At 60.3% G+C, this 115343-nt stretch carries 101 protein-coding genes, 1 tRNA gene, 1 rRNA gene and 1 other RNA gene (1 of these 104 running past the window's edge); 49 read left to right on the forward strand and 55 right to left on the reverse strand.

The genetic code is table 11. The features are described from left to right. Positions 1-1448: ribosomal RNA gene (locus tag JNJ45_07295) — 16S ribosomal RNA — on the reverse strand; the annotation flags it as partial. Between the two features lie 438 nt (positions 1449-1886). Here JNJ45_07295 and JNJ45_07300 point away from each other — a divergent pair. Then, positions 1887-4787, forward strand: a complete 2901-nt coding sequence (locus JNJ45_07300; GenBank protein ID MBL8048470.1) for a hypothetical protein — start codon at positions 1887-1889, stop codon at positions 4785-4787. Positions 4788-4856: 69 nt separating this feature from the next. Here JNJ45_07300 and JNJ45_07305 read toward each other — a convergent pair whose 3' ends face one another. After that, complete coding sequence (locus JNJ45_07305; protein ID MBL8048471.1) at positions 4857-6068, reverse strand: hypothetical protein; 1212 nt, start codon at positions 6066-6068, stop codon at positions 4857-4859. 27 nt (positions 6069-6095) lie between these two features. Here JNJ45_07305 and JNJ45_07310 point away from each other — a divergent pair, with 27 nt between their 5' ends. The 5 genes from JNJ45_07310 to JNJ45_07330 all read left to right on the forward strand — a co-directional run bounded on the left by JNJ45_07310 (position 6096) and on the right by JNJ45_07330 (position 10692). Further along, complete coding sequence (locus tag JNJ45_07310) at positions 6096-7028, forward strand: NTP transferase domain-containing protein (protein ID MBL8048472.1); 933 nt, start codon at positions 6096-6098, stop codon at positions 7026-7028. Further along, positions 7007-8218, forward strand: coding sequence for a tyrosine--tRNA ligase (locus JNJ45_07315; protein MBL8048473.1), 1212 nt, complete (start codon positions 7007-7009; stop codon positions 8216-8218). Before JNJ45_07310 ends, JNJ45_07315 begins: the two co-directional genes overlap by 22 nt. Further along, a complete protein-coding gene (locus JNJ45_07320) occupies positions 8218-8658 on the forward strand; it encodes an SRPBCC domain-containing protein (protein ID MBL8048474.1) in 441 nt (146 codons plus the stop codon). The genes JNJ45_07315 and JNJ45_07320 overlap by 1 nt, the downstream gene beginning before the upstream one ends. Positions 8659-8702: 44 nt before the next feature. Then, positions 8703-9686, forward strand: coding sequence for a PEP-CTERM sorting domain-containing protein (locus JNJ45_07325; GenBank protein ID MBL8048475.1), 984 nt, complete (start codon positions 8703-8705; stop codon positions 9684-9686). Positions 9687-9783: 97 nt separating this feature from the next. Continuing rightward, entirely contained in the window at positions 9784-10692 is a 909-nt protein-coding gene (locus JNJ45_07330) for a PEP-CTERM sorting domain-containing protein (GenBank protein MBL8048476.1), read from the forward strand. Here the strand turns inward: JNJ45_07330 and JNJ45_07335 are convergent. Both JNJ45_07335 and rimO read right to left on the reverse strand, forming a co-directional pair. Beyond that, the gene (locus tag JNJ45_07335; GenBank protein MBL8048477.1) at positions 10689-11633 is read right to left on the reverse strand and encodes a PEP-CTERM sorting domain-containing protein; all 945 of its coding nucleotides are present in this window, start codon (positions 11631-11633) and stop codon (positions 10689-10691) included. The two genes, JNJ45_07330 and JNJ45_07335, sit on opposite strands and share 4 nt — an antisense overlap. A 90-nt stretch (positions 11634-11723) precedes the next feature. After that, positions 11724-13094 (reverse strand): 30S ribosomal protein S12 methylthiotransferase RimO, encoded by a 1371-nt coding sequence (rimO, locus tag JNJ45_07340; protein ID MBL8048478.1) that lies wholly within the window; start codon positions 13092-13094, stop codon positions 11724-11726. 73 nt (positions 13095-13167) lie between these two features. Between rimO and JNJ45_07345 the strand changes: the two genes are divergently transcribed. Beyond that, on the forward strand, positions 13168-13479 hold the full coding sequence (locus JNJ45_07345; protein MBL8048479.1) for a nucleotidyltransferase domain-containing protein: 312 nt from the start codon (positions 13168-13170) through the stop codon (positions 13477-13479). A 93-nt stretch (positions 13480-13572) separates the two neighbouring features. Continuing rightward, entirely contained in the window at positions 13573-15513 is a 1941-nt protein-coding gene (gene uvrA / locus JNJ45_07350) for an excinuclease ABC subunit UvrA (protein MBL8048480.1), read from the forward strand. Here the strand turns inward: uvrA and JNJ45_07355 are convergent. Next, positions 15510-16532, reverse strand: a complete 1023-nt coding sequence (locus JNJ45_07355; protein MBL8048481.1) for an ATP-binding cassette domain-containing protein — start codon at positions 16530-16532, stop codon at positions 15510-15512. The genes uvrA and JNJ45_07355 overlap by 4 nt on opposite strands. Before the next feature lie 85 nt (positions 16533-16617). On the opposite strand from JNJ45_07355, the gene JNJ45_07360 reads away from it, so the two are divergent. Beyond that, on the forward strand, positions 16618-17682 hold the full coding sequence (locus tag JNJ45_07360) for an AI-2E family transporter (protein ID MBL8048482.1): 1065 nt from the start codon (positions 16618-16620) through the stop codon (positions 17680-17682). On the opposite strand, the gene JNJ45_07365 is transcribed toward JNJ45_07360, so the two are convergent. Then, positions 17679-19856, reverse strand: coding sequence for a hypothetical protein (locus JNJ45_07365; GenBank protein ID MBL8048483.1), 2178 nt, complete (start codon positions 19854-19856; stop codon positions 17679-17681). The two genes, JNJ45_07360 and JNJ45_07365, sit on opposite strands and share 4 nt — an antisense overlap. Positions 19857-19929: 73 nt before the next feature. Between JNJ45_07365 and JNJ45_07370 the strand changes: the two genes are divergently transcribed. After that, positions 19930-20418 carry a hypothetical protein gene (locus tag JNJ45_07370; protein ID MBL8048484.1) on the forward strand — a complete coding sequence of 163 codons (489 nt, stop codon included), beginning with the start codon at positions 19930-19932 and terminating at the stop codon, positions 20416-20418. A gap of 24 nt (positions 20419-20442) precedes the next feature. Further along, entirely contained in the window at positions 20443-20919 is a 477-nt protein-coding gene (locus JNJ45_07375) for a hypothetical protein (GenBank protein ID MBL8048485.1), read from the forward strand. Here the strand turns inward: JNJ45_07375 and JNJ45_07380 are convergent. The 3 genes from JNJ45_07380 to JNJ45_07390 form a co-directional block, all read right to left on the reverse strand. Then, positions 20916-21878: a PEP-CTERM sorting domain-containing protein gene (locus tag JNJ45_07380; protein MBL8048486.1), complete on the reverse strand. Its 963-nt coding sequence runs from the start codon at positions 21876-21878 to the stop codon at positions 20916-20918. The genes JNJ45_07375 and JNJ45_07380 overlap by 4 nt on opposite strands. A 78-nt stretch (positions 21879-21956) precedes the next feature. Then, a complete protein-coding gene (locus tag JNJ45_07385; GenBank protein ID MBL8048487.1) occupies positions 21957-23300 on the reverse strand; it encodes a phosphomannomutase CpsG in 1344 nt (447 codons plus the stop codon). A gap of 27 nt (positions 23301-23327) precedes the next feature. Then, positions 23328-24287, reverse strand: a complete 960-nt coding sequence (locus tag JNJ45_07390) for a hypothetical protein (protein MBL8048488.1) — start codon at positions 24285-24287, stop codon at positions 23328-23330. A gap of 121 nt (positions 24288-24408) precedes the next feature. On the opposite strand from JNJ45_07390, the gene JNJ45_07395 reads away from it, so the two are divergent. Genes JNJ45_07395 through JNJ45_07405 form a run of 3 tightly spaced genes read left to right on the forward strand, consistent with a single transcriptional unit; the run spans position 24409 to position 28017 of the window. Then, the gene (locus JNJ45_07395) at positions 24409-26085 is read left to right on the forward strand and encodes a DUF1957 domain-containing protein (GenBank protein MBL8048489.1); all 1677 of its coding nucleotides are present in this window, start codon (positions 24409-24411) and stop codon (positions 26083-26085) included. Between the two features lie 34 nt (positions 26086-26119). After that, a complete protein-coding gene (locus JNJ45_07400; protein MBL8048490.1) occupies positions 26120-27025 on the forward strand; it encodes a hypothetical protein in 906 nt (301 codons plus the stop codon). Positions 27026-27033: 8 nt separating this feature from the next. Continuing rightward, positions 27034-28017 carry a hypothetical protein gene (locus JNJ45_07405; protein MBL8048491.1) on the forward strand — a complete coding sequence of 328 codons (984 nt, stop codon included), beginning with the start codon at positions 27034-27036 and terminating at the stop codon, positions 28015-28017. Between the two features lie 166 nt (positions 28018-28183). Here JNJ45_07405 and rnpB read toward each other — a convergent pair. Next, an RNA gene (gene rnpB, locus JNJ45_07410) (RNase P RNA component class A) lies at positions 28184-28505 on the reverse strand. A 25-nt stretch (positions 28506-28530) separates the two neighbouring features. On the opposite strand from rnpB, the gene JNJ45_07415 reads away from it, so the two are divergent. Further along, positions 28531-30216, forward strand: a complete 1686-nt coding sequence (locus JNJ45_07415; protein ID MBL8048492.1) for a hypothetical protein — start codon at positions 28531-28533, stop codon at positions 30214-30216. Further along, on the forward strand, positions 30213-30857 hold the full coding sequence (lipB, locus tag JNJ45_07420; protein ID MBL8048493.1) for a lipoyl(octanoyl) transferase LipB: 645 nt from the start codon (positions 30213-30215) through the stop codon (positions 30855-30857). Before JNJ45_07415 ends, lipB begins: the two co-directional genes overlap by 4 nt. Here lipB and JNJ45_07425 read toward each other — a convergent pair. The 7 genes from JNJ45_07425 to JNJ45_07455 all read right to left on the reverse strand — a co-directional run bounded on the left by JNJ45_07425 (position 30807) and on the right by JNJ45_07455 (position 37235). Next, positions 30807-31553, reverse strand: a complete 747-nt coding sequence (locus JNJ45_07425) for an HAD-IIA family hydrolase (GenBank protein ID MBL8048494.1) — start codon at positions 31551-31553, stop codon at positions 30807-30809. The two genes, lipB and JNJ45_07425, sit on opposite strands and share 51 nt — an antisense overlap. Next, the gene (locus tag JNJ45_07430) at positions 31550-32533 is read right to left on the reverse strand and encodes a polyprenyl synthetase family protein (GenBank protein MBL8048495.1); all 984 of its coding nucleotides are present in this window, start codon (positions 32531-32533) and stop codon (positions 31550-31552) included. Before JNJ45_07430 ends, JNJ45_07425 begins: the two co-directional genes overlap by 4 nt. Beyond that, positions 32530-33249, reverse strand: coding sequence for a ubiquinone/menaquinone biosynthesis methyltransferase (locus JNJ45_07435; GenBank protein MBL8048496.1), 720 nt, complete (start codon positions 33247-33249; stop codon positions 32530-32532). Before JNJ45_07435 ends, JNJ45_07430 begins: the two co-directional genes overlap by 4 nt. 101 nt (positions 33250-33350) lie before the next feature. Further along, positions 33351-34511, reverse strand: coding sequence for a DnaJ domain-containing protein (locus tag JNJ45_07440; GenBank protein MBL8048497.1), 1161 nt, complete (start codon positions 34509-34511; stop codon positions 33351-33353). A 90-nt stretch (positions 34512-34601) separates the two neighbouring features. Further along, the gene (locus JNJ45_07445; protein ID MBL8048498.1) at positions 34602-35402 is read right to left on the reverse strand and encodes a nitroreductase family protein; all 801 of its coding nucleotides are present in this window, start codon (positions 35400-35402) and stop codon (positions 34602-34604) included. Between the two features lie 2 nt (positions 35403-35404). After that, positions 35405-35908 carry a peptidylprolyl isomerase gene (locus JNJ45_07450; protein ID MBL8048499.1) on the reverse strand — a complete coding sequence of 168 codons (504 nt, stop codon included), beginning with the start codon at positions 35906-35908 and terminating at the stop codon, positions 35405-35407. Positions 35909-35927: 19 nt separating this feature from the next. Next, on the reverse strand, positions 35928-37235 hold the full coding sequence (locus JNJ45_07455; GenBank protein ID MBL8048500.1) for a hypothetical protein: 1308 nt from the start codon (positions 37233-37235) through the stop codon (positions 35928-35930). A 68-nt stretch (positions 37236-37303) separates the two neighbouring features. Between JNJ45_07455 and JNJ45_07460 the strand changes: the two genes are divergently transcribed. Next, a complete protein-coding gene (locus JNJ45_07460; GenBank protein MBL8048501.1) occupies positions 37304-38284 on the forward strand; it encodes an NAD(P)/FAD-dependent oxidoreductase in 981 nt (326 codons plus the stop codon). Here JNJ45_07460 and JNJ45_07465 read toward each other — a convergent pair. The 8 genes from JNJ45_07465 to JNJ45_07500 all read right to left on the reverse strand — a co-directional run bounded on the left by JNJ45_07465 (position 38281) and on the right by JNJ45_07500 (position 48536). Further along, a complete protein-coding gene (locus tag JNJ45_07465) occupies positions 38281-41691 on the reverse strand; it encodes an efflux RND transporter permease subunit (protein MBL8048502.1) in 3411 nt (1136 codons plus the stop codon). The genes JNJ45_07460 and JNJ45_07465 overlap by 4 nt on opposite strands. A 3-nt stretch (positions 41692-41694) precedes the next feature. Continuing rightward, positions 41695-43137, reverse strand: a complete 1443-nt coding sequence (locus JNJ45_07470) for an efflux RND transporter periplasmic adaptor subunit (protein ID MBL8048503.1) — start codon at positions 43135-43137, stop codon at positions 41695-41697. Next, entirely contained in the window at positions 43134-44426 is a 1293-nt protein-coding gene (locus JNJ45_07475) for a TolC family protein (protein ID MBL8048504.1), read from the reverse strand. The genes JNJ45_07470 and JNJ45_07475 overlap by 4 nt, the downstream gene beginning before the upstream one ends. Beyond that, positions 44423-44683 carry an AbrB/MazE/SpoVT family DNA-binding domain-containing protein gene (locus JNJ45_07480; GenBank protein MBL8048505.1) on the reverse strand — a complete coding sequence of 87 codons (261 nt, stop codon included), beginning with the start codon at positions 44681-44683 and terminating at the stop codon, positions 44423-44425. Before JNJ45_07480 ends, JNJ45_07475 begins: the two co-directional genes overlap by 4 nt. Before the next feature lie 106 nt (positions 44684-44789). Beyond that, positions 44790-45122 carry a hypothetical protein gene (locus JNJ45_07485; protein ID MBL8048506.1) on the reverse strand — a complete coding sequence of 111 codons (333 nt, stop codon included), beginning with the start codon at positions 45120-45122 and terminating at the stop codon, positions 44790-44792. Between the two features lie 20 nt (positions 45123-45142). After that, complete coding sequence (locus JNJ45_07490; protein ID MBL8048507.1) at positions 45143-46306, reverse strand: methionine adenosyltransferase; 1164 nt, start codon at positions 46304-46306, stop codon at positions 45143-45145. A gap of 26 nt (positions 46307-46332) precedes the next feature. Further along, positions 46333-47451 carry a DegT/DnrJ/EryC1/StrS family aminotransferase gene (locus JNJ45_07495; GenBank protein MBL8048508.1) on the reverse strand — a complete coding sequence of 373 codons (1119 nt, stop codon included), beginning with the start codon at positions 47449-47451 and terminating at the stop codon, positions 46333-46335. Positions 47452-47477: 26 nt separating this feature from the next. Next, complete coding sequence (locus JNJ45_07500) at positions 47478-48536, reverse strand: alcohol dehydrogenase catalytic domain-containing protein (GenBank protein ID MBL8048509.1); 1059 nt, start codon at positions 48534-48536, stop codon at positions 47478-47480. Positions 48537-48855: 319 nt separating this feature from the next. Here JNJ45_07500 and JNJ45_07505 point away from each other — a divergent pair, with 319 nt between their 5' ends. The 10 genes from JNJ45_07505 (at position 48856) to JNJ45_07550 (ending at position 57956) form a co-directional block, all read left to right on the forward strand. Next, positions 48856-49359, forward strand: coding sequence for a hypothetical protein (locus JNJ45_07505; protein ID MBL8048510.1), 504 nt, complete (start codon positions 48856-48858; stop codon positions 49357-49359). Next, positions 49337-50818, forward strand: coding sequence for a hypothetical protein (locus JNJ45_07510; GenBank protein MBL8048511.1), 1482 nt, complete (start codon positions 49337-49339; stop codon positions 50816-50818). The genes JNJ45_07505 and JNJ45_07510 overlap by 23 nt, the downstream gene beginning before the upstream one ends. 325 nt (positions 50819-51143) lie before the next feature. Further along, positions 51144-51824, forward strand: a complete 681-nt coding sequence (locus JNJ45_07515; GenBank protein MBL8048512.1) for a hypothetical protein — start codon at positions 51144-51146, stop codon at positions 51822-51824. Next, entirely contained in the window at positions 51800-52315 is a 516-nt protein-coding gene (locus tag JNJ45_07520; protein ID MBL8048513.1) for a hypothetical protein, read from the forward strand. The genes JNJ45_07515 and JNJ45_07520 overlap by 25 nt, the downstream gene beginning before the upstream one ends. A 200-nt stretch (positions 52316-52515) precedes the next feature. Continuing rightward, on the forward strand, positions 52516-53736 hold the full coding sequence (locus tag JNJ45_07525; GenBank protein MBL8048514.1) for an MFS transporter: 1221 nt from the start codon (positions 52516-52518) through the stop codon (positions 53734-53736). Positions 53737-53766: 30 nt separating this feature from the next. Next, positions 53767-54777, forward strand: coding sequence for a type I glyceraldehyde-3-phosphate dehydrogenase (gene gap / locus JNJ45_07530; GenBank protein ID MBL8048515.1), 1011 nt, complete (start codon positions 53767-53769; stop codon positions 54775-54777). A 112-nt stretch (positions 54778-54889) separates the two neighbouring features. Then, entirely contained in the window at positions 54890-56218 is a 1329-nt protein-coding gene (locus JNJ45_07535) for a hypothetical protein (GenBank protein ID MBL8048516.1), read from the forward strand. A gap of 3 nt (positions 56219-56221) precedes the next feature. Further along, complete coding sequence (queC, locus tag JNJ45_07540) at positions 56222-56902, forward strand: 7-cyano-7-deazaguanine synthase QueC (GenBank protein MBL8048517.1); 681 nt, start codon at positions 56222-56224, stop codon at positions 56900-56902. Further along, positions 56899-57618 (forward strand): 7-carboxy-7-deazaguanine synthase QueE, encoded by a 720-nt coding sequence (locus tag JNJ45_07545; protein MBL8048518.1) that lies wholly within the window; start codon positions 56899-56901, stop codon positions 57616-57618. The genes queC and JNJ45_07545 overlap by 4 nt, the downstream gene beginning before the upstream one ends. A 185-nt stretch (positions 57619-57803) precedes the next feature. Then, positions 57804-57956 carry a hypothetical protein gene (locus JNJ45_07550; protein ID MBL8048519.1) on the forward strand — a complete coding sequence of 51 codons (153 nt, stop codon included), beginning with the start codon at positions 57804-57806 and terminating at the stop codon, positions 57954-57956. A 169-nt stretch (positions 57957-58125) separates the two neighbouring features. On the opposite strand, the gene JNJ45_07555 is transcribed toward JNJ45_07550, so the two are convergent. Beyond that, positions 58126-59823 (reverse strand): PAS domain S-box protein, encoded by a 1698-nt coding sequence (locus JNJ45_07555; protein ID MBL8048520.1) that lies wholly within the window; start codon positions 59821-59823, stop codon positions 58126-58128. Positions 59824-59936: 113 nt separating this feature from the next. On the opposite strand from JNJ45_07555, the gene JNJ45_07560 reads away from it, so the two are divergent. Beyond that, positions 59937-60602, forward strand: coding sequence for an LON peptidase substrate-binding domain-containing protein (locus JNJ45_07560; protein ID MBL8048521.1), 666 nt, complete (start codon positions 59937-59939; stop codon positions 60600-60602). Here the strand turns inward: JNJ45_07560 and JNJ45_07565 are convergent. The 7 genes from JNJ45_07565 to JNJ45_07595 form a co-directional block, all read right to left on the reverse strand. Next, positions 60599-60955, reverse strand: coding sequence for a hypothetical protein (locus JNJ45_07565; protein ID MBL8048522.1), 357 nt, complete (start codon positions 60953-60955; stop codon positions 60599-60601). The two genes, JNJ45_07560 and JNJ45_07565, sit on opposite strands and share 4 nt — an antisense overlap. A 16-nt stretch (positions 60956-60971) precedes the next feature. Next, positions 60972-61637 (reverse strand): MerR family transcriptional regulator, encoded by a 666-nt coding sequence (locus JNJ45_07570; GenBank protein MBL8048523.1) that lies wholly within the window; start codon positions 61635-61637, stop codon positions 60972-60974. Positions 61638-61672: 35 nt separating this feature from the next. Beyond that, entirely contained in the window at positions 61673-62776 is a 1104-nt protein-coding gene (hemW, locus tag JNJ45_07575; GenBank protein MBL8048524.1) for a radical SAM family heme chaperone HemW, read from the reverse strand. Next, positions 62769-63422, reverse strand: coding sequence for a lysophospholipid acyltransferase family protein (locus JNJ45_07580; GenBank protein ID MBL8048525.1), 654 nt, complete (start codon positions 63420-63422; stop codon positions 62769-62771). The genes hemW and JNJ45_07580 overlap by 8 nt, the downstream gene beginning before the upstream one ends. Further along, positions 63419-64486: a rhomboid family intramembrane serine protease gene (locus tag JNJ45_07585; GenBank protein MBL8048526.1), complete on the reverse strand. Its 1068-nt coding sequence runs from the start codon at positions 64484-64486 to the stop codon at positions 63419-63421. Before JNJ45_07585 ends, JNJ45_07580 begins: the two co-directional genes overlap by 4 nt. After that, positions 64483-65223, reverse strand: a complete 741-nt coding sequence (locus JNJ45_07590; protein ID MBL8048527.1) for a YebC/PmpR family DNA-binding transcriptional regulator — start codon at positions 65221-65223, stop codon at positions 64483-64485. The genes JNJ45_07585 and JNJ45_07590 overlap by 4 nt, the downstream gene beginning before the upstream one ends. Positions 65224-65390: 167 nt before the next feature. Further along, on the reverse strand, positions 65391-66827 hold the full coding sequence (locus JNJ45_07595; GenBank protein MBL8048528.1) for a hypothetical protein: 1437 nt from the start codon (positions 66825-66827) through the stop codon (positions 65391-65393). Positions 66828-67670: 843 nt separating this feature from the next. On the opposite strand from JNJ45_07595, the gene JNJ45_07600 reads away from it, so the two are divergent. From JNJ45_07600 to JNJ45_07640, 9 genes are all read left to right on the forward strand, one after another. Next, positions 67671-68405, forward strand: coding sequence for a hypothetical protein (locus JNJ45_07600; GenBank protein MBL8048529.1), 735 nt, complete (start codon positions 67671-67673; stop codon positions 68403-68405). After that, a complete protein-coding gene (locus JNJ45_07605; protein MBL8048530.1) occupies positions 68396-69955 on the forward strand; it encodes an ABC transporter permease subunit in 1560 nt (519 codons plus the stop codon). Before JNJ45_07600 ends, JNJ45_07605 begins: the two co-directional genes overlap by 10 nt. Continuing rightward, the gene (locus tag JNJ45_07610) at positions 69955-70926 is read left to right on the forward strand and encodes a stage II sporulation protein M (protein ID MBL8048531.1); all 972 of its coding nucleotides are present in this window, start codon (positions 69955-69957) and stop codon (positions 70924-70926) included. Before JNJ45_07605 ends, JNJ45_07610 begins: the two co-directional genes overlap by 1 nt. Positions 70927-70940: 14 nt before the next feature. Next, the gene (ribF, locus tag JNJ45_07615; protein ID MBL8048532.1) at positions 70941-71858 is read left to right on the forward strand and encodes a riboflavin biosynthesis protein RibF; all 918 of its coding nucleotides are present in this window, start codon (positions 70941-70943) and stop codon (positions 71856-71858) included. Positions 71859-71919: 61 nt separating this feature from the next. After that, on the forward strand, positions 71920-73710 hold the full coding sequence (locus JNJ45_07620; protein MBL8048533.1) for a BamA/TamA family outer membrane protein: 1791 nt from the start codon (positions 71920-71922) through the stop codon (positions 73708-73710). A 31-nt stretch (positions 73711-73741) separates the two neighbouring features. Beyond that, the gene (locus JNJ45_07625) at positions 73742-74386 is read left to right on the forward strand and encodes an OmpH family outer membrane protein (protein ID MBL8048534.1); all 645 of its coding nucleotides are present in this window, start codon (positions 73742-73744) and stop codon (positions 74384-74386) included. 6 nt (positions 74387-74392) lie between these two features. Beyond that, the gene (locus JNJ45_07630) at positions 74393-75403 is read left to right on the forward strand and encodes a hypothetical protein (protein MBL8048535.1); all 1011 of its coding nucleotides are present in this window, start codon (positions 74393-74395) and stop codon (positions 75401-75403) included. After that, positions 75373-76335 (forward strand): UDP-3-O-(3-hydroxymyristoyl)glucosamine N-acyltransferase, encoded by a 963-nt coding sequence (gene lpxD, locus JNJ45_07635; GenBank protein MBL8048536.1) that lies wholly within the window; start codon positions 75373-75375, stop codon positions 76333-76335. Before JNJ45_07630 ends, lpxD begins: the two co-directional genes overlap by 31 nt. Further along, the gene (locus tag JNJ45_07640) at positions 76332-77135 is read left to right on the forward strand and encodes a UDP-3-O-acyl-N-acetylglucosamine deacetylase (protein ID MBL8048537.1); all 804 of its coding nucleotides are present in this window, start codon (positions 76332-76334) and stop codon (positions 77133-77135) included. The genes lpxD and JNJ45_07640 overlap by 4 nt, the downstream gene beginning before the upstream one ends. On the opposite strand, the gene mutS is transcribed toward JNJ45_07640, so the two are convergent. After that, positions 77132-79675 carry a DNA mismatch repair protein MutS gene (gene mutS, locus JNJ45_07645; GenBank protein ID MBL8048538.1) on the reverse strand — a complete coding sequence of 848 codons (2544 nt, stop codon included), beginning with the start codon at positions 79673-79675 and terminating at the stop codon, positions 77132-77134. The genes JNJ45_07640 and mutS overlap by 4 nt on opposite strands. Before the next feature lie 36 nt (positions 79676-79711). Between mutS and JNJ45_07650 the strand changes: the two genes are divergently transcribed. Next, positions 79712-80641, forward strand: coding sequence for a glycosyltransferase (locus JNJ45_07650; GenBank protein MBL8048539.1), 930 nt, complete (start codon positions 79712-79714; stop codon positions 80639-80641). 58 nt (positions 80642-80699) lie between these two features. Then, complete coding sequence (locus tag JNJ45_07655) at positions 80700-83153, forward strand: zinc-dependent metalloprotease (GenBank protein ID MBL8048540.1); 2454 nt, start codon at positions 80700-80702, stop codon at positions 83151-83153. On the opposite strand, the gene JNJ45_07660 is transcribed toward JNJ45_07655, so the two are convergent. Next, positions 83133-84050 (reverse strand): glycosyltransferase, encoded by a 918-nt coding sequence (locus tag JNJ45_07660; protein ID MBL8048541.1) that lies wholly within the window; start codon positions 84048-84050, stop codon positions 83133-83135. The two genes, JNJ45_07655 and JNJ45_07660, sit on opposite strands and share 21 nt — an antisense overlap. Before the next feature lie 46 nt (positions 84051-84096). Between JNJ45_07660 and JNJ45_07665 the strand changes: the two genes are divergently transcribed. Further along, positions 84097-85059 carry an MBL fold metallo-hydrolase gene (locus tag JNJ45_07665; GenBank protein MBL8048542.1) on the forward strand — a complete coding sequence of 321 codons (963 nt, stop codon included), beginning with the start codon at positions 84097-84099 and terminating at the stop codon, positions 85057-85059. Positions 85060-85120: 61 nt separating this feature from the next. Here JNJ45_07665 and JNJ45_07670 read toward each other — a convergent pair whose 3' ends face one another. The 6 genes from JNJ45_07670 to JNJ45_07695 all read right to left on the reverse strand — a co-directional run bounded on the left by JNJ45_07670 (position 85121) and on the right by JNJ45_07695 (position 93043). Further along, positions 85121-86347 (reverse strand): type II secretion system F family protein, encoded by a 1227-nt coding sequence (locus JNJ45_07670; protein ID MBL8048543.1) that lies wholly within the window; start codon positions 86345-86347, stop codon positions 85121-85123. 17 nt (positions 86348-86364) lie between these two features. After that, positions 86365-87582 carry a type IV pilus twitching motility protein PilT gene (locus tag JNJ45_07675; GenBank protein ID MBL8048544.1) on the reverse strand — a complete coding sequence of 406 codons (1218 nt, stop codon included), beginning with the start codon at positions 87580-87582 and terminating at the stop codon, positions 86365-86367. A gap of 75 nt (positions 87583-87657) precedes the next feature. Beyond that, positions 87658-89439: a Flp pilus assembly complex ATPase component TadA gene (tadA, locus tag JNJ45_07680; protein MBL8048545.1), complete on the reverse strand. Its 1782-nt coding sequence runs from the start codon at positions 89437-89439 to the stop codon at positions 87658-87660. Between the two features lie 184 nt (positions 89440-89623). Next, positions 89624-90865, reverse strand: coding sequence for a hypothetical protein (locus JNJ45_07685; protein MBL8048546.1), 1242 nt, complete (start codon positions 90863-90865; stop codon positions 89624-89626). A 3-nt stretch (positions 90866-90868) separates the two neighbouring features. Then, entirely contained in the window at positions 90869-91927 is a 1059-nt protein-coding gene (locus tag JNJ45_07690; GenBank protein MBL8048547.1) for an SPFH domain-containing protein, read from the reverse strand. Positions 91928-91966: 39 nt separating this feature from the next. Beyond that, complete coding sequence (locus JNJ45_07695; protein MBL8048548.1) at positions 91967-93043, reverse strand: M20/M25/M40 family metallo-hydrolase; 1077 nt, start codon at positions 93041-93043, stop codon at positions 91967-91969. A 73-nt stretch (positions 93044-93116) separates the two neighbouring features. Here JNJ45_07695 and JNJ45_07700 point away from each other — a divergent pair, with 73 nt between their 5' ends. Further along, the gene (locus JNJ45_07700) at positions 93117-94037 is read left to right on the forward strand and encodes a fused MFS/spermidine synthase (protein ID MBL8048549.1); all 921 of its coding nucleotides are present in this window, start codon (positions 93117-93119) and stop codon (positions 94035-94037) included. A gap of 128 nt (positions 94038-94165) precedes the next feature. Here the strand turns inward: JNJ45_07700 and JNJ45_07705 are convergent, their stop codons facing one another. Genes JNJ45_07705 through JNJ45_07720 form a run of 4 tightly spaced genes read right to left on the reverse strand, consistent with a single transcriptional unit; the run spans position 94166 to position 97581 of the window. After that, a complete protein-coding gene (locus tag JNJ45_07705; GenBank protein ID MBL8048550.1) occupies positions 94166-94981 on the reverse strand; it encodes a hypothetical protein in 816 nt (271 codons plus the stop codon). A 56-nt stretch (positions 94982-95037) separates the two neighbouring features. After that, complete coding sequence (locus tag JNJ45_07710; protein ID MBL8048551.1) at positions 95038-96501, reverse strand: glycosyltransferase family 39 protein; 1464 nt, start codon at positions 96499-96501, stop codon at positions 95038-95040. A gap of 37 nt (positions 96502-96538) precedes the next feature. Next, positions 96539-96715, reverse strand: coding sequence for a hypothetical protein (locus tag JNJ45_07715; protein MBL8048552.1), 177 nt, complete (start codon positions 96713-96715; stop codon positions 96539-96541). Next, complete coding sequence (locus tag JNJ45_07720; protein MBL8048553.1) at positions 96715-97581, reverse strand: prepilin-type N-terminal cleavage/methylation domain-containing protein; 867 nt, start codon at positions 97579-97581, stop codon at positions 96715-96717. The genes JNJ45_07715 and JNJ45_07720 overlap by 1 nt, the downstream gene beginning before the upstream one ends. A gap of 136 nt (positions 97582-97717) precedes the next feature. On the opposite strand from JNJ45_07720, the gene JNJ45_07725 reads away from it, so the two are divergent. The 3 genes from JNJ45_07725 to metF all read left to right on the forward strand — a co-directional run bounded on the left by JNJ45_07725 (position 97718) and on the right by metF (position 99524). Beyond that, positions 97718-97803, forward strand: a tRNA-Leu gene (locus JNJ45_07725). A gap of 65 nt (positions 97804-97868) precedes the next feature. Then, positions 97869-98639, forward strand: a complete 771-nt coding sequence (locus JNJ45_07730) for a hypothetical protein (protein ID MBL8048554.1) — start codon at positions 97869-97871, stop codon at positions 98637-98639. Between the two features lie 27 nt (positions 98640-98666). Then, the gene (gene metF / locus JNJ45_07735) at positions 98667-99524 is read left to right on the forward strand and encodes a methylenetetrahydrofolate reductase [NAD(P)H] (protein MBL8048555.1); all 858 of its coding nucleotides are present in this window, start codon (positions 98667-98669) and stop codon (positions 99522-99524) included. On the opposite strand, the gene JNJ45_07740 is transcribed toward metF, so the two are convergent. After that, a complete protein-coding gene (locus JNJ45_07740; GenBank protein MBL8048556.1) occupies positions 99521-100387 on the reverse strand; it encodes a mechanosensitive ion channel in 867 nt (288 codons plus the stop codon). The two genes, metF and JNJ45_07740, sit on opposite strands and share 4 nt — an antisense overlap. Positions 100388-100411: 24 nt before the next feature. Here JNJ45_07740 and lipA point away from each other — a divergent pair, with 24 nt between their 5' ends. The 3 genes from lipA to JNJ45_07755 are packed head-to-tail and all read left to right on the forward strand — an operon-like array spanning position 100412 to position 107216. Further along, entirely contained in the window at positions 100412-101323 is a 912-nt protein-coding gene (gene lipA / locus JNJ45_07745) for a lipoyl synthase (GenBank protein ID MBL8048557.1), read from the forward strand. 23 nt (positions 101324-101346) lie between these two features. Next, positions 101347-105891: a hypothetical protein gene (locus JNJ45_07750; GenBank protein MBL8048558.1), complete on the forward strand. Its 4545-nt coding sequence runs from the start codon at positions 101347-101349 to the stop codon at positions 105889-105891. Positions 105892-105923: 32 nt separating this feature from the next. After that, on the forward strand, positions 105924-107216 hold the full coding sequence (locus JNJ45_07755; GenBank protein MBL8048559.1) for an HlyC/CorC family transporter: 1293 nt from the start codon (positions 105924-105926) through the stop codon (positions 107214-107216). A gap of 6 nt (positions 107217-107222) precedes the next feature. Here JNJ45_07755 and JNJ45_07760 read toward each other — a convergent pair whose 3' ends face one another. The 7 genes from JNJ45_07760 to JNJ45_07790 form a co-directional block, all read right to left on the reverse strand. Continuing rightward, positions 107223-107885 (reverse strand): hypothetical protein, encoded by a 663-nt coding sequence (locus tag JNJ45_07760; GenBank protein ID MBL8048560.1) that lies wholly within the window; start codon positions 107883-107885, stop codon positions 107223-107225. 78 nt (positions 107886-107963) lie between these two features. Then, complete coding sequence (gene rpmA / locus JNJ45_07765) at positions 107964-108227, reverse strand: 50S ribosomal protein L27 (GenBank protein MBL8048561.1); 264 nt, start codon at positions 108225-108227, stop codon at positions 107964-107966. Positions 108228-108242: 15 nt separating this feature from the next. Further along, on the reverse strand, positions 108243-108563 hold the full coding sequence (gene rplU, locus JNJ45_07770) for a 50S ribosomal protein L21 (GenBank protein ID MBL8048562.1): 321 nt from the start codon (positions 108561-108563) through the stop codon (positions 108243-108245). Between the two features lie 85 nt (positions 108564-108648). Beyond that, complete coding sequence (locus JNJ45_07775) at positions 108649-109410, reverse strand: menaquinone biosynthesis protein (GenBank protein MBL8048563.1); 762 nt, start codon at positions 109408-109410, stop codon at positions 108649-108651. Continuing rightward, positions 109407-110156 (reverse strand): class I SAM-dependent methyltransferase, encoded by a 750-nt coding sequence (locus tag JNJ45_07780; GenBank protein ID MBL8048564.1) that lies wholly within the window; start codon positions 110154-110156, stop codon positions 109407-109409. The genes JNJ45_07775 and JNJ45_07780 overlap by 4 nt, the downstream gene beginning before the upstream one ends. A gap of 5 nt (positions 110157-110161) precedes the next feature. Continuing rightward, positions 110162-110911, reverse strand: a complete 750-nt coding sequence (locus JNJ45_07785) for a glycosyltransferase family 2 protein (protein ID MBL8048565.1) — start codon at positions 110909-110911, stop codon at positions 110162-110164. A gap of 6 nt (positions 110912-110917) precedes the next feature. Further along, complete coding sequence (locus JNJ45_07790; GenBank protein MBL8048566.1) at positions 110918-112081, reverse strand: homogentisate 1,2-dioxygenase; 1164 nt, start codon at positions 112079-112081, stop codon at positions 110918-110920. A 66-nt stretch (positions 112082-112147) separates the two neighbouring features. Here JNJ45_07790 and JNJ45_07795 point away from each other — a divergent pair, with 66 nt between their 5' ends. Together JNJ45_07795 and JNJ45_07800 are read left to right on the forward strand one after the other, a co-directional pair. Continuing rightward, entirely contained in the window at positions 112148-113047 is a 900-nt protein-coding gene (locus JNJ45_07795; GenBank protein MBL8048567.1) for a phosphoribosylaminoimidazolesuccinocarboxamide synthase, read from the forward strand. Continuing rightward, complete coding sequence (locus JNJ45_07800) at positions 113048-114301, forward strand: 3-deoxy-D-manno-octulosonic acid transferase (GenBank protein ID MBL8048568.1); 1254 nt, start codon at positions 113048-113050, stop codon at positions 114299-114301. Here JNJ45_07800 and JNJ45_07805 read toward each other — a convergent pair. Both JNJ45_07805 and JNJ45_07810 read right to left on the reverse strand, forming a co-directional pair. Next, on the reverse strand, positions 114273-115001 hold the full coding sequence (locus JNJ45_07805; GenBank protein MBL8048569.1) for a dienelactone hydrolase family protein: 729 nt from the start codon (positions 114999-115001) through the stop codon (positions 114273-114275). The two genes, JNJ45_07800 and JNJ45_07805, sit on opposite strands and share 29 nt — an antisense overlap. A gap of 9 nt (positions 115002-115010) precedes the next feature. Then, positions 115011-115343 carry the 3' portion of a class I SAM-dependent methyltransferase gene (locus tag JNJ45_07810; protein MBL8048570.1) on the reverse strand. 393 nt of this gene lie beyond the right edge of the window, so the window shows 333 of its 726 coding nt (coding positions 394-726); its start codon lies off the right edge, out of view; its stop codon occupies positions 115011-115013.

Consider the following 115343-nt stretch of genomic DNA (forward strand, 5'->3'; position numbering starts at 1 on the left):
CGCTCCCCCCACCTTCGGCCGCTCCCTCCTTACGGTTAGGCCACGGACTTCGGGTGAAAACAACTCGGGTGACTTGACGGGCGGTGTGTACAAGACCCGGGAACGTATTCAACGCAGTATAGCTGACCTGCGTTTACTAGCGATTCCGCCTTCATGCAATCGAGTTGCAGACTGCAATCTGAACTGGGGGCGTATTTTTGGGATTTGCTCCGCCTCGCGGCATTGCGGCCCTCTGTTTCGCCCATTGTAGCATGTGTGAAGCCCCAGGCGTAAGAGCCATGCTGACTTGACGTCATCCACACCTTCCTCCGGCTTACACCGGCGGTCTCCTGTGAGTCCCCGACTTTACTCGCTGGTAACACAGAACGTGGGTTGCGCTCGTTGGCGGACTTAACCGTACACCTCACGGCACGAGCTGACGACAGCCATGCAACATCTGTCTTTGGGTCTCCTTGTGGGAGAGGGTCCCTTTTCGGGGACTTTCCCTCGATGTCAAGCCTGGGTAAGGTTCTTCGGTTAGTATCGAATTAATCCACATGCTCCACCGCTTGTGCGGGTCCCCGTCAATTCATTTGAGTTTCAACCTTGCGGCCGTACTCCCCAGGCGGGATACTTAATGCGTTAGCTGCGACACAAGAGGGGTCGATACCTCTTACGTCTAGTATCCATCGTTTAGGGCGTGGACTACCAGAGTATCTAATTCTGTTTGCTACCCACGCTTTCGCACCTCAGCGTCAGGAGAAGCCCAGTAACCTGCCTTCGCCATAGGAGTTCCTCCCGATATCAATGCATGTCACCGCTACACCGGGAATTCCAGTTACCTCTGCAACCCTCTAGTCTGCCAGTATGCGAAGCAATTTCCGCGTTGAGCGCTGGAGATTTCACTTCACACTTAACAGTCCGCCTACGTGCTCTTTACGCCCAGTAAATCCGGACAACGCTTGCTCCCTACGTCTTACCGCGGCTGCTGGCACGTAGTTAGCCGGAGCTTATTCGCACGGTACCGTCCTAAGTCTTTCCGTGCAAAAGGTGTTTACGACCCTAAGGCCTTCATCCACCACGCGGTGTCGCGTGTTCAGGGTTTCCCCCATTGACAACGATTCCCAACTGCTGCCACCCGTAGGTGTGAGGGCCGTCTCTCAGTCCCTCTCGGGGGGATCATCCTCTCAGACCCCCTATGCGTCGTCGGCTTGGTAGGCCATTACCCCACCAACTACCTGATGCATCATAAGCCGCTCTTGAAGCGAAAAACCATTTAATTGAAAGTAGATGCCCACTCTCAACCACATCCGGTATTTATGGCATTTCTGCGTTTGTCCCGGACTTCAAGGCACGTTGCTTATGTATTACTCCGCCGTTCGCCACTAGACCCGAAGGCCTCGTTCGACTTGCATGTTTTAGGCACACCGCCAGCGTTCGTCCTGAGCCATGATCAAACTCTCCGAAGAAAGTTTTTTTGTCCATCCGAAGATGGTTCATTTTTCATATTTGTCCTACCGATTGCTCGGTAGAGCGTTAAAACTCACGATTGAACTTTGTATTGAGCTTTCAAGGTTCTCGCCAACCACTGCGTGGCTGACAAGGGATATTGTAGGCATGGGCCGTTTCAGATGTCAAGGGGGTCGGACCACTTTTTTCGAAAATCGCGCGGCAAAACCCACGCCAACACCGTCTTTTCCCCTTGCGCGTGCAACTTTTCACGCCCACCCCTGCACTTGCAAATTTTTGCCCGTTTTTGTCGGCAATCCCATCCGCTCCCGGACCCGAGCCGAAAGGCGAGTCAAATCACGGTCTCTAAATTTTCTCTAAAATCTCCTCGCATTTCTGCAAGTCTCTGATATAACTAAGGTGTTCAGTGCGCATTTGAGGGCGCACGGGAGAAAAAAATGAAGTTCATTTCCAAAGTCGTCTTGGCGGTCAGCGCGCTGGTGGGCAGCGTCGCGCACGCCCAGACATCCGAAACCGATGCGGGCTGGGGCTACAGCGCGCAAGGGCCAAGCGGAACCTACAGTACCAACCTGCCGGTTCGCGAAGGAATCTCCATCGGAGGTTTCATCCCCAACAAAATCAAGCCCAAGCTCAAGTACACCGATCCGCCCGCAAACATTCCACCGGTCAACGTCCTTGATGAAAATCCGTTCGGCACCGAATCGCCGCCCTCGGCGTTTCGCAGCTTCATTGGAATCACGGCCACCGGCTGGCGCCCGCCCGATCCCGAAGTCGCGGCCGGCCCCAGCAACCTGGTCGCCGTAACCAACAGCCACTTCGCCATCTTCGAAAAGGACGGCACGAATGGCTATCAGTCGAGCTTCAGCGGGTTCATGAACTCGGACTACTTCCTGTTCGACCCCAAAATCGGTTACGACCCGTTCAATGACCGGTTCCTTATTCTCATGCTCGCCAACAAGTACGACGCGAGCAACAACGTCACCGAGTCGCACTACGTGCTCATGTACTCCGACGACAGCAACGCCTATGGCAACTGGAGTTGGCGGTTCCTGAACGCCAAGTACGATGGCGGCACCTTCGATAACAACCACTGGGTTGACTTCCCGCACCTTGGCTTCGCCAGCGGCGGCATCATGGTCGCGGGCATCAAGTTCCCCACCTTCACGGGTTCGGGAACCTACTCGCACACACGCCTCCTCCGCTCATCGGAAGTCTATGGCGCGGGCGGCACCTATTGGTACGACTACACCAACTTCCAAAGCGATGGTTCGGCGGACTTCCGCCCGGTGCCAGCGCGCCAACTCACCGACCCAGGGGCCTTTTACATGGTCAGCGGTAAAGAAGGTGGCTCGACCAACCTCACCGTTCGACGGTTCACCAACTATACGTTCGGCGGCACCGGTGCTCCCACCGCGCCCACGGTCACGTCAACACTCGTCAATGTGGGTGGCTACACGCCTAACGGCCTTGCCTATCAGCAAGGAGCCGCCACGAAGCTGGAAGTCAACGATGGCCGCATTCTGAGCGTCAGCTACGCCAATGGCAAGCTGTTCTCGGTCAACGGCAGCGCCTACAACTATGGCGACGGCGCGGGCAACCGCTCGACGGTCCGTGCGTACTGCATGGACATTTACAACAGCTACAACTTGCTGATCAACGATACGATCGGCAACTCGGGGCTGGATTACTACTATCCGGCGATCGCTTGCAACCCGTATGGCGACGCGATCATCACGTTTGGCCGTTCCGGGCAAAGCGAATATGCCAGCTCTCGGTACTCCGGTTACAAGTCGGGCGACACCAGCTTCGGCTTCTCCGTGCAAACGCGCGCAGGGGCCGCGGGCTATGTCTCGCTCGTCAATGGCCGCAACCGCTGGGGTGACTACTTCGGCGGCACCTACGATCCATGGGATAACCGATCCTTCTGGATCATCGGCCAATACGCGGTTGGTTCCACCACGTGGGGCACCTGGATTCAGGAAGCTAACTACAAGCCCAACAAGCTTGTGGCCGTGGCGAACGCCAATGCGCCCATCACCGGCGTCGCGACTCTGAGCGCGACCGTCACCAGTTCCGCTGGTGGAGCCGTCTCCGGCGAAACGGTCAACTTCTACATCTCGAACGCATTCGTGGGTTCGGGCACGACGAACGGAAGTGGCATCGCCACTTACAACTACACGGTGCCCTTCGGCACGCCGAGTACGTTCACCATTCGCGCGGACACGCCGGTGACGACCGTTTACAACGCGGGAAGCAGCACGGCGACTCTCACGACGACCAAGGCCAACACCTTGATCCAAGGCTACAACACGTATCCCACCGCGGGTACGACCGTCGCCCTGTACGCCCGCGTGAGCCGCACCACGGATAACGCTTGGGTCAACACGGGCGCGGTGTGGTTCTATGTCAACGGCTCCTATGCGGGCTCGGCAACCCCCGGCAACGATGGTTACGCGACCCTGAACTACGCGGTTCCGACTGGCTATCAAGGGCCGTATGACCTTGATGTCTACTACATCAGTAACATCAACTACAACAGTAGTAGCAACTTCGACGCGACGCTCTATGCCTATCAGCCCACCATCACGAATGCGTGGGATGTGGCGGCGCGCCGCACCGAATCGGTGTACCTGTGGTCGCAGTATCTGCAAAGCAACGGTTCGCCGTTGGCCGGCGGAACTGTGTACTACTACATGGACGGTTCCTACCTGGGAACGGCAACGACCGACTCCAGCGGATACGCCTACTGGTACTACACCATCCCGGCGGCGGCTACGGTGGGCAACCACACGTGGGAAGTCTATTCGTACCCGGCCAGCGGATACTGGGTCAGCGGCTACCGAGCGGCGACGCTCACGGTGAAGCCGGCCTCGTTCACGGGCTACATCACCTATGGTGGACTCGCCTCGTGGGCGGCCTCCGGCGGAACGTACTCCACAAGGGTTCGCATCCGCAACTCGTCGGGCGTGCTCATTCAAAGCAGCACGGTCAACGCCTCCTACGGAACATGGGAAGTGCCGTTCTCCGGCGCAACGGGCACGTACCGCGTGTCGGTGAAGCCGGCGTTCTGGCTGAGCGAATACGAAACGAGCGTGTCCTTCAATGCGGCCACGTACGGATCGAACACGCTCTACACGAGCCATCGTAGCGGCGACTGTAATGGTGACGACATCGTTGACATCGCGGACTACGCGATCCTGGCGGGTGCCTTTGACAAGATCCAGGGCCAACCTGGGTACGCCCTAGGTGCCGACCTGAACGGCGATCAGATCGTGGACATCGCCGACTATACGCAGCTCGCACTGAACTTCGACGCGATCGGCGAAGACTATCCGTAAGCTCCGCTGACCGGAAAGTCAAAAGCCCCCGCCAAGTTTGGCGGGGGCTTTCTCTTTGGCTGTTGGGTTTTAGCGCTCCAAGCGAAGGTCGGGGTTCAGTCCCGGCTCGTCGGTGCGCCCGAGATCGTCGCGGCCATCCGCGCCGCGACTGTAGCAATCGAACTCCACGCCGTTGGTGCGGTACACGAATTCCACGCCGCTAACCGGGTCATTGCGGAGCCACTTTGGCAGCGCCGAGAGGTCGCGAGGCAACGGCTGCTTTTGCGAGGCGAGTGCCTGCATGTGAGCCGTCAGCGCAAGCAGCCGGCATCGCGCCAAGGTCGTGTCCGCTGAGGTGATCACTCCCCGTCCGGCCATGCCGAATGTGCTAATCCAAAGGCGGCCAAACTCGCCGCCCCCAAGCTTGGGATATTGCGGTCGTTTGGCGGCGGGCACCGCGGCGCGCGCCAACTGCCAGGAAAGCTCGGTGTCAATCCGCTCCTTGAGCTTGTCGAAAAGCTCGACGCGCTTCGACGAGGTCGGCTCCATGGCCTTCAGCAACCGGGAGGCATCCCGGCCCACAGTCTCGAAATTGTCCTCCAGCCGCTTCCAATTCTGCGCCGCGTAGGCGTCCTGGAAAAATTGCAGCGCCGCCAACGCCTGGGCAGATTCGTTCTTGAGAGCAGCGTCCGTGAAGCTTGGCGCCGAGCAGGTTTCTTCCACCACGGTCACCAGCTTCTGCAGGTTGCTTGCGCCGAGCGAAACCAGCGCCGGGCCGAGGGCCGCGCGCGAGCCATCGAGCACGTGCAGTCCCATCTGCGCGGTGTTCGCATCGCCCTGCATCATGAGGCGGCAGAAGCGGGCCGCGCCCGTGAACATGCGCACTGCCTCAGCGGGGTTCTTCGCCTTCACGGCGGCTTCGGTTCGCCAGATGAGGCTCTCGCCGATGAGCCGCCAGCCGCCGACAAACTTGGGCCGCTCCAGCGGCGGAGTCGGTCGGAACTCGTAGCGCGGATTCTCGGCCAGAGCCGCGATCATGCGCTCGGTTTGCGGGGCGACTTTGGCGGAATACAGCTCCTTGTCGCGGTCGGTAAAGTTGAATTTCGAAAGCTGTTTGCCGTCGAGAGATTCTTCCACGCCTTGCCCGGCGAGGCACACAGAATCGAAGCCGCCCGCGCCATCGCGAGGCTCGTATTGCGGCAATTGCGGCGACCACGTCGGATAGACCGGCGGCCCGGATCGCGAACAACCGACCAACGTCACGAGGCCGAGGATCATCCAACTTCCCTGTCGGAGCTTCATCACAACTCCAAGGTACCCTGATCCCATATGAAAGGGGTCATTCTTGCCGCCGGAAAGGGTTCACGACTGTATCCGGTGACTCACCACATCGCCAAACCGCTGCTGCCCATGGCCAACCGCATGACCATGGAATATGCGTTCGACCGCCTGAAGGAAATGGGCGTCACCGAGATTTGCATCGTGGTCGGCGAGAACGAGCCGGAGATGCGCCGGGCACTGGGCGATGGCTCGCAGTTTGGCGTGAAGCTCGATTTCGCCCGTCAGCCCGAGCCGCTTGGTCTGGCCCACGCCGTCGGATTCACCAAAGAATTTGTCGCCGGCGACTCGTTTGTGCTTTACCTGGGCGATGCGATTTATGGCGGCGGGTTCGCCGAGCACGCCGCCAAATTCCGCGAGTCGGGCTGCGCCAACCTCAACATCGTCAAGCCGGTGGAAGACCCCCGCCGATTTGGCGTGGCCACGGTGGAAGGCGATCGCATTGTGCGGTTGGTGGAGAAGCCCGCCGAACCCGAAAGCAACCTCGCCATGGCTGGGATGTACTTCTTTGGCCCCGAACTCTGGAGTGTGCTCCCCGACCTGAAACCCTCGGGTCGCGGCGAGTACGAAATCACGGACGCCATCCAGCTAATGATTGACCGCGGCATGGACGTGCGCGCGGGCATCTACGACAACATTTGGTTTGACACCGGCACGCTCGATTCGTACCTGGAGACCACCGCTTTTCTGACCGGCGGGGCGAACATAATCGACGCCACCGCCGACGTGCAAGCCGAAATCGGCGAGAACGTGGTTGTGGGTCCGGGTGCCAAGGTTTCGGCCAAACGGCTGCACGACTGCGTGGTGCTACCGGGCGCGAACGTGTCCGCGCTAGGCGAGATTTCGCGCGCGCTGCTCGGCGGAACCATGACCCTGGAGGGCGACGCGCGCGACACGATTCTTTGGGATGGGGCGCCCGCGTGACGATTGACCAGCAGATTGAGCATCTGCGCCGGGCCACCACCGAGATCATCAGCGAAGCCGACCTTCGCCGCAAGCTGGGCCTCGGACGCCCCCTGCGCGTTAAGCTCGGCGTCGATCCGACCGCCAAAGACGTCACTCTGGGATGGGCGGTGGTCTTGCGGAAGTTGCGCGACTTTCAGCAGCTTGGCCACACGGCTTGCCTGATCATCGGCGACTTTACAGCCATGATCGGCGACCCGAGCGGCAAGAGCAAAACCCGCAAGCAGCTGACTCGCGAGGAAGTGCAGGCGAACGTGGACGGCGTCATGACGCAAGTCCGCAAGATTCTGGACCCCGACAAAACCGAGATCTACTTCAACAAAGATTGGCTTGGAAAAATGGGCTTTGAGGATGTGATTCGGCTCGCGAGTCGGACCACCGTGGCGCGCATCATGGAGCGCGACGACTTCACCAAACGCTGGAACGAAAACCGCCCGATCGCCCTGCACGAGATTCTTTATCCGCTGTGCCAAGGCATGGATTCGGTGGAAATTCGCGCCGATATTGAGCTCGGCGGAAACGACCAAAAATTCAACAACTTGGTGGGCCGAAACCTACAGGAGCAGTACGATCAGGAGCCGCAAGTGGTGATTCTTTCGCCCCTGCTGGTGGGCACCGACGGCAAGGAGAAGATGTCGCAATCGCTCGGCAATTATGTCGGCATTTGGGACGCACCGAACGACATGTACGGCAAAACCATGTCCATTCCCGACGAGCTCATGACCAACTGGTTTGAGCTGTGTACCGACGTGCCGATGGACGAGGTGCGCCGCATTGTCGCCGAGGACCATCCCCGCGATGCGAAGCGCCGTTTGGCGCGCGAAATCGTGACGATGTACCACTCAGCGGCGGACGCGCAAGCGGCCGACGACTACTTCATCAACACGTTTAGTCAACGTCAGCAACCGGTTGAGGCCGAGGAAGCCGCAATTCCGCCCGAGGCGATCGCCGAGGGAACGGTGGGCCTGGCCGCCCTGGTGGTGGCGCTGGGCTTGGCCGAAAGCAATGGCGCGGCGAAGAAGCTGATCCAGGCCGGGGCGGTCTCGCTGGATGGCGAGCGGGCCGCCGACATTGCGCATCGCTATGCGCCCGCCGACTTGGTCGGCAAGGTGCTGAAGGTCGGCAAGCACCAGTTCCGGAGGCTCGCCTGATGGAGCTGCAATTCACCACGTACTTGCACGTGTCGCGGCCTCGCGCCGAGGTTTTTGAGGCAGTGGCCGATCCGGCGCAGCTGTCGCAGTACTTCACCACCGGCGGCGCGCAGGGTCGGCTCAGCTCCGATTCGACGGTGACCTGGGACTTTCACGACTTCCCCGGCCGCTTCCCCGTCGAGGTGGGCGAAGTCGTGGAGGGCGAGAGCATTGTGTTTCGGTGGCCTTCGCCGGATGGTGCCCCGACGACGGTCACCATGCGCTTTAGCGACGTCGGCGAAGGTCGGACCAAGGTGGAAATTTCGGAAGAGGGTTGGCCCTCCACCCCCGCCGGTTTGAACGCCTCGTACGGCAACTGCCAAGGGTGGTCGCAGATGCTCGCCGCCCTCAAGGCGTGGGTCGAGCACGGCATCAACCTGCGCGACGGCGCGTACATTTAGTGCCTTTTTGTGCGGATTCGCGCCGTTTGAGTTATAACCTTTCCATGCGATCTCTTGTTGTGCTCTCTCTTGCCGCGTGCGCGGCCTCGGCGCTGGCGTCTTTTGACATGATGCTGCTGGCGAATGGCATAGACAATCGCATCCACCGCTACGATCCGGCGAATAACGTGGCCCTGGGTAGCTTCCCAGTGAATGGCAGCATCACCGATATCGCTGTCAATCAGAGCGCCAACACCGTTTACACGCTGCTGCCCTCAGGAAGCAGCACCGGAATTGCGAAGTACAACTATAACACCGGCGCTTACCTTGGCGCGACTTTGCTCGCGGGCAGTTATGGCAATGCGCGCAAAGTGCAGTACACCAGCAATGGTGAACTCCTGGTCAGTTACGAACGCGATGTGGTTCGCTACAACGCAGACACTGGCGCGCAAATCGGTGTTCCGCTATTCTATAGTGATCGCAGGTTTATCTTCCACGGAGGATCGGCGTATCTGAGTAACGGCAATTTTGTGCTAGCTGGCGAGAGCGATGGAACGGCTTGGAACAATGACTATCTCATGACCTTTACTCCGACTGGAACACAAACCGGCTCGGTCATGTCAAGCTTACACCAGTCTGTGCACTCCTATGCGGACATCGTGTCAAACCAAAACTCGTCGGCGTTGATGGTGACCGAACAGTCAGGCGGTAGTTCAGTGACATTCACGCGGTACAACGTAAACGGCTCGGCAATCGCGGCGACAAACATTTCGCTGAGTATTGGAGGCACCTCAATCACGGCTCTCGGTAGCGAGTGGGGCCACAACAATTTGGCTTACTGCCTATTTTACAATCCGGGCACCCAAGTTACGACCTGTTATCAATTAGACACGACGTTGAACCTCATTGGCTCGGGCACCACGATTTCCGCGCTGTCGGGCTCCGCAAACGCTTATCGCGGCAGCGCAATGATCCTTGCGCCTGAACCCAGTTCGATGCTAGCCGTGCTGGCTGGGCTTGGGTTGCTCGCTCGACGACGGCGATCATAAACACTCTCAACGTCACTTAAAAACCTATAACACTATGCGAATATTCAGTGTCTCTGTTCTACTTTCTTGCGCCGCAATATCTGCCGCCTCATTTGACATGCTGCTGATCGCCAACGGTGTGGACAATCGCATCCATCGCTGGGACCCGGAAAATGCGGTTTCTTTGGGTAGCTTCTCCGTGCAGGCTCCGATGACTGATATCGCAGTAAACCAGTCGGCTAACGAAGTTTATGCCCTCGTACGTTCCGGGAGCACCTCCGGCGTTCTGCGATATAACTACAATACGGGGAACTATATCGGTACAACCATCTTGAGTGGAAGCTATGGAACCGCGCGCAAGATTCAGTACACAAGAGCTGGAGAGCTGTTAGTGAGCTACGATCGTGATGTAGTTCGATTCGACCCTAGTACGGGGTTTCAGGTAGGGTCGGCACTTTATTACGGCGATCGACGTTTCATCCCTTCTGGGGGAGCCACCCTTCTCAACAATGGTCTTTACGCGATCGCGTCGGATAGCGACGGAACTTTTTGGAGTAGTGATTTCCTTTTAAATTTCAATCCTTCGAATGTCTTGGTCAGTAGTGTGGGCATGGGCCCGCAAGCCGAGACTTCGCTCAAGGACATCGTTGGGAACTCAAGTGGATCAGCCGCCATCGCAAGTTACACCGTGAACTCGACCCATTACTTTTCTCGCTATTACACCACGCCCAGTGGAGTGGCAGCGGCAAATGTTTCGGTCGAACTCACTGGCTCTACCGTAGCTCTAAGCGGGGCCGAGTGGGGCCATGGAGAGCGAGCTTACGGGATGTACTATTCGAACGGTGCCCTGTACTGCCTCCCCATGGAAATGAGTCTTGGCCTCGCCGGCACCGCCCAGACCCTTCCCGGATTTCAGTATTCGACGAACTACTACCGAGGTAGCGCTATTGTGGTCGCACCCGAGCCAAGCTCAATGCTAGCCGTGTTTGCCGGGCTGGGACTGCTCATCCGACGCCGCAAGGCCTAACGCTTAGCCGGGACCCGCCGTCGAAGCACAAGGAACAATCCCGCCCCCAACGCCAGAATCGAGCCGGGTTCCGGGGCGACCACGTTTGCGGCGGTCCAATCGGTCGAGCTGTTCACGGTAAACGCGCTCGTGGTGTAGTTGGCAATCGTGAGGGTGCTCGTACTGTTCGCCGACAAGTGCATGATGCGAGTGAGGTTCGGGTTGGCCGCATCGGCCCCCACGACAAACGCCGAGTTGCCATGCCCGCCCAGCACCGCCTGCGTCGTACCGGCGTTGAGGGTCGAAAACCCGGTCAGCGTGGTCGAATCCGAGAGGGTCGCCGAAGTTCCGGAAAGGGAATACCTTCGCAGCTGAACATCGCCCGCGCTCGTTCGGAGCGTAAACCAGAGTTGCGTGACGCCAGACGAAGAAACCGAAACACCCATGCCCGCCGTGGCGACATTTGCGGGAAGGCTCGCATTCGCCAGCACCACCGCCGAACTCAGCAGGGTTGCCCCCGAGTTCGAATAACAATTCAAGATAAGGTCGCCAGATGCACCGCGACCGACAACCCACTTGTTGGTGCCCACAGCCACAATTCCTCGTGCTTCCGAGATCGTGCTCAGGGCTGACACGATCTGAACCGTGCCATTCGGTAACGTGACCTCCCGAAACGTGGTCGCCGAAGAGAAGGCGAGCAAGGTGCCGGTCGGGGTCATCGTCCCGAAGTCGCCATACGCATTCGTCGTGTTGACGTGCTCGCCGGAGGCACCGTTATACACGCCAATCGCGGTCGTAGTCCCCGACATCACGTACGGGCTGTTGATATGCGCCGCGACAAAACGGGAGTGCGACACGGAGAAGCTGCCGAGGTGAACGCGCGACACCGGATCGAAACGGTGAACGCGGGTGCCGGAGCCCTCGCCAATATAGAGCAGGTCGTACGAGGCCCAAGAGGCCATAGAGGCCACAACTAAAGCAGTTGACACAAACAATCGCATGACTCAGTTATAACGCAACTAAGCGGCTACGGCATTTTTTTAACCGTGGTTTTACTGCGGTTTTCGCGGAGCCGCGACGCGCAAGGCTTTCATCGGCTTTCGCGCGGTGGGGTCCGAATACAGGTCATAGTCTCCCGCGCTCGTGATTTCTACTTCGTGGATTTGGCCCGCCTCAAGCTCGCCCTTCACGTACACCCAGCCGTCAATCTCGGGCGCGTCGCGGTAGGAGCGACCTGCCGACCAGCCATCTTTGACTTCGTCCACGAGTACGCCGAGTTTGCGCCCGACCCAACCCTCGTTGATGCGCCGCGAAATCTGGAGCTGCCGCCGCATCAGGCGCTCGTAGCGCTCCTTCTTCACACGGGTTTGAATCTGGCCAGCCATGTCGTGGCTCGGCGTCCCTGGCTCACGCGAGAACAAGAACGCTCCGACCCGATCGAGCTTGGCGGCATCGCAAAAGTCTAACAAATGCTGAAATTCTTGTTCAGTTTCCCCCGGAAACCCGACGATAAATGTCGTGCGAATCGCCACTTCCGGCATCGCCGCGCGAAGTTTGTCGAACAGCGCCAGGTAGCGGTCGCCATCCCAAGGCCGCTTCATGCGGCGCAGCACGTCGGGGTGGGTGTGCTGCAGCGGAATATCAATGTACGGCAGCACCTTGGCGCTCGTCGCCATCGCCTCGATCACCTCGTCGGTCAGGCGGTTCGGATAAAAGTACAAGATTCTTATCCAATCTATGCCATCTATCTGGTTGAGATCGCGTAAGAGCGAGGGCAGCGTGAACTCCTTGTAGAGGTCAAAACCGTACTGCGTCACGTCCTGCGCAATCAGATTGATCTCGCGGCAACCGGTGCTGGCCAGGTGTCGCGCTTCGTCCAAAATCCGTTCACGAGGCTTGCTTTGGTGCCGTCCGCGGAAGCTCGGGATGGTGCAGAAGGTGCACTTGTGGTCGCAACCTTCGCTGACCTTGAGGTAGGCGCTCCATGGCCGGCCGGTGCGGGCGCGGGTTTCGATGTCGGCCCAGCGGTGGTGCGGCGGCTCCAACTCCAAAATCGTATCGCGCGATTGGCGTGTGTTCTTGACAATCTCATCGAACCGCCCCATTTGGCCAACGCCGATGTAGGCATCCGCGCCGGGCGCCAACCGAACCAGCTCTTCGCCGAGCCTCTGCGCCAGGCACCCAGCCACAATCACGCGGCCCTTGCCCTTGGTGCGCACGGCCTTTTTAATGGCCTCAATGCTCTCTTGCTTACTGGCCTCCAAAAACCCGCAGGTATTGATAATCGTCACCTCGGGCGCCTTGCTGGTGCCGTCCACCACGTAACCGTCGCGGGCCAAAACGCCAGCGATTTCCTCGCTGTCCACGTCGTTTTTGGCGCAGCCGAGGGTCACGATTTTCACTTTGGGGGCGGCATCCGACACAGCATCATTGTACCGGCACAAAATTCCCGCTTCAAATCAAGGGGATTGGCTGAACGCGGGCTACAATAGTTTCATGATCAGGTTCGACGAACAGACCTCGGACTCGTTGCGCGAGCTTTGCCGCAGTTTCGCGGTGCGCCACTTGAAGCTGTTCGGATCGGCGGTCGGGCCGGAGTTTGACGATAACCGCAGTGACCTTGACTTTCTCGTCGAATTCTCCGCGCCGCCGAGCGGGATGGGTTTGGCCGAGCAATATTTTGGATTTCTTGAGGAGTTGCAGGCGCTGTTGGGCCGCTCGGTTGATCTGCTCGAAGAAAGCGCGATCGAGAACACTCGTCTTAAGCGGCAAGCACTTGAGCAAGCGGTGACCCTGTATGCCGCATGACGCGAGCGATAGAGCTTCTCGTTCCAAAAAACTGAAGCGGACTACTTCCCGGAACTAGGTACATTTCCGTCTACCTTTCTGCTAAAATTGGGCATGGCCCAAGAGAAGATCGTGGTGGTGGGTGCCCGCGAAAACAATCTCAAGAACGTAACCGTCGAAATTCCGCGCGACAAGCTCGTGGTGATTACCGGGCTTTCCGGTTCGGGTAAGTCGAGTTTGGCGTTTGACACCATCTACGCCGAGGGTCAGCGGCGCTACGTCGAGAGCCTTAGCGCCTACGCCCGCCAGTTTTTGGGCCAGATGGACAAGCCCGATGTTGACCACATCGAGGGGCTTTCACCAGCGGTGAGCATCGACCAAAAGTCAACCAGCCGCAACCCGCGCTCCACCGTTGCCACCGTCACCGAAATTTACGACTACCTGCGGATTCTCTACGCGCGGGTCGGCATTCCCTACTGCCCCAACGGCCACGGCCCCATCGAACGCCAGAGCACGGACCAGATCGCCGAGGTCGCCGCCAAGTATCCGGTGGGCACCAAGGTGCAGATTCTCGCGCCCGTGGTCCGCGCGCGCAAGGGCGAATTCAAAAAGGAGATTCTCGATATTCAAAAAGCCGGATACGTGCGGGTGCGCGTGGATGGCGAGATGATGGAGGTAACCGACGACATTGAGATGGACCGCTATAAGCAGCACACCATCGAGGTCGTGGTCGATCGCCTGGTCATCAAAGAGGGCGTAGAAAGGCGTCTGACCGACTCGATTGAGGCGGCGCTCAAGATGGGCAAGGGCGTGGTTTCTCTGAGCTGGCAAGCACCCGAGGCGACCGGCGACGAGTGGAATGAGCAGATTTTCAGCGAGCATTACTCCTGCGCCGATTGCGGGTTCAGCATGCCCGAGCTCGAGCCACGCATGTTTTCGTTCAACTCGCCGTTTGGCGCGTGTCCCGATTGCACCGGCCTCGGCACCAAGACCGAGTTTGATGTTGACCTCATGATCCCGGACAAGAGCAAGCCCGTTCGCGATGGCTCGATTCTGCCGTTTGTATACAAGTCGGGCGAGGCGAAAGAGTGGTGGCCAGACGTGCTCGACGGGCTCGGCGCGGCGGTGGGATTTGATGCCAGCGGCCCGGTCTCGGCGCTCACCCCGGAGCAAATGGACGTGCTGCTCAACGGCCATCCAACGCCGATTACGGTGTCCATGCGCTACACCCGCAGCACCCGGCAGTTCAAAACCACGTGGGAAGGGTTAGTCAACACGCTCCGCAAGAAGTACGAAAACACCGAGAGCGAGTGGGTCAAAAACGATCTGGGCCAATACATGAGCTCGCGGCCGTGCCCCACTTGCGGCGGCAAACGCCTGAAGCCGGAAGCCCTCGCCGTCAAAATCGCCGACCGCGACGTGGCGGACATCACCAGTTCGTCGGTCGCCGAAGCATTCCGCTTCTTTGACAATGTAACCGAGAAGCTCAATAGCCGCCAGCGAGTGATCGCCGAACGCGCGGTGAAGGAAGTCATTGAGCGGTTACGGTTCCTCAACGATGTCGGCCTGAGCTACCTGACCTTAGACCGCTCGGCGACGACGCTCGCCGGGGGCGAGGCGCAGCGCATTCGCCTGGCCACGCAGATCGGATCGGGCCTCATGGGCTGCCTCTACATCCTGGATGAGCCGAGCATCGGCCTGCACCAACGCGACAACCGCAAGCTCATCGAGACGCTTTGCCGCCTGCGCGATATCGGCAACACCGTGATTGTGGTGGAGCACGACGAGGAGACCATGATGGCCGCCGATTGGCTGATCGAGATGGGTCCGGCCGCCGGCGAACATGGCGGTAAGGTGGTGGGTCAGGGCACGCCGAAGGAGTTTCTGAAGCAGGATTGCGTGACCGCCGACTATCTGGCGGGACGTCGAGAAATTGAGATTCCCAGGGAGCGTCGCCAACCCCGTGCGCCGCACCCGTTGAGCGCGCCGCCACGCAAAGCCGTGCTCAAGGTCGCCGAGACCGTGACCACGCCCAAAAAGAAAGCGAAGCGCTAAGCTTCGACTCGGGGCCGCGCAAAGAGGTCACGCAGGAATCCGCCAGTGTGACTGCCCGGCGTGGCCGCCACCTGCTCGGGTGTGCCTTGGGCAATGATCTCGCCGCCGCCGGTGCCGCCCTCGGGACCGATGTCAATCAGCCAGTCGGCGCTCTTAATCACGTCGAGGTTGTGCTCGATAATCAGCACTGTGTTGCCGGCATCCACCAGCCGTTGCAACACCACGAGCAGGCGGCGCACATCTTCAAAGTGCAGGCCCGTAGTCGGCTCGTCGAGAATGTAAATCGTCCGCCCAGTAGAGCGCTTGGCCAGCTCTTCGGCCAGCTTCACGCGCTGAGCCTCGCCGCCCGAGAGAGTGGTCGCTGGTTGCCCCATCCGAATGTAACCAAGCCCCACGTCCATCAACGTTTCGAGTTTGCGATGGATTTTCGGGATCGGTTGGAAGAAGTTGCACGCCTCTTCGATCGTCATCTGCAGCACGTCGGAAATCGACTTACCCTTGTACTTCACTTCGAGCGTCTCGCGGTTGTAGCGCTTGCCCTTGCACACCTCGCACGGCACGTAAACGTCCGGCAGAAAGTGCATTTCGATCTTGATAATGCCGTCGCCGCGGCACGCCTCGCAGCGTCCGCCCTTGACGTTAAAGCTAAAACGCCCCGTCTTGTAGCCCCGAATCTTGGCGTCCGGCGTCAAGCTAAACAGGTCACGGATCATGTCGAACGTGCCGGTGTAGGTGGCGGGGTTGCTGCGCGGAGTGCGACCAATCGGCGACTGATCAATGTCAATCACCTTATCCAGTTGCTCAAACCCTTCCAGCGAGTCGTGCGGCTCCCACACCGATCGCGTGCCGTATAGCTCGTACATCAAGCGCGGGTAGAGCGAATCCTGGATCAGCGTGCTCTTGCCCGAGCCGCTTACGCCGGTCACGCAGACCATCAGCCCTAGCGGCACGTAAAGGTCCACGCCGCGCAAATTGTGTCCGCGCGCGTTCTTCAGCACCAGCCAGCCGGAATCTGACATGTAGAAAGAACTATACCTGTTTCAACCGGCGTGTCAAGAGCCCTATTTTGCAACGGCCCTAATTCGGGTAGCGTAGTTTTTGCTCATGAAGTCGCCGTTTGAAGTGAACTACCGAACCGGGTTGTTCTGGATCACGTTCGGCGTTTTGGCGTTGCTTACCTTCCTGGTGTTGCGCCCCTTTTTCCCGGCTATCTTGTGGGCGACCGTGCTCAGCATTCTCATCTGGCCGCTCCATGTCAAGTTCACGCGCAAGCTCGGGCCCAATGGCGGCGCGACCGCCTCGGTGGTGGCGACCATGCTCTTTGTCATCTTGCCGCTGGGCATCGCGAGTCTGCTCGTGGCGACTCAGCTGAAGCCCAAGGAACCGGCACCCGGGCAGCCTACCAAGCAGATCACGATAGAAAGCGTGTTGGCCGACCTCGACGAGCAGTTCGTCGTGCCCAACGCCAAGAAACTGAACTCCGAGTTCTCGCTGAGCGACTATTGGTCCGGACATAAATCCGAAATCGAAGCCGGGCTCGCCGACCCGGTCGGCAAGGCAATTGTTGCACTCGGCACCGGCGCGCTCACCGTGGTCATCGCGCTCCTCACGCAGTTTTTCATGCTCCGCGACGGGCCTGGGTTGCGACCCCAATTCGACCGGCTGATCCCCTTGGCGCGCGACAAGATCGACGTGTTGCTCAACCGGCTCTACAACACCGTGCGCGGGGTGTTCATCGGCGTCATCCTCGTGGCGCTGGTCCAAGGTGCGCTTGCCACTGGGCTCTATTTTTGGGCGGGGACGCCATCGCCGCTCATCTTTGGCGTGGTCACCACCGTGCTTTGCATCATCCCGTTGCTGGGCGCGCCGGTCATCTACATTCCGCTTGGGCTGACGTTCATCATGAGTCGCAACTATGGCTCGGCGGCCATTGTGCTGATCGGCGGGTTCTTGGTCGTGAGTCAGATCGACAACGTGATCAAGCCGTTTCTCATCGGCAACAAAATCGGCATCTCGCCGATGGGCGTGTTTTTCAGCATCCTTGGCGGCATCATCGTGTTCGGGCCAGTCGGCCTCATGGTGGGGCCGATGTTGCTGGCGACAATTCTCTTCTTCCTGGACCTGATCGCCGAGATGCGCAGCCCGCAGGCCGAGCCGGTTGAGGCCTAACGCGGCGGCCCTTCGACGGTAGCCGGAGCCGTGGGGGCGGCGCCCTCTCCGCCGTTCTTCTGCTCCTCTTCAATCTGCTTGCGGACCGCAGCCGGGAGCTGCGCATAGTCCAACAGCGGCGAATCTTTGCCCACGAGCTTGCCACGCGACACGCCAAACACGCCGCGATCGGGCCCGAACATCACCCGGACGTAAATCTCCAGGTTGTTCATCAGGCGATACTTCACCTTCTTGCCAAACCACGGGCCGCGGTTCGGATCCTCGGGCGTGGCATCCTTAAAGTAGTACATCATCATCCCGCCGAAGCCTTCCAGCGGCGACACGGCCAGTTGCGTCTTGCCTTCGTAGGCGGCGATCATTGGCACGGCATTGGTGCGCGCCATAATCTGGCCGTCCATCACGCCGCTCGCCATGCTAAAAGTGGGTTCATCGGGGACCGTTTGGCCGATGTACATGCCGTAGCCGTTGTAGAGCTGGTTCTCCATCGCGGCCTCGCTTCGAGCGTCGCCTTCCTCGCCCATCGCGAGCTTGCGGAACGTTGGCAAGTAACAGAACCCACTTGGATTGCCGTACACCGCTCGCTCCAACGCGATTAGTGCCTTCTTATTGATGGCGCTGACCGACACCGCGTTTCCGCGCAACAGCGAACTCTGCTGGTCGCTACTGAGTTGGCGATACATGCGGCCCAGGGGCGTGTTGCGCGAGGACGCGCCGGGCATGGCGTTGCCAAAAATGCCCATCGCCATGATGTAGCTCATGTCCTCATAGGGCTCCCAGTTGCCGGCATCACCCTGATAGTCGCTGTATAACGATTCGATGTCGGTGGGGTACGCGGCCACGTTGCGCATGAACTTGCCGAGTTCCGCGCGCGACTTAATCATCTCCAAACCGCGCATGCTCACCGGCTTCCAAACCGCCCAGCCCGCTTTGGAATAGTCGGCCTTGGCTTGGCCCGATTGCGCGATGACGTTGAGCATGGACGAGGGGTATACGGTTTCGCTGCCTTCGGACATGTAGAGCGGAATCAATCCCAGAAAGTCACTGGGCGCGGCCACGCCATTGACCTTGCGCCGATCCCAATCGGCGAACAAAATGTCCGCCGCCGAGAAGCTGAGCGGGTCCTTGGTTTCCGGTTGCAAGAACCGCTGGACGATCGGCGCCGGGGCTGGCGTCAGCGTCGAGGTGTCGCCGTTGAACCTCGTCGTGAGGAACTTGCCGAGGTCCTGATCCTCTTTGCTGACGTTCACCGCTTTTTCGCCCGGCTCAGGTTTGCTGGCTTCGGTCCAGTTCTCGTACTCGTTGATGTTGACGCCCTGCATCGGATAGTCCAGCCGCTCGCCTTTGGCATCGAAAAGCTGGAGTTCCATGTTGATGCCCGAGCCCATGCGCTCATCCGCCGTGACCACCAGGTGCGCACGCGCGGCGACGGCATTGCGTATGGCGAACTCGCGACGGCGAATCTCCTTCAGCGTCTCCGGGTCGTCACCAGCGCCCTCCATGTCCACCGACTGCCACATATTGATCGCGTCGGCGTACTTTCGCAGAGCGCGGTTGACCACGCCGATATCCAAGCGGCCCTGCATGCGGGTGGGGCTGGTGCTGAACACTTGCCTCCCGTAGGCATTCACGCTCGCAAGTTCGATGTCCGGCAGAGAAAGAACGATTTCACTGGCCACCGCGCGCATTGGCATCTGCGAATACAGCGTCATGTAGTCGCGCTCCGCGCCGGGAGTCTCCGACGGAGTCTCAAAGGCATTGCGGAGTTCGCGAATTCCGTCGGCGCTCATCGGCACCTTGGTCAACGACTGCACTTCCCTTTTGCGCCATTTCTGAAGCAGGGCAACGCGCCCTTGACGAGCCTCTTCCGCCAGGCCGTTGAGCCGCTTTTCGCTCGGGCTAAAGTAAAGAATGCCGCTGCTCATTCCAGAATCCGTGAGCGAAGCGTCGTTGATCCTAGCGATGAGGTCCTTTAGCGGGACGTCGCGCACCTGAATGACCAACTGGATCGGCATTGTGCCCGCCGCCATGCGCATGGGCACGCCGGTCTTGGTCGAGAGCTCGCTCACGATCTGGCCGAGGTCAGCCCCGCGCGAGGTGAACGACACCTTTTGCTCCATGTCCGGAGCCGCCGAAGCCTGCAAAAGCACGCTCAACGCCAATGTTTGCAGAATCATAGTCCTATTCTATTCAACAACTTCCGCAGTGAAAAGATTCACCGCCAACAAAAAAGGCGTTTAAACTAGTGACATGCTTACCGCCGCGATCGCGCTCCTCAGTTTTCAAACCGTCAACGCCGCCGATTTCAGTCTCACCGACGAGCAGATGTCGCAGTTGAAGACGACCAAGCAGTCGCTCTACCTGCCGACCTACATTCCGCGCGACTTCAAAACCGCGGTCGGCGTGGACACCCACACGGACCCGCATCAGGTGAGCTACCACGTGGACTACGTGCTCGGCCCCAAGGAGTTTTGGGTTCAAAGTGCCAGCGACGGCATCGGCGACATCTTTTTGCAAGATGAGGACGGCAAGGACATTGAGGGCACCAAGTTTGTGGTGGTGCACAAGCAGCTCGGCAAGATTGAGGTGATGATCGGCCCGAAGAGCTTCCGGCGATGGGCGGTGAATTGGATCGAGGTGAGCAAGAGCGGCTTCCCGAAGTACATTTCGCTCGGCGGAAACGGCCTCGAACCCGCCACCATCAAGCGCATTCTCCTGAGCCTGCAAAGAATCCCTTAAAACGCGGCCTGTATACTTGTGGCTGTGACCACCGCCACCCTCGATAGCTTTAAGGACATCGCCATTATCGCGGGCGGCGCCATCGGCTTCATCACGCTTTGGCAGGGGATTTATCAGTACGCCAAGCAGGGGCGGTTTACGCGGGTCAACCAGTTCGTAAGTATGCGACGCCGCTTTTTGGAGGACGAGACCTACCGCCGCATCATGGCGCTGATTCTCGAAGGGTCGCCGGCGGTGGCCGCCGAGCCCGTGCTCGACCGCCGCGCCCTGGCCGGGTTCTTTGAAGAGCTGGCCATCATGATGAATTCTGGCGTGCTGAAGCCCGAGGTGGTGTACTACATGTTTGGCAGCTTCGCGCTGAAGATTGACGAAAGCAAGGGCTTTTGGCACGGCTTGGATCGCGACAGCCACTACTGGACGGTCTTTCGCACGCTGATCGCCGATCTCCGCGAATACGAGGCGAAGCGCCGCCCCGCCTCGTTACGCGGCATTAAGCTTTAAGCCTTCTTTCTGCGTCGCATCAACATTAAGGCGCTAACCGCTAACAAGCCAAGCGAACTCGGCTCGGGCGCGATGATGCTGTAACCGCTCCAAGCACCAGTCGGCACATCCACGGCAGTTGTCGTGTAAGTTCCGATATTTGTTCCGTCGGAGCGGTACCAACTGATTCGCGTAGTTGTCGCCGCCGAGATGTCATCGCCTACTACATAGAATGTGTTGCCGTGTCCGAGCATCATCGAAAGAGTGGCCGTTGAGGAGAACTGCGGTAATGCGCCCAGTGACAAGAACGACTGATTATAATTTATGCCGTCTGTAGATGCAAAAGTTGCGATCACATTGGTGCCGCCCGATTTGCCAATTGTGCGATACGTCATCGAGGATCCAACCTTAAGGCTTTGCGCTCCACCAAAACTACCCGCCGTAAATCCTAGGCCAACCGCAAGGGCCGTACCAAAAGTATTCGTAACGGCATTGTAAGAAATCACAAAGTTATTCAAATTGCTATCGGCATAGCCAATCAAGCAAGAGTTATTGGAGTAGGGTGCAACAAAATTGAATGCCGCCGCGTTAGGCACGTTGGTCGAGTTTTGAGCCAGGGTATCGGGATCGGTGCGGTATATGCGAACACCGTCGACTTCAAAAAGCCGCCCGCCTTCCGGGGAGATTCGCGTGATGCCCGACGGGAAGTTACTTGAGTTGACCGGCGTGCCAGTTCCCGTGTCAAAGCTCGTTGTGCCGCCCGATGTAGTCAGCCAAGAAATCCCGTCCGAAGCACGGTAGTTCACTTGCCCGCGCAGAATCGCCCCATTTGTTGGCCCGTATTGGCCAAGCCCGATCTGGCTAACCGGATCAAAGCGTGCGACGCGACCATTCGAGGTCGGCAGAAGCATGAGTTCGTAGGAGGCAAAGGCCGATCCAGACGCAACCAAAGTAAAAGCAATCAGCGTGAGACAACGCATGTTGCTATTGTAAGGCATACTCCCCGCATCCACACGGGGTTCGCCGAAATTCACCGTAAAATGACGGGGCTACTCGTGCTAGGCGCGGATGATCGCGAGCAGTTCTTCGGTGCGGGCGCGCATCTTCTCGGCGTCACCGCGAGTCTCCACGTTCAGCCGCAGCAACGGCTCGGTGTTGCTGCCGCGCAGGTTGAACCGCCAATCGCCGAAGTCCACGCTCAGGCCGTCCACGTTGTTACGTTCGCCACCCGGAAATGCTTCGGCCACGCGGGCAATCGCCGCCGGAACATCGGCAACCTTGCTATTTACTTCGCCGCTACACGGATAGTTGGCGATCATTTCGCGCACCATTTCGCCCAGCGTTTGGTCGCTCGTGCTCAGCAGATAGCTAATCAACATGTACGGCACCATTCCGCTATCGCAATACCAGTTTTGCTTAAAGTAGTGATGGGCGCTCATCTCGCCGCCATACACCGCGTCTTCGGCGCGCATTCGTTCTTTGATAAAGCTGTGTCCACTCTTGCTCATCACGCCGCGTCCACCCATGGATTCCAGAATTCCTTCGGTGTTCCACGTTAGCCGCACGTCGTAGACAATTGTTTGCGCCGGGTTAATGGTTAAGAACGCTTTTGCGAGCAGGCCGACAATGTAATAACCTTCGATAAAGTCGCCGTTTTCGTCGAAGAAGAAGCAGCGATCATAGTCTCCGTCCCACGCAACGCCAAAATCGTAACCGTTGCCGGCCATGGTCGCCTTCACCGGGGCTTGCGCTTCGGGCAAAATCGGGTTCGGCACTCCGTTCGGAAAGTTTCCGTCGGGCTCGAACAAGAACTTGGTCACCTTATTCGGTAAGAACGGCTCCACTGCGTTCATCGCGAGCGCCGCTCCACCGTTGCCATTGTTGGCAAACACCTTGAGCGGTCGCAATTTGCTTACATCCACAAAACTCAGCAGGTGTTGCACATAGTCGGCGTAGCAATCTTGGGTAGAAACGGTGCCACTTCCGGTGCGAGTAAAGTTCCCTGCCGCAATGCGCTCTTCAATCGCCAACAAACCAGTATCGCCCGAAATCGGGCGGCTCTCCGCGCGCACCATTTTCATGCCGTTGTACTCCGGCGGATTGTGACTCGCGGTGATCATGATGCCGCCGTCGTAACCGTAATGCGCAGTGGCGAAGTACACCATTTCCGTGCCGATGAGGCCAAGATTCACGACGTCCACGCCGGCATCGTTCAGCCCGCGCGTCAGCGCGTCGGCGAGTTCCGGCCCGCTCAGGCGGATGTCATAGCCGAGACACACCTTTTGACAAGGGATCTCGTCGGCAAACGCGCGCCCGATCTTGTAAGCGAGCTCCGGATTGAGCTCCGACGGGACAATTCCGCGCACATCATACGCCTTAAAGCAAGCCAAGTGACGACCCATGCCGCCCAGTTTACTATCTCGGGCGGCTCAGCTTCGTTTGCGGCGCGCCAGGAAGAGCGCAGCCACGCCGAAGGCAAGGAATCCGCCGGGCTCAGGCGCCAGCACAATCGCCATTCCGCCGATGGTGGTGGCACTCCCGAATGGCAGCGTGCTCGTACCGAGATTGAGCGAGACCGTGCTGTTGTAGCTAATGATCTGATTGCCGTTGAGAACGTAAACCAGGGGCCCGTGGCCAGCCACCATGTCGATATTGTTGTTGGTGCTCGCCCCAAAATTCTCGACCAGGCTTACACTGCCGTTGGTGCCTGCGGAGTTGGTCGGGATGGACCACATTTCGAGATTCCCGGCATTAAGCGTGAGGCCCAAAAACTGGTTCGTCACGGAGTACAGTGCAGCCCGCGGGACGTTCGCACCCGTCCACGCAACTGCACTCGGCACAGCCTGCGTCGGTGCGCCGCCACTGAGCGCGTGTTGCTGAACTTCAACCAGTGTTGCGACCGAATTGACGCCCCACGAAAGGCGGTAGACGCTCGCACCGTTTCTGAGGGAGGCGGTTCCCAGGCTGCCCGTGTTGCTTACCTGAGCCACGCCGTTGGAATCGTATCCGCGTCCGGGGCTGGTGCCACTGCCTCCTCCATTTCCGGTAAACAACAGCCCGCTCGTAGAGTCCCACGCAATATTCCCGTATAAGGTCGAAATGGTAAACGTGGACATATAGTCGCCGGTGTTGTAGTTGAACGTGGTGACCCGGCCGTTAGCGGTCAGCACAAACGCGCGGTTGGTGGAGGCATCGGTCGCGATGCCGGTAACGTCGGCGTTCAGGAAACCAGTGCCGAAACTGCCGAGTGCCACGCGACTCACGGGATCGTAGCGCATCACACGCTGCGAGCCGGCCGTCGTGTTGTCGCCGAGCAACATCAGGTCGAACGAAGCCGAGCTCAGGGCCGCGACCGAAACAACAGAAACCAACGCAATCAAACGAAGCATGCTGTAGTTATATCAAACAATCGCCGGAACGGGAGAAAATCCTGTCAATTTTAGGGTCGTCGGCTAGGGGATAATGGAGGGGATGGTCGTCGGCCGTTTTCTCCTTTGCTTGCACTCGCACATGCCCTACGTGTTGAGTCACGGAAAGTCGCCGCACGGCACCGACTGGCTGAACGAAAGCGCGGCCGAGTGCTACCTGCCGATCCTCAACGCGCTCACCCGACTTCGCGACGAGGGCATTCGTCCGCGCTGGACCATCAACATGACGCCGATTTTGGCCGAGCAGCTCGACGATCCCGCGTTCAAGCAAGGCTTCGAAGAATATTGCCAAGAGAAGATCGACTTTGCGATCGAAGACCAAAAGAAGTTTCAAAAAGAGGGGCCCATGTGGATGGAAGGCGTGGCCGCGATGTGGCAACGCTTCTACACCAAGCAGTTGGTGGAGTTCAAACACCAGTGGGGCCGCAGCATCAACGATGGATTCCGGCACTTTCAAGACGAAGGTTGCGTGGAGCTGATTACGTGCGGCGCAACGCACGGATATCTGCCGCTAGCAGGCACCGAAGAGAGCGTCCAGGCGCAGGTGAAGCTCGGCGTGGAGAGCTACCGCAAGCGATTTCGGCGTCAACCGCGCGGCATTTGGCTGCCGGAGTGCGCGTATCGCCCGACCTACGATTGGAAGTCGCCGATGTCGGACGAAGCGCCGTGGCCGCGCAAGGGCATCGAGCATTTTCTGCAGGAAAACGGGCTGGAATACTTCTTCGTGGACTCGCACATGATCCGCGGGGGCGAGCCGCTGGGCACGTATGCGGCCAACTTCCCGCAACTCGCCGAGCTTTTTGCGCGCGGCAAAGCGATGTTCACCCCGCCGGAAGAACTCCGCAGCGAGTACGAGCACTACGCACTGCGCAACGGCGTCACGGTGTTCGCACGCGACCCGCACACCACGGTGCGCGTGTGGTCGGGCGACGTCGGCTACCCCGGCGATCCCGCGTACTTGGAGTTCCACAAGCAGCTGTATCCCGGTCGCCTGCGCTACTGGCGCATCAGCGAGAACAAGTCGGACCTCGGGCAAAAACAACCGTACGATCCGTGGAATGCGTACGAGAAAATCCCGGGCCACGCACACGACTTTGTGCAACTGCTCAAGAGCACGCTCGCCGATTATCAGGGCAAGGCGGGCCGCACGGGCACGCTCGTCGCGATGTACGACACCGAGTTGTTCGGGCACTGGTGGTTCGAGGGCCCCGAGTTCCTGTACGAAGTCGGGCGCGCGATGGCCAACACCCCCGAGTTGCAATCGCTGAGCGGCGGCGATCTCATTGACGCGGAGCCAGCCAAGCACATGATCGACATGCCCGAGGGAAGCTGGGGCGAGGGCGGTTACCACTACATTTGGCTGAACCAGGAGAACTCGTGGACGTGGACGCGCCTGCACGCGTGCCAACGCGAGATGGTGCGCATCGCGAACGAGTTCGCCGGCGGACCAGCGCACGATATTGCGCTGCAAGCAGCCCGCGAATTGCTGCTCGCCGAAGCCAGCGACTGGCAATTCCTCATCTCGACGATGGCCGCGCGCGATTATTCTGAAATTCGCTTCGTGGATCACGTCGAACGCTTCGAGCGGCTCGCCGTACTTGCCGACAAGGTGCACAAGGGCGGGCAACTCACCGTCGAGGAGACCGACTTCCTCAGCGATTGCCAAACGAAGGACGCGCCGTTTAAGCAGATTGACCTGAGCTACTGGGCCAAACTCGACCGTCCGATCATGCCGACACCCGAGGTCACGCTTGGGTAACCCCGTCGCTGGTCACACGTCTGAATACAAGTTCATGAAACACTGGAGTTGGGCCGTTTTTGCGCTGATCGTCGTGGCCGGATGTTCGGAGAAAAAAGCGCCACTGATGGGCGAGGACCTCAACCTCGATGCTCGCACCAAGCGGGTCGAGCGACCGCCCCTGCCGGGCGGAATCACGCCCCCGCCGGTGGAACCCACGCCCGAGATTCAACCGACCGCGCCGAGTGGCCGAGTGACCGAGCAAGGCGTGGAGTCGCGCGGCAAGTTCGAAATCATCAAACCCGGCCAACCCGGCTGGAAGCAAACCCCGCTCACCATCGCCCAAATCGGCGCGAAAGTGGACACCGCGATGATGGGCCTCAAGGGCGCGTTCGCGGAAGGTCGTTTCGACATCAAGACCAAAGAGATGTCCGGCTACCAATCCATCAAGTCCATCTTCCAGGACGCCAACCACTATCGGTTCGAGTTTGTTGACCCGACCGCCCCGAGCGCGGGCAACTATATCATCCGCAACGGGACGCGGCTTGGATTTATGCAACGCAACAGCTGGGTCGGCGAGAAGTTTCCAACATTGCCGGCAGAGACTTTGAAGATTCTGCACCTAGTCCCCGCGTTTGGTATCCAGCCGTTCATCACTCGCAAGCCGTTTTGGGCGCCGTTCCTCGCGCGACTCCAGAAAGAAGGGTTCAAGATCACGCAGGAAACCAAGTCGCTCCCCTTGCCCAACAAGGAACAACGCGACTTCCACCGGATCCTAGCGAGCAAGGCCGATGTCACCGCCGAATTCGTGATCGATGGCAAGCGGTTCGTCCCGGTGACCGTGCGCGTCAACCAGAAAATCTCGGCCAAAGAGTCAGTGTTCAGCCAATGGAGCCCGGGCTGGTCGTGGAATCGGCCCATACCCAAGGAATCTTTTGACCTCCCCGCCAACGTAAAGTAAGCAAGCCCATGATAACCACTATCGCCGCCCTCGCCCTCAGCACCACTCAAACGGCTGCTCTCGTCCAGCGCCGAGGCGACGTGCCCAACCTGCGCGGCATCGCCGTTTGTCCGGGCGCTGGCTCTACGTTCTTTGTCGCGAGCGAAGACAATGTGGTGTGGCATGTGGATGCCGTTACCCGCAAGCGCGTGCGAAGTTTTACCGGCCACCCTCAAGCGGTGTACGGCCTCACCACCAACGCCGCTGGCACGATTCTGGCCACCGGCGATGACAGTGGCCGCATTTGGCTGTGGGATGTGAAGACCGGCAAGAAGATGCGCGAGTTCCCGCGCAACGCCACCACCCACCAACGCGGAATTCAAGCTCTCAGCTTCGCCGCCGACGGCAAGACATTGGCCAGCACGGGCAAGGACGACCAAGTGATTGTGTGGGACGTGGCGAGCGCCAAGCCGATTAAGAACCTGGTCAGCGGCGGCGCGAACGTCAGCAGCGCGGTGGTGACGCCGGGCGGCATGTGGGCCGTCACCCTCGGCAGCGGGCTTTGGTACTACAAAGCGAACGCGCTGACCGCCAAGATTCCCGCTCACGGAAGCCAAGGCGCGATGGACTTTCGGGCCGACCTTAAGGGTACGCGCGGCATCTCCGGCGGCCGCGATGGGAGCGTCATGATCTGGAACCTGACCACGCGCAAGTCCATGTCTAGCCGCCTTGCGCACGAGGATTCGGTGATCAGCGTCGCAATGGCCCCCAACGGCCGGATCGCCGCCAGCAGCTGCAGCGTGGATCGCACGGTGAAAATTTGGGACGTCTCGACCGGCGTCATGGTCAGCAAGTTCGACGATCAAAGCGCCGTCGGCGCGCCGCTGTGCTTCACCATGGATGGCAAGTTCTTCGTCTCGGCCAACGCGGCCGATGCGCCGCTGGTCTATAGCGTGACGCCGCCCGTCGGGGTCGCTCCCGTCAAGGCTCCAGTCAAGAAGAAACGACGATGAAGCGACTGCGCAACACGTTGCTCGGCGCGGGCGTGGGTGCCCTCGCCGGGTACGCCTACCATCTGGTGATGGTGCGCGTCGGCAGCGGCTGAATCAGCTGCAAACAACCGGCGGTGCCGGTTTTGAGCTTAGCTGTGCTGCTAGGGATTGTCGCCCTCATCAGCGAAAAGTGAGTGGGTCTGTAAGCCGGATTCTGTATTTGTGTGACGATTTATCTACGCGACCAACCCGGAGGGTCGGTGAGCCACGTCATCCCCTCCCTATTTGGTCTTGCTTCCAGCGGGGTTTACCAAGCCGATCCGGTTACCCGAACCGCTGGTGAGCTCTTACCTCACCGTTTCACCCTTACCTCGGCGAACCGAGGCGGTCTGTTCTCTGTGGCACTTTCCATGGGGTCGCCCCCTCCCAGCTTGCGCCGGGCGCCGCGCTCGATGAAGTCCGGACTTTCCTCCCTTGACTAGGTCAAAGGCCGCCACCCGACCCACTCAACACCAGTATAGTAGGTTTGTAAACATGGATTCCACCTCGGCCGCCGAGCTGCTTGTCGCCGGAACGCCTCCTCACGAAGTTTCGCGCCAATGCGGACTTCGCGCGGATTTCGTCGATCATGTGCAGTCGGCGCTGATCGATTCCGCGTACATTCGACGCTCGTCGTTCCAGGAATCGCTGAGTAGCGACCAGGTTTTACAGCGATTCCAAGGGCTCGCGAAGCGATACCTCCTCACGATCTTTCTCTCCAGTTTGGGGGTCGGCGCCCTCATTGAAGTTTTCCAATTCCTGCGCGACCGAAAAATGATGATGGACGGCGCGATTGGCCCCGCGATCACCCTGACGTTGATTGCCGCGGTGTTGCTGTTTCAGTGCCTGCTCTTCGCGCACATGGGCGTGGTCCGGCGCGCGCTTTGGGCTTATCCGTTCTTCTATGTCGGCGTCGTTGCGCTGCCCAACTTGGTGACGATCAAAGGCTCCGATTTCATCTCGACGATCGTCGGCGGCTTGCTTGCCTTTGTCGCATTGGCGCCGGTCTACTACATGTTCGCCGTACCGAGCGCGGCCTTAGGTGGCTACGCGCGCATTCGAAACCAGTCGTTGCGGCAGAACAAACTCTCGCGGCAGCAAATGCTGGAGCAGCTGTTCGAACTCCGCGCTCGCCGCTCGGGCGCCGTGCCCAGCGAAGCGCTCGTGAAGTCGCGGTTCACCGGTCCGTTCTTCCAAAAGCTAGGCCGCCAGGTATTCCTCAAGGCGGCGATCATGAGCGCCCTGATTGCCATCACCACGATGGCCCTGGTGTTGCTTTTCGACCCCAAAGGAAACTCGCTTACGGGCGCGCCTTCGTTTTGGCTGGGCATCAGCCAGCTGGTCCTCATGGCGATTTCCGTCACGAGTCTGGTGCTCGTTTCGATTGCCGCCGGTAGCCCTGTTCGTGCGTTGCTGGCGGCGTTCATCTTCTCGGTCGTGCCTCTCGCGGTGTACACAATTCCGGCCAAGCCGTTTGGCATCGGCTACATCACCTCGCCGACGGCCCTCTTCGGGGCGGTGTTCGGGCTGGTGTTTTACAACATCATTGCGCTGGCGACGAGCCTCGCGGTGATGATCCATATCAACTCCAAGCGCACGGAGGCCCTGACGGCCAACCAACCCGACGTGCTCGACCAAGAGATCGGTCGCCTGCAAGAGAGCCTTAGCCCGCCTTCGCGGCGGATCTGCGTGATGGACGTGGACGCCTACCAAAGCTCACGGATGAAGCAAGAAAACGACCCCTTTGAATCCGAATGGAGCTTCCGCGAGTACCAGGCGATGATCAGCCGGGTGGTGGCCCGATACCTCGGGGTGGTGCACTCCACCGCTGGCGACGGCGCGATTGTCGGGTTCCCCACCAGCGCGGATGCGCTGCGCGCGAGCATCGCCTTACAAGCCGAAATCGCGGTGTTCAACGTGCGCGTCAACCGGCTGAATGTGCCGTTCCGCATCCGCATTGGACTGCACACCGGGCAGGTTCAGGGCAGCCTCGACGAGATTCAGTTCACCGAGGTGATTGACGTGGCCGCGCACGTGCAGAAAGCCGTGCCCGTAGGAACAATTGGCGTGACGAATCGCACCATGGAGCACCTCGACCAGCACATGTTTTCGGCGGCGGGCATGAAAGTTGACGGTTACGATGTTTACGTGGTGGATCACGTGAGAGGGCCGCGCCCCTGAGAGTTCTCGACCTCGGGCGGCTCGGCTACCGCGAGGCATGGGATCGCCAGCTCGCCATCCACGAAGAGGTTGTCGAGGGCGCGGAGGACTGCCTGATCTTGGTTGAGCATCCGCCGGTGCTTACGCTTGGCGCTAACTTTCACGCTTCAAACCTATTGTTTTCGGAAGAGCAGTACGCCGCCCGCGGGATTGATGTAGTGACCACCGATCGTGGCGGCGACGTGACCTACCACGGCCCCGGTCAACTCGTCATCTATCCCATTTTTGACCTGCGCCGACACGGGCGCGACGTCCACAAATGGATGCGCGACCTGGAGGAGACCATGCTGTTGACGCTGGCTCATTGGGGAATCGAGGGGCGGCGGGTGCCGCCGCATTCCGGCGCGTGGGTCGGCGATCTCAAGGTCGCCGCCATCGGCGTCAAGATCAGGAAATGGGTAAGTTTGCACGGCTTAGCCTTAAACTGTGACGCCGATCTCGCGGCATTTGGACTGATCATTCCTTGCGGGATTCAAGGCTTCGGCGTGGCCTCGGTTTCGGGGTTAGTTGGCCGGGCCGTCACCATTGAGGAAGCCAAGCCGGTGGTCGTCTCAGCGTTCCACCAAGTCTTCGAGCCGTCCGCCCGGCACGCCGACCGGTAGGGCTGGCGTCACGCCCGTGGTTACCAGAAAGGTGGGGCAGCCTGCCGCTTCGCCCGCCGCGATATCGGTGTCCAAGCGATCTCCTACGCACAGCACGTCGTTGGGCGCAAGCCCCATGTCGGCGCACAGGGCCAGCACGCCCGCCGGATCCGGCTTGCCGTAGGCTCTCGCTGTGCAACCGGTGCAGGCTTCCAGAGCCGCGACGATCGCGCCCGCCCCCGGCGCGAGCCGCCCGCCTTCCAGCGGGAATGTCGTGTCGCGATTCGTGGCGATCAGCTCTGCGCCGCCGCGCACCGCCTGCAGAGCCCGATCCAGCCAGTCGTAGCTGAACTGGCGACAAATTCCGGCGACGACCACCTGAGCGTCGCCGGGTTCGCAGCTGACGATCCCCTGCCGGGCGAGCACCTCCACCAGCCCTGCTTCGCCGACCACGAAGACGCGCTCAACGCCTGCGGCGGCCAGTGCATCGGCCGTTACCGTGCCGCTCGTGGCGATCTCGGCGGGCGCAAATTCAAACCCCATGTGGGCCAGCTTCGCGGCCACGGATTCCGGTGTGGCCGAGGAGTTGTTTGTAAGGCACCGCATGGGCACGCCCCGATCGCGCAGAGTTTGCACCACGTGGGCCGCGCGGGGAATTGGCTCCGACCCGCGATACAGCGTGCCGTCGAGATCGAAAATGACGCCGCGCCAGCTCATTTGTCGCGGTGAACGACGTAGTGCGCGAAGCCGGTGAGGAAGTCGAGCTCCGCCGAGGGCGGCAAATCGGCAATCGCGGCGCGAGCGTGGTTCACATGCTCCAGAGCGAGGGCCTCTACTTCGGCGAAACAACCGCGCTGATCCATCCAGCTCACGATCATCCGCACCTCGTCGTCGTTCGCGCTCCCGCCAAACTTGCTCGCGGCAAACTCGGTCTCCTCGGCGGTCAGCTTCTCGCGAAGAATCAGCAGGGGCAAGGTCGCGCAACCTTCGTGGAAGTCGGTGGCGACGGGCTTGCCCGTCACCTCGGGCTTGCCGCGATAGTCGAGGAGATCATCCGCGATTTGGAACGCTAGTCCGATGTGATGCCCGTAGGTCGCCAACGCGGTTCGGGTCGGCAAGTCTGCGCCGGCCGACATCGCGCCGAGTTCGCAGCACAGCTGAACAAGCACAGCGGTCTTCAGCCGCAAAATCTCCATGTGATCATCGCGCGTCAGTTCAAAATCGCCGCGGACTTCCACCTCGCGAGCCTCGCCCTCAGCGAGATCAATGACGGCTTGACTGACCAGGCGAATGATGTCGAGGTCGCCATCTTCGGCGAGCAACGCCATGGAGCGAGCGAGCAGCACGTCGCCGCTGAGGATGGCCGGCGTGTTGCCGAACACCCGCGCCGCCGTCGGACGACCGCGTCGCAGGTCGGCGTTGTCAATCACGTCGTCGTGGATGAGCGTGGCCATGTGAACCATCTCGAGCACCGCGCTGAGCAACACGGCCCGCTCAACCGAGATGGCGCCGGCGGCTCGCGCCGAGGTCAACACAAGCGCAGGCCGCAGTCGCTTTCCACCCGAGGTAAGCGTGTGGTGCAGCACCTGATGAACCACCGCCACCTTGGATTCCAGGCGGCTTAGAAGCTCGGCTTCCACCAGCGCGAGGTCGCCCTGCACGCGGTCCAAAAGCGCGGCGCTCGGTAGCGGTTTCACGCTTTGCGCCCCCAATGAATGCAAATGTTGCCCATAAACAAATCCTGCATGCGCACGTCAACGAACCCGGCCCGCTCCATGCTCGCGCGCAGCCCCTCGCGATCCAAAAATCGTGCCGTTGATTCCGGTAGATACGTGTAGGCCTCGCGCTTGCGGAAGATCGCGCCGAGCACCGGCAGCACAATCTTGTTGACCACAAAACTGCCGACTCGGGCCAGCGGGTTGCGCGGGCGCGCCATGTCTACGCTGACGAACGTGCCACCGCTTTGCAGCACGCGAAACGCCTCGCGATGGGCGGCGTCAATGTCGGGCACGTTGCGGATGCCCCAACCGACCGTCACGCCTCGGAACAGATTGTCCGCCAGCGGCAGGTTGGTCGCATCACCCAAAACGAGCGTCGCCGCGGGGTCTTTGGGTTGCGATTGGGCGAGCATCGGCTCGCAAAAGTCGAGCGCAGTGATCGCCCCGCCAGGGCCGACCTTCTCGCGGAGAATCGGCAGAAAATCGCCCGTGCCGCAGCACATGTCGAGCACGGCATCGCCGGGGCGCAGGTCGAGTTTGGCCGCCGCGAGCCGACGCCATTTGTGGTGTTGGCGCAGCGACATAATGCCGTTCAGCATGTCGTAGCGCGGCGCAATATCCGCGAACATCTGCTGTACGCGGACTCGTTTGTCCTCGCCTTTTGCTTCCCAAATTGCCGGTTCCGAACCCGCCATCAAGTGTATTTTACCGCACTTTCCAATGTTTTCAGAATAAAGTGAAAACTCGTCACCGCACGCAAAAAAGTTCCCGAGGCAATGCTCGGGAACCCTTGTTATTAGTTGGTGAAGTCCAGCGCCCAGACTCGCACGAGGCGATCCAGACCGGCGGCGCAGAGGCGCGAACCATCGGGGCTGAACGCAATCGCCGAGAGCGGTTGTTGGCTGGCGTTGATCTTGACGTGGTTTTGGCCTTGCAGCACGTTCCACAGTCCGACGCTACCATCGCGCGAGACGCTGCCCAGCAGCATGCCGTTGGGGTGAAACGCCATCGCTTCGACCGGCTTTTCGTGGCCGAAGAAGGTCTTGATGTGAATCATGTCCGACAGGCGGAAAATGCGGATTGAAAGGTCAACCGCAGCCACCGCCATGTAAGCCGAATCCGGGCTAAAGGCGATGCACGAGACCGTCGAGCGGATCGCGGCGAAGGTGTGCAGTTCTTGCCCACTAATGCCCGACCACAGCTTCACGGTCGCGTCGGCGGAACCGGTCGCCACAAAGCGATTGTCCGGCGACCACGCGACGGCGGTCACCGACTGCGTGTGCGAAGTCCCGGCAAAAACGGCGTCGCCGCTCTTGGTGCGACACACCTGCAAGGTGTGATACACGGAACCCATGGCCACGCTGGTGCCGTCACCCGAAACGCCCACGCAGCTCACCCACTCCAGCGGGTTGTTGCGCCAGCTTTCGATGCGCTCGCCATCGAGCGTCCACACGGAAACCACGCTTTCGCTGCTTCCAGCGGCCACCACGCGGTCCTTATCGAGGGCTTGCACGGTGCTGACCACGCCACCTTCGAGCTTGACCTTGCGCATCACTTCGAACGACTTCGGATCCCACCAAATGACTTCGTTATCGAAGCTGCTGGTGACCATGCGGCTACTGTCCGGAGCAAAGCTGACGGCGTAAATCGGGGTGCGGTGACCCTTAAGGCGCTCCAGCAGGCGAATGTTAAGGCGGTTCGCCTCTTCGTATTGACGCTTGTCTTCGCTCGCTTCCTTGGTCGCGGCCGGCGGATTGAGCACTTGGTCGTACTCTTGGCGGCGGACCGGATCGATGAGAGTTTGGTAAGCCGAGTTGATTTCGGCCATGCGCTCGTGGGCCTTCGGATCATCGCTGATGTCCGGGTGGCACTCGCGAGCGAGCTTGCGGTAAGCCGTCTTGAGAGTGGACGGCTTGGCGTTCTTTTCAACGCCCAGAATTTCGTAAAGGGTAGGCACGATTGTTATCCAATTATGTAAGGCGGGGACCTCAAATTTCAACGTTTTGAAGGAGAACGTAGTTCCTTCTTACACAAATACCAGGGCCCTTTATCGCCTTAGCAGTCCCGAGTCCCGAAGAAAATTAAGCACCACCTGTCTCCTCGTCATATATTTCTCTTCGAGTCGCCGCCCGCTCCTCGCGGACCAGGTGACGCTTGGGTCTTGCTTTTCAGACGCAAAAAACGCCGCCATTCGTTCATCGTAATCGCCGATTCCCGCCTCCGCGTCGTACCGGTCGCGGAACCAGATGCGGTCTTGCGACAGGCGCGGCTTCACCGCCGCCGGTTTGGCCGGGTCCGGATAGCCAATGCACAGCCCAAACACGCCGAACAGCCCGCTCGGCATACCCAACAGCTGCGCGATGGCGACGGGGTTGTTGCGGAGCGCGCCGATGTAGCACACGCCCAAGCCCAGACACTCCGCCGCCACAACCATGCGCTCGGCGGCGAGCGCGGCATCCACCACGCCCATCAAAAAATAGTCGGCATAGTCCAGCGAGTCGGCGGAAATCTCCAACTCAGCCAGCTTGTGCCGCAGCCGATGATGATCCACGAAGAACCCGAAGAACCAGGGCGCCAGAGCGACCTGTCGCTGATTGCTGCAGTGCTCGTTGACCTGCGCGCGGAGATCGGGGTCTTCAATGCTAACCACCGAATACAGTTGCAAATTGCTGCTGGTGCTCGCGCTTTGCGCCGCGGCCACCAGACCCGCGATGAGCTCCTCGGAGACCGGTCGCCCGAGGTCAAAGTCGCGCACCGAGCGGTGCTGCAAAAAGTCGGCGAGCCCGTCAATCGCCGGCGCTTCCGCCGACCCATAACGGGCTCGCCACAGTTCTGAAAACTCGGACAACGTTACTTTTTGACGACGATTTTCATCGTCTTGATGGTGTCGCCACGCTGGACCTTCATGATGACATCCATGCCCTTGGTGACCTTGCCGAGCACGGCGTAGTTGCCGTTGAGGAACTCGCTATCCTTGGTCACGACAAAGAGTTGGCAGTCGCCGCCGACTTTGCTGCCCGTCGAGGCAATGCCGACGACGCCCTTCTTGAAACCAACCTTGCTGGCTTCGAACGGCATTTGCTTGCCCGATCCGCCTCCGCCAACGTCCAGGCTCTTGCGGCTACCGGGATCGCCCCACTGCACGACCCAATCTTCCACCCGGTGGAAACGGATGCCGTCGTAGAACTTCTTCTTAACCAGTTCGCCGACGTGAGCCGCCGTCTTCGGCGAGCCCTTGGTGTCCACTTCGATGGTGAACGACTTGCCATTGGTAAACGTGACAACGTATTGAGTGGCGGCCATAGCGGCAGCGCCAACGAGGGTGAGACATGAAGCGATGAGGGCACGATTCATGCCCTCATCTTACCGCTTGTTACTTCAGCGGCTTGGTTAAGGTGGCGTCGGTCGAGAAGTCCTTGCGCCACTTCATGCGGCGGACGATCTCGCTTTCAAATTCGCTCAGGTCCATGACGTCGGTCAGGGCTTCGCGCTCACTGATGTCGGTCAGAACGCCTTCCAGCGATCGGATGTTGCCCGTGTTGACCTTGCGATCCATGAGCGTGGCCATGCCGACTTCCGAGCGCACAATATCGCTCACGCGGACGGTTTCGGCGCGACCCTTGACCGTGACCTTGACGCGGTCGTCGCCGGGGTAGAAACGTTGATACGCCGTGCGCAGCTGCTGCACGCGATAAGAATCGCTGACGCGACCGGCGCGAACGAAAATGGCGGTCAAGCGCTTGTCGTCAATAATCTGCATCGCCGCGGCCGATCCGTTTACGATCTCGCCGCTCTTGATGTTCACGGCATTGAGCATGGTGTCGCTGACATCAATGCCTTTGCTCTTGAAATCTCGATCAAACGTAAACGGGTCGCTGCCCTTACAATCGGCGAGCAGTTCGCCAAGCGAGCCCGCGCCCTCGCTGAGGCACGCAAACTGGATAAACCCAGCCGAAACGTAGCCGGTGTCGTACGTGTTGATGCTGTCGAAGCCGCCTTCCAGCGGGCTAATTGCGTTCATCACGCGCTGCACGCTCATGTTCAGGCGCGCTTGGCGATACAGCCGATTGACTTCCTCGTTCGGAATCTCGGTGATGCTCGTGCCTCCCGAGGAGACGCCGCCGGCGAAACGATAGTACGAGTAGGTCGAGCGGACGGAGACGTTGTCTTCAAACGCGACATTCACCTTGTCGTCAAATGTGATGGTGTGAAGCTTCGGCTCCACCGCCGAAGCGAACATCGGCACGCTCTCCATTTGCAAAAGCAAATCGCCAGGGATGTCGCCAGGATGCGGGACATTGTCAATCTGGGCGGGGAGGTTTTTGCCGTTCTTTTCGCGGCAGACCAAAGCGGCTTGGTAGCGGTCGTAGTCAATCTTGGCCTTCACCCACTGTTCCCAGGTTTGTTGGGCGGGGGTTTTGACACCGGCATCTTGGGTCGGCGAGACCTTGCCGCTAAAGCCCTTGATCTTGGCGTACTTGTGCAGCCACTGCGAACCTTCGGGGGTCAGGCGGACTTGCCAGCGTCCCATGCGCTGCGCCTTGGGGCTATTGGTCACTTCGTAACGAGCCTGGGTGCGCCAGTACTCCTGCACCGAGGCAGCTTCGGACCGGCTGTAGCTCGCGCTCGCGAGCGACGTAGCCAGAAGGATCAGACAAGAATTCCAAAGACGAGTCGCCATAGTGGGAGGATCGGCAGAGTGGTCCGCCGCCATTAGGCCTATTCCAAGGAATCTATCATAATCTCCTTGTGAATTTCACTGATGTCACCATTATTGGTGGCGGTCCGGTCGGACTTTTTGCTGCTTTTTACGCTGGACTGCGCGGTATGAGCGTGCGCATTGTGGATAGCTTGCCCGAGTTGGGCGGCCAGCTCACCGCGCTGTATCCCGAAAAGTATGTGTTCGACATGCCCGGATTCCCGAAGGTGCTCGCCAAGGACCTCGCCCGGGACATGATCGCGCAAGGCATCCAGTTCAACCCGGAAATCTGCCTCGAAGAAACCGCCGAACACCTGGAATCCGTGCCGGGCGGCTACGTGATTCGCACCGCCAAGGGCACCGAGCTCCCGACCCGGACGATCATCATTGCTGCGGGCGCTGGCGCGTTCTCGCCGACCAAAATCGGGGCGGCGGGCGAGGAAGATTTCGTCGGACACGGCCTCAGCTACGGCGTGCGCGACAAGAGCGTGTTCGCCGGGAAGGAAGTCGCCATTATCGGCGGCGGCGACAGCGCATTTGACTGGTGCTGGGAGCTGCGCGACATCGCCAAGTCGGTCAGTCTCATTCACCGTCGCGACCAGTTTCGCGCCCACGAGGAAACCGTTGCCAAGGTCCAGGCGAGCGGGGTCAACTTCATTTTGTGGACTCAGGTCAAGGAGGTTTGCGGCAACGGCGTCGTGCAAAAACTCGTCCTGGAGAACTCGCAAACCAAGGAGCAAAGCGAACTCGCCGCCGACGCGGTGATCGTGAATATCGGGTTCAAGTCGAGCCTTGGCCCAATCAAGGATTGGGGGCTCACCATCGAGAAAAACCAGATCATCGTGGACCACCTTTACGAAACCAATCTGCCGGGCATTTTCGCGGTCGGCGACGTCTGCAACTTCGAGGGCAAACTCAAGCTCATTGCGACCGGCGTAGGCGAGGCGGCAACCGCCGTTTGCATCGCCAAGACGCGACTAGACCCGGAAGCAAAACTGTTTCCGGGCCATAGTTCCGATCGCGATCTTTAGTCTGCCTTTGGCTTCCCAATTAGGCGGCCGCTGATCCATCGCGTGACCTTGCCGATGCCCTCGCTCAGGTCGTCGAGAATCGTGTACGAACACGGAATCACGAGAAGCGTGAGGATGGTCGAGAGCGTGATCCCGCCGATGATGGTGATGCCCAGCGTTTCGCGGAACTCACTGCCGCGACCCACGGCCAGGGCGACCGGCAGCATACCGAGCACGACGGCCATCGAGGTCATCATGATCGGGCGCAGACGAGTCGGGCCTGCTTCCACCAACGCATCATGGCGGTTTTTGCCCCGCTCACGTAGCGTGTTGGTGTAGTCAACCAGCAGAATCGCGTTCTTACCGACCAAGCCCACGAGCGTGATAATCCCGATGAATGACACGATGTTCATCGCCTTATCGGTGAGCACCAGCGCGAGCAACGCCCCGACCAACGCTTGCGGCTGAGCCAGCTGAATGATGAGCGGGTACAGCAGGTTGTTGTACAAACTCGCCAGCAGCAGGTACACCAGCAGGAAGCCGATCCCGAGCGCGCCGAGCAGATAGCCCATTTCTCGAGACTGAGCGTCGGCTTGACCCAGATTTTGCTGGCGGATGCTTGCCGGAACAAGGTTCTCCTTCTTCAGCCAGGCGTCAATTTCGCTCTGGACGGAACCGGCGGCGAAGCCCGGCAACAGGTTTGTTTCGACCCGGATTTCCTCGGCCCGGTTGCGGCGCTCGATCTTGTCGGGCGCACGACCCCGCGTCAAGGTCGTCACGTCGGAGACAAACACCGGCGTGCCCCGCACAAAACGAACAGGCGCCTGCGCGATGATCTCCGGGTTATTGCGGTCTTCGGGTGACATCTGGACGCGGATTTTGTACTCCTTGCCCAGCACACGGAAGCGCGCGTTGTCATCGCCCTCGTACAAGGTTCTCATCGAACTTGCTACTTCCGCCGGAGTGACGCCGAAGTCCGCCATGCGGGTGCGGTCCGGAATCGCGCGAATTTCGGGCTTGCCAGCGCGACCACTCGTTTGCGGGCTAATGACGCCCTTGATAGCGCCCGCGGCCAGACCTTCGCGAATCTTGTCGGTCACGCGCGTAAGCTCGGCCCGATCATCGCCGCTGAACGACATCTGGATCGGCGCGCCGAACCCGAACCCGCTCACGGTGCTGTAGCGAACGGTCGCGCCGGGAATCTTGCCCGTCGCTTCCATCAAGTCGGCGGAAACCGAAACGTCCGTTTTCGTTCGAAGCCTTTCCTTATGCTTCACCCAGAACATCACGCTGTCGAGCAAGGCGCGCTTTTCGAACAGCGTGGCTTGCACGGCGCCAAGGTTGGTGCCGACTGAACCCGCTTCAAAAGCCCCGCCACCGCGCGTTCCCACGCGACCGATCGTGTACTTCACGTCGGGGTGCTTCATCACCACTTGCTCAACCTGAGCGACGACCTTTTCGGTCTCGGCCAGGCTTGCGCCAGGCGGCAACTCAATCGAGGCGGTCACCTGACCGGCGTCCGAGGTCGGAGCGAATTCGAAGTTGAAAATATTCCCCTTCTTGTAATCCTTGGCGTACCAGTTCCCCGCTAGCGCCATGAAAATGAGGAAGACCGAGAAACCGGCGATGCCAATGAGGTTGTTCCAAACCGGTCGCCGCAGGCGAATCAAGTTGATGATGAACGCCACCACGCCAATTTGGACGATCATCATCATTGGTCCTTGCGTCACCGCGGCAATCGCCGCCTTCTTGTCGGGCGCAAACCCGCCGCCAATGAACATAAACAGCCCGATGAGGACCACAAAGCCCGAGATGAACACGAACCAGCGATGCTGCAGCGACCACTCCAGGGCGCGGCGATAGACGTTTTCGAACTTCGTGAACGTGCGCTCAAAAGCTTGGGCAAAGCGACCCTTCGGGTGCTCCACGTCCTCGCCCTTGCGATACCAGCGCGAGGCGAGCATCGGCGTGACGGTGAACGACACGAACAGCGACAGCAGAACCGCGACCACGAAGCCGATGCCGAGCGGTCGGAAGAACTGCCCGACGATGCCACCCATGGTGGCCACAGGAATGAAGACGACGACGTCGGCAAAGGTGATGGCGAGCGCGGCCAGACCGATTTCGGCCCGACCATTGATCGCCGCTTCCACCGGCTCTTCGCCCATCTTAAGGTGGCGATAGATGTTTTCCAGAACGACGATCGCGTCATCCACCAGAACGCCAATGGCGAGCGAAAGCGCCAGCAGCGACATGTTGTTGAGCGTGAACCCAAACAGCTGCATCACCGGGAACGTCGCCATCAGACAGATCGGGATGGCGAGCGCGACGATGAGCGTTCCGCGCCAGTCGTGGAGGAACAGATACACGATCATCGTGACCAGCAAGATGCCGATCACGAGCGTGAGTTGAAGGTCGAACAGCGATTCGCTGATGCGCGTCGCCACGTTTTGGGTGACCACAAACTCAACCGGAAACGCGTTCTGCAACTGCTCGGTCAGTGCCAGCGCGCCCTTGGCAATCTCAATCGCGTTGCCTTCCTTGATCTTTTGAATCGTGATGACGACCGAGTCGTTGCCATCGAGTCGGCTCCAACCGCGGCGCTCTTCGACCGTGTCTTTGACCTCCGCAAGATCGCCGAGACGCACGACTTGCCCTTCGCCGGTTTGCGAACTCGGGTCGTTCACCTTCAAGCGCATGTCGCGGATTTCATCCACGGTGGCAAACTCGCCCTGCATGCGCACGGTGAGTTCTTGGCCGTTGTTCTCCACCCGACCACTCGGAATGTTGAGCGTCGCCGAACGAATAGCGTTGGTGACCTCGGTAATGCCCACCTTGTAAGCGAGCAAGGCGTCCTTACGCAGGAGAATCTGAATCTCGCGCACGTCGCCACCGCTGACCGTGGCCGCGGCTACGCCCGGAATCTGTCCAAAGCGGTCCTTAATCTTGTCGTCAATGAGGTCACGCAGTTCTTGCGTGCTGAGCGTCTTCGACTTCACCCCCAAGGTAAGCACGGCGCTTGATCCCGCATCCACCTTGCTAACGGTCGGTCGCAGCGCGGCTTCCGGCAGGTTGGGAATGACCGTATCCACCTTCGCCCGCACGTCGTTGAGCGCGGCATCCATGTCGGTGCCGATGTTAAAGTTAAGCGTAACGAGGCTGATGCCTTCCTGAGCGAGCGCGGTGACTTGGTACACCCCGTTGACGCCGGAAATCGCTTCTTCCACCGGACGCGAAATGAGCGTGTTCAGCTCTTCCGGACCGGCCCCCGGGTAAGCGGTGCTCACCGTCACGACGCCAAAAGAAACTTCCGGATTTTCTTCCACCCGCATGCTGGTGACCGACCGATAGCCCATGAAAAAGGCGGCGAACATCAGCATGAAGATGAACACCGGTCGGGTAATCGCGACCTTGGTGATGTTGTTCATTCTTTACTTCTTCGCCTCGGCGAGCCGAACCTTGGCCTTGTCGGCGAGTTCTTCATGCCCCACCACAATCACGTCGGCGGTCTTGTCTACGCCCGCGACTTCGATCACATCCTTGGTTTCCAGGCCAGTTGTGACGGTGACTCGCTTGGCGGCGTCGCCCTCCTTGATCATCACGTACTTGCCCTTGCTATCGCTGAGCACGACCGTCTTCGGCAGCACCGTTGCGCCACTCACGACGCGCGTTTCGATCTGACCGCGAGCGAACATGCCCGGCTTCACCTCGGGGGTGATGGCGAGCAAACCGATGCGAACCTTAAAGATGCGGCCCACGCTGTTGGCGCTGGGGCTAACCGAGCGAACCGTGCCGATGAACGTGCGGCCTGCGAGAGAGTCCATCCGCACCGTTACCGAGCGTCCGACTTGCACTTCGCCGAGCTTGAGTTCGGGGACGTCACCCTCGAAGAAGCTGCCTCCTCCGCCGACCATCTTGGCAAACACGGTGCCCGGCCCGAGGTAGGTGCCCACCGGTACCGGCGAGCCCTGAATCTGGCCGCTAAACGGCGCTTTGATCATGGTGCTCGCAAGGTCCACCTGGCCGAGGTTGACCGATTCCTGCGCGCTTTCCACGGCGGCGCGGGCGGCATCGACTCGCATTTGAAGCTGCGGGTCAAGCTGTTTGGCGGCTTGCGCTTGGCGAAGACCTTCTTCAGCCGCACGAACCTGTTGTTCCGCAATCGCGATGTCCTCGGGCCGAGCGCCGGTTTGCTGCATTCGCTGCATTTCGAGCACTTGCTCGTAGCCGCTCAGCGCCTGCGCATACGCCGTTTCGTACTGCTCGACCTCTTGCTTGCTCACCGCGCCTTCTTTGTACAGATTGCGGAATCGCTCCAGCGTCTTCTTGGCGTTCTCCATCGCGGTGCGCGCCGCATCTACTTGCGCTTGCACCTGACGGCGTTGCTCACTTCGATCACCGGCGCGGACTCGTCGCAGCGAAGCCTTCGCTTGGTCGAGTTGCGCTTGCGCCGCGCGAACGCTCGCGGTGGAGCGATTCGGGCTGACGCGGGCATCGGTCAGTGCCTGGGCCAGCTGCGCCTGTGCGGAGCGGAGTCCGGCCAAAGCCTGGCGGTAGCGCACCGTGGATTGGTTGGTGTCCTGCCGAGCAATCACTTGCCCGGCTCGGACGAAATCACCATCCTTGACGTAGCTCGCGACGATTCGGCCCGGCACCTCGGCGGCGATCATGGCTTCTTCGCTGGTGACGATTTGGCCGGTGACCTCGAAGGTTTCGGCGAGATCGCGCACGGTGGGCTTGGCCACTTGGACCGGCACCACGACATCCTGCGCAAACTTCTGCACGCGTTCGGACTGCTTTTGCGCATCGCGATTGACGCACCCGCCCATCAGGGCAAGCGCGATTAACGGAGTAATGAGATGAGAGGATTTCACGGTGTGGTCAGGGTTTTCTTGGCCGGGGATCCGGTGCGGATCGTGTACTCGTCGTTGCCGACCGCCTTTTGCAGGGCGGCGACGGCTACCAAATAGTCGTAGTTGGCTTGCGCCAGTCGGGCGCGGGCCGCGGTGAGGCTATCTTGCGCGGCGATGACATCCAGCAGGATGCCGAGATCGTTGGCGAATCTCACCTCGGCGAGGCGATACGCCTCGCGGGCGACCGTCAAGCCTTCTTCGGTGATCGCGACCTGTGCGCTTGCGTTCTTGAGATTCTGCAGCGCGACGTGGACCTCCAGGCTCACACCTTCGCGGAGTTGCAGCAGTTGAATCCGGAGCGATTCGGTGTCGCGGCGAGCCGCGGCGACTCGCGCCTTGGTCACCCCGCCATCAAAGATCGGGTAGCTCACGCTCACGCCGAGCGTCGTTTGCGAGGCCGGGCTGAAGGAGTTCGGATTGAGGTTGCGCGACTGTTGCAGTTGCACGCCCATGGATGGTTTCAGGCTGTTGCCGGCCACCTTCTCCTGGACTTCGAGGAGGCTCACCCGATTCTTCAGGGAGCGGATTTCAGCCCGTTCGCGATCGGCTGCCATCTTGAGTTCGGGTTCGCTGGTGTTGACCTCGGCGATTTCTTGCACGGGCTGGAGCGTCCATTGCTGCTCAAGCGGCTCGCGCATGGCATTGTTCAACGCGGCGAGCGCCAGATTGCGGCTGAGCTGGGCTTGATCGTATTGCAGGCGCGCTTGTTGCAGGTCGCTCTCCAAACGCGTGAGGTCGAACTTGCTGAGCACGCCCTGGGTGTTCTTGAGGCGGGCGTCATTCGCGCGCTTTTCGGCGGCGCGCAGAGTGGACTCGCGAATCTGCAGCACCCAATCGGTCTGGATCAACCGGAAGTACGCCACCTTGATGTCGTAGCGAGTTGTGTTGCGCGTGGCTTCGACGTTCTCGCGTTGCGCGGCGAGCGCGTATTCCGCCGATCGAACGGCGAGTCGCACCAAACCGCTGATGTCAATCCCGATGCTTGCCGTGGCCGTAAGCGAGTTGCTCCAGTCCGGCGTAAAGGCGTTGCTGCCATCGAGCACCCGGCGACTACTTCCGCCGAGCGTCAGCGAAGGTCCGCTGGAAGCCTTGGCCGCACGGAGGTTGTCGCGATTCTTCACCGCTTCGTTCTGCGCAATCTGGATCGCGAGGCTCCTTTTTTCGCCGCGAGCGACGGCATCTTCCAGTGTAAGAATCGGCGCTTGAACTTGCACTAATGCGGCAAGCACGGCACTCAGCGCAAACGTCATTCCGCATCCTCCACGGCCTTCGCTTGTTCAACTTGAGCGCGGAATTCATCCATAAATCGGTGCATGTGCTCGATCTTGGTGATCACCACCGCGTCCCACGCGATGTGCCGCATCACCAGGAGCTTGTCGCCGGGCTTAAAGTCGAGCTGCTCGCGCGCCTCGGCGGGAATGACGACTTGGCCCCTTTCGCCGACGGTCACGGCGCCGTAAAAGCAGTCGTTGATGTTAGGCGGGCGCGATGACCCGGAATCAGACATGTCTCCATTTTACACAAAGTATGAAAAGTATGCAACGCCCAACATTAGGAAAAAATAAACCCCGCCGCAAAATACGACGGGGTTCGGCGGGCGGTGCCCGCGACGATTACATTCGAACCTTGCTCGTGACCACTTGAACGGCGCTGACGTCCAGGTACTTGGCCATCAGATCGGTGCGACCCTTGTCGGCCGAACCAGCGCAACCGAAGAAGAAGTACTTGCCACCGGCGAAGACCTTGAACTTGGCGCTTTCGCCCTTGGCGTTGCAGCAACCCTTGGCCATCTTTGCGACGGGCTTGGCCTTGGTCGAGGTGCAGCAGGCTTCTTGCTTGGCGGCCTTGGCCACCTTGCCTTCACCGGCGCAACAAGCGCCGCCTTGCTGACCGGCGATCGCGAGGCCGGCGGTTACGATTGAAACGAGTGCAATGAGAGTTTTCATGACGTTGTCCTAAATGATCCTTAGTTGAGTGAGGTTCCCACTAAATTAAACGCCGAGCGCAGGTCGGCGGCCGAAGTCGTTTGTTCCCAGCTGAACGCATCGTTGCCAAAGTGGCCGTTCTTGGCGGTCGGCAGATACTTCTGCGACTTGAGCGCCAGCTCCTTGGCGATACCCGCGGGAGACATATCGAAGCGATCGCGAACGACCTTCTCAATGGTTTCCGGGTCCACCTTTTCGCTGCCGAAGCAGTCGATGTTGATGCTCACCGGTTGGGCGACGCCGATGGCGTAAGCCAAGGCAATCTGCACCTTGTCGGCGAGGCCCGCCGCGACAATGTTCTTGGCGATGTATCGGCACATGTAAGCCGCCGAGCGGTCCACCTTGGTGGGGTCCTTGCCGCTAAACGCGCCGCCGCCGTGCGGGCACATGCCACCGTAGGTATCCACGATGATCTTGCGACCGGTCACGCCGGTGTCGCCTTGCGGTCCGCCAATCACGAAGATGCCGGTCGGGTTGATGTGGCGAATGATGTCGCCGTCCACGTAGTTGCTGTACTCGCGCAGCGTCGGGGCGATGACGTATTCCTCGACGATCTCCTTGACGCCAGCGAGGTCGAGCTTCGGCGAGTGTTGCGTGGAAAGCACGATCGTGTCAATGCGCTTCGGCAAGCCGTTCTCGTAAATTACGCTGACTTGGCTCTTGGCGTCGGGGCGCAAACCAAGGCTCTTGTGATCCTTGCGAACCGCGGCAATGCGACGCGTCATCGCGTGGGCAATGCTCACGGGCAGGGGCATCAGTTCCTTGGTTTCGGTGGTCGCGAGACCAAACATCATGCCTTGGTCGCCGGCGCCGCCGGTGTCCACGCCGACCGCGATGTCCTTCGATTGCTCTTGGATCGCGACCATGACGCCGCACGTGTTGCCATCGAGGCCCAGTTCGGTGTCGGTGTAGCCGACTTCGTTGATCGTGTCGCGCACCGTTTTCGCGATGTCTACGTAGCCATCCACGGTGACTTCCCCGGCGACCACGGCGAGGCCGCGGGTCAGCAGGGTTTCAATGGCGACACGAGCGTTCGGATCCTGGGCGAGACACTCGTCAAGTAAGGCGTCAGAAATCTGATCCGCCAGCTTGTCGGGGTGGCCTTCGCTCACAGATTCGGACGTGAATACACCAAATTTGCTCATCTTTTCAACTCAAAATTGTACCCGGCTTAGTTCAAAAACGACTTGATTGCGTTGACGACGCGCACCTGGTCGGCTTCGCCCAAGGTCGGCCAAATCGGGAGGCTGATGACCTCGGTCGAAAGCTGGTCGCTCACCGGCAACGGACCGTGCTCGGCGTTGAGATAAACCGGCAATTTATGCAGGGCAACCGGGTAGTAAATCATCGTGCTGATGCCCTCGGCGTCAAGCGCCTTTTGCAGCTCGTCGCGCTTGCCGCCCATCACGCGGATCGTGTACTGGTGGAACACGTGCGTGGCGTAATCGGCGGTTTCCGGCGCGATCACCTGGTCGAAACCTTGGAACAGATCGTAGTAGCGCGCGGCCACTTGGCGACGACCTTCGTTCCAGGTGTTGATGTGCCGCAGCTTCACGCGGAGAATCGCCGCTTGCAGCTCGTCGAGTCGCGAGTTCACGCCGACGCGCTCGTTGAAGTACTTCTTCTTCGCGCCGTGGACGCGCATCATGCGCACGTGGTCGGCCATCTCGTCGTCGTTGGTGGTGTAAAGGCCGCCGTCACCAAACGCGCCCAGATTCTTGCTCGGGAAGAAGCTGAACGCCCCGGCGTCGCCGATGGTGCCCGTTTGCTGACCGCGGTAAGCCGCGCCGAACGATTGGGCGCAGTCTTCGAGGATCATCAAGTTGTGCTTCTTCGCGAGGTCCATCAGCGGCTGCATGTCCACCGATTGGCCGTACAGGTGCACCGGCAAAATCGCCTTCGTGCGCTCATTGATGCGCGATTCGACTTGGGTGATGTCCAGGTTGTAGGTCACCGGGTCAATGTCCACGAAGATCGGGGTCGCGCGGAAGTGGCTGATCGCCTCGCCCGTGGCGAAGAACGTAAACGGCGTCGTGATGACCTCGTCGCCCGGCTTGAGTCCCATGGCCGAACAACCCAAGATCAGCGCGTCGGTACCGCTGTTGAGGCCAAGCGCGTGCTTGACGCCCAGGAACTCGGCGACTTCTTGCTCGAACGCCTTGACGTTCGGGCCCATGATGAAGTGGGTAGAGTCGAGCACGCCATCAATTGCGGCGCGAAGCTCCTCGCGAATGGACGCAATTTCGGGCTTGAGGTCAAGAATGGGAATCTTGGTGACGGTAGCGGACATACCCGCTAGTTTACCGGACCCGCGCCTTACGGCCGGAACAGATACTTAATTCCGTTGCCGGATTGCAGGTCGGCGAACACCTGCTCGGCGTCGGCGATCTCGCGCTGACCGCTGATGACGGCCTCGATGTGGAAGTTCGGATCGAGCAACCACTCACGCGCGGTTTGCACGGCCCGCGTCCCAAAGTGGAACGGGCTCAGAATCGTGATTTGCTGATAGTGCAGATGCTGCGTGTCGAACGCCGCGTGAGTCCCCGCCGGACAGCCGCCGAACAGCATCACTCGCCCGCCGCGACGCGCGTAGTGAATGCTCGACTGCCACACCTCGACGTTGCCGGTGCACTCGATGACGACGTCGTAGCCGCGCCCGAGCGAGTGCGGCACGTCGCTCACGTGCAAGGGTCGCGCGCCGAGCTGTTCGCCGACGGCGAGACGCCGCTTATTGCGCCCGGCCAGCGTCACATCGTGAATCCCGAGTTGCCGCAACGCGGCGACAAACATCAGGCCAATCGCGCCGGGGCCAATAATCAAAACGCGGGTGTAGGGCATCAGCGACCCGAGTTCCAGGATGCCCTGGGCCACACAGGCGAGCGGTTCGAGCAGCGCCGCGCGGGCAAAGCTCACGCTGGCGGGTTTTTCAAACACGTTGAGTCGGGCGATGTGCGCCGGAATCAGCAGGTATTCGGCGTAACTGCCCAGCACCTTGGTTTCCATGATGCGCTCGCACAGGTTCTCCTGATTGCTCTCGCACCAAAAACAGGTTTGGCACGGCGCGGAGTGGACACCCATCACATCGGTGCCGATCGCAAACGGCGCGCCTTCGCCCACGGCAACCACCGTGCCGCTGTACTCGTGGCCAAAAATCCCGGGCATCGGAATCTGGGGATGGCCGCGCAAGTAAGCCTTAAGGTCGGTGCCGCACGTCGTGGCGGCGCGCACGCGGATGAGGATTTCGCCGGGGCCAGGCAAAGGGACATCAACCTCGCACACCCGCAAAAGGCCGGGCTCTTCCAACACAAGCGCCGACATTTTCTGACCCACGACGGGCGAGATGGCGGCGGGTTGAGAGGATTCCGGCTGACCCATAACTTGAAGGTTCTACGGCACTGATCAACCGATCAGCATCGACGTGGGGAATTATACTCAGCCCGGCTCGGGCCGATTTTTCGGCGAAGCCATCAATTTTTAGGTTCTTTCGCTTATAACTGTCACATGCGTTCCGTTTTAGTTTGCGAGGCCTGAGTTCCCAGTACCCGCCTGGTTTCACACAACCGAGTAGGTCGGATGTCGGCCCTTTCATATGAGGTTTGAGAGCACAGTGACTATGGACGCTCCAGGAACTTTTTGACAAAATGTCCCCACTTCAAGTTCTCCCTGCGTGAAGCAGTGATACAATGAAAGGACTATGGCGAGTAATCTCCGCCGGGTGCGAAGGGACTTCGTTGTTCCAGTCGCGGTAGAGCCGAAGCGATTCACACGGATCGATGATCCTAAACTTGCGCTTGAGGTTGCTGCCCGTCGTGAGAAGAACAATCTCTCCGCAATACGTTCCGGGTTGCCTGCCGTCGGCTCAAAACTAGTCAATCGATACGGATTGGAGTTTGAAGTTGAGAGCCATGTCCACGTGCCGACTGCGAACTCAGTCCAAAGATGGCGTGAAGGCAGTCAATCCGATGCCGACCTGTTCCCCAGCATCATCCCTCAAAATCTCAGCGCGAAGCTAACAAGCTTTGTTGCAGCGGTGGATCGTTGCACAACCAAGACACTTCTGGTCCTTGATACGATGCCCTATGCCCGCAGAGACTCGGGAGTCCCCGAAGGTCATTGGGTTGATACGATTGGGAACGGCGGAGCCAACCTGCTCTTCATTGATGCCGCTCAGATTCATGAAAACCCACTTTGCCCATGAGATCGGCCACCTTTGGGTCCAGTATGTAGACCAGGCTGAAGATGAGCGAGTGATGGAGGACGTGAGCGATCCCGCCCGCTTGCATCAGCTTAGTTTCGTGCAGTCGTTCGTGACCGACCTTCGAGTCAATCAGATCATCGCGGAGAAGGGTTTCGATGTTTCGGTGATCTTCGAGGACCAGGCGGCGAGCATCGCATCACTAGGCAGGGCGATTGAAGCTGGATATCGACCAGAGAACTCACGCGAAGGGGTCTTCATGGCACTGGCCCTAGCCGCTCAGATTCTCGAGGAACGGAGCACGAGCAAAAACGAACTTGCCAAGCTGGAAGACACCTTGGAGAAGGTCACTCGCCTTGACCCTGAACTTGCGCGCTTGGCTACGGGCTTCGCTGATGCAGTTGTCCGATATGGTTACGAAACCAAAAGTCAGATTCGATCCTCAATTGATGAATGCCTGAAACTCGCATTCGACTACTCGGGCGACGGAATCGACCTAGAGCGAGACTTGGTGATCCCACCAATCTCTGAACCCGACTTTGACAAATATCCACAGTGGATTGAGGGTGCCTCGCCGCAAATGAAGTGCGAGGTGGGCCGGATCATGGCTCGGGAAGATATTCCCGACGGCTCAACGTGGTCTATATCGCCAGGGCCAGTCAACGCCAGCCTACTCTCCTTTGAGCTACCCGACGGAACGATTAGTGGGCCATGGACACTTGAACACTCGCAAACCTTTGCGACAGACATAGATAACATCCGGCGAATAAATGAAATGAATCGTCAAAACAGAGAACGACAAATGAAACACCCAACCAACGGAATGCCAAACTTTCCTGGCCAACCCCGCCGATTTTATATGACAGGCATGGCCAGGTTTCTGACCCGCGTTCGAGAAGCAGAATGGCTTGGCGGAGAGCATCCGTATGCCTACGCCATGAACAACCCGGTGACTTACACCGATCCGAGTGGGAACAAACCCTGCTTAAACATCGACAAGGACTGCGCAAAATTCGGTGTTCCATTCTCAGGATTTCAATCGATTGCAGAATCAGCCTGCAAAAATCTAGTTGACTGTTGGAAGGACAAGAAATGTAAGTCAGAGTTACAGGCTTGCCTGGACAAGATAGGTTGCTCGTCTGGACTCTTAGGGGATATGGTCAAGAAATGTGATGGAACTCACTGCGTTGATGTCTGGTGTTGTAAACCTGGTTGCTGTGGTTGCGAGAGCGACGGCTCTAACTTCGCACTCACGAAGAAGGGTACCTTTTACTACAATTGCGGAATAAACCTGTGTCAATCGTTCGGATCGTTAACTCATGCAAATCAAATCGCCACTTTTTTGCATGAAGTTTCTCATTGTAGCGGCACCGATGACATTGACGGAACACTTTCCCAAAAATGCAGTGCTCAAGACGTAGAGGCATGCATCTCTGTCGTATTCAAAAGGAACCGGCGATGAACAAAACTAACAAAATTGCGTTTTCCGTCGGCAGTGTTCTACTTGCGTCGGTATTGGTTCCTACCCTTATCCCTCAAACATTCAGAGTGTACCACACGTTCTCACTTCCAGTATACTTTAACGGTGCGAAAGTCAAGCGGTACGGAGTGTCGCACCTGCACAGCCAGGTTTTTGTGTCCTATTCAAACCACACCTGCGGCTCCATCTTTACCGGCCGAAGTTTCGTGACCGTTGTAGACGATAACGGTGAAGAGAAAACATACTACAGTTGGAAACTTTACCGCACACCAAACCCAGAACGCACCCGACTCACTCTCAGGTTTGAATGAGGATCGAAGTGCCACGTCAAAACAGGAAGCGATTATTGAAACACCAGACGATCAACGGAATGCCAAACATTCCTGGCCAACCCCGCCGATTTTATATGACAGGCATGGCCAGGTTTCTGACCCGCGTCCGAGAAGCCGAATGGCTCGGCGGTGAGCACCCCTATGCCTACGCGATGAACAATCCGGTGACCTACACTGACCCAGGTGGGAATCAGCCCAAGCGGGAAGGTGTTGCCTTCGCTCCCGGATACTGGAACAGCCCGTCTGTTCAGCCGTATAACAATTGTACGAACTACGCTTACAATCGGCCCTGCACCAGATTTTATGATCCAGGAAACACAGGTGATATACTCAATCCGGATGGGACATTTAGCTGCCACAAGATTATCTCTGGGGCATTGCGCGATGGCCTGAAGTGGCCAAATCCTCGCAAGTACAAGTCCGGTTGTGGCAAAGGCTGGCACAAGGTGTGTGTTTATGTCAGCAACTCAATTCCTGATTATCATTGGTACAGACAGGATGAGACCGGATATTGGTCAAACAAGCCCGGACAAACCCCTGCTGTGAACTGCCAATTCGGAACGAATATCCCGATAACAAATCCGGAGAAAGACGCCGATCAACGATCTTACACGAAGAAATGTGGATGCTTATGCGCGCCGAACAAGTGGTGGTAGCGCTTGTCGCGTGCCTTCTCATGTGCGGAGGTTGCAAAACGCAAACGGCAAGCAAACATACCATTGATAACCGAACAAGTCGCCGAACAAATCCTCTTGCAAGTAAAGCGTTCGATTACGATCACATTCCGGAAACCATCGAATCGCCTTTAGGCAAGTTAAGACTACTAACGATCGCCGAAAACCAAAGAGCCATCGATGATTGGGTGAAGTCGTTTCCGCTTCCCGCCAGGACATTTAAAGGAACTGTGCAAGGCAATCCAGAAGAGTCCTTTGTTGTGGTCGCTTATATTTCCAAATCGGGCTTTGCTTCATGGAATGTACATTTGTTTAGAAATGACCCGAATGGTCGCTGGCGTTGCTTGCTTTTCGTATCTGGACTGAATTTCGCCAAACCCGGTACGCGCATTTCAAGCGGGATGATGCCTGATACGAAGACGATTGTGCTGAAGGACGAGCGCAACAATGAGGTGGCTCGCTTCCCACTTTAAGTGGTCTTCCCCTGCGATTCGAAGTCTGGGAAGAATTCTTGCCCGGACCCGAACCCTGGTCGTAATCGGCGCTTTGCTCGTACTGCGACGCCGACGTTAGACCCGTTCTGAACACATTGTTCAACCGAGGGCGGGCGCAGGGCGTACACTAGAGTGGAATGCCCGACGGCCGGCCCTCCATATGGAAAAATCCCGCGGCGGTGCGTTTGCTCCTCATCGCCTTGCTGGCCGAGACTGCCTTCGCCACGCTAAACCTGGCCTCGATGCCGCACTACCTGCGCTCGGATCGCCTGTTTAGCCCGGGCATGATCGCCATTATCATGGCCAGTTTTATGCTCGCGGAGGCCGTGCTCAAAAGCCCGCTCGGCCACCTTGCCGACCGCGTGGGTTGTCGCCGCTTGCTGGTCATCGCGCCGCTTCTGAGCGCGGGCAGCGCTGTGCTGACGATCCTCGCGCCACGCACCGGCACCAGCCTCGATGTCGCCGTCATGATCGGCTTGCGGCTGGTGGATGGCGCGGCGGCGGCCATGATCTGGCCGGCGATGTTCAGCGCCATGGGCGAGACGAGCGACCAGGACCTGCAGCAAGAATCGCTGAGCCTGCTGAACAGCTGCTACTTCGTGGGCATTGCCCTCGCGTTCCCGATCTCGGGGTTCATCAATCAGCTGTTCGGCGCGACCGCGCGCGGTGTCATCGGCCAGTACGCGCCGAGCTTCTTGCTTGCGTTCGTCATGTTTGTCGCCTGCGCGGTGGTCGCCGCGACCTCGACTCTGCCGCAGAAAGTAGCTCATCACGAGGACCCGAGTCATGAGCCGGGCAACCTGCTCGACGCGTTCCGCCGCATTCCGCAGTTCATGATCATGGGGGCCGTGGTTTTTGTGGCGCTCGGCCTGCCGATGACGATCATCCAGTTTTTCGCCAAGGACCAGCTGAAGCTCAGCCAAGCCGGATTTGGCGCGTTGGTGCTGCCCGGCGCCATCGCCATGGCCCTGCTGAGCGCGCCCATCAGCAAGCTCGGCAAGCGCCTCGGCACGGCCACGAGCGTCCACCTGGGGCTCGCGATTTGCCTCAGCGGCATGATCGTCATCGCTCTCGGCCAGTTCATTCCAGCTTTGCGCACGCTGCTCGCATTCGGCATTGCGGGCTTGCCGCTCGGACTCGGATTCCTGCTCGCGATCCCCGCGTGGTACACCAGCGTCAGCGAGGTAGACCCCGCCCGACGCGGCAGCAACATCGGCGCGGTGATGGCCGCGCAAGGGCTCGGCGCGATTGTTGGCGGCATCATCGGCGGCAAAATCTATGGGCTGGGCTCGGCCTACGGGCCGTTCATTCTGTGCGCCATCGCCCTGGCCGTGAGTCTTGCCCTCAGCTATCGCCTGATTCCCCCACCCCCCAAAGCGCAACCCGAAATCGAAAGCTAACCGCCTGCCTCCGGTAAACTTACAGGCACTATGGCAGTCCGCATTGGTATTAACGGGTTTGGTCGTATTGGCCGCCTTTCGCTCCGCACCCTGCTCGCCCGCTACAAGGGCCAGTTCGACGTTGTGGCCGTCAACGACCTGACCGACTGCCGCACAAACGCGTACCTGTTTAAGTACGACTCGGTGTACGGACCCTTCGCCGGCCAAGTCGAGAACGACGACAAGTCGATCACCGTAGATGGCGACAAGATCACCGTGTTTGCCCAGACAGATCCGGCTCAGATTCCCTGGGGCGAAATGGGCTGCGATATCGTGATCGAAGCCACCGGCCGCTTTACCGACGCCAACCTGGCCGTGGCCCACAAAACAGGCGGCGCAAAGAAGGTCATTATCTCGGCTCCCGCCAAAAACGAAGACGTGACGATTGTGCTCGGCGTGAACGACAACATGTACGATCCGGCCAACCACCACGTGATTTCCAACGCGTCGTGCACCACCAACGGCCTCGCGCCGGTCGCCAAGATTCTGCACGAGAAGTTCGGCATCGAAAAGGGCCTGCTGACCACGGTCCACGCCTATACCAACTCGCAAAGCACGGTGGACACCGCCAAGAAGGATTTGCGCGACAGCCGAGCCGCCGCGGAGAACATCGTCCCGAGTTCGACCGGCGCGGCCAAGGCCGTTGGCTTGGTCATTCCCGAGCTTAAGGGCAAGTTCACCGGCATGGCGTTCCGCGTGCCAACTCCGACCGTTTCGGTCGTGGACTTCACCGCGATTCTTGGCAAGGAAACCTCGCCCGAGGAGATCAATGCGGCCGTGAAATCGTACGCCGACGGTCCGATGAAGGGCATCCTGCGCTACTCCGATGAAGAGCTGGTCTCGAGCGATCTGAAGGGCGACGCGCATAGCAGCATCTTCAGCGCGGTGGACACCATCGGCATGGGCAACTTCGTCAAGGTCGTCTCGTGGTACGACAACGAGTGGGGCTACAGCTGCCGTATCGCCGATCTCGTGAAGTTCATCAGCGACAAGGGCCTGTAAGCCAAACCTCGACCCCCGCGGCTGATTACCGCGGGGGTTTTTTCGTCGGTAAAGTTGCGGGGGTCGCGCTGCACAGCTGGAGAACCAACGCTCGTTCTAGTACACTGATAGGGTGAATCTGAAGTCGCTCTCCCTTGTCCTTGGCGCTCTGAGCCTTGGCGCAAGCGCCATGGCCGCCGACCTTTGGATGTGCTCCAACAACGGCATTCAGCGCATCGTTACGCTCAGCCCGGTGGATGGCAGCGTGGTGGACCAAAACTTCATCACGATGAGCGGCGTGTCGTCCGGACTTATTGCCCGCTGCGCAACGCAGATTGACGACCGCATCTACATGTCGGTGACCGCCAACAATGTCGTGCAGGTGTACACGCTCGACGGCGTTTTGGTGAACAGCATCACGGTCGCCACGCCGAATGGAATTCGCTACATCAATGGCGAAGTTTATGTGTGCAGCGGTGGCACGCCCAAGCAGGTCATTCGCATGACGAAATCCGGCTTGGTGCTCGGCAGTTTCACGGTTCCCGACAGCCCCATGGATGTGATCCAGGTTGGCAGCGAACTCCGCGTTTCGATCTACAACGCGAGCCAAACCACAAACATTTCGGCGATTCAACGCTACTCGTTGACCGGGATCGATCTCGGCGCTCTCTACACCAACATCGCCGGTCCGCAACAGATTCAACCGCTGAGCAACGGCAACCTGCTGGTGGGCGGGTTTGTCCAAACCGGCACCCGACCCAGCGGCATCTACGACATCACGTCGGCGGGCACGCTTGCCCCAGGATTGCCGAACCCGTTCGCCATCGGTTGGAAGGTGCGCGGCGTGGCTCTGCTCGACACCGGCAACTACTTGATGACCAAGGCCGACGGCATTTTCCTTTACAATAAGGCGACCGACCTGGAGACTTCGCTGACTACGGGTTCCGGCCACTTCATCAACCGTGTGAAGTACACGTCGGCCGACATCTCCGCGAACAACCCGGCGCTGACTGGCACCGATCGGCTCCGCAACGTGTTCGTCGAGCTTCGCGATACGTCGAACGGTAGCGTGGTGGCCAGCTTCACCAAGGTTGGTGGATTCGGCCCGGCCCTTAGCGCCACGGCGCGCACGTTTGCCAACAACGGCAACTACGACATCGCGATCCGATCCGAAGGCACTCTCTGGCGAATTCTCCGCAACCAGCCGTTCAACATCAACTCGGCGCTTAACGCGTCGGTGACGCTGGTCAGCGGCGACATCAAGGCGGACAACATCGTGGATATCGGCGACTACTCGCAACTGGCGATGGCGTTTGATGCGACTTCCGGCGACGCCAACTGGGCGACTCCCAACGGCGAAGGCATCGCTCCGCGCGACTGCGACCTGACCAATGACGGCTTTGTTGACATCGCCGACTACACCGTGCTCGCCGCCAACTTCGACGCCAGCGGGGACAACTAAGCTCTGATCAAGAAGGCGGTTGTTTTACTGAGCGGTGGCCTGGACAGCGCGACCGTGGCCGCGATTGCGCGCGCCGAAGGCTTTTCCGTGCACGCCATGACGATGAGCTACGGCCAGCGCCATGCGGTGGAGATAGAGGCGGCCAAGCGCGTCGCCGCCGGGCTCGGCGTGGCCGACCATATCCTTGTGGACATCCCGCTCGCCCAGTGGGGCGGTTCGGCGCTGACCGCCGATATCGCGGTGCCCAAGGGTCGCGACTCCGCGGAGATGGAGGCGAATATTCCGGTGACCTATGTTCCGGCGCGGAACACCGTGTTCCTTTCGTTTGCTTTGGGCTACGCCGAGGTCATCGGCGCGCGCGACATTTTCGCCGGGATGAACCAGGTGGACTACTCGGGCTATCCGGATTGTCGCCCGGAGTTTGTCGCCGCCTTTGAAAACCTGGCCAACCTCGCGACGAAGGCGGGCGTGGAGGGCGATCGGTTCCGCATTCACGCGCCGCTGATGAACATGGATAAGGCGCAGATTATTCGCCGCGGCGAGGAGCTTGGCGTGGACTTCGCCTGGACCCACAGCTGCTACGACCCGGGCCCCGATGGCCGCGCTTGCGGCGAATGCGATAGCTGCCTCATTCGCATTCGCGCATTCGCCGAGCTTGGCCGCACCGATCCGGTGCTCGCATGACCCGGCTCAGCGAGTTTTTCACCTCAGTGCAGGGCGAGGGCATTTGGATGGGCGTACCGAGTACCTTTGTGCGATTCTCCGGCTGCAATCTGCGGTGCGTGTGGTGCGACACGCCCTATGCGAGCTGGGCGCCCGAGGGGCCGCCCGTGGCTCCGGAGGACATTGTGGCGCGGGTAAGGGCGGCGGGCATGAACCACGTGGTTCTCACGGGCGGCGAACCCATGCTGTTTGACGATTTGGAGGTGATCTGCCGATCGTTGGGTGACGCGGGCCACACGATTACGATTGAAACCGCGGGCACGATTTTCCGCGACTTGCCCTGTGATCTCATGTCCATCAGCCCAAAGCTGAGCCACTCGACGCCGCGGGAGCGCCGACACGCCGACCCGTCGGTGACCACGGAGTTAAGCGCGACCTGGCCGGAGCGGCATGAGCAGGAGCGGCTCCAAATTCCGGTGCTGTCGCAGTTGATTGAGAGCTACAACCACCAGCTAAAGTTCGTGGTCGCCAATCCAGGTGACCTTCAGGAGATTGAGGAGTTGCTTGCGCAGTTGCCCGCGGTCAGTCCCGACCGGGTGTTGCTGATGCCCGAGGGCCGCGACTCGGCCGCGCTCAACGCCAGTTTGCGCGGGCTCGTGCCGCTCGCAATGGCCCGCGGTTGGCGTCTTGCACCCCGACTGCACATCGACCTTTTTGGAGATGTAAGAGAAACGTAAGAACTTTTTTCAGAGAAGTGTCACACTTTAGCCGTCAAACGACAATAAGAAGCAAGATGCCTCGAAAGAAGGCAGCAGAAGTACGCTCCGAGAAATCGAAGCAAAACAGAGACACAACCTTGGCTTGTTCCGACTGACCTCTCCTGGAACAAGCCTATTTTTTTGCCTCAAGTACAATAGGTTTCGTGAAGAAGCAACCCTCCGCCACCCCGCTCACCGTGATCCTCGTGGTGGTTTTGCTGGCTTCTCTCTATCTGCTCTGGATCCGTCCCATGCAATCTCCGCCGAAGGTCGAGGTCTCGTTTGAGCGATCCGTCCCCGCCGCAACCCCGAAATAAATGGTCCTATTTCGGCGAAGGTACTTCCGCTATTTTCGACCCATTTGAGTAAGATTTGTGAGAATACTTTCATGAATCCGAAAATTGGGGCCAAAAGTACTTCCGCTATTTGGCAAAAAGCACTTCCGCTATTCTCGCGAAAGTGCCCTTACTTGCTTAGCTAGGTGGCCTACTCGGTGCGGGCCTTCGCTTCTTCGATGTCCAGGTTTGTCGGGATGCGGAACCAGAATGTCGAGCCCTTGCCGACTTCCGACTCGGCCCAGATTTTGCCGAAGTGGACTTCTTCCACCAAGTGCTTGACCAGGAAGAGGCCAAGGCCCGTGCCATAGATCTTCCGGTTGTCGTCGTTGTTGACGCGGTGGAATCGTTCGAACACCTTGTTGATGTGCTCCTTCGGAATCCCCAGACCTTGGTCCTCGACGCCAATGAGCATCGTGTCGCCGGGCTCCATCGTCGCGTGAATAATCACGTCGCCGCCGTTGGGCGCGTACTTAATCGCGTTGTTCAGCAGGTTCGTCAGGGCCTGGTCGAGCTTATCTTGGTCAGCCACGATCAGCGCCGGCAGTTCGTTCTGCACGTCCAGCTTGATCGTGTGCTTCGAGGTGGATTGCTGCTGCACCTTCATCACCTTTTCGAGCAGGTCGCCCACGGAAACTTCGGTGTAGTTCGGCTTCAGCGATTCGCCCGCTTCGATGCGGCTCGTGTTGAGCAGGTCGTCAATAAGGCGGCGTAGGCGGTCGCACTCGTTCGTGACAATCGTCAAGAATTCACGGGTGTCGTCCTTGCTGTACAGATCGTCGTCAAGACCCTCGAGCAGCGTGCTGCTGAAGCCCTTGATGGCGGTGAGCGGCGTGCGGAGTTCGTGCGAGGCCATCGCCACAAACGTGCTCTTCATGCGCTCAATGTTCTTGATCTCGGTGACGTCGGTGAGAATGAGCACCACGCCGATTTCCTTGCCGTCTTCGCCGCGCACCTGCGCGCCTTGGACCTGGTAGATGCGGTCGCTGTTCTGCACCGAAACTTCAATCTCAATGACTTGGCTTTCCTCGCCGCGACGGATCAGATCGATCAGCGCTTCGAGCTTGGGCTGGTTGCGCACGACTTCGGGGAATGGCTTGCCGGCAACTTCGCCCGTGGTCGTGCCGAACATGGCGCGCGCCGAGCTGTTCATCTGGTTGATGCGTCCGTCCGAGCTCACGAGCATCAGGCCGGCGGACAGCGATTCGAACGTTTGGAGCAGCTCTTCGCGCTCTTCCACGACTTCGCGGTACAGCTGCAGGTTGGCGATAATCGAACCCACGTTCTTCGCCATGCGCTCCAGCAGTCGCACGTCTTCTTCGTTAAAATCTTCGCCGTGACGCTTGTTAAAGGCGTGCAACACGCCGATCATGCTGCGCTCGACGACGCGGTTTTCTTCGTCGCGCTTTTCGATGACGAGCGGCACGGTGATGGAATTCTGGGCACCGATCAGGGCGAAGTGGTCGTCCTCGCTGCGCTTGTCTTCGATCACGTTGTGAACGATCAGCGGCTCGCCCGAGCGGAATACTTCGCCGCTAATGCCGTGCGTGGCCCGAACCCGGAAGACGTCCAGGTGATCGTCGTCGATGTTGAACGCCGGAGGAATGCCAATGAGTTCACCGCGCTCGCGGTCAAAGAACATGATCGCAATCTTCTCGGCTTGCAGAATCATGGCGATCCGTTGCACGAGTCGTCGCAGCGTTGCCTCACCCTCAGTAATCGGGGTGGCGGCCTCCATCGTGCCCTCGGCACCACGAGCCTGTCCAGCTTGCGCGCGCAGTTGCGTGAGTTCAGCTTCGAGGGCGGCGACCTGTTTGCGCAGGCTCTCTAACTCTTGATTGGGGTCCATCACAGCCATGTATCCAAACTGACCACCAGTGGGTCAGACATTGTCGCATTGTACCTAGCACGAGTCGGTTCGGGCGAAGCCCACGAAATGGAATCGGTCATAATGAGGCCCAGATGGCGCACTTGGAGGAATTGCCGCTTTTTCCGCTGCATAGCGTCCTGTTCCCCTACTCGTCTCTTCATCTCAACGTATTTGAGGACCGATATCGCCAAATGATTCGGACCTGCCTAGAATTTGACCAACCTTTTGGCATCGTGCTGATTCGCAGTGGTCAGGAAGTAGGCGATCTCGCCGAGCCATTTTTGATCGGCACCGCCGTGCGCATCGCGAGCATGGAAGAACTGCCGGATGGTCGGCTCGATGTTCATGTCGAAGGCGAGCGCCGATTCCGCGTGCGGCGCCTCGACGAATCGCAGCCGTATCTGATCGGGCATGTGGAGCCCGTCGGCGAAGTCGAAGTCGAGAATCCGGTGCGCACCGAAGCTCTGATGGCGCGCGCCACGGAGCTGTTCCAAGACCTGATCCAGATGGAAATTGGGCGACGCGACTTTAACGTCGAGATCCGCGCGAGCCGCGACCCGAGCGTGCTGTCGTTCGTCATCGCCGGGTTTCTGCCGATGGAAAATCTCGACAAGCAACGCCTGCTCGAACTCACCGACCCCGACGAGCGGCTTTCGATTTTGATCGGGGTGATGGAGAAATCGCTGGCGGATAGCATTCAGCCGAAGTTGCTGCGGGTGGGGATTGAGCACTTCCGCGACTGGGTCTGCGACAACTAATTCAGGGCCACGACTTGATCGGAGGTGTTTAGCTTCGCCATCTCGCCGCGCCGGGCTTTGTGCCCCCATGCGGCAATCTTTGGCCAATTGCGGATGATTCGGGCCGCATCGTCATACAGCTTCTCATTTTTGGGCGACTGCCGAATGTAAATCGCCCGGCACCCATGCTTTCGCAACGCGGCTAGCTCAGCCTGGCGTCGTCGCTGATTCTGGTCCTTGCTAACGATGATCCATTCGCGGCGACCACATTCCGGGATCCATTCAAGGTCAGGCGTATCCGTGGCGAACTTATCACGGAGCGCAAAAATCTCAACGTCATCGGGCGGCACCAACTCTCGAAGCGCATTAACCACGCGAAACGAAATGTCGTTATCGAACAGAAACGTGACCAACTAAGCCTCGCTCAAACTCAACCGCATCCTTCACGGCATTGGCCGTAGTGCCGTAGAACCACGAAACTTGGGCCGGAGTTTCCCCCGCCAAAACCGCGCTTGCCAGCACAAAGGTATGCGTTCCCGAAGTGTCGTCAATCGGCTTGCCAAAGGCGCGCGTAGGAGTTACGAGAACCGCGTGACTGGCGCCAAGCGGACGCCACTCAGACGTAAAGTCGCCGAGGTGCACAAGCTGCTTGCCTAAGGTCGCGAACAGCACCGCCTGCCCCGAGAGCGCCCCGCGCCACTCCTCGTTTTCTTTGGTCAACAGTTCACGCCCACCGACCGCGAAACGCTGCGTGGCGAACGGATAGTCCACGTCCCACTCGGAGCGGTACCGATTCGCGACTTGCCGAATCAGGTCAAGCTTGATGCCGATGCGTCGAAACTCGCGCACGTACATCAACTCCACGAGGTCGCCAAAAGATAACGTTGGCTCAGCCTTTGGGGCAAGAACAGGCGAGTATTGCTTAGGTCCAGTGCGCAACTCTTGCACATATCCGCGCACCCACCGCCACAAAGTGGCCGATGGCGTGCGCAGCAATCGTGCCGCATCGCTGACCGAGTACAGTCCAATCCCTAGACTCTCTTCACGTTGATCCATAGCCAAAGTTTCGACGTCGCAAGTATACAGCGAACTTACAAAATCTCCGCCAAAACTTGATTACACAGCGGCCTTCCCGCCGCCGTCAGCACCAGTCGATCGCCCTCGCGGGCGACCCAATCCCGCGCCAACGCGCGCTCCACACCCGCCGAATCCAGCGCGGGCTCGCTGGCCGCGACCCCGTCGTTCAAGCGCAACCCCAGCATCACCCGCTCAAAAGCCAGCATGTCGTCGGTTACGTCCTCGCCGTCGCAGCTGAGTTCGGCGCCCTGCTCCACCGCGTCGCAGTAGCGCTCGGGGTGCTTCATGTTCGTCGAGCGGCGTCGGCCAACGCGGCCCACTGCGCCCGGACCGTACCCGGCGTACTCCTCGGCGCGCCAATAGCAAAGGTTGTGCTGGCACTCACGACCCGGGCGGGCGAAGTTGCTGATCTCATACTGGCCGAGGCCATTTTCGTGCGCCACGCGGGCGGCCACCGACAGCATTTCCAAATGATCGTCCTCGCTCGGGAGGTTCAAGAGCCCGCGCCGATCGTAGCGATAAAATCGCGTGTTGGCCTCAATCGTCAAGCCGTACAGGCTCAGGTGCTCAGGCCGAAGCAACATCGCCAGCTCAAGATTGTTCGCCCAGGCACGGGGCGTTTGACCAGGCAACCCGAAAATCAGGTCGAGATTCAGATTGTCGAACCCCGCTTGGCGGGCCGCGAGCACCGCGCGACCAATGTCGCTGGCATCATGGACGCGGCCCAGGCGCATGAGGTCGCCGCTCGCGAAACTCTGCGCGCCGAGGCTCAGCCGGTTGAACCCCGCCTCACGCATCGCGGCAAACTTGGGCGTGTCCACTGTGCCGGGATTTCCTTCGCTAGTGATCTCACAGCCAGCCACGGGCGGATGCGTCGCCAACACCGCCGCCAGCAACCGACAAATCTGTTCGGACGACAAGAACGTCGGCGTTCCGCCCCCAAAAAAGACCGTCTTCGCGGGCCGCCCCGCAATCGGCGAACTCAGAATCTCGCGTTCCATTGCTTGTACCGTGCGTTCGTGAATGTCGCCCGTCATCGCGTAGCTATTGAAGTCGCAGTAGCCGCATTTGCTCGGGCAAAACGGCACGTGCACGTACACGGCAATCGGCTCAGCCATGGCCCATCCGCCGCTCGGCTTCCTGCTCCAGCCGATTCATTTCGTCCTGCAATTGCTGTTTCAGCGCCAGCATTTCTTCGGCGGAGGCGGTGCGCGGAACCAGAATCGGCTCCCCGAAAATCATGATCGCCCGCGAAAACAGCTTCGGCACCATGTAGCTGTCCCACGTTCCGATGAGCCAGCGCCGCGCCGCGCTGACACCGACCGGCACAATCTCCGCGCCGCTCTTTTGGGCCATCGCGATGATGCCGTCCTGCACGATATGCGTCGGACCGCGCGGCCCGTCGGGCGTAAACGCCATCGTCTCGCCTTGTTTGAGCACGCGGATACTCTCGACGAGCACCTTGACCGCGCCGCGATTACTACTCCCACGGATGGTCTTGTAGCCGAACCGCGTGAAGATGCGATTCTGCATTTCGCCATCGCGGCTGGTGCTGATGATCGTCCACAACCCCTTATGCCGGAACAGGGTAGCGGCGATAAACGTGCGCCCATGCCAACCCGAGAAAATGCGTCCGCCCGGCTTGCCCTCGTACCGGTCGAGCCCCTCGACCGTGAGCCGAAGCGACATGCCGATGAGGCGCACCACCCAGTAAATCGGCGCGCTCAGCACGTAGGGCCGGACGGACCGCCACCACCGCTTCATGGCAACAGCCCCCGCGCGCGAGCGGTGCTCGTGGCGTCGTCCATCGGATAATCGCGAAGCAGCGTCTGGGCGAAATCGGGGTCAATGCTCGCCAGAGCAAGCAGCGCCTGCGGTCGCTGAGGATCATCCATTTCCTGCGCGACGCTGCGCAGCAACACTTCCGCCGCCTCGGGTTCGGACTCGCGCCATTCGTCGGCGAGGCGACAACGGCGCATGCTCGGCCACCGCTGCAGGCCGCCAATTTCGCCTAATCTCAGCGCGGCCCGCACCCGCGACTCGTGATCGCTCGAGCCCAACACTTGGATGAGCAGCTCGGATTCCTCGCGGGCGTGGCCGAGGTCGCGGTGCGCCTCGGCAAGCGCGACCTTCGCCCGCACGTCGCCGGGATGCTCCTTTAAGTGCTGCTCGGCGACCACCAGCGCGGCGCTTGGCCCCATCTGATTGATGCGATCGAGAACCTCGTGGCCAAATGCCAGCTTGTCGGCGGCCGGCAACCGCAGCAGCAACGCCAGCAGCAATCCGGCGAGCGCGCCACCGAGGTGAGCCCAATACGAAACGCCGCCGGGAATGTCGCCGAGCACAAAAAACGCGCCGACCACTTGCAGGGCCAGCCACAGGCCGACCACCATCGGCACCGTGACACTGACCCGCGGCGCAAGCGGCACCCGCACGCTAAAAAACCGCACGCTGGCGACCATGACCAGCCCCGCGATGGCGCCGCTCGCGCCCATTAGCGCGAGGTTGGTGGAGGAGGCTCCGGCCAACGCGACATGCGCAAGATTGCCGACGATCCCCGCAACAACAAACACGAGCACGGTTTTGGCGGGCCCGATGGTGAATTCCAGCGGCGGCCCGGCCGCCGCCAAAAACAGCATGTTGCCGAGCAGGTGAAACAGGTTCGCGTGGAGCAGAATCGAGCCCATCAGCGGCAAGCCCCACGGCTCGCGCGGACGGAATCCGAGGTGGTCAACCAGTTCGGGGCGCAAAAACACCGCCACCGCCGCGCCCAGCTGAAGCGCGATGAGCAGCAAGGTGGCAACGGGGATGCGCGCCCGGGAGGTCACAGCTTTTCGTAGACTGATTCTGGAATCTCGACGTTCGTGTAGGTTTCCTTCACGTCGTCCAGCTCTTCCAAAACATCCAACAACTTCGCCAATCGCAGCATGTCGTCTTCGCTGGGCGTGGCCATGTTGGTGGGCACGTAGGTCAGATAGCTTTCCTTCGGCGCCATGCCCGCTGCGCGCAGCCCTTCGGCCACCAGGTGCAGGTCTTTGCTTTCGGTGCGCACCAGGTAGACCTCATCTTCCACCACCACGTCTTCGGCGCCGGCTTCCAGCGCGGCCATGGTGACCGTCTCTTCATCGCCTGCGGTTTTGTCGAGCACGACTTCGCCCAGGTACTTGAACTGCCACATCACCGAGCCGTTTTCGCCGAGCGCGCAGCCGTTTTTGGTAAAGGCGTGGCGAAGGTCGGCCACGGTGCGGTTGCGGTTTTCGGAATAGCATTCGACAATAACCGCCGAGCCGCCAGGGCCACCGCCCTCGTAGGTGATTTCTTCGTAGTCGGCGCCTTCGATTTCGCCAGTTCCGCGCTGAATGGCGCGCTTGATGTTTTCGGCGGGAACGCCGCTGACGCGGGCGGTTTCGAGCACACTACGCAACCTGGCGTTGAGGGCGGGATCGCCGCCGGACTTCGCCGCCATGATGATCTCGCGGCTAATTTTCGTGAAGAGCTTGCCGCGCAAGGCGTCCTGCTTGCCCTTGCGGTGCTGAATATTCTTCCATTTACTGTGGCCGGCCATGCCTTATTTTGGCATGCAGAGCAACGGACCGCCCACACGTCTAATCAGGCAGATTGGACTGGACAGTTCGAGATACTGGTCCGCGGTACCCCAGGAGCCCCCATCCAAAAAAGAACAAACCCCGCCGAAGCGGGGTCTGTCTGTCTTTCGCGGATGAAAGTGTTTCATTAGCCTCGAAGCAGGTTGAGCACTGCTTGCGGAGACTGGTTGGCTTGCGCAAGGACCGAGAGGCCGCTTTGCTGCAGAATCTGGTACTTCGTGAAGACCGACATTTCTTCGGCCACGTCCACGTCTCGAATCGCGGATTCGCTGGCGGTCAAGTTTTCCTTGGCCACGGCAAGAGCGCGGTTGTTCGATTCCAGCACGTTTCGCATGAAGTTACCGATGGTGCCTCGGATTCCGGCAATGGTGCCGATCGCGGTTTCGATGGCGGCCATCGAAGCGTTGGTACCGGTGGCCGACGTGATGTCCAGACCCGAGAGGCCGAGACTTGCCGACGAGGTACTCGTGATCGAGAGTTGCGTCGTTTGGCCTGCGTTTGCCCCGATTTGGAACTGAGCCGCTCCAGCGTAGGCATAGCCGATTACGGTGTTGGCGGCAATGGCACCCACGCTACCCACCAGACTGAAGCGGTTACCCGCCGCGTCGGTGAGGGTCAAGCCATCATCCGAACCCCGAACCGTGAACTCCGACATAATGCCGCCGATGGAGATGTTGACGCCACCGTTGGCACCGCCTCCCCCAACGTTGGCACCACCCGTAAGGGTCGCGGTGCCGGCTGTGGCCTGAACCAGACCGCCGGTATCGCTAACGCTGACGTTGTTGCCGACCGAACCAAACTTGTTGGAGGTCAAGCGGAAGTTGAAGTTGCCGGAGCCGGCATCAATCAGTTCAGCCGTCACACCCATGTCGTTCGACTTGGCGTTGATGGAGTCGCGGAGCTGCGCATTGGTCATGCCGGCTGTCACATTCACCGTTACCCCGTTGATCGTGATCGAGCCAGTTGACCCCACTGCGGCGGCGAGTGCGGCGGACATACTGGCTGCGGCGACGGTTCGGGAACCATTGAGTGCAGCTTGGGCGGGCAGAGAGCTAATACCGCCGGTGCCGAGCGTGATGTTTCCGCTCTGAAGAATCGCCGAGGTGCCCAGCGTGCCGCCCAGGGTTAGCCCCGCGACCTTGCTGTGCGTCACCGACGCCTTCACACCGACGCTGCCGTCAAGCAGACGCTTCGTGCCGTAAGTGGTTTGAGACGTAATTCGATCGATTGATTCGAGGATCGAATTGAACTGGTTTTGGTTGGCTTGCTTCTGTTCCGGCGACAGCGTGGCATCGTTACCATTGGCAACGGCCAAAGCGCGAGCATCGCGGAGCAGAGTGCTGACTTCGTTGAGCGCGCCTTCTGCCGTCTTGGCAAAGTTGGTGGCATCGCTGTTGTTCCGAAGAGCCTGGTCGAGGGCGCCGATTTGGGCGCGGAAGCCTTCTGAGATTTGCAGACCGGCGGGATCATCGGCCCCGCTGTTGATGCGCAGACCCGTCGAGAGTCGGCTCACCGATTTGCTATACATCTTGTTCGTGTCCCCGAGGTTTCGGAGAGTGTTCATCGACAGAAGGTTGGTATTAACGCGAAATGTAGACATGATTTTCTTCCTTGAAGCCGGGACCCCTTTACGCCTTCCTGGCGGGACCTGATTCCGGCTACATGAATCTCATTCCATTACTTTTGCGGGGATTAAACTAGTAAATATACTTGGATTTAAGCATTCTTACCAGGATTGCGAAAGGCCGGTAAATCGGCGGGCAATTGAACTGGCGCCGGTTTCTTCGGAGTTCGAGAGAAGAGCTAGCGAATCAATTTCGCGGCCCATGTTGCTATCAATGGAAAGCAGTGTAAGCTAGTGTCGACACGGCGGCGACGCATACCTGTGCGAATCCATCCGATGTCTGATTCGTTGAGGAGGTAGATGGTGCCGAAGGTGTTGAATGGGAGTTCCCGACTGCTCGGGCTGGCGCTGGCGTTGTTTGCGGTTAGCTACACCCGCGCGCAGACTGTAGAGATTGAGGGGCGATATTACAAATCGAGAAGCGACTATGACCTGAGAGCAGTCATTGGATACGAATGGAATGAGCTCGATCGCCGCATTGCCATCTTAGAGCAGAATTCCTTTAGCTTTGGCCGTCTCTCGAGTTTAAGCTCGTACCCGGAACATGGAAACTCCATGATCCGATATCAAACCGCGACCATATTCTTACAACTTAGAACCGGGAAGATCGTCGGCCTAAGCGAAGACAGGAGAGGTTCGAGGAGGTTGACCGAACGGATTGCTTGGGAGAAGCTGATGGGAATCTTGTCAGCTTCGGACTACAGCAGCGAGGGTCTCGTTCCTAGCGAACCCTGGCCGACAACACCTTTCCCGGAGTTTGATGAGAGGTTTGAAACCTTTGAAGTGCACTACCGTCGGAACGTTCCTGGAACGCCGTACCACTATCCGGGCGGATATCAAGTCGCCTTCTACACAAGTGACTCGACGATCTTCCATTTCAAACCACGCAAAGAGTTCGCGATCGAACCGTTTGCCGGCTCTTTAGCTCCGCTCGCCGAGCTTCAACCGGCGATTGTTCGTGAGGCGAGCCGTCACTTCGCTTGGAACGAGATCCGCGTGGTTCCCAACAAGACCGACTACGTGCGGATGCCCGCCTACTGGGAAGGGGCGAGCGAACGGATTAAGCGGCTGGCCAAGGCCGATATCGCCATTTTGCAGACGAGTTATCTGGTCACGCGAGCAGGAGAACCAAGCTCGACGCCGGGAGGCTGCATTGTGACGGTGGATGCCGTAACCGGCGAGGTGCTTTCCTCGACCCTGCTCTCGAGCGGCGGCCCACCCGCCGCCAAGGCCACCGCCTTCAACCTCAAAGAGAATGTGGGTGTTGTCGAGGGCAAGGGGTTGGGGCGATTAACCCTGACCAAGGACAAGCGTTTTGAGCCCGGCACCGCGGTCGTGCTCGCCCAGGGCCCGACCCTTGTCCGGGCCCAATACGATGCCAAACGCAACCTGCTTTGCTGGACAAGCGGCAAGGAGCGGCTCGTCGGAAAACCGAACAAGGCGCTCACCGCCGCTCTGAAACAAGCAACCGCAAAAAATAAGCGCGGATTCTTCGCTATAGTTGAAGCATGCCGCTGATCAACCCGGTCGGGAGAAAGTCGTGGCGGGCGCGGATTGCGCTCGCCACGATCTATCTGATCCTGACCGTCGGCGCGGTGACCACCCTCTATCCGTTCCTGCTCATGGTCTCCACCGGCCTTAAGGGCATGACCGACCAGAGCACCTCGAACCTGGTGCCGACCTACCTGACGGAGAACAGCCAAGCGGCCATCGCCACGCCCGCGCCCGAGTCGCTGGCCGGCAAATACCTGGACGACAAGTACTTCGCCAACGTGAACCTCCGCGCGAGCATGGCCGGCGGGCCGACCGAGTTTGTGCCCGAATACGAGGCGTGGCTGCGGCGGCTCCCGGTCACGCAGTGGCACGCCGGGTTCCGTATCGCGCCGACCCAGGTCACCAGCCGCCTGGCCGAGCGATATCGAGCGTGGCTGCGCGAGCGCTTCGGGGATATTGACCGCCTGAACCGCGCTTACCTGGAAGAGAACTCCGCGTTTCAGGGCATCACCCCGCCGCAAGAGCGCCTCGACGTGCCCGGTTGGCGACCGCTGGCGAGCGCCAAGTGGCGCGACTGGCTGGAATTCAAAGCGACCCTCCCGGCCGAGTTCCGCGTCCCACTTCGGCTGGAGTTTCAGTGGCAGGAATTCTGGCGTGGTCGAACCGCGGCGCAGTGGAGCGAGGTGCCGCCCACCGTGCGGGGCGCGGCCACCGATTACAGCGGGCTCGTGTTCCCGCGCAAAGGTTCATCGCCCGAGAAAGCGGCGTTTCTGGCCAAGCAGTGGCCGGCCAACCTGCCCGATCTGGAGGCTAAATTCGTGGCCGACACGCCCGGGGCCAAGGGCATGCCCGTCGGCGCGTACGACCGGCACGTCATCGCCCGCGATGCGTCGCAGATTCGCGGTGAGTTCGCTGGACGCAACTACCGCTATGTGATTGACTACGTGTTGCTGCACGGGCGGGCCGTGCTCAACACCGTGATCTTCTGCTCGCTGGCGATCTTGTTCCAGCTCACGGTCAACCCGCTGGCCGCTTACGCTTTATCGCGATTTCCGATCAAGTCCAGCGGCAAAATCTTGCTCTTTTTGCTCGCGACCATGGCGTTTCCGGCTGAGATCGCGCTGATTCCCTCGTTTTTGTTGCTGCGCGACCTGGGGCTACTCAACACGTTTTGGGCGCTGGTTTTGCCCGGCGCGGCCAGCGGCTACATGATCTTTTTGCTCAAGGGATTCTTCGATAGCTTGCCGCAAGAACTGTTCGAAGCGGGTCAGCTAGACGGCGCGCCGGAGCGCACCATGATGTGGCGAATCGCCCTTCCGTTGAGCCGCCCGGTGCTCGGCTACGTGGCGTTGCTGGCGTTCATGGGGGCGTACAGCGCGTTCATTTTCGCGTTTCTGGTGTGCCAAGACCAAAGCAAGTGGACGCTCATGGTGTGGCTGTATCAGCTGCAGCTTTCCGCTCCGCGCGCCACGGTCATGGCCGCGCTGACGTTGGCGGCGTTGCCGACGCTGATTGTCTTTCTGGCGGCGCAACGCGTCATCATGCGCGGTATTGTGTTGCCAGGAGAACGCTGATGGATCAAGGCCGTTTTGTCGAAGGAAACCGCCCCGCGTGGCAGCGACTGCAAGAGCTCGTGAGTCGCGGTGCGGTCTCGCCCAAGAATCTCACCCAAGCCGAGCTCATCGAACTCGTCCGGCTTTACCGCTCCACCTCGGCCGACTTCGCGGTGATCCAAAGCGAGGCGTCCAACCCCACGTTGCTGGGCGAAGTCAACCGATTGCTTCAAGAGGCGCACGCGATCATCTATCGGCATCGGCAACCGCCGTTTGGCGAGGCACTCCGCAACTGCCTCAACCAGGTCGCCCGGGTCACGCGCCGCCGCGCCAAGTACATTCTCGTCGCCATCCTCATGTTCTTTATGGGCATCGGAGTTTCGGTCGCGGTGATGAAGTGGCGACCCGACCTGCATCAAGAAATCATTCCGCCGGAAATGCAGGAGAACGTTGAAGCTTGGAAGAGCGGGTTGCACGATCCGCGGAGTTCGGGCGATGACGCCTTGATGTGGGGCTTTTACGCCTCGAACAACCCTCGCGTGGCGCTCATGTCTGGCGCGTTTGCCGCCGGCACATTTGGCTTCGGTACGTTCTATCTAATGTATACGAACGGCATCATGATGGGCGGGCTCGGCTACGAGATGCAAACCGTCAACAAGCTTGGGTTCCTGCTCGCAAGCGTGAGTCCGCATGGCGCGAGCGAACTCGTGGGGATGTTTATCTCGGGCGCGGCGGGCCTGGTTATGGCGGTCGCGCTCATCAATCCTGGGCGGCGAAGTCGCCTGCAATCGCTGAAGCACGCGGCGCCCGACGCCATGATCCTGCTCGTGCAGAGCATGGTCATGATGCTCATCGCGGCGCCGTTTGAGGCGTTCTTCAGCTTCGATCCGGGCGTGCCGTCGTCCGCCAAGGTGTTGGTCGGGGCAATTGTGCTGAGCGGTTGGCTCGTTTTTTGGACGCAGATGGGCCGCGAACCTGCCCCCGCAACTTAGGTTTAATTCAGGTCATGCTCCTGCACTTTGGCGTCGAGACGATTCAGCCCGAATGGCCCGAGTCCATCGTCAGCATCGGCACCTTTGATGGCGTCCACTTTGGCCATCAAGACGTGCTGCGCCGCAACGTCGAGGCGAGCCGCGAGCACCTTTGTCCGAGCATTGTCGTGACGTTCGATCGCAACCCGAGCGCGGTGGTGCATCCCGAGCGTGCGCCGCTGAGCATCGCCAGCCTCAACGATAACATCCGTATGCTGTCGCGGCTCAACCTCTCGCTGTGCGTGATCCTCGAATTCGGCGCGGCTCTTTCCCGGATGAGCGCGCAAGAGTTTTTCGACCAGATTCTCATTCGCCGACTGCGCGCTCGCAAGGTCGTGGTCGGCTACGATTTCGCGTTCGGCAACGGGCGTCAGGGCACCACCGACTGGCTGCGCGAACGCATTGAAACCGAGGTCGTGCCTCCCTTTGAGATTGATGGCGTGCGAGTAAGCAGCACCACCCTGCGCCAGTGCATCGCCGAGGGCCGCGTGGAGGAAGTCACGCGCCTGCGGGGGACGCCCTTCGAGATGCCCGGCGTCGTCATTCGCGGCCAACAGCTCGGACGCACGATCGGGTTTCCCACGATCAACCTGGCCCGCTCGACCAACCAGATTGTGCCCGCCGACGGCGTGTACGCCGGCTTCTGTCGCTGCTCGCAAGGCGAGTTCCTCGCGGCTATCAGCATCGGCATGCGTCCGACCGTGGACGGCACCCACCGCACCATCGAGGCGTTTCTGCTGGACTACCCCGGCGAATCGCTCTACGGCGAGAGTCTCTCGCTGGGGATTACTCACCGTCTGCGCGACGAATGGAAGTTCGAAACGTTGGAGAAAATGATCGATCAGATTCACTTGGACGTCGCGCAAACCCGGTCGCTCGGCATCCTCTCCTGAAAATTAGGGAACTGCACCCTAGTAAGAATCCGGTCTAAACTAGTTAGCTTAGAGACCCTTTATGCGTGCACGACGAGGATTGACTTCCGCCCTAGCCCTACTTGCCCTTGCGGCGGTGGCCGGAGCCCAAACCGCGATTATTCGCGAGGTGGTCGTGAACGGCAACCAGCGCATCAGCCGGGACGCGATCATCGCCGTGATGCGGATGCAAGCCGGCAAACCCTACATCGATTCCGACCGCGCCCGCGACATCGAAGCGATCATGGAGCTCGGCTTCTTCCGCGATGCCGACATCATCCCGCGCCAGATCAATGCGACCGATTGGCAGCTCAACGTCGAGATCAAGGAAAACCCGCTCGTCAAGGAGTTCCGCATCACCGGCAGCACGGTGTTTAAGACCGAAGAGATTTTGGCCGTCATCAAGCAGCCGGTCAACGAGGTTTTCAACCTCCGCAACATCGTGCCGACCGCCAACGCGATCCGCGAGCTTTACCAAAAGAAGGGGTACTTCGCCGAAGCTGAAATCGCGCCTCTTGACGAATCGCCCGAGACGCTCGGCATCAACGTGGTCGAGCGCGCCGTGAAAGAAATCAAGATCACCAACCAAGGTAAGACCCGCCAAGGCGTGATCCGTCGCCTGCTGAAAACCAAGCCGGGAACCGCCTTTAACGAAGTCACCTGGGCGAACGACCGCCGCCGCATTGAAAGCACAACCTGGTTCAAGGAAATCGAAGCTGGCGTCGAGCCGACCGAAGAGATCGGTAAGTTCAACTTGCTACTCGACCTGAAAGAAGACAAGACCGGCCAGATCGCGTTTGGCGCGGCTCTGGACCCCAACTCGCGCCTTGCGGGTTCGGTCCGCTATTCCGACAGCAACTTCCGTGGCCAAGGCCAAACGGTGTCGTTCAACATGCAGCAGGACACGGTCGGGACCGGCCTCTCCAGCAGCATCGACTACATTGACCCCTACTACCGCGACAGCGACACCCAACTTTCGATTCGCCTGTACAGCCGCATCGTGAACTACTTCGCAGGCGCGGGCATCGGCACCGGCACCAACTCGCCAAACGACAAGCGCTTCGACGAGCGCCGCACCGGGGCGGGCATCTCGCTCTCGCGCACCACCAAGGATATTTTCAGTTTTGGCTACGGCGTCAATTACGAAAAGATCAATACGATCAACCTTCGCAACGCCGACCCCGACGACTTCATTCAGCAAGACGGCGACCTGCTGACCTTCAGCTTCACCGGCGTGCGCGATCGCCGAGACGTGCCGCTTGCGCCCTCCGAAGGCGACTACGTGCGCGTGTCCATCGAACCGGCTTTCGCCAACATCTCCAAGATCGGCGGTAGCGTCGGCGGATTCAACGACCTGCTCGGTCGCAATAAGTTTGTCCGCTCAAACTTGGAATATAAGCTGTTCCTGAGCAAGCGGCCAGCGAAGGCCGAAGACCTACTTAAGCCGCGCAAGGTGCTCGCGCTGCGTGCCCGCTACGGCCTCATCGTCGGCACCCCGCCGTTCTTCGAGCAGCTGTTCCTTGGTGGCTCGGATTCGCTCCGCGGCTATCCCGACCAGCGGTTCTGGGGCAAGCAAAGTCTGCTGACCACGATTGAGTACCGGGTGCCGATCCAAAAGACGTTCAGCGTCATCGGCTTTGCCGACTACGGCGGAGCGTGGGGCGGATACGGCACCATTCGCGACTTCCAGCAATCGAATAAGCCCAATCTTAAGCTCGGCTATGGCGCGGGTGTCGCGTTCAACGTCGGGCCGCTCGGCAACATTCGCATCGACCTGGGCTTCGACGATCGCGGTCGCAACCGAACCCACTTCTCAATCGGAGGAAGTTTCTAAACCGCCCCGAGCGTCCAACACATACATTCTCATGGAAATCAAATACAAGTTCAAATCGTGGAGCGGATGGATTGTCGCCGCCGGGTTCGGCGCCGTGATGTTCGCCTCCGGTTTTCAGGCGGGGGCCGAGAAAACCGGCGTCGTTGACCTCAACACGGTGATTCAGCAAAGCAACTATGGTAAGTCGAGCACCGAGTCGCTGAACAACCAGCTCAAGGTCCGCCGCGCGCTGATTGACTTTGTGATGACCTACAAGGTGCTCACCCGCGAACAAGCCGAGCGACTGCGCGAACTCTCGCTCAAGGCTCCGCAAACCGAGGACGACAAAAAGCAGGTCGAGAAGATTAAGGCGGACGTGATGGAAAGCGATCGCCGCCGCAACGAACTGAGCCAGAAGGCGAACCTCACCGAAGCCGACGCTGCCTTGCTGCGCGACTACTCTCAACGCGCCCTCGCGATGGAAGAGCTTGTCAACCGCTGGAGCCAGATATTCCAAGAAGACCTGGAAGACCTGCAAACCAAGGCTCGCGAGGACAGCATCACCAAGGCGAAGGCCGCGCTCAGCGCGGTGGCCAAGGCTGGCGCCTACACCGTCGTCATGGAATCGACCGTGGCTCCGTTCGGGGTGAACGACCTTACCGAGGCCGTGGTCACCAAGATGAACGCGACCAAGTAACGCTCTATGCGCTCGGCGGCTTTTGGGGGAGCGGCGCTGATCATCCTTTGGGGATGCTCGGCCCCGCCTCGCGAATTGCCCGCCGAGCGCGTTTTTGTGGCCTTTGCGGCCATTGAACGCCCGGTGCGGGTGGACGGTCCCCCGTTGGGGATCAGCCCGGGTTCGATTGCTGGCGAGAAGGGTTCCATTGGCGCTCTGCCGGGGCAAAGCATGTACGCACCCCGCGCCCTGGCCGAGGTCCGTCGCGCGGAAACCGCCCTCCAAGCGGCTCGGGTGCGCGGCTTCGACCAACTCCGTGAGGAGATCGAGCGCACCTTCCGCACTCGCGCCGAGCGACAGTTTGAATCGGAGCTGGGCCGCCTCGACGACGAGCGCGACCAGATTAACCGCGACGCGCTCGCCGAGATTCGCGACGAGTTCGATCGCCACGCGGAGGCACGGACGCCAATTCTCTACGACCTTTCGAAAAAGGCGGGCTACCCTGCCGAAACGCGCCGCTCGCAACGATTCCAGCGCACCCGGGAACTGATGTTCCCCAAACTCGACCAAGAGATTGAGGCGCTCCGCGCCGAGCTCTTGAAGGAGGACGCCATCTACTTGGCGAACCGGGCGCGAATTCTGGGCCGAACCAAGCTGGAGATTGAGGAGGCCGAACAGGCCAACCAGAACCGCCGTCAAGAGCTTTTGGACCGATCGCAAGCCCAGGCTCGCGCGTTTTTGGCTCGGGCACTGGCCGAGTCGAAATCCACATCGCTGGATGCCGGCGATTTGCTGGAAGTGAACGAGCGAATTCCGCCCGCCGCGGGTGCGTCGCTCAACCTCCCGGCGCTGCGCGGCACCCCTCCCGCGGTCCCAGCGCCGCTCAAGGCCACGCGGCTCAGCATGGACGAGCTTCGCGATTTGGCCAAGATTTGGGCCGAAACCCGCAACTATGTGTTGGTCAATCAGAGGGGCGGGGCCAACGATGCCACAATTGAATTTAAGACATGGCTGAAAACCTATCAGGCTGGACCCTAGGCGAGCTCGCGCAGATCCTCGGCGCGCGGCTTGAAGGCGATCCCGCTGTCGTCGTGGTCCGACCGGTGGAAGCGGGCAGCTCCGACCCGCAAGGCATCACCTTTGCCGAAGGCCCTAAGTTCTATGAGAGGGTGCGCGGCAGTAATGTCGGGGTTGTGATTCTCAGCGAAGAAGCGCCCGACCTCGGATTGCCGACCTTGCGCCTGGCGAATCCGCGGGTGGCATTTGGGCAGGTGCTCAACATGGCGCAGGCGGCGTGTCCGGTCGCCGTAGGGGTGCACCCGAGCGCGGTTGTGGACCCGAGCGCGAGGATTCATCCGGGCGCGCGCATCGGCGCGCAGGTGAGCGTGGGCCCCCGCTGCGTGGTTGGCGAAGGCACCATCCTCTTCCCCAACGTCACCCTCGTGCAAGACGTCGTGATCGGCGCGCACTGCCAGATTCATAGCGGCGCGGTCATCGGTGCGCCCGGCTTTGGATACGCATTTGATGGTCGCCATCACCAACCCATACCGCAGGTAGGCGGCGTGATCATCGAGGATCGTGTAGATATCGGCGCAAATACTTGCATTGATCGGGCGACCGCCGGGAACACCGTGATCGGCGAGGGCACCAAGATTGATAACCTTTGCCAAATCGCCCACAACGTTCGGATTGGACAAAACACGGTCATCGCCGGCATTTGCGCCCTCGCCGGATCGGTCACCATCGGCAATTACGTGGTGGTGGGCGGGCAGACAAGCTTTAAGGATCACGTGACCGTGGCCGACGGCGTCCAGATTGGCGGCCGCACCGACGTGGCGAGCGACATCACCGAGCGCGGCGCGTATTGGGGCCCGCAGCAGTTGCCGATCAAGACCGCCTTGCGCGTGTCGGCGCTGATGAAGCGCCTCCCCGAGCTTTTCGAGCGCCTCAAGGAGTTGGAACGCAAATGATTTTCCCGCGCCGCACCGTTTCCGCCGACGTCCGTGTGAGAGGCGATGCCCTCCACGGCGGTCATCCGGCTGACGTTCGGGTTCACCCGGCCGAAGACGGCCTCTGGTTTCGCTACGGCGCGTACCGCGTGGAGGCGATTCCGGCGAACGTCACCGACACAAATCGCCGCACCAAGCTCGGCTCGATCAATACGATTGAGCATCTGATGAGCGCGCTAGCGATGCTCGGAATCACCGACGCGGACATCGAGGTGAGCGGCGACGAACTTCCCGCCGCGGATGGTTGCGCCCTGCCCTACATCACGGCGTTACAAAGCGTGCTGGTTGATCTTCCGAGTCGCGAACGGCCCGACCTTTTCGCCCGGATTTGGGAGAAGAGCGACTCCAGCGAGATCGCCATCGCCGCGGGCGATGGTCACTGGCGGTACGAGTTTGTGGGGCCGGAGGGCCGCTTCCCCGGCCACCAAGTCTTTGAGTGCATGTTATCGCGGGAATCTTGCACGAACGAAATTGCTCCTGCCCGCACCACGGCCTTTGACTTCGAGGTCGAAATGGCGCGAGCGGCCGGCTTGGGCCTGGGGCTGACCGAAGAGTCTTGCCTCGTCCTCGGGCCGGAGGGTTACGTGAACCCGGCCAGGTTCCCCGACGAGCCCGCGCGGCATAAATTGCTCGACCTCATCGGCGATCTTTGGCTCGCTCGCGTGCCGATCACGATGCTCAATGTCGATGCCAGCCGCTCGGGCCACACCGCCAACGTCGCCGCCGCCGCGCGCTTGGCGCAAGCAGTTCCGCTTACTTAACTGTCGATCTTGCGTTTGAGGTCGTCCAGAATTTGTAGCGCCTGAATCGGCGTGATCGAATCGAGCGGAATCTCGCGGAGCTGGGTTACGACCGGCGATTCCGCCGCTTCAAAGAGGCTCAGTTGCAGCCGGTTTTGCGTGACCTGACTCACCGCCGGTCGCGGCTCCGTGCTTTCGAGGTCGGCGAGAATATGCCCCGCGCGATCCAGGACGCTGGGCGGAACCCCCGCCATCCGCGCCACGTGAATGCCGTAGCTCCGATCGGTGCCCCCCGGCAGCACGCGGTGAGTCCACACAATACTGTCGCCCACCTCGGCCACCGCGACGCGGAAGTTCGCGACGCCACTCAGTTGTTCCGCGAGGATGTTCAGTTGGTGATAGTGCGTCGCAAACATCGTCTTGGCGCCGATCTCCACCAGCCGCTCAATGATCGCCCAAGCGATGGCCATACCGTCGAAGGTGCTGGTGCCGCGGCCCACCTCGTCGAGAACCACCAGGCTTCGGTCAGTCGCATGATTCAGGATGTACGCGCACTCGGTCATTTCGACCATGAAGGTTGATTGCCCACTTGCAAGTTCATCTTTCGCACCGATTCTTGTAAACAACTGATCGTGAATGCTGAGCTTGGCTGAGCTGGCCGGCACGTAGCAACCGATCTGCGCCATTAGACAAATGAGTGCGTTTTGCCGCAGAAACGTGGACTTTCCGCTCATGTTCGGGCCGGTCAGAATGATCGTCCGGGTGCCTTCGGCGAGGGGCTCCAGCGAAACGCTGTTCGGCACGAAGTTGTCCGTGCCGGCCTCAACCACCGGGTGTCGCCCGTCAATGATCTCCAAGCAGTTGTCGTCAACCAGCTCGGGCCGCACATATCGGTGGGCAATGCTCACGCTCGCCAGCGAACACAGGACATCGAGCTCGGCGATGGCGCGGGCTGTGGCCAGCAAGGCCGGGGCTTCCGCCGCGACCTGCTCGCGCAACCGCTCGAACAGCGCGTGCTCGACCTCAATCGCCTTGTCGCCCGCGTCCAGTACGCGACTCTCGTGCTCCTTCAGCTCGGCGGTAATGTAGCGTTCGGCGTTGGCGGTGGTTTGCTTGCGGATGTAGGCGGGCGGCACTCGCTCGCTGTGCTGCTTCGGCACCTCGATGTAGTAGCCGAACACCGAGTTGTAACCGACCTTAAGCTGTTGAATCCCCGTCGCCGCGCGCTCAGCGGTCTCCATTTCGGCAATGAACGAGCGCCCGTCTCGGCCCAGCCGCCGCAGCTGATCGAGCTCCGCGTCATACTCATCGGCGATCACGCCGCCGTCGCGCAGCGTCAGCGGTGGCTCGGGCTGAATCGCGATATAAAGCTGCCGCGCAAGCTCAAAATGGTCGCCCATCGAACTCGCCACGCGCTGCAATCGGCCCAACGCAATCTGTTGCAAGGGCTTCAACACCTCGGGGAGCACCTGCAGCGACGCGCGCAGATTAGCCAAGTCGCGCGGGCTAGCCAGGCGCGCCGAACACCGCGAGACCAGCCGCTCCAAGTCGCTGACTCGCTTGAGCTTTTCGCCGAGTTCTTCGCGGATCAAGGAGTTTTCAATGAGCCGCCGTACCGCCTCGTGGCGCGACTCGATCTCTGCGCGCGAGAGCAAGGGCTGGTCAATCCAGCGGCGCAGCAGCCGCGCGCCCATGCCGGTGCGGGTGCGATCGAGTACGTCCAATAGAGTGTGCCGCCGCGAGCCGTCGGCGAGGTTTTGCGTGAGCTCCAGCGTGCGCCGACTGAAGGCGTCAATCCGCATGAACTCGTCCACCTGATAGGTCGAAATCGTTTCGATATGCGCCAGGTCAAGCCCGTTGCCCTTGGCGTACCGCAGCACCAACGCCGCCGCCATCACCGAAAGCGGCTCCCCTTCGAGGCCGAATCCGCTGAGCTGATGCACCCCCAAATGGGCCAAGAGCTCCTGCTCGGCGCGATCCGCGCGGACCGGCTCGACCTCAAAAAATCCGGTCACGCCTTCCAGAGCTTTCGCGCCGATGACCTCGGCGGGCTGTAGGCGGGCAAGCTCCTGACGCAGGGCTCCTTCGCCGGTGACTTCGGTGACCAAAAACTCGCCGGTGCTGGGTTCCAAAGTGGCGATGGCCCACTGCTCGCCATGCCCGGCGAGGCCGCACAAAAACGAAGGCTCGCCTTGATCCAGGTGCGAATCCTCCATCAACGTGCCCGGAGTCAAAACCCGGCGAACCTGCCGCCGAATCAGCCCCTTGGTCGTCTTCGGATCGTCAATCTGCTCGCAAATGCCGACGCGGTGACCAAGCGCCACCAGCCGAGTAAGGTACTTGTCAAAGGCGTGAAACGGTACTCCTGCCATCGCCACGCGGCCATTCGCGCCGTCCTCTTTGCCGGTCAGCGTGATCTCTAGGGCGCGGGCCGCGGTCTCGGCATCATCGCCGTAGAACTCGTAAAAGTCGCCCACGCGCATTGCGATCAGCGCCCCCGGATGCGCGGCTTTAGCATCAAAATACTGCCGCATCATGGGGGTCTGGGGGACGAAGCTCACCCCCTGATTGTAACTGAAAACGACTACAATCACCCCGTGATCTCCATCATCATGCCCAGCTATGGCCACGCCCGATTTGTCGGCGCGGCGGTGCGCTCGGTGCTGGCGCAAACCTTCACGGATTGGGAGCTCGTGATTGTGGACGATTGCAGCCCCGACCAGAGCCTGAGCGTGCTTCGCGAGTTCGACGATCCCCGGATTCGGCTGAGCGTGAACGAGCGTAACCTGGGCGCTTACGCCACCGAGCAGCGCGCCCTCGAAATGACTCGCCATGACCTGGTGGCCGTGCTCAACAGCGACGACCTTTGGTCGCCCGAGAAGCTAGCGGTTCAAGCCGCGGCTCTGCAAGAACATCCGGCGGCCAGCTTCTGCTTTGTGCGCGGCTGGGTGGTAGACGGCGACGGCAAGGTGGATGAAGCGGACGACGTGCATGGCGACTGGCCGGTTGGGCTCGCCGATTACCGCCCGTGGTTGGTGGTTGAAAACCGGATTCTCGCCAGCGGCGTGGTGTTCCGTCGCGCCGGATTGCGGTTCGCCACGAACGCGCACTATAGCGGCGATTGGATGGCGCTGCTCGAGGCCAGCAATCGCGGTCCGGGCATCGGCGTGGCCGATCGGCTGACTCAGTGGCGGATCCACGGCAGCAACAGCTTTACGCGCTCGCCGAAGCAGGTCGCCGAGGAGATCGCCGTGCGCGAGGCGATCCGCGCTCGCGATTGGCCCGCGGACTGCCGCGCCGGGCTTGGCCGCAACGCGCTGAACCTGTTCACCCTCTACTTGCAGACCGGCCAACGGGCCCGCGCGCTGGCTCTCGCCACTCAAGTCGTACGCACATATCCGGAAAAAGCGGTCGCTCTCCGCCGCGTGCTTCTGGGCTTCATGCCCCAGTCGGTGCTGCAAAAGCGCTTGCCTTGGACCGACTCGCTGGCGAACCTCCCCGCTGCCGGGCCATTTACGATCAACTAGGCTTGGTTATTGTTATGGTCTGGAATCTGGAGCCCGCCGCTTCCAGTAGTCTAGGGTCATGCGACGCACTCTGCTTCATGCCCTCGCTTTGTTGCCCCTCTCGGTCGCCTATGCGCAAACCACGCCCGCCGAAAAGCCCGCCGAGAAAAAGGAAGACGATGCCTACTCCAAAGCCGTTAAGGACTATAAAGCCGACGACGGAATGTTTAAGGTTTGGCGCAAAGATGAGACTTTGCTGTTCGAAATCCCGAAGGACAAGATGGGCCGTGCCTACCTGTGGGTGGGCGAACTCAAGGGCACCGCGGGCGGCGGTTACAGCGGCTCAGCGGCGTTCGAGCAACTCGTCTCGTGGGAAGTCCGCGGCGACAAGGTGCTGCTCCGCTCCAAGGTCGTCAACATCAAGTCGCGACCGGGCACGCCGCTCGAACTCGGCACGAAAATTTCCAACCTCGATCCGATCATCGCGACCTTCGATATCAAGGCGACCAGCCCGAGCGGCGCGGTCGTCATCGATGCCTCACGACTCTTTAAGCAGAGTCCGCCGGAGTTTAGCTTCGCCGGTGCCACCGGTGGCGGCGGGATGGATGGCAGCCGCTCGTTCCTGGATCGCGCGCTCAGCTTCCCGGAGAACATCAACGTAGAAGTTCTTGCGACCTTCGCCGGTGGCGGCGGCGGTGGCGGGTCCAACCCGTTTTCGCGCGCCGTGGCGCGCCCCAGCAGCACCTACGTGCTGCACCACAGCATCGTGCTGCTGCCCGAAAAGCCAATGATGGGCCGCATTGCCGATAGCCGAGTTGGTTACTTCACCAACAGCTTTACGGACTACGATGCGCCCAACACGCAAGGCGTCCGCCAGTACGAATACATCACGCGCTACCGCCTGGAAAAGAAGGACCCCAAGGCCGCGATGAGCGAGCCGGTCAAGCCGATTGTTTACTATCTCGCGCCGGAAATTCCGACCGAGTGGCGAGAAGCCTGCCGGCAAGGCGTCCAGGATTGGAACGTCGCCTTTGAGGCCGCTGGCTTCAAGAACGCGGTCATCTGCAAAGACGCGCCCAACGACCCCGAGTGGACGCCGGAAGACGCCCGCTACAGCGTGATTCGCTGGGCGGCGCTGCCGATTGCCAACGCCATGGGCCCGAGCGTCACCGACCCGCGCAGCGGCGAGATTCTCAACGCCCACATCATCATGTGGCACGATATTCTCAAGCTGCAGCAGGAGTGGTACTTCGCGCAAGCCTCGGCCAGCGACCCCCGCGCCCGCCGATTGCCGTTCCCGAACGACCTGATGCACGAGCTAGTGCGATTCGTCGTCGCGCACGAAGTTGGCCACACGTTTGGCTTGCCGCACAACGGTAAGAGCAGCGCGATGATCCCGACCGAGTGGCTCCGCGACGCGAAGTGGACCGCCGACAACGGCACCTGCACCTCGATCATGGACTACGCCCGATTCAACTATGTGGCGCAACCCGAGGACAAGGCGACCATGATTCCGCGGATCGGCAAGTACGACAAGTTCTCGATCAAGTGGGGCTACATGCCGATTGACAGCGCGCGCACGCCGTGGGACGAGCGCCCCGCCTTGGACAACCTGGCCGCCGCGCAAGTGACCGACCCGACCCTGCGGTTCTACGACAACTTCAGCAGTTCGGACCCGACCGCGCAATCGGAGGCGCTGGGATCGGACGCGGTGATCGCCTCGACTTATGGCGTGGCCAACCTCAAGCGCATGGTCTCGTACGTGCTCCCGATGACGACTCGCCTCGGCGAGGACAACTCGGAGACCGCCCGCATCCACGGCGCGCTCGTCGAGCAAATGGGCAACTATGTCGGCCACGTGATGGCCGTTGTGGGCGGCCAAGAAGTGATTGACTGGCGCTCGGGTCGCGGTGGCGAAACCTTCAACCCGGTGAGCCCCGAATACCAACGCCGCGCCGCCAAGTGGCTCATGAGCAACTTGCTGACCGCGCCGACCTGGCTGACGCCGAAGAGCATCATGGGCAAAATCAGCAACGATGGCGGCTACAGCCTGCAAAACTCGTTCCAAGCGCGCGCCATCTCCGGCTTGCTGCAAGATGGTCGCCTCAATCGCATGGTGATCAACGAGATGCGAACCGGGCCGGGCGCGTATCGCGTGGCCGACCTGATGAGCGACCTCTCCGCCGAAGTCTGGCGCGAACTCGCCACGCCGGCGGCGGCCTCGACGCCATTCCGTCGTCAGGTGCAGCGCACCTTTGTCAATACGCTGGTGCTTAAGCTCGGCGGCCCGCCCTCGGAAATCCGTTCCAACACCCGCGTGCAGCTTGAAGCCTCGCGCGATGCGCTCAATGCGGTGCTGCCGCGCGTGACCGACAAGGCGATGGCGGCTCACTACCGCGATCTGGTGAAGCAGATTACGTTTGGTCTGAACAACCCGGACAAGGTGGCTCCGGCGGTCACAACCGCACCCGCCGCGTTCCCGGGACGCGTTCGACTGCGCTGTGGTTGCGATCTAGAGCAAGCGTCGGAATAAGCCCTTGGGCAGATAGGTGGCTAGCCACCGAACTCGGCTCCGCCAGCGACTTGGTTGCCGGCGGAGCGATTCTTTGTAAGCTCGGCGGCCGCCCGACGGATCGCCGTTGAGGGTGCGCACGGTGCCCAGGCAGGCCCAGTTGTGGGCGAGCGCTAGGTTGAGCGTAGCCTCGTCCAGGCCCATGCTCTCGTAGAGCCCGGTCTGGTCGAGAATGCGCTCGCGGAGCATCTGGTCGTCGCGCCAAATGCGGTCAAGCTTCTTGCTGGCGTTGTTTTCGTGCCAGCGATAGTTGGTCAGCTTGTCATTGCAAAAGCCGATGTCCCAATGCTCGGCGATGCGCAACCACATGTCCCAGTCGCCGCTGCCAAAGTAGGCCGGATTGAATTCGCCGCACTGCTCAAAGCATTCGCGCCGGACCAGCACCGCCGAGGCGATGATCTTGTTGGCGTAGATCAGCGGGATGATTCCCTTGTCGGTTTGCGAGCGCGGGAAGTCGAATCCCAGCGGCGTGCCGGGCAAGGTCTCGCCGAGCGCCCCGATGAAGTCGCCGTTGGTATGCACGAGTCCCACGCGCGGCTCGGCCGCCAGCAGGTTCAGCTGCTGCTCAAGCTTGGTCGGCATCCACTCGTCGTCGTCGTTAAGAATCGCAATGAACTCGCCGTTGGCCAGCGCCAAACCTCGGTTGAGCGATCCGTACGTGCCGAGATTTTGGGCGTTGAACTCGAGGTGCCAGTCGGGACAGTTGGCGCGGAGCCAGTCGCGGGTGCCGTCGGTCGAGCCATCGTCCAGGCAGATGACCTCAAAGTCGATCATGGTCTGCGCGCGAATGCTCTCCACCGCCACCGGCAGGTACGCCAAGTGGTTGTAGCACGTGAGCAAAACGCTAACTTTTGGCACGACCATGATTGTGGCACGCGCGTAGGAAGGGGTAGGTTAGAACAACATGAGCCACACCGATCTGTCTCGTCGCGCCGTACTAGGGTTGGGCCTTGCCGCCCCCCTGATGCCTCGTTTCGCGCTTGCCGCTGAGCCGCAAGCCAATACTTCGGTGCCCGCCGTGGCGGTCACTCGCACCACCCAGTTTGGCGAGTACACCATCACCACCGTGCAAGACGCCGCCATGCGCATGAGCGTCGAGCAGTCGCCGTTCGCGGCCAAGACCAAGCCCGAAGAACTGCGCAAGATTTTGGCCGCCAACAAACTGCGCACCGACCAAGTGGGGCTCGACGTGAACGTGCTGATCATGCAGAAGGGGAAAGACGTTCTGCTCATTGATGGCGGTACGGGCCAAAAGCTCATGCCTGCGCTGGCCCAGCTGGGCATTAAGCCCGAAATGGTGGGCGCAATCGCCCTGACGCACGCCCATGGCGACCACTACAACGGCTTGCTCAAGGATGGCAAGTCGGCGTTCCCGAACGCCACAATCTTCGTGCCCGAAGCCGAATACGCCTTTTGGACCGCCGCGCAGCCGGAGATGCCCAAGAGCATGATGGACGTGAACGACCGCCGAGGCGTGATCGCCGGGGCCCAAAGCTGCTTCAACATCCTGAAGCCGCAAATCCGCACGATTGCGGGCGACAAGGAATGGGGCACAGGCATTGCGTTCATGCCGATGCCCGGCCACACTCCGGGCCACGCCGGGGTGCGGATCAGCTCGGGTAAGGAGACCATGATTCACTGGGCCGACCTTTGCCATCACGCCGCGATCATCGTGCAAAACCCGAACATTCAGGTGAAGTTCGACACCGATCCCGTGGCGTCGGCCGACATGCGCCGCAAGATGTTCGACCAGTTCGCGAAGGAAGGCTATCGCATCATGGGCTCGCACATGCCGTTCCCCGGATTTGGGCGCATCCTCAAGTCCGGCAAGAGTTTCCGTTGGGAAATTGAACCCTGGGTTCAGTAACAAACCAAACAAGCCCTGGCAACCAACTTGCCAGGGCTTGTGTTTTTCTCCTAAAGACGACTTAGGTGTCGTTACCCTGCGAGAGACCTTCGATAACCTTAATCAGCGGCAAGAACATCGCGATAACGATGAAGCCGACGATAAAGCCAAGGACAACGATCATGATCGGTTCAAGCGCCGCGGTGAGCGAGGCCAGCGTGGCTTCCACTTCGCTTTCGTAGAAGTCGGCGATCTTTTGCAGCATGAAGTCGAGCGAGCCCGACTCTTCGCCGACCGCGATCATGTGCACGACCATCGGCGGGAACAAGCGCGAGGCTTCGAGCGGGTCGCCGATGCGGTCCCCTTCCCGAATCCGGGCGCGGGCTTCCAGCACGGCGTCCGACATAATCGAGTTGCCGATCGTCCCGGCCACGGTTTCCATGGCCTGCAGAATCGGAACCCCCGAAGTGAGCAGCGTGCCCATGGTGCGGCTAAAGCGCGCCATACAAATCTTGTGGTGCAGCTTGCCGAACACGGGCACTCTGAGCTTGCCCTTATCCGCGACGCGTCTCCCGAACCGGGTGCCCACAAAGAGCTTCCAGGCGAAGACAAACGCCGAAACAGAAATGATCAGGATCAGCCAGTTTTTCTTGAACACTTCCGAAAGGTCGATGAGGAATTTCGTCATCGCCGGGAAGTCGTCGGCCTTGAGGCCGATATCCAAGAAGAGCTGAGCGAACTGCGGCACAACCCAGCTGACCAAGAAGATGACGATGCCGGTGGCGGCGATCAAAACGAGGACCGGATAAGTGAGCGCCGATTTGACCTTGCGGCGCAGGGCGACGTCGCCTTCCAAGAACGCGGAGAGTCGTTGCAGGGATTCCTCCAAAACCCCGCCGACTTCACCGGCGCGGATCAAACCGATGAACAGGTTGTTGAACGCGCGCGGGTGGCGTTGCATGGCGCGGGAAAGGCTTTCCCCACCTTCGACCCGTTGCCCGAGGTCAATGAGGATGCGCTTGAGCTTGGGGTCTTGCGATTGCCGACTCAAAACGTCCAGACAGCGGACGAGCGAGACGCCCGCGTCAACCATCGTGGAGAACTGACGACAGAAGACCGCGAGGTTGGACAGCTTGACCTTGCCCGACTTGGGGCCACGAGTCTTGCCGGCCTTGATGACCGTGACTTCCGTGATGGTAAAGCCTTGTTCCTCGAAGCGCTTTCTTAGTAGCTCTTCGCTTTCGGCCTCGGCCGTCCCCTTTTGGATCGAGCCGCTGGCATCCTTAAACGTGTAACCGTAAACTGGCATGTCGTTCTATCTCTCTATTATCTTCGGGGCGGAGGTCCGCCAGTTGGAGCACCTGGGCCGCCTTGGCCGGTGTTGATCATCTTCTTAAGCTCATCAATCTGCACGGCACGGCTAAGCGCTTCGTCCAGGGTGATGATGCCCTTGAGGTAAAGGTCACGCAAACATTGGTCCATCGTGAACATGCCCAGCGAGGCGCTGGTTTGGATACTTGAAGGAATTTGGTGGGTCTTCCCTTCGCGAATCAGGTTCTTGATGGCGGGGCTGGCAATCATGACTTCGTTGGCCGGAATACGTCCCGGACCCGTGGCCCGCGGACATAGTTGTTGGGCGACGATGGCCACGATATTGTTCGCCAGCTGAACACGGATTTGCTCCTGTTGGCTGGGCGGGAACACGTCAACGATCCGGTCAATGGACTCGGCGGCGTTGTTGGTGTGGAGCGTAGCAAAGACCAAGTGGCCGGTTTCCGCGGCGGTGATGGCCAGGGCGATCGTTTCGACGTCCCGCATTTCACCGACGAGTAGCACGTCCGGGTCTTCCCGGAGACAGGCGCGCAGAGCGTTGTTAAAGCTCTTGGTGTCAGCGCCAAGTTCGCGCTGATTCACCAGGCCCATCTTGTGCTGGTGCAGATATTCAATCGGGTCCTCAATCGTAATGATGTGGACCGGGCGATTGATGTTGATGTAGTTGATCATCGCCGCCAGCGAAGTGGACTTACCGGAACCGGTCGGGCCGGTGACGAGCACGAGGCCGCGCGGCTTATCGGTAATGGTCTCCAGGATCGGCGGGAGGTGCAGATCGCGAACCGTCGGAATCTTGCTCTGAATCAAGCGGAAAGCGGCGGCCACGGCCCCACGATCGCGGTAAAGGTTCACACGGAAGCGGGCGCGTCCCCGAGGCAGCGAATACGAAAAGTCAAGTTCGCAGGTCGTTTCGAAGCGCTGAATGTTTTCGTCCGAAATGATCTCGTACATCATGCGCTGGGTTTGCACCGCGCTGAACACTTCGTAGTTCAGACGCTTAAGCGTCCCGTCTTCGCGGATGATCGGCTCCGAACCGGCGCAGATGTGAAGGTCCGAGTTATTGCGATCAACAACGATGTTGAGGAGCTCGTCTATGTGGAGGTCTTCCAGCGACTTCGGCGGGCCGGTCCGATCAACAATCGGCGGACGACCGTCGCTGATGACGTCGTTGCCCGGTGCCTGGGGTTGGCCAATTTGAGGCGGCGCGGTCATGCCCATTCCAGCGGGCGGCGGTACAGGATTGTTCGATTGTTGCATCAGTTCAGTTTAGTTTCAAGTTGAGTTTGTTTAGAAGCCGGCGGTGAAGACAACGCGCATGACTTCGTCGGGGGTCGTGACGCCTTGGAGGACCTTGGCGACGCCATCTTCGCGGAGTTCCTTCATGCCGTTGGCCTTGGCCGCGGCCTTGATATCGGCGAGCGGGGCGCGGCGCACGATCAGCTCGGCGGTTTCGCCGTTGATGACCATAAGTTCGTGAATCCCCGATCGGCCCTTGTAGCCGGTCATTCGGTTGCTTTCGGCAGGCACGCCGCGGTACAGCGTCACTTCTCCATCGGGATCGGTGACATCAAAGCCAAATCGGCGCAGGTCAATCTGCTTGACGACGTACGGTTCCTTGTTGTCCTGGTCAATGCGTCGCGCCAGTCGTTGGGCGAGAATCCCGATGACGGTCGCGGCGATGAGGTAAGGCTCGACGCCCATGTCCACCATACGAAGGGTGGCCGACGGAGCGTCGTTCGTGTGAAGCGTGGACAAGACCAAGTGGCCCGTAAGCGAGGATTCGATCGCGATTTCCGCGGTTTCCAAGTCACGCATTTCACCGACCATGATGATGTCAGGGTCTTGTCGGAGGAAGGCGCGCAGAGCGGTCGAGAAGGTCAGACCCGCCTTTCGGTTCATTTGAACCTGGGCGATCCCGCCAATTTGGTACTCCACGGGGTCTTCGGCGGTCACGATGTTGACGCCAACCGTGTTCAGTTTGTTGAGGACCGAGTACAGGGTCGTCGTTTTCCCGGAACCCGTCGGGCCGGTACAAAGGAACATGCCGTTCGGCTGGGAACAAAGCTCTTCGATCTTGGCTTGGTTCTCGGGCAAGAAGCCGAGTTTTTCCAAACCGATTTGGGTGCTGGACTTGTCCAGAACCCGCATAACGACTTTTTCGCCAAACGGAGTGGGGATCGTGCTGACGCGGAGATCGTACTCCTTGCCGGCGTTTCGAACTTCGATACGACCGTCTTGCGGAACGCGTCGCTCGGCGATGTTCATGTCGGCCATGATCTTGAGACGCGAGATGAGCGGTGCCTGGAGATTCTTAGGCACGGTCATGGCTTCCATCAAAACCCCGTCAATGCGGTAGCGAACGCGGACCCCGCGTTGCTGCGGCTCGACGTGGACGTCCGAGCCTCGGTCTACGATGGCTTGTTGAATGAGGGCGTTGGCCAATTTGATAATCGGCGCGGCCTCGGCCATCTTTTCGGACTCGCTGTCCGAAGTGGGGTCGCCATCGGTTTCCGAGCCACGGTTGACGCCGGCTTCGGCCATGAGCTTGCGCATGTCCATGCTCGTGGCGTCTTTGTCGGCGGGCGCCGCCGCGGGCGTGGGGGCGGCGGCCGGTGTGGCGTTTTGCGCCATCGAGCCGCTGTAATACTTTCGCAGGGCGTCTTCGATTGCGCCGGGAACGGCGACCACCGGTAAGACCCGACAACCCGAGGAGGCAGTGACGTCGTCAATCGCCTGCAGGTTGTTGATATTGGCCATCGCCAGGTAAAGCGTCGTGCCATCTTTACGCACCGGCACCACACTGTGGAGCTTCGCCAGGCGCTCGGGCACCGAGGCAATGGTCGAGCTATCAACGCTGACCTTATCCAGGTCGGCAAACGGAATGCCGCGCTCTTGAGCTTGGGCTTCCAGAATGTGGCGCTCGGCGGCAAACCCTAACGTCAGGACCACGCGGCCCAAATCGGTTTGGTTGGTTTGCTTGGCGACGGTCATCGCCTCTTGCACTTGCGCTTCCGTGATGTAGCCCTTTTGCTGCAGATACTGCAAAAACGGCATTCGCGGCGCTGCCACTAGCTCTTAACCCCACTCAAGAAAGTCCCGGCCACCACTAATCCCATGATCATGAAGTCAACGTCATCCCATCTGAAATGGGAATTCCCAAACAGATTTTCGCATTTTAGACCGAACTGAGAAATTTCGTCCAGACTGCCTGCATGGTGGGACGAGGAAAATCCTTCTAAACGTTCAGAAAAAACTAGCGATCGATCGGAAAACCATTCGGATCGAAGTTGGGATCCAGGTTTGGCCCCGGAGAATAGCTGACGCTCCTGGCGTTTTTACGGGCCTGATCCTGCGCCACAAAGAACGCAATGGTCCCCACCAGAATGAGTGCGAGAAGCACCGCAATAAGCACCTTCCAGAAGCTCACGGGGGCTTCGCCCTGCACTTCCCCAGTTTGCCCGTTGACCACAATCCGGAACGGCTTGCCCCGATAGCGGTAGCCGCCCGTGTAGACCGGCAGCAGAATGTGCTTGAACGAATTGTTGTTGTAATCGGTGGATTTGCTCAGCACGCGCTGCTCGTCGCCGCCGATGTCGTAGCGGATGGCCTCATAGATATGGGGTTCCATCGCCTCGCGGGCGCGCTCCCAGCCCATCGGCAGGTCCACGTCGTAGCGCAAGGCTTGGAACCCGACGAGAAAACTTGATTGGTAGGGCGTGATCTCGCGGAGTTGCCATGTGCTGAGCAGCTGCGAGTAGCGCGCGTCGGTCATGTTCGGGTCTCGCTTCTCGCCCTCGCGAGCCGGAGCTTGCCCGACCGTCCGCGCGGCCAGCACCAGCACGTCGTCGAAGCCCACGTCTACCACGCCGGTGGCCGGATACCAGTGCGTGCGCATCACTTGGCGGGTCTGCGAGTTGCCCTCGCTGTCGGTGTAAGACTCGGTTTCCCAGTAGTGCTCGCCGCGCATGCCCGAGTAGCTGCTCGTGGTTTGCGAATCGAACGTCCAAAACGGCACGTAAAAGCCGCGCAATTTGCCTTCGCGAAGCGCAAGCTTCCGCAGGTCGTTGGGCGCCCAGAACCGCGAGCCAAGCCATTTTTGCACGCTCGCCCGGCTTTGCAACTCGGTGATTTGGAACGGCATGACGCCTTGCGGTTTGATGCGCACAAGGGGCGTGTTCTCCACCACCACCTTGCTCCCGCAGAACGGACATTCGTCGGATTGCTTTTTCTCGGGGACGCTGAACTCAGCGCCGCATCCGCGGCAGCGCAGGGATTGGCCGACGTTGTCAACGTACTCCTGCTCCAAGCGCCCCATCTCGAAGAAGTGCTCCAGCGGCATCTCTTCGATGGCCGAAACTTCGACGCGAATGGCCTGCTCATGCCCGCAGTAGGGGCACTTCAGGTTTGTGGAGCCGGGCTTGAATTCAAGATCGGCCCCACATTGTTGGCACTTATAGTGTTCGACCTGCGCCGAATCCGCAACCGTGGATGACACCGTTTACTGTTGAGGAACCGGCGGCGGAGTTTGCGTCAGCTTGGCGGCGAGGGCCGGCACGTTCTTGGCGGCGGTCCACTCGGCCATGCCGGGCGACCACACGAGCGTGTCGGCGGTGAGCGCCGGAAGTTGATCCAAGGTGAACGGGCCTTGCTGTTGCCCGTTGACGGCCACGTGATATTGCGCCGCGGTTGGCACCGCCGGCGGAGTCGCGGCTTGCTGAGCCATGGTTTGGCCAATGGCCGCGCCGACGCCCATGCCGATGCCCGCCGCACCGAGACCGCCCGGATTTTCCGCAGCTTTCTCCATCGCGTTGGCGGCTTGATATTGGGTGTAGTTCTGCAGATTGCCGATGGCGCCCATTGCGCCGCGCTTGTCAATCGCCTTCTCCACTTCTTCCGGCAGCGAGACGCTTTCCAGGCGGAAGCTGAGAAGTTCCACGCCGATTTCGGCAAGGTCGTTCTTGAGCTTGCCAACCATACCTTCACCGATTTCGGTGAACTTCGTGGCGAGGTCGAGCACCGGGATTTGGGCCGTGGCCAGGCTTTCCGTCATGCTGCTGACGATCTGGTTACGAAGGTGATCGCTCACCTCGTCCACCGTAAACTGCCAGTCGGTCCCCGCGATTTCCTTGAGGAATCGGGTGGCATCCGAAACGCGCATGGCATAGGTGCCAAAGGCGCGCAGACGGACCGCGCCAAACTCGGGGTCGCGCATCATGATCGGGCTCGCCGTGCCCCACTTGAGGTCGGTAAACCGCTTGGTGTTGACGAAATAGACTTCAGCCTTAAACGGGCTGTTGAAGCCGTACTTCCAGCCCTTGAGGGTGCTGAGCAGGGGCAGGTTCTCGGTTGTGAGCGTGTACATGCCCGGCGTAAACACGTCGGCGATTTGGCCCTCGTTGACGAAAACCGCGAGTTGCGACTCGCGAACGGTCAGCTTCGCGCCGTTCTTAATCTCGTTGTTGTGCCGCTCAAAGCGATAGACGATCGTGTCTTGAGTGTCATCGAGCCACTCGATAATGTCGATAAACTCGCCGCGAATCTTGTCAAAGAGTCCCATTTTTCTGTTATCCCTACGGAGATAGTAACACTCCGGTTGCTATTTTGTGTTCAGGCGAGGCGTGAAATCCGTATTTGGACCCACTTGTCGGCAGTAGGCGGCCATGAGGCGCGCGCAGTTCTCGACGTCGGTCAGGCTCAGCAACTCGCACGGCGTGTGCATGTAGCGCAAGGCCACACCCAAGATGCCCACTGCCATGCCGTCGCGATTCAGCTGCATGGCATTGCCGTCCGTGCCAGTACCGCCGGCTTCTACATCCACTTGGTACGGAATGTCTTCCTTCGCCGCGCCATCGCGGAGCATTTGAAACACGACCGGGCTGGCGTTGGCCCCGCGCATGACGCTTGGACCCTTGCCGAGATCGAGCTGGCCGTAGCGCGATTTGCTAAGGCCGGGATAGTCAATCGCGTGGTTGACGTCGACCGCCAAACCTGATTGCGCGTTGATCGCGTGCGCCGAGGTGCGCGCCCCGCGCAACCCGATTTCTTCTTGCACGGTCGCGACGGCGTAGACACCAACGTTCGGGTCGAGTCCGCCGTCCTCTTTAAGCAATCGCAGCGCCTCGGCGACGCAGAACGAACCCATTTTGTTGTCGAACCCGCGCGCGGTCGCGCGGTCACCGAGCAGCGTTTGGAACTCCCATTGGAAGGTCGCCACATCGCCCAGCGAAATCAGGGCTTCGGCTTCGGCGCGGGTTGCGGCGCCGATGTCGATCCACATATCCTTGACTTCGGGCTTCTTCTTGCGCTCTTCTTCTTCCAATAGGTGGATTGCTTTGCGGCCGATGACGCCCGCCACGCGCTCGGACCCGTGCACCCACACCCGCTGCCCGACAATGATCGAGCTGTCTTGGCCACCGATGGTTTTGAAGTAGAGCATGCCGGCATCGTCAATGTAATGGATGATAAAGCCGATCTCGTCCATGTGCCCGGCGAGCATAATCTTCATCTCGGCGCCCGGGTTCAGCACGGCCCAGGTGTTACCGTGCGAGTCGGTGTGATGAGCGTCGGCAAACGACGTGTAGTTGCGGTAGATTTCCGCCGCCCGTTGCTCGTAGCCACTGGGCGAAGGACAGTTCACGATGTCAGTGAGAAATTGAAGAGACTCGGCTCGCATGACAGGAGTCTACCGATGGCGCGCAGCCCGAGTTCCCAGCCTTGTACCGGAGAAGTGCCATAATTGAAGCGAAATGAGTGACGGAAGCGCCACTGGCATGTTCATCTCCGAGACCCACACCGACGCGGCCATTTGGCAGTTTCGCGTGAGCAAGATGTTGCTGGAGGGCAAGACCGAGTACCAGACCTATCAGATCTGCGAAATCCCGCGGTTCGGGAAATCGCTCTTTTTGGATTACAACATCCAAACCTCGCTGATGGATGAGTACATCTTCCACGAGTGCATGAGCCAACCGGCCATGACCCTGCACCCGAACCCCAAGAAGGTGGCCGTATGCGGCGGCGGCGAAGGCGCGACTCTGCGCGAGGCCCTCAAGCACAACACCGTGACCGAGGCGCACATGTGCGACATCGATCGCGAGCTGATTGACATGGTTCGCGACCACATGCCTGAGTGGCATCAGGGTTGTTTCGACGACCCCCGCACGACGATGCTTTACGAGGATGCGCGCGGTTGGCTAGAGCGCAACGCTGGCGGCAACTTCGACGTGATTCTGAGCGACCTGCCCAATCCGCACGAAGAGGGTCCGGCGCTCAAGCTGTTCACCAAGGAGTACTACCAAATTTGCTACGACGCGCTCGGCGACGAGGGCACGTTTGCCATGCAAGCCGGTTCGGCCAGCGAAAACTATCCCGAGTGCTTTGCCTGCTGCGTGCAGACCTTGCGCGAAGTCTTCCCCTATGTGGCGGGCTATTACGGGCTGGTCAACAGCTTCTTCCAGCCGTGGGCCTTTATCCTGGCGAGCAAGACGCACGACCCGCTCGCGCTCACTGAGCAGGAAATCGCGGCGCGATTCGCGGCTCGTGGGGTGAGCAATCGGTATTACACGCCGCGCTTCCACCAGGCTTGCTTCACCTTGCCGGAGTATCTGGAAGAGGCGGTCCGCGGGGCTCGCGTCCTCACCGACGCCGAACCGTTCATCTGGACTGCGTAGGCGTTTTTGAACCGCTATTAACGAAAAGTGGCATTTTCGTTAATAGCGAGTTTCGTTATTAACGCCAGCGTGAATAAAGCAAAAACCCCGCCCGAAGGCGGGGTGTGATCTTGGCTTTGGGCAGAAGTTCAACCGTTGCGACGGCGCCCGCCACCAAGCGGTTCATTCGGATCGAACTTGAATTCGACCCCGGCCATCGCCTTGAACTGCTTGGCTTGTGCATCGGTGAGCACCTTCAGGATTTCCTTGCCCGTTTCGGCTTGCATTGCCTGCATTTGGGCGCGCATTTCTTCCATCGTCATTTCCTGGTTGCGGACGGCTTCCATGAGCGGTCGAGATTTTTCCATCGACGAGGTTTGGATGTCACGCAGCTTGGTCTTTTGCGCATCGCTCAGACCGAGTTCCTTTTGCACATCCGGGTTGTTCAGCGCGCGCTCCTTTTGCGCTTGGATGTTGATTTCCTTAAAGCGCTTTTGTTGCGGCGCGGTCAGCACCTCGTTAATCTTCTTCAGCTCTTCGCCGCCACCTTGGCCCATCATGCCCATGGCACCAGGTCCGCCTTGACCAGGACCGCCCTGACCGCGACCACCTTGGCCGCCGGGACCACCAGGTCCACCTTGGCCAGGACCACCAGGTCCGCCTTGACCACGGCCCTCACCGCCGGGTCGGCCTTGACCACCGGGGCCTTGCGCGGCTCGCAGTTCTTGAAGCTTGGTCTTTTGTTCAGCCGTGAGCTTGAGCTCTTGACCGACATCGTTTCGCATGATCAGTTGGAACGGACCCGTTCCGCCGCCCATATTCATGCGTTGGCCTTGACCTTGGCCACGACCCTGACCTTGGCCTTGACCCTGGCCTCGACCGCCGGGACCCGGATCTTGGGCGAATGCTGCCGAAGCGAGTAAAGCGGCTACGGCGAGGGATCCAATCAGTTTGCGAATGTTCATTGTCTTCTCCTGTCTCAGAGGTACCGGGAAGTACGTCGTTCGCCGAAGCGAGTTCACTAATTTTTCAGGAACAACACAAATTTCTTGCCGGTTTGAACCTGCGTGAGGCCAAGTTGAGCCGCTTCTTCGGCGCTGATTCGGTCGCCGCGCGTGAGCACATAGCCTGAGTATTCGCCCAGTTCAGCGGGAGTTTCGGCTTTCTGAAACACGCCGTGGTAGACCATGGCCAGCGAGGGCAAGCTGGTCTCCTGCACCTTGGCCGCGCCCGTGCCGAGGTCCTTATTGCGACGGCTCAGCTGATACACCAGCAGCGGCTTCTTGGCGTCTTTGGCGATGCGCGCGTAGGCGTGGGCCTCGTTCTGCCCGACGTTATTGTAATGCCACCAAAAGCCGAGGTTGGCCAGCGCGCAATGCCCGAGTAACAACCCGGCAAACAGGTTTCGCAATCGCGGCGACAGCGTGGGAATGTTGCCCGGAACCGGGTTCCCGCCGCGCGCTACATACACCCCGACGATGATCGCCAGCGGGGGCCAGCACGGCAGAATGTAGTGAATCAGCTTTGAGCCCGACACGCTGAAAAACACGAAGATAATCGCCGCCCACCAACCTAGGTAGCGCAGGGTGCTGCGCTCGTCCTCGCTGAGCCCCCGGGTCCACGCCGAAAGCGGGCTCGGCCACGCACGGCGCAAGTGCCACCACCATGGCGCAAAGCCCAGCACCACAATCGCCGGGAAGAAGATCAGGTTGACGGGGAACGGCACATGATGCGCCTTGTCGCCCCCGGCGAACCGGCCAAGGTTCTGCTCGATCAAGAATTTCTGGACAAACACGTCGCCGTTGGCGAGATAAGCCGGCACGTACCACGCGCCAACCACGACGCAGAACCCGATGATCCCGGCGAGCCATCCGCCCCGAAAGCGGTCGCGCGGTCCGGGATAAAACCGAAGCGTTGCGCCGGCCAAGAGCAGAAAGAAAATGCCGCCGACCGGCCCTTTGGCCAAGACCGCAAACCCCAACGCAACGCCCGCCAACCCGCGCCACTTAGTGCGCTCGCGTTCGGGGCAATCGAGCGAATTCCAAAACGCCATGAAGCACGCGGTCAGGCTGAGCAAGAGCGGCACATCGGTCATCATCATGCGGCCCAGCGCGATCATGAGCAGGCTGGTGCCAAGGATGAGCGTGGAGACCAACGCTTCGGTTTGGCCGAAGCGCGTTCGCACAAAGCGGAAAACGATCCAGTACAGCGCGAGGCTACACAGAAATGAGGGGAGGCGCGGCCCGAAATCGGGACCGAAGAGCATCATGCACGGCTTGGCCAGCCAGTAAAGCAGGATCGGCTTTTCGAACCACGGGCTGCCGTTGTAGTAGGGCGTGATCCACTCGCCGCGCCGGTTCATCTCGGCGGTCACGGCGCCATAGAATCCCTCGTCCAGATCAAGCAGGCCGGTAAGCCAAAAGCCCAGCAGGGGAATCGCCGCGAGCAGCACGGCAAGCAGCTCAGTCCGACGAGAAGCGGTCACCTGACGACTTTACCAGGTGACCGCGACATGTTACGGATTACTTGTCCTTCGGGGCTTCGTAATCCTTGTTGATGGACAGCTGACCGTCGGAAGCGGCGTTGCCATCGTTTTTGCCCGGCACCGTCGAATTCGCCGGCGCGGGATCCGCCGTGGGGGCTTCGCCGGAACATCCGACAAGGCCAACCAAGACTGCGAGCAGCAACCACTTTTTCATTAATCGTGGTCCCACTGGTACTTCGTAATGTCCGTCATTTGAATCTGAGTACTCGTAGAGTTCCAGTTCCAGTTGGTGCCGGCCGCGAGGTTGCCGTGGGTGACAGCCTTTGCGTGGCCATCGCCATAAAGGGCGACCGTCTTTTCGAAGTAGCGCAGAGCAACCATGCCCGTGCGTCGGCCTTCGCGATCGGTCGGTCCTGGCGAAAGGCCAGCCGAACCATCCGTGCCCCAGCGATACGAAATCGCGCACATGGACTGCGGGTTAACGTTGGTGTTGGCCGTAATCGAACTGCCGCCGCCACAGTAGGGCGGAGCGATGGCTTGGGCCATCCAAATGATCGTCCCGGTGAAGGTCCAGTCTAACGTCAAGCGGTCTTTCCGAGCGGTAAATGCAATGGTATCAGCCGGATTCGCGGCGGCCGTCAGCTTTTGCGGAGTCGGCGAACCATCGGTGGTCACCGCCGTGAGCGGGCTCCAAACCGTGTAGGCATAGCCGTACTGCGGACGGTACGGCCACAGAAGATTGGTCGGGATTCCATTTTCAATCGGATTCGACTTTGTCAAAGGATCCTGGAGCACCGCACTGTTCTTCATAAACGGCTGGATCCCCACTCCCCACGGCGAGTAAGGGAGGCCATTGAAGTTCAACGGACCAGGGGCCGAGGTGGCCAGACAAGCGGCCGTATCGTCTTGCGAGTCGGCGTACATGATCCACGCGATGCCAATCTGCTTGGCGTTGGAGATGCTTGCGGCACCCTTCGCTTGCGTTTTTGCTTGCGTGAATACAGGGAACAGGATTGCCGCCAAGATCGCGATGATTGCGATGACGACCAAGAGCTCGATAAGAGTAAACGCTCTTTTCATAATATTGCCTCACCCTCGGTTAGGGGGATGATAACTACCACTATATCAAAAAAGTTCGACAACCAGGTGTTTTTTTCGGACTTTTTTAGCAGATGCACAATCCGAAGGGTCGGTGCTATACTTTTGCTTCTACCGTGCGCGGGTGGCGAAATTGGTAGACGCACTACCTTGAGGTGGTAGCGCCCACAAAGCGTGCTGGTTCGAGTCCAGTCCCGCGCACCAATTTTATTTTTTCAGTAACCGGGGCACTTCTTGAAGTGTCTGAGGGTTGTTCGTGGTGAATTGTTATGAAAATCGCCCAAAACTTGTCGTTGCTCATCGTCGCCTCCGGGGTGGCCGTTGCGGCCATCAGACTGTCCGTTCCTAGCCATTCGCCCGCCAAGGACACGTCGCGCTCCTCCATCGCCAAAAGCGATGTGAAGACCGCCTCCATCGAAGAGCAAATTTTTGTGACCGTGGACGACAAGGTGCAGACCTTGTTCGCCGACATGAGCCTGATCAACCGTGACGCGAAGCGGTCCAACCCCAAGTCGGTCGGTCCGTTTTTCGGGATGAGCCGCATTCCGCAGGTGAGCACGCACTCGATGATCAGCCAACAGCTGATGAAGTTCGAGTCGGCCAAGGACTTCCACGACACCGTGCGCGCCTACGTTCGTGAAGGCTACGAGGTTGGTGTGTTTGGCTACACTGGCTATCCCAACAAGGTGGACGGCACAGAAATGCGTTTGCGCTATTCCGACGGCACCATGTCGCCTCTGCAGCGCTGGGAAGAGTTGGAAAAGAAAGACTGGAACGAAGTTACGCAGAAGCAATATCAGCAGTGGCAAGACCAGTTTGAGAAGCTCGAAGCGCAAGCCAAGGACTTCGCCCACGAAGCAAGCGCGACGATTGCTGGCCGCCACGACGCCATTGTCACCAAGGATCTCGGTCCGGTGATGCTCCGCGCCAAGGCGATTCGCCTGGACAACAAGGAATGTATGTCCTGTCATGGCGACATGAAGCTCGGCGATCCGCTCGCGGTGATGGTCTACGCGGTGCAGCGCCGCGAACGGGCCTAAACCTGGCGCTGGTATCCTCTGGCTTGAATGCGCGTCGTCGATTCGCTTCTCGCGCCGGAACCGGCGTACTCCTTTGAGTTCTTTCCTCCCAAGACTACGGCTGGGGAGGAAAGTCTCTTTCGCACCGTCGGACGCCTCAACGAGCTCGAGCCGACGTTCATCAGCATCACCTGCGGCGCTGGGGGCAGCACGCGCGGAAAAACGGTGCAGTGGGCCGACCGCATTCACCGCGAGTTCGGGCTGGAAACCGTGGTTCACCTCACCTGCCTGGGTCTCGACGAAGCCGAGGTGCACAGCACGGTTGACGCCATCGAAGCGCAGGGCCTTCGCAATATCTTGGTCTTACGAGGCGACGTCCCCCTCGACGAACAAGCCACCGAATCGCATTGCCACTACGCCAGCGACATGATTCGCATTGTGCGCGAGCGCTACCCGCAGGCGTGCATCGGCGCGGCGTGCTACCCCGAAGGCCATACCGAGGCCAAGTCGATGCTAAGCGACCTGGAGAACCTGCGCAAGAAGGCCGACGCGGGCGCGGATTACTTCATCACGCAACTGTTCTTCGACAATCGGCACTACTTCGAATTCGTCGGGCGCGCGCGCAGCATGGGCATCACGCAGCCGATTTTGCCCGGCATTATGCCAATTCAAGACGTGAGCCAGGTGAAGCGCTTCACCGAGATGTGCGGCGCAAGCATCCCGACGCACCTGCTGAAGCTCCTGGAGCAATACGATGGCAGCAGCAAGGCGGTGTTCTACATCGGGGTGGCGCATGCCATCGCCCAATGCGACGAGCTCTTGCGCAGCGGCGCGCCGGGCATCCACTTCTTCACGCTAAACCGATCGCCGGGCACACGCCTGGTGCTCGAAGCGTTGCGTGGCTAGCCTTCCGAGCCCTCAGGCACATCGGTGGCGGCCAGCGGCTGCATGTTGATGTTGCCGACCAGCACCCCGAGCGGTCGCAACAGGTCATGCAAGGTCCGCGTGATGCGGTGGCGCGTGGCGAAGACGCCTTCTTCGGCGGTGTTGAGGAAGTAGTACACGCGCAGATGAATGCCGTTCTCGGCAATGGATTCAGCCACGACGAACGGTGCGGGATCATCGGCGATGCCGGGCATGTCTTTGACCACACCCTCAATGAGGTTGCAGGTCTCCTGCAGATCGGCGGTGAGTGACACCACCAGCGTGCTTTCGTAGCGGCGCACCGGCGCGTTGTCAACGACCGTGAAGCGGTTCTTAAAGAGGAACGAACACGGCAGAATCTCGAGTTCGCGCTCGAAAGTGCGAACGTACACGCTACGGGTGGAAATCTGTTCGACAACCCCGGAGACCTTGTCGATCTTGATCCATTGCCCGATGTGGAACGGGCGGCTGACCAGCAGGTAGATGCCGGCGAAGTAGTTCTCCAGCAGGTCCCGGAATGCAAAGCCGATCGCAACCGACCCGAAGCCAAGCCCGGCGATCACGGAGCTCATGGTGAACCCGGGGACCGCGATGGTCAGCGCGGCCGCCGCGCCGAAGATCAAGACAATCCAGCGGACGAGTCGCGGATAGAAGACCTGCAGATTGGTATCCCACTTTCGCTTGCGGCCGACCGCTTTGGTCCAGCGGCCCAGCAGCATGCCAAGCGCCGCAAACATGACAAAGACGGCGAGCGCAATGGCCAAGAATGGCAACGTGCTGAGCGCACCCTGCCAAAAATCGTCCAGGCGCGTGTTGGTTTGATTGATGACCCCTTTAACCGGCATAGGCTTTCCAGCTATAATCTACCTATGAGTCAACGTCTACCCGAGTGGTTGACGATCCGTCTTCCCCGTCCCGACACGATCAAAGAGGTCGAAGGGATGATGCGAAGCAAGAATCTCCACACTGTGTGCGAAAGCGCGCGTTGCCCAAACTTGCCCGAATGTTGGAGCAAGAAGACGGCAACGTTTATGATTTTGGGAGATACTTGCACTCGCAGTTGTGGCTTCTGCGCCATTAAGGTGGGTCGCGGCGAGGAACTGGATCCGTTCGAGCCGCTCAACGTGGCGATGACCGCCAAGAAGATGGGCATGAAGCACGTCGTGGTGACCAGCGTCGCCCGCGACGACGTGCCGGACGAAGGCGCCGGACAGTTTGCCAAGACCATTCAGATGTTGCACAAGCACAACCCGCACATGATTGTGGAAGTGCTGACCCCCGACTTTAAGGGCAAGCCCGATCTGATCCGCACGGTGTGCGACGCCCACCCCGAGATTTATAACCACAACATCGAGACGATCGAGCGACTCCACACCGTGGTCCGCCCGCAAGCCAAGTACGCTCGCACCATGCGGCTGCTGGAAATGGTCAAAGAATTCGACCCCTCCATCTACACGAAGTCGGGCATTATGCTCGGCCTCGGCGAGACCAAGGACGAGGTGCTCCGCGTGTTGCAAGACCTCCGCAACATCGGCGTGGACGCGGTGACGATCGGTCAGTACTTGCGTCCGACCATGAAGCACCTGCCGGTGGTTCGCTATGTCCACCCCGACGAGTTTGCCGAGTACGAAAAGATCGGCGAAGACATGGGATTTGCCTTTGTGGCGAGCGGTCCGTTCATCCGCAGCTCGTACAACGCCATTGCGTTTAGCGAAAAGGTGATGGCCGAACGACTTGCCGCTTACGATCGCGCACAAGAAGCCGCCGCTACTCCGTCTTAGGTTCGGACGTTAAACCCTAAGAAGTGAGACACGTGCGGCGAGCGGTCAATTGGATCCTAGCCGGGATCCGAGCATTGACTGCGATTCCGGTGCTCGTCTTGCCGCCAGTCCTCATCGCGTTTTGGGCGTACACCTATCTCCGCGACTGCTTTGAACTCATGCTCGCGCCGGGCGTGCCGATTGAGTATAAGTATCAGGGCGAAACTGGTCTTTATTCGGCGCGGGCCGAGAGCTACCGCATCGAGCTGACCAGCCTGTTCCCGCCGGACGGCAACGTGCGATTGGTCAACCTTGCCTGGGGCCCGAATGGAGGGGCTCCGCTTGGCGAAGTCGGGATTCTCGAAGCGCAGCTTGAGCAGAAAGTGGCCGTCGTCTCCGTGCGGCGAAGCCGCCTCACCGTTGAACGGGACGCCAAGGGCTTCAGCCTTTTAAGAGGGCTTCCCAAGTCGGAAGGCCCGCCCAGCGCTACCCCATTTCGCGTCATTGCGTATAACTCTGAGGTCGAATATGTAGACCAAACCCAGACTCCATGGCTCGCCGAGCGGCTGTCGAGCGATCTGGTTTTGGTGGAAGGGGTCGGCCCCAACGTGGTGGTCAATGGGCGACTCAACATCTCCAATGTTGGCCCGGTGCGGGTGGATGCCCGCGTGCTCAACGGTGTGACCAAGCTGACTCTGCAAAGCGACGACATGGACGTGGTTCGCGGCCTCGCCCATGCCCGCCGATGGACCACCACCGACATCCCGCTTCGCGCGCGCTCCGCGCGCGGGCGCACGCGAGCCGACCTGCGGGTGGCCGCTGATGGCAAGGTCATGCTCTCCGGCAACTTCACTGGAGCAGTTCGCGATGTGAACTGGCCCGGCGTGGCGAATTCGGCGAGCGGCCCGATTGACGTGCAGTTCGATCAGCGCGCGGCCATCTTTCGCGGCATCGCCACCGACGGCGGCCTGCGGGGCTCCGGACGAGGTCGCGTCGCCTGGGAACCCAATCTCACTCTCGCCGTGGACGTGGACGCATCCGCGGTCAACGCCTCGGCCCTCCCCCGCGAGGTGCGAGACCAACTCCGCGGCGCGGGTTTTGCCGATGCTCGCTACAAAGGGCTGGTGGCCTACGATGGTCGCAATTGGATGCTCTTCGGCAACGCCAGCGCGGCCCGGGTTTCCGCCAATCGCGAGGTGGTTACCGGCGTTCGGACCGAAGTCGGTTGGAGCGGCGACCAGGTGCAGCTTCGCGGCTTGCGCGGAAGCTGGAATGGTTCCGCTTTCACCGGCTCGGGCGGCCTGAACCTCAAGACCAAGCAGCTCAGCGGCTACGCCAAGGCGGCGGGCGTGGAGGCCAGTCGGCTCTCCAGCTACGTTCGCGGCAAGGTCCGTGGCGAGGCCCTAATCTCGGGCACCCTCGACCGTCCGCTCGCGACGGTTGACTTGCAGGGCGATCTCTCCTTCCGCGACGCGCAGGGGCGAACGCTGGTCGCCGGCGACACCCGTTCGCGGATTGAGATCAAAGGCGAAACATTAAAGATTCTGCGGGCAACTCTGCAAAGTTCAGCCGGGGTGGGCGTGCTCAGCGGAACCGCCAATCTCCGGCGCGGCACCATCGACGCGCAGGTCAAGGCGGGCAATCTGCCGCTCGAGAAGTGGCTTCCCGACATCGGCGGCGTCGGGTTTGCGAGCGGGCGCATTACCGGCAGCCTCACGCAACCCGTCTATCGCGGGCGCGCCGAGGCCTATGGCGTCTCCGCCCTCGGACGTCCCATTCCGGCGGTTCGGGCTGAGCTCGTGGCGAGCGCGGCGGGCATCACGGCCGACAAGGTGCGCATTGACCAAGGCTCGGCGGCGGTCACCGGGAATCTCTCGTGGGTCGCGAGGAACGGGCAGATTCGTGGCGCATTGAGCGCGAACAACATCCAGCTCAGCGATTGGACGGAAGATTCCGTGCGGGGCGTCGCGAACCTCACCGACATTCGGGTCGCGGGTACGGTCAAAAACCCGCTGGTGACCGGCACGTTCGCGGGAAAGAACATCCTCGCCGCGCAGGCCGAGGTGACCGAGGCGAGCGGCAAGTTCACGCTCGCGGGCGACCGACTGCAGGTTCCCGATTTCCTCGCCGCAGTGGGGGATGGCCGCGTCCGCGGGAACGGCGTTTACAATCTGCGCGAGAAGTTTCTCCGAGCCAACGCCGAACTGGAAAATGTGAAGCTCGGCCCGGCATTGGCCGGCGTCGCTCCCGTCCCCATCGAGGGCACAATTAACGGCAAGGCGGGCGTGTTTGGGCGGATCGATAACCTGCGTGGCGGGGCAGGCGACTTGCGCATCGATGGCCTGGCGCTGAGCGGCTATCAAATCGGCAACGGCACCGCGACCGCCAAGTTCGAGAACAACCTCTGGACCGGGAACTTCGAAATCGGGCAACAAGACCGCTTCCTGATAGCTGACCGGATTACTTACGACCCTGCGAAGGGGCTCGTGGATGGCCAGGTGGACGCGCTGAACGTGGACCTTGGCGCTGTGGGCCGGGCAGTGGTGGCGAACGCCAAGAAGCTCGACCCCGAGGTCGCGACGACCCTGCAAAGCTTGGAGGGTAACGCCGCATTTAGCGCGATTGTCAAGGGCGATATCGGCCGTCCCGAGGTGACGCTGCGCGATTTCATCGCCGATGATCTCGTGATTCGCGACATCAAGGCGGGCAAAATCACGGCCCAGGTGGTCGCCACTCAAGACCGCTGGAGAGTGCCCGAGCTGCTGTGGACTCGCGCCGAAGGCTCGCTACGCGTGCAGGGGGCGGGCACGCCCGATGGCGTTGGCGAGGCAACCGTGGCCGTGGACGGTTTCCGCAGCGAGTGGCTCGCCGAAATCATTCCCGGCTTCCCCAACATCGCCGGAAACTTTAAGCTCGACTTTGACCTCGCCGGCCCTTGGGACAAGCTGGCCGGTCGCGGCAACGCCAGCATCACGGACATCGGGCTGGGCACGAGCGCCGACAAGCCAAACGTCAATATTTTTGACATCAATCTTGCAAACAACGAATTGACCGCCGAGGCTTTGTTCGCAGCCGAAGGCTTTAGCGGCAAAGCCGACTTCCGCGCGCCGCTTGCCGCCTTGGGCATTGGCGAAGGAACCGATAAGTCTGTCGCAGCGAACATTACTCTTTCTGAGCGAAACATCGCCGACCTGTTGCCCGAGAGCGGAATCGTGGACAAGGCGCGCACCGACGGCACCCTCGCTGGTTCTTTACAAGTTGGTGGCGAGATAGGTGCACTTAATCTAGCCGGCGGCGTTCGCGCCACCGGAAAGTCGCTCGGCATCCGAAAAACCAATCCGCGCACCAAGAAGCTTGAGCCGATCCAAACCACGCTGAAGGACTACGATCTGAATTTCGTGCTGAAGGACAACAAGCTGGTGCTCCAGGACGGACGGATCGGGGTCAACGACAACGGCACGGTGGCCATCAATCTCGAGGCCGACCTCAAGCAAGCCCTCGGCGCGGAGGCCGACTCGGTCGAGGAATTCCTTGAGCTCGTGCAGATTTATGGCGGAGTCGCCATCAGCAACGTGCTCATCAACGAGCGCGTGACCGAGGCCAACGCCCCGCTGTCCGTGGGCATTGATGGCGACATTGTCATCGCGGGGAATCTCCGCACCCCCGAGATTTCCACGCCAAACCCCGGCGGCATTCGCCTGAGCAAGCTCGACTTGCCGACCCCCGATGAGCAAGAGCCGCGCGAATCCGGCGAAATTCTCATTGACCCGATCTTCAAGGACATCGGGCTCACGGTGGTCGGGGAGGCGCGAGTCCGGGCCGCCATCGCGAATGTGTGGTTGGTGGGCGGCGGCAACATTTCGGGCAGCCTCAGCTATCCTAACGTCACGGTGAATACTCGCCTGACACGCGGGATTTTCGAGCTCCCCAACGCGCGCATCAACGTCGAACCGGGGAGCCCGATCAACTTCTCGTACCGCGCGACGCCGTTCACCGAACCCTTCGCCCGCCTCGATTTGGACCTGGAAGGACGCACCGCGATCTCGGCCAAGAAGAGCAGTGACCAGTTGGAGCGCTACGATATCGAGTTGCGCATTCGCGGCAATCTCCTCGATCCCGAGGGCGTGAAAATCTCGGCCCGCAGCGATCCCCCGGAACTGAGCGAGCAGCAAATTCTTGCCATTCTCGGTCAGCAAGAACTGATCGAGCAACTCGCGAGCGTGGCCATCAATCAGCCCGGCACCAACCGCAACCAGTTTCGCGAGGCCGTTTTTGGCCTGGCGCTGCCCACGCTCAGCAGCGGACTCACCCGCTCATTGGCCACCAGTTTTGGGCTGGACTATCTGAGCCTGGAATACAATGCCTTTGATGGCGCGACGCTTTCGGCGGGCAAAACGCTGGCCAAGGGTCTCACGCTCACGGCGCGCAGGCAGATTTCGCAGACCGCGCTTGGCCCCACCAAGTACGAGCTCAAGCTGAGTTATCGCATCCCGGGTCGGGCCGGATTCTTCCAGCGCACGCGCCTCGGCGTCGGGTTCACCAACGAAGTGCCGTGGCGAATCACGCTGGATTATACGATTCGACGATAGCGACGGGCTATAATCTGGGTCAAGCCTAATTTATGGGATCTAGTTCCAATGTTGCCGGTGGCATCGCCAGTGTCGCCCTCATTCTCGCCAATTGCTATTTTGTCGCCGCCGAGTATGGCTTAATCGGCTCGCGTAAGGGCCGCCTGGAACCCCTCGCCAAGAAGGGTAGCGCCGCCGCCAAGCTGGTGCTCGGCGCCATGGAACAGACTCAGCGCTACGTCGCGGGCATCCAAGTTGCCATCACGCTTTGCGGCCTCGGCATTGGTTCTGTGGCGGAACCCCTCATCAGCGAATCGTTCGCCGACGCGCTCGGCCAAACGGTCCCCCGCTGGGTGAGCGTTCTGCTGGCCCTGCTCGTCGCGACCTACGTCGTGGTGGTCATCGCCGAGTTGGTCCCCAAGTATCTGGCCATTCGCGATCCCGAGCGAGTTGCGATGCGCTGCATTCGGCCGCTGCGACTCACGGTTGCTTTGCTGACGCCGCTCGCGTGGCTCGTCGAGCGCTCCGGCGCGGTGGTGCTGCGCCCATTCGGTATCAATGTTTCGGAACTCAAAGACGAAAGCCTCAGCCGCCAAGAGCTATTGCTCCTGGTGAAAAGCGGCGCCAACGAGGGCGTGTACGACGAGGCGCACTCGCGCCTGGTCCAGAAGGCGCTGATGTTCGACCATCTCGACGCCGCCGACATCATGATCCACCGCCTGGATGTGAAGTGGGTGGATGTGAACATCAGCAAGGAAGGGCTGATTGAGGCGATGCAAGCAAACCGCCACAGCCGCCTGGTGGTGTGCGACGGCGACATTGATAACGTGGTGGGAATTCTGTATCTGCAGGACCTGATACGGTCGTGGGGCGATCCGCAGTGGAACCTCGTGGACCTGCTACGCAAACCCGACCTTATTCCCGAAAATCTCAACCTCAACCGCGTGATCCAGCGAATGCGCGATGCCAAAACCCAGATCCTGATGGTGGCGGACGAGTATGGCGGCACCAGCGGCCTGATCACCCTGGAGGACGTGGTGGAGGAAGTCTTTGGCGAACTCGACGACGCCCCGGAGAGCGATCGCCCCGCCATTGAAGCGCAAGGGCCGTATCGCCTGAGCATCCGCGCCGACGTCCGCTACGACGAGATTTTGGAGTTTCTCCAGCGCGACAACGACGAGGTGCGCACCGACGCGGTTGCGGCGATTATCGCCGAACGGCTGGGCAAGTTACCCAAATTGGGTGATCGGGTGGACGACGAACTGGGCACATTCCGCGTGGAGAACATGACGCGCCGACGCGTAACCCGCGTGGTGCTGCAGCTCAAGTCGCCAGCGCAGAAATAAGGCCGCTTAAATGTCGCTGAGATTCTGCGACTTGGCTTCGTAGTGAACGCGCAAGCGCTTGGCAATCGCCACGGCGTGGTCGGCCACATGCTCCAGCGCCTGGAAAATGCCCATCATCGTAATGCCGCCCTCGGCTGTCGCCGGGTCGCTCTGAATCATTTCGACGATACGCTGGCGAGCCAGCGCGTATTGCAGGTCAATCTTTTCGTCGAGCGTAATGACTTCTTGCGCGAGACCGGCGTCGTATTGGCTGTAAAGCCGCACCGCGCCCGCGAGTGAGCGCTTGCAATTGACGCTAAGGTCTTCCAGGCTGGAGCGCAGTTCTTCGGGGAATCCGCCGGCGATCTTCTTGGCGCGTCGGGCGAGTTTCACGGCGTCGTCGGCCACCTTTTCGAGCTCGCCGATCACGCCGAGCGTGGCGGTGAGCATCTTCAAGTCGCCCGCGACCGGCGATTCTTGCATCACCAGTAATACAGTTTCACGGATGACGGTTTCTTCGAGCGCGTCCACCACGTCGTCGCGGTTAATTACGCTTTCGGCGACTTCGAGGTCGCCGGTGAGCGCGGCATGGATGGCGTGCTCAATCATCTCCGTCGCCAACGAACTCATTTGAATGATCTGGCTGCGGATCAGTTCAAGGCGTTCGTCGTATTGCTTGCGGAGGCTCATATTATAAAGCGAAAAGAATCTGCGAGACGTACATCCCGCAGATTGTTAAGACGTTTTTGGAATCTAATTCGGTTCCAGTTAGGCTTCGACTTGGTGCGGGTAGATGCTGATGCGTCGCTTGCCGGTGGGACCTTCGAACTTCACTTGACCTTCGATCAGCGCGAAGAGCGTGTGGTCGTTGCCGATGCCACAGTTGGTGCCGGGGTAGAACTTGGTGCCGCGTTGGCGAACCAGGATCGAGCCAGCTTTGACAATCTCGCCGCCGTACTTCTTAACGCCGAGGCGCTGAGAATTCGAATCGCGACCGTTGCGGGATGAACCTTGACCTTTCTTATGTGCCATTTGAAACTTTCCTCTTTACTTTCCTGCCGAAACCGAGGTGATCTTCACGTGGGTTTCCGGTTGTCGGTGACCCCAGCGCTTGCGCTCGTTCTTCTTCGGCTTGTAGTTGAATGCGTTGATTTTGGCCGCCTTACCTTGGCGAACGATTTCGGCTTCCACCTTAGCACCCTTCACCATCGGCGAGCCGAGGGTGACCTTGTCGCCGTTGAAAACCGCGAGAACTTCGTCGAAGACGATCTTGGTGCCGGCCTCTCCCTCAATCTTTTCGATAATCAGGGTGTCCGATTCTTCGGCTTTATACTGCTTGCCGCCTGTCTTAATGATCGCGTACATGATTCCAATCCGTCCTGCACTTTTCCCCAGTTGCGACACGCAAAGGTCCGAAGAGTTCGTGCGAATCCTCATTATGACTCGTCTGGAACTAATTGGTCAAGGGGCTAAACGGGCGAAGATTCGCAGAAAGCTCGCCAAACCGCGCTAAACCCCGCTCGTGGGCCGCGGTGAACTCAAATTCGATGGCTTCGGTGAAGTAGTGCGCCGCAAATTCCGGTGTAAATCCATGGTCAGCCGCGTGGACTTGTGCAACTTCTTGAATTGACCCTGTTCCTTCGCGAGCCGAATCCACCAGCACCGACGTGAGTTCCTCAGCGCGGTCGGGCCGCGCAAGCCACACCGCCCATACAAAGGGTAACCCGGTGAAATCTGTCCAGGCTTGGCCCAGGTCGAGCGCGGCGACGCCCGGCGGCGGCTCGGCCATACCCAGGTCGCCAATCACCACCGCCGCGTCGGCATGCTCCAGCATCGTCGGCAGGTCCGGAGGCAAAACGATGGTTTGCGGCTCGATGCCTTGCTGTTCCCGAAGCAGAATCTGCGCCAGTTGATTGCTCGTCATCGAGCTTTCGTCGAGGCACAGTGTTTCAATCTCCGACAAAGGAACGCGATGAAACAATCGCACGCTCCACACCGCGCCGGTCGAACCGATGCCAACGCCGGGAATGACGGCGAGATCAGGGCGGCGCAAGGCCTCGATGCAGGAAACCAAGATGGCATCCACATCGCCCGCCGCCAGCATGGCGGGCAGGGCGCTGGGCACGGCCAGCCGAACTTCCACGTCCGGATGGTGACGCAATCCCCAAAGCAACGGCTTGGCGTTGAGGTACGGCACCGACCCGAGGCGAATCATTGCGAGGCTCCCGGCTTAATGGCCACCGCCACCACGCTGCTTCCCCACGGCAGCCGCACTCGCTCGACCAAGCCCGCTTCGAACCGCTGCAGTTTGATGAGCAGCCGATTGAGGCCGGGGCTCACTTGCGGCAGGCGAACTTTTGGCTCGCCCCGGCGGAGTTTGTCCACGAGGCGAATGGCGAGCACCACCGGAAAGAGCAAGAAAATCGAATAGCCCAAGGTCGGCACCTCGAACCCCGCTTGGCGCAGGCACCGGCCCACCTCGCTGCGGCGGTACCGGCGGTAGTGCATCAGCGCGACATCGTGCGGACCCCACAATGACTGGTAGGCGGGCACGCTCAGCACCAACGTGCCGCCAGGCTGTAGCACCCGGAACGCCTCGCGAAAGGCGGCCGCATCGTCGGGGATGTGCTCAAAAATATCCAAGGCGATGATGCCGCGAAACGAATCGCTCGCCAACGGCAGAGCTTGGCCATCGGCATGGACGAGGTTTTCGAGGCCCCGCGAGCGACAGAACTCCAGAGCTTCGTGGCTGAAATCCGCACCGATGATGGTCGCCGACGTGCATGCCGCGGCGAGCTCGCGCAGGGCCGCGCCGGTGCCGCAACCGAGGTCGAGCAATCGGCCGTCATCAAACGCAGAAACGTGGTGCCGCAGCAAGCGAATGGCGAGTTCTCGACGCGAGACAAACCACCAATAGTGGTCTTCGTGTTCAAAAAGTTTGCCGTATTCGTCGCTTTGCATAGCGGCTAATCGGCGCGGGGCACGCTCTCCTGCAACCGCTTGGATTTGCCCCAGGCGCGCAGCTTCAAAAGGTCGAGAATCATGCGCGAGCCATCCCGCACGAGGCTGACCTTGCTCCCCTCTTGGTGACGCCAGGTAATCGGTACTTCGGCGATGCGATAACCCAGGTCGCGGGCGATCATCAGCGCCTCAAAATCGAAGCTAAATCGCTCCAATTTGCAGCGACGAAACACGTCTTGCGCCACTGGTTGGCGGAACAGTTTGAACCCGCACTGCGTGTCTTTGATTCCGCGGATCGCGAGCATCTGCACGAGGCCATTGAACGTGCGCCCGAGCAGTTCGCGGTACAGCGGTTGCCGGACTTCGAGGTTGCTTTCGCGTAGAGGGCGGCTGCCGATGGCCACATCGTAGCCCTGCTCAATCATCGGCAGCAGCTTCTCCAATTCCTCGATCGGCGCGGCGAGGTCGGCGTCGCTAAACAGAACCAACCGGGCGTCGGCGGCCAGCATTCCCGTGCGCACGGCGTAGCCTTTGCCGTGGTTCGGCGAGTAATCGTAGAGGTGAAACTCCGGGTTCGCACTGGCAAAATCGCGAACGATGGCGTTGGTGCCGTCGGTGCTCCCATCGCTGACCACGGTGACGCTCCACGTATAAGTTTGAGCCGACAGATATTCACGCACGCGTTCCAGCGTTCGCAAGATCCGGTTCTCTTCGTTATAGGCGGGGATGATCACCGCGAGGTCGGGCGCGTTCAAAATGGCTTACTGAACGCTCGGCTCCCAGCTCTTCCAGTAGTTCGGATCCTCAATGTCGAGTGCCTCCTTGGTCAAGTAAAGCGGGGCGTAGGTATCGAGCATGACGGCGAGCTCTTCGGTGCGTGTGGCACCGAGCGAGGCCTCGACGGCGCCCGGTTGCGGACCGTGCGGAATACCGAGCGGGTGCACCGTAATGCTGCCCTCTTGGATCCCCTTGCGTGACCCAAACTTATCGTTGCAGTAATAAATGATCTCGTCCGAATCCACGTTGCTGTGGTTGTAGGGCACCACAATCGCGTTGGGGTGATAGTCCAGCATGCGCGGGCAGAACGAGCAGATGACGAACCCCGCCCCGTGGAAGGTTTGGTGAATGGGCGGCGGCATGTGCAGCTTGCCCGTGATCGGCGCAAAGTCGTGAATGCTGAACGCGTACGGGTACACGTAGCCATCCCAACCCACGATATCGAACGGGTGGAAGTTGAACTTGTACCGGGTCATGCGTCCGCGCGCCTTGACCAACACAAAGTACTCGCCCTTCTCGTCAAAGGTCTTTAGTTCGGTGGGCGGACGAAGGTTTCGTTCGTGGTACGGCGCGTGCTCCAGAAGCTGGCCGACCTCGTTCTTGTAACGACGGGGGATGTCCACCGGTCCATGGCTTTCGATCGCGATCATGCGGACCGGAAGCTGATCGAACACGAGGCGATAAATCGTTCCGCGCGGAATCACAAGGTAATCGCCGGGCCGGAACGGCACGTCGCCATACATGCTCTCCATGACGCCGCTGCCATCGTGGATGAAAAGTAGCTCGTCGCCCTCGGCGTTCTTGTAGTGGTCGGTCATTTGGTCGGCGATATTCGCCTGGAACCAGATGACATCGTTGTTGCCCATGAGCGGCACGCGGCCGGTGACCGCGTTGCCACGCGGCGACATTTGGCCCGTAATCAGGTGGCGGTGATGCAACGCCTCATCCTTAAGGAAGGTCGGCGCGACGTGGCCCGCATCCTCCCAACCGGCGACGGCGGTCGGCAAATTGATGTGATAGGTCAGGCTCATCGGCCCGCTAAAACCGCGCGTGGAGATGAGTTGCTCGGCATAGAGCTGGCCCTGCGGGCTGCGAAACTGCGTATGGCGGGTCTCGGGGAGCGATCCCAGGCGATGATAACGCGGCATGGTTGGAGTTTACTCCCCGGCGCGGATGCCGTTGCCCAGACCAGGCAGGGCGGTATTCTCTGCTCTATGCTGCTCCTCGATGCCTCCCAGCTGAGCGAACTGAAACTCGTGCGCCGCGGGAAGGTGCGCGAAGTGTTTGAGTGGGGCGCCGACGAGTTGCTCATCGTGTCCACCGATCGCATCTCGGCGTTCGATGCGATTATGCAAACCGGCATCCCGGACAAAGGCCGCATTCTCAACCAAATGAGCGCGTTTTGGTTTGAGAACCTAAGCGACGTAATCGGCAACCACGTGATTTCGACCGACGACGCCAGGATTGGCACGGCCCTGCCCAGCGGCGTTCGGGACTCTTTACGAGGGCGCACCGTATTGGCGCGGCGAACCACGCCGCTTCCCGTGGAGTGCGTCGCCCGCGGCTACATCACCGGCTCGCTCCTGAAGGAATATCGCGCCATCGGCGGCGGGGTTCATGGCCTGGATTTGCCGGGCGGACTAGTTGACGGATCGCGATTGCCCGAGCCGATTTTCACGCCCGCAACCAAGGCTGAGACCGGCCACGATGAGAACATCGGGTTCGCGGAGGTGGTGAACGTTGTCGGCCAAGAGACAGCCACGCGCCTACGCGAAGTGACGCTGGAGCTTTATCGCCGCGCCGCCGCTCACGCCGAATCGCGAGGGCTGATTTTGGCGGACACCAAGTTTGAGTTTGGGCTGACCGATGACGGCGAACTGATTTGGATTGACGAAGCCTTGACGCCGGACAGCTCTCGCTACTGGGATGGCGCGCTCTATCAGCCCGGGCAGGCGCAGCCGAGCTTCGACAAGCAATATCTGCGCGACTATTTGGAGACCAGCGGCTGGGACAAGAACCCGCCCGGCCCGAGCCTGCCCGACGACGTGGTGCTGGCCACGCGCGCGAAGTATCTGATGGCCTACGAGCGGATCGTGGGCCGCCCGCTGGACTAAATGGTTTTCGTTTACGGCCTTTTGCAAATGCTCCTCGCGCCCATTTGGGTGCCGTGGATGCTCTTGCGCGCGCGCCGTCGCGGCGGCCAAATGAACTGGCAAGAACGCACGGGCAAGCTCGCGATTAACCTCGACATGAAGCGGCCACGGCTGTGGTTTCATGCCGTGTCGGTCGGTGAGGTGATCGCCGCCAAACCGATTCTGCGCGAGATTCGCAACCTCAATCCCGACGTGCAGATCGTTCTGAGCGTGACCACCACGAGCGGCCACGACACCGCGAAAACTCAGGCCGAAGGGCTGTACGACCACTTGGTTTTCTTCCCGATTGACATCGCGCGCTTTGTGCTGATCGCCTTGCTCAAAGTGAAGCCGCACGCCGTCGCGATTATGGAAACCGAGCTCTGGATGAACTTCCTCGCGGTCGCCAAAAATCTGCGCGCCCACACCATGCTCATCAACGGGCGCATTAGCAATCGCTCCTACCCGCGCAGCATGAAACTGCGGTTTTTCTACAATTCTCTGCTGGAGAACATGGACGAATGCCTCATGCAAACCGCCACCGATGCCGAGCGCATTCAGGCGCTGGGCGCGCGTTCGGCCGAGGTGCTCGGCAACAGCAAGTTCGACGAGGCGCTGCCTTCGGGCCGAACCCGCGACGAATGGCGGCAAGAGCTCGGGATTCCCGGCGACGCGCTGGTTATCGTGGTCGGCTCGTCGCGCGGCGAAGACGAAGAGCGCATCATTTTGGACGGGCTCAGCCGATGGCGAGACGAGGCGTGGATCATCTTTGCGCCGCGCCACTTGGAGCGGGCTGACGAAGTCGCAGGATTGTGTGGCTCTGTCGCGCGACGTTCGCGCGGCGAGCGCGGGCAGTTCCTCCTGCTTGACACCTACGGCGAACTCGCGAGCATTTACGCCGCGGCCGACGTTGCGATTATCGGCGGATCGTTCGCTCCGTATGGTGGGCAAAACCTGATTCAGGCGCTAGGGCAGGGCGCGCCCGTGTTGCACGGCCCGCACATGGACAATTTCCAAAGCGCGGCCCGCGAAGCGATTGATGCCGGCGCGAGTCGCCGCGTCGAAGCCAGTGGCGCGGCGCTTGGCCAAGCGCTGGACGAGATTCTCGGCGATGCCGCCCTCCGCAAGAAGATGGGTGATGCTGGCCGAGAGCTTGTCGCCCGCTCCGCGGGTGCAAGTCTGCGCTACGCGACCCGCATTTGCGACGCTATTGCGTCCAACTCTCAAAAAGCCTAACCGCGCTGCGCACGACCACGGCGATATTCGCGCCATTCGTTTTGTCGGGCGTGAGGTCGGTTGGTTTGGCGACCTCAAATCCGTGGTTGCCGGGGTGAATTTGCACACGCACATTCGCGCCCGCGCCATTTGTGAGGAGGTGCAGCGCGTTCAGCGGACAGCCGTCCGGGTCGGCGTCGGGCACCGAAAACAGCACTGGCCGCTTCTCCGCGGCGAGTCCGGGATACCACTGCCCCGGCTCGGCCACGCGCGCGATCGGCGTGAACAACAGCGCGCCCGAGAGCTTCGCGTCAGCCGCGAAAACTTTCCACGCCACGATACTGCCGAGAGACTTTCCGGCGACCCACACGCGGTCCGGATCGATCAGCGGTTGCGCCCGCGCAAAGCGAATGGCGGCCTGCATGTCGCGGATTTCGCCCGCGTAATCTTTGCTTGGTTCGGCTTGCGCGGTGAAGAAAGCCCAATCAAATCGCACCGTCGCCACGCCCGAGGAGCGCAGTTCCGAGCCCAAATCCTTGATGAGCATCTTGTCTTTGTGATAGCCCGCGCCCGGCCCAATCACCACGCACGGAACCCGGCGCGTGCTCTCCGGAATGCCGATATTCGCGGCCAGCTCGGGTCGATCGCCGTTGGGAATTTTCACCGGCTTTTCGCGATAGGCGGGGCCAGCCAAAGCAAGCGTCAGGACGAGGACGGTCATGTCCGCAGTTTAGCCACGAGTGGCCACATAATGCACCCGATCGCTGCGTTTTCGGGGCGGCGAGAGCGTGTAACTGTCGTAAATCATGATGTCCGTGAAGCCCGCCGCGTCGAGCAAATCGACGATCTCGTCTTCGCTGTGCGCGCGCTGCACATGCGTCTCGGTGAACTCGCGACCATCCACCCAAAACTGCATGTTCACCCGAATCACGTGCGTCCCCGGATCGTAATCGCCGACCCACTTGTAGCGCACGCGGCTACGTTTGCGCGTGTCTTCCTGATCAAACATCTTCGCCTCGAAGGCGTACGCGGTGTTCAGGTCAAAAATAAACGGCGTGCCGGG

It is taken from the genome of Chthonomonas sp. (assembly GCA_016788425.1).
In the GTDB taxonomy this organism is placed as follows: domain Bacteria; phylum Armatimonadota; class Fimbriimonadia; order Fimbriimonadales; family Fimbriimonadaceae; genus JAEURQ01.

What these genes read in the sequence shown, in the direction of transcription:
- JNJ45_07580 (MBL8048525.1), bottom strand. Translation starts at nt 63,422, where the DNA reads ATGAAGCGGTGGTGGCGGTCCGTCCGGCCCTACGTGCTGAGCGCGCCG.
- lpxD (MBL8048536.1), top strand. Translation starts at nt 75,373, where the DNA reads ATGGCTGAAAACCTATCAGGCTGGACCCTAGGCGAGCTCGCGCAGATC.
- JNJ45_07500 (MBL8048509.1), bottom strand. Translation starts at nt 48,536, where the DNA reads ATGGGTCAGCCGGAATCCTCTCAACCCGCCGCCATCTCGCCCGTCGTG.
- JNJ45_07740 (MBL8048556.1), bottom strand. Translation starts at nt 100,387, where the DNA reads ATGCCGGTTAAAGGGGTCATCAATCAAACCAACACGCGCCTGGACGAT.
- JNJ45_07625 (MBL8048534.1), top strand. Translation starts at nt 73,742, where the DNA reads ATGGAAATCAAATACAAGTTCAAATCGTGGAGCGGATGGATTGTCGCC.
- JNJ45_07695 (MBL8048548.1), bottom strand. Translation starts at nt 93,043, where the DNA reads ATGCGAGCCGAGTCTCTTCAATTTCTCACTGACATCGTGAACTGTCCT.
- JNJ45_07690 (MBL8048547.1), bottom strand. Translation starts at nt 91,927, where the DNA reads ATGGGACTCTTTGACAAGATTCGCGGCGAGTTTATCGACATTATCGAG.
- JNJ45_07805 (MBL8048569.1), bottom strand. Translation starts at nt 115,001, where the DNA reads ATGACCGTCCTCGTCCTGACGCTTGCTTTGGCTGGCCCCGCCTATCGC.
- JNJ45_07720 (MBL8048553.1), bottom strand. Translation starts at nt 97,581, where the DNA reads ATGAAAAGAGCGTTTACTCTTATCGAGCTCTTGGTCGTCATCGCAATC.
- JNJ45_07365 (MBL8048483.1), bottom strand. Translation starts at nt 19,856, where the DNA reads ATGATTCTGCAAACATTGGCGTTGAGCGTGCTTTTGCAGGCTTCGGCG.
- JNJ45_07325 (MBL8048475.1), top strand. Translation starts at nt 8,703, where the DNA reads ATGCGATCTCTTGTTGTGCTCTCTCTTGCCGCGTGCGCGGCCTCGGCG.
- JNJ45_07300 (MBL8048470.1), top strand. Translation starts at nt 1,887, where the DNA reads ATGAAGTTCATTTCCAAAGTCGTCTTGGCGGTCAGCGCGCTGGTGGGC.
- JNJ45_07335 (MBL8048477.1), bottom strand. Translation starts at nt 11,633, where the DNA reads ATGGCCTCTTGGGCCTCGTACGACCTGCTCTATATTGGCGAGGGCTCC.
- JNJ45_07400 (MBL8048490.1), top strand. Translation starts at nt 26,120, where the DNA reads ATGAAACACTGGAGTTGGGCCGTTTTTGCGCTGATCGTCGTGGCCGGA.
- JNJ45_07790 (MBL8048566.1), bottom strand. Translation starts at nt 112,081, where the DNA reads ATGCCGCGTTATCATCGCCTGGGATCGCTCCCCGAGACCCGCCATACG.
- hemW (MBL8048524.1), bottom strand. Translation starts at nt 62,776, where the DNA reads ATGGCTGAGCCGATTGCCGTGTACGTGCACGTGCCGTTTTGCCCGAGC.
- JNJ45_07795 (MBL8048567.1), top strand. Translation starts at nt 112,148, where the DNA reads ATGCTGCTCCTCGATGCCTCCCAGCTGAGCGAACTGAAACTCGTGCGC.
- JNJ45_07620 (MBL8048533.1), top strand. Translation starts at nt 71,920, where the DNA reads ATGCGTGCACGACGAGGATTGACTTCCGCCCTAGCCCTACTTGCCCTT.
- JNJ45_07475 (MBL8048504.1), bottom strand. Translation starts at nt 44,426, where the DNA reads ATGACGTTTGCGCTGAGTGCCGTGCTTGCCGCATTAGTGCAAGTTCAA.
- lipA (MBL8048557.1), top strand. Translation starts at nt 100,412, where the DNA reads ATGAGTCAACGTCTACCCGAGTGGTTGACGATCCGTCTTCCCCGTCCC.
- JNJ45_07800 (MBL8048568.1), top strand. Translation starts at nt 113,048, where the DNA reads ATGGTTTTCGTTTACGGCCTTTTGCAAATGCTCCTCGCGCCCATTTGG.
- JNJ45_07310 (MBL8048472.1), top strand. Translation starts at nt 6,096, where the DNA reads ATGAAAGGGGTCATTCTTGCCGCCGGAAAGGGTTCACGACTGTATCCG.
- JNJ45_07390 (MBL8048488.1), bottom strand. Translation starts at nt 24,287, where the DNA reads ATGCTTCGTTTGATTGCGTTGGTTTCTGTTGTTTCGGTCGCGGCCCTG.
- JNJ45_07450 (MBL8048499.1), bottom strand. Translation starts at nt 35,908, where the DNA reads ATGAATCGTGCCCTCATCGCTTCATGTCTCACCCTCGTTGGCGCTGCC.
- JNJ45_07670 (MBL8048543.1), bottom strand. Translation starts at nt 86,347, where the DNA reads ATGCCAGTTTACGGTTACACGTTTAAGGATGCCAGCGGCTCGATCCAA.
- rpmA (MBL8048561.1), bottom strand. Translation starts at nt 108,227, where the DNA reads ATGGCACATAAGAAAGGTCAAGGTTCATCCCGCAACGGTCGCGATTCG.
- JNJ45_07395 (MBL8048489.1), top strand. Translation starts at nt 24,409, where the DNA reads ATGCCCTACGTGTTGAGTCACGGAAAGTCGCCGCACGGCACCGACTGG.
- JNJ45_07415 (MBL8048492.1), top strand. Translation starts at nt 28,531, where the DNA reads ATGGATTCCACCTCGGCCGCCGAGCTGCTTGTCGCCGGAACGCCTCCT.
- JNJ45_07490 (MBL8048507.1), bottom strand. Translation starts at nt 46,306, where the DNA reads ATGAGCAAATTTGGTGTATTCACGTCCGAATCTGTGAGCGAAGGCCAC.
- JNJ45_07545 (MBL8048518.1), top strand. Translation starts at nt 56,899, where the DNA reads ATGACCCGGCTCAGCGAGTTTTTCACCTCAGTGCAGGGCGAGGGCATT.
- JNJ45_07700 (MBL8048549.1), top strand. Translation starts at nt 93,117, where the DNA reads ATGAGTGACGGAAGCGCCACTGGCATGTTCATCTCCGAGACCCACACC.
- JNJ45_07380 (MBL8048486.1), bottom strand. Translation starts at nt 21,878, where the DNA reads ATGCGTTGTCTCACGCTGATTGCTTTTACTTTGGTTGCGTCTGGATCG.
- JNJ45_07595 (MBL8048528.1), bottom strand. Translation starts at nt 66,827, where the DNA reads ATGAACACTCTCCGAAACCTCGGGGACACGAACAAGATGTATAGCAAA.
- JNJ45_07320 (MBL8048474.1), top strand. Translation starts at nt 8,218, where the DNA reads ATGGAGCTGCAATTCACCACGTACTTGCACGTGTCGCGGCCTCGCGCC.
- JNJ45_07715 (MBL8048552.1), bottom strand. Translation starts at nt 96,715, where the DNA reads ATGAAAAAGTGGTTGCTGCTCGCAGTCTTGGTTGGCCTTGTCGGATGT.
- JNJ45_07705 (MBL8048550.1), bottom strand. Translation starts at nt 94,981, where the DNA reads ATGAACATTCGCAAACTGATTGGATCCCTCGCCGTAGCCGCTTTACTC.
- JNJ45_07455 (MBL8048500.1), bottom strand. Translation starts at nt 37,235, where the DNA reads ATGGCGACTCGTCTTTGGAATTCTTGTCTGATCCTTCTGGCTACGTCG.
- JNJ45_07330 (MBL8048476.1), top strand. Translation starts at nt 9,784, where the DNA reads ATGCTGCTGATCGCCAACGGTGTGGACAATCGCATCCATCGCTGGGAC.
- JNJ45_07775 (MBL8048563.1), bottom strand. Translation starts at nt 109,410, where the DNA reads ATGATTCGCCTCGGGTCGGTGCCGTACCTCAACGCCAAGCCGTTGCTT.
- JNJ45_07360 (MBL8048482.1), top strand. Translation starts at nt 16,618, where the DNA reads ATGAAGTCGCCGTTTGAAGTGAACTACCGAACCGGGTTGTTCTGGATC.
- JNJ45_07355 (MBL8048481.1), bottom strand. Translation starts at nt 16,532, where the DNA reads ATGTCAGATTCCGGCTGGCTGGTGCTGAAGAACGCGCGCGGACACAAT.
- JNJ45_07730 (MBL8048554.1), top strand. Translation starts at nt 97,869, where the DNA reads ATGAAAATCGCCCAAAACTTGTCGTTGCTCATCGTCGCCTCCGGGGTG.
- JNJ45_07425 (MBL8048494.1), bottom strand. Translation starts at nt 31,553, where the DNA reads ATGAGCTGGCGCGGCGTCATTTTCGATCTCGACGGCACGCTGTATCGC.
- JNJ45_07485 (MBL8048506.1), bottom strand. Translation starts at nt 45,122, where the DNA reads ATGAAAACTCTCATTGCACTCGTTTCAATCGTAACCGCCGGCCTCGCG.
- JNJ45_07610 (MBL8048531.1), top strand. Translation starts at nt 69,955, where the DNA reads ATGGATCAAGGCCGTTTTGTCGAAGGAAACCGCCCCGCGTGGCAGCGA.
- JNJ45_07655 (MBL8048540.1), top strand. Translation starts at nt 80,700, where the DNA reads ATGCGACGCACTCTGCTTCATGCCCTCGCTTTGTTGCCCCTCTCGGTC.
- JNJ45_07665 (MBL8048542.1), top strand. Translation starts at nt 84,097, where the DNA reads ATGAGCCACACCGATCTGTCTCGTCGCGCCGTACTAGGGTTGGGCCTT.
- JNJ45_07495 (MBL8048508.1), bottom strand. Translation starts at nt 47,451, where the DNA reads ATGTCCGCTACCGTCACCAAGATTCCCATTCTTGACCTCAAGCCCGAA.
- JNJ45_07305 (MBL8048471.1), bottom strand. Translation starts at nt 6,068, where the DNA reads ATGAAGCTCCGACAGGGAAGTTGGATGATCCTCGGCCTCGTGACGTTG.
- JNJ45_07570 (MBL8048523.1), bottom strand. Translation starts at nt 61,637, where the DNA reads ATGGATCAACGTGAAGAGAGTCTAGGGATTGGACTGTACTCGGTCAGC.
- gap (MBL8048515.1), top strand. Translation starts at nt 53,767, where the DNA reads ATGGCAGTCCGCATTGGTATTAACGGGTTTGGTCGTATTGGCCGCCTT.
- ribF (MBL8048532.1), top strand. Translation starts at nt 70,941, where the DNA reads ATGCTCCTGCACTTTGGCGTCGAGACGATTCAGCCCGAATGGCCCGAG.
- JNJ45_07780 (MBL8048564.1), bottom strand. Translation starts at nt 110,156, where the DNA reads ATGCAAAGCGACGAATACGGCAAACTTTTTGAACACGAAGACCACTAT.
- JNJ45_07510 (MBL8048511.1), top strand. Translation starts at nt 49,337, where the DNA reads ATGAAAACCCACTTTGCCCATGAGATCGGCCACCTTTGGGTCCAGTAT.
- JNJ45_07760 (MBL8048560.1), bottom strand. Translation starts at nt 107,885, where the DNA reads ATGAGCCTCCGCAAGCAATACGACGAACGCCTTGAACTGATCCGCAGC.
- JNJ45_07480 (MBL8048505.1), bottom strand. Translation starts at nt 44,683, where the DNA reads ATGTCTGATTCCGGGTCATCGCGCCCGCCTAACATCAACGACTGCTTT.
- JNJ45_07370 (MBL8048484.1), top strand. Translation starts at nt 19,930, where the DNA reads ATGCTTACCGCCGCGATCGCGCTCCTCAGTTTTCAAACCGTCAACGCC.
- JNJ45_07520 (MBL8048513.1), top strand. Translation starts at nt 51,800, where the DNA reads ATGCGCGCCGAACAAGTGGTGGTAGCGCTTGTCGCGTGCCTTCTCATG.
- JNJ45_07385 (MBL8048487.1), bottom strand. Translation starts at nt 23,300, where the DNA reads ATGGGTCGTCACTTGGCTTGCTTTAAGGCGTATGATGTGCGCGGAATT.
- JNJ45_07465 (MBL8048502.1), bottom strand. Translation starts at nt 41,691, where the DNA reads ATGAACAACATCACCAAGGTCGCGATTACCCGACCGGTGTTCATCTTC.
- JNJ45_07675 (MBL8048544.1), bottom strand. Translation starts at nt 87,582, where the DNA reads ATGACCGCGCCGCCTCAAATTGGCCAACCCCAGGCACCGGGCAACGAC.
- JNJ45_07345 (MBL8048479.1), top strand. Translation starts at nt 13,168, where the DNA reads ATGATCAGGTTCGACGAACAGACCTCGGACTCGTTGCGCGAGCTTTGC.
- JNJ45_07515 (MBL8048512.1), top strand. Translation starts at nt 51,144, where the DNA reads ATGAGGATCGAAGTGCCACGTCAAAACAGGAAGCGATTATTGAAACAC.
- JNJ45_07435 (MBL8048496.1), bottom strand. Translation starts at nt 33,249, where the DNA reads ATGGCGGGTTCGGAACCGGCAATTTGGGAAGCAAAAGGCGAGGACAAA.
- JNJ45_07640 (MBL8048537.1), top strand. Translation starts at nt 76,332, where the DNA reads ATGATTTTCCCGCGCCGCACCGTTTCCGCCGACGTCCGTGTGAGAGGC.
- JNJ45_07630 (MBL8048535.1), top strand. Translation starts at nt 74,393, where the DNA reads ATGCGCTCGGCGGCTTTTGGGGGAGCGGCGCTGATCATCCTTTGGGGA.
- JNJ45_07505 (MBL8048510.1), top strand. Translation starts at nt 48,856, where the DNA reads ATGGCGAGTAATCTCCGCCGGGTGCGAAGGGACTTCGTTGTTCCAGTC.
- JNJ45_07560 (MBL8048521.1), top strand. Translation starts at nt 59,937, where the DNA reads ATGGCGCACTTGGAGGAATTGCCGCTTTTTCCGCTGCATAGCGTCCTG.
- JNJ45_07555 (MBL8048520.1), bottom strand. Translation starts at nt 59,823, where the DNA reads ATGGACCCCAATCAAGAGTTAGAGAGCCTGCGCAAACAGGTCGCCGCC.
- metF (MBL8048555.1), top strand. Translation starts at nt 98,667, where the DNA reads ATGCGCGTCGTCGATTCGCTTCTCGCGCCGGAACCGGCGTACTCCTTT.
- uvrA (MBL8048480.1), top strand. Translation starts at nt 13,573, where the DNA reads ATGGCCCAAGAGAAGATCGTGGTGGTGGGTGCCCGCGAAAACAATCTC.
- JNJ45_07605 (MBL8048530.1), top strand. Translation starts at nt 68,396, where the DNA reads ATGCCGCTGATCAACCCGGTCGGGAGAAAGTCGTGGCGGGCGCGGATT.
- JNJ45_07405 (MBL8048491.1), top strand. Translation starts at nt 27,034, where the DNA reads ATGATAACCACTATCGCCGCCCTCGCCCTCAGCACCACTCAAACGGCT.
- JNJ45_07590 (MBL8048527.1), bottom strand. Translation starts at nt 65,223, where the DNA reads ATGGCCGGCCACAGTAAATGGAAGAATATTCAGCACCGCAAGGGCAAG.
- JNJ45_07755 (MBL8048559.1), top strand. Translation starts at nt 105,924, where the DNA reads ATGGGATCTAGTTCCAATGTTGCCGGTGGCATCGCCAGTGTCGCCCTC.